The following is a 113,884-nucleotide window of genomic DNA, read 5'->3' on the forward strand; positions in this document are numbered from 1 at the left end:
CCGCGCTGTGCGCGGCGCTATGCCCAACGGGATGAGGCCTCCGCCAGGAGGTCGAAGACGGGCGGGAGCATACCGGGTCAATTGCCCTCGTTCAGCGTCAGTGTCACACGTTCACCGGCAAAAACGGTGCGGCCGTATTCGACCGGAATACCGTTGGGGTCCGCGTTTATGCCGATCGACTGGAGGACTGGCGCGCCTTCGATCAGTTGCAGATGCAGCGCCTGTGTTGCTGTCGCCGCCCGCGCCGTTAGACGCGTCCAAACGCGTGTGTAGTCCTCAATGCCGCATCGCCGCAGTGCATTGGTAACCGATCGCGTTTCGTTCAACGCGTTCAGGATGCCCGGAAGGCGATCGCCGGGAAACACGCTCTGAAACACGCCAATTGGTTGACCGTCCGCCAATGACAAGCCGTCGTAGACATGCACGACGTCGCCCACATTCAGGTCCAAGGCCTCCGCCTCGGCATCGTCTGCTGTCCGCGTGGTCAATGCGAGTATTTTCTTGCCCGGAATTTTCCCATTCGCCGATATGCTTTTGTGATACCTGACTCTTTTCCCAATTGCATAATCAGTGGGTCGTGAAGCGACAAACACGCCTGCACCCCGCCGGGCGCGCACCAACCCTTCTTCGGCCATTTGAGACAGAGCTCGGCGTACAGTGTGTCTGTTGACGCCAAATGAGGCGGCCAGCTGCGCCTCGGTTGGTAGTCGATCACCAGTGTCATATCGCCCCTCGGCAATGTCCGAGGTCAGGCTGAGGGCAATGCTTTTCCAGACGGGTGTTTTGCTCATGTCACCAAACTTTCACAGAGTCGCGGATTGCGGGTCGCTCTTGATATGTGTAATATTTGTCTAGTTGTATAGTTCATGTAGACAACCTGGCCAAGAGGCTTTGATGGAAGAACAGACAAACATCGACAGCGCAGCGCGGCAGGAGTGGATGGGCGTTTTGGCCCGCGCTCCGGAAGAATTGTTGTTGGCGCAATGGCAGAAACTTGGTGAGACACCGGAATTTGAATGGCTGCGCAAACCAGAGATCGGCGGCGTGATGGTGCGAGGACGTACCGGCGCGACCGGCGCACCCTTCAACCTGGGCGAAATGACCGTCACGCGCTGTTCCTTGGTGCTTAATGACGGGACTGTCGGTCACGGTTACGTTCAGGGGCGTTCCAAGGCCAAAGTCGAAGCTGCGGCGCTGATCGACGCTTTGATGCAAACTGCAAAAGCAACCGCGGTCAAAGCGCAGGTGATTGCTCCTCTGAAATCCAAACTTCAAGCCGCGCAAACTGCGCGCGCCGCCAAGGCTGCCGCGACGAAGGTTGAGTTCTTCACAATGGTCCGGGGGGAAGACTGATGAATGCCCAGACGCAATTTTCAGGTGGGTTTCTGGATGCTCCAATCGATGCGGCACACGCTTTTCGCGCCGCCATGACGGTGATGGCACGTCCGGGGGAAGTCCGCGAATTGTCCGGCGCTCAGCCGCCCAGGCCGCTCTCGATAGCAGCAGGCACATTGTTGCTGACCCTGTGCGACCCGGACACGAAGGTATATTTGGCCGGAGAGGCGGACACCGATGCAGTCCGCCAATGGCTGACCTTTCACACCAGCGCGCCGATCTCTGGCGCGGCTGATGCGGATTTCGCTGTTGGAACGTGGGGCGCATTGCAGCCTTTGTCAGCATATCGCATCGGCACGCCGGAGTATCCGGACCGGTCCGCCACTTTGATCGTCGAATGTGACGATCTGGGTCAGGCAGGTGTCGCGCTTAGCGGTCCAGGCATCAAAACTGTGGCGCATCTGCCTTTGCCCGACATCTCAGCATTTCAGGCCAATGCGGCGCTGTATCCGTTGGGATGCGATTTCTTCTTTACCTGCGGTGAAAAAGTTGCGGCCCTGCCGCGCAGCACGCAGATCAGCGCAGAGGGTTAGACGATGTATGTTGCCGTCAAAGGGGGCGAAAAAGCCATCGAAAACGCCCATGCCTGGCTGGCTGAAGAACGTCGAGGGTGCGCGGATGTCGCCGAACTGAGCATCGCGCAGATCCGCGAGCAACTCAGCCTTGCCGTCAATCGGGTTATGGCCGAGGGGTCCTTGTTTGATCCCGATCTGGCCGCTCTGGCGATCAAACAGGCGCGAGGCGATCTGATCGAGGCGATCTTTCTGATCCGTGCCTATCGCACGACGCTGCCGCGCTTTGGCTATTCAAACCCGGTGGAAACAGGCGAAATGATCTGTGATCGTCGTATCTCGGCCACCTTTAAGGATGCGCCGGGCGGGCAGGTGCTGGGTCCGACTTTTGACTACACGCACCGTTTGTTGGATTTCAAACTGGCGGCTGAGGGAGAAGTTCCACCCACCGCGACCAACGAACCGCGTGAGGAACCGATGCCGCATATCACCGCGTTTCTGAAAGGTGAGGACATCATTCAGGACGAACCCGCCAGCGACCAGATCCCCGGAGATCTAACGCGTGAGCCTATGGAATTCCCGGCTACCCGTCCGCTGCGCTTGCAATCGCTGGCGCGAGGGGATGAGGGTTTTGTGTTGGGCATGGCCTATTCCACCCAGCGCGGTTATGCGCGCAACCACGCATTTGTCGGCGAGTTGCGGATCGGAAAAGTCGCGGTCGAGATGGACATTCCCGAACTGGGCTTTGCCATCGAGATCGGCGAGGTTGAACTGACCGAATGCGAAACGGTCAACCAGTTCAAAGGGTCCAAAACCGAACCACCGCAGTTCACGCGCGGCTACGGTCTGGTCTTTGGTCAATCCGAACGGAAATCCATCGCGATGGCTTTGGTCGACCGAGCCTTGCGGTGGGAGGAACTGGGCGAGGACAATCTGGGCGCGCCCGCTCAGGACGAGGAATTCGTCCTCAGCCATTCAGACAACATCCAGGCGACGGGGTTCCTGGAGCATATCAAGCTGCCTCATTACGTGGATTTTCAGTCCGAGCTTGAACTGGTCCGCAAACTGCGCCGCGAAGCTGAGGAACGGATCACACCAAAGGAGGCCGCAGAATGATTTTTGGAACCGAACGAACAATCCAAAGATCTGGGCCCGTGATCTGCTGCGATGTCGGCGCTTTTTCGCGCATCGCTTGCGATTTCGGAGGGTTCAACCGCATTCCATCGACTGTTCGCATCGCGGCGCATGGCCTTTCGGCGCCATATAGAATGGGATTTACGCCAGACATAATAGGTCAAAAGAACGAACAACACCGTTCCAAGCACAAGAAAATCCATAAAAACACCAGACTTAAAGAGGTACTCTGAAATGAATGAGTACAATTTCGCATATCTGGACGAACAGACCAAGCGGATGATCCGTCGTGCTATTCTCAAGGGGTTGGCGATTCCCGGATATCAGGTGCCATTTGCCAGTCGTGAGATGCCGATGCCCTATGGTTGGGGCACGGGCGGGGTACAGGTCTCGGCTGCGTCGCTGACACCGGATGATACGCTCAAGGTCATCGATCAGGGGGCGGATGACACCACCAACGCAGTGTCGATCCGCAAGTTTTTCGAAAACACCGCCGGGGTTGAAACGACCGAGGAAACCGAAAAGGCAACCGTCATCCAGACACGCCACCGTATTCCAGAGGCCAAGCTGCGCGAAGACCAGATTTTGGTTTATCAAGTGCCGATCCCCGAACCTTTACGCTTTCTTGAGCCCCGCGAGACTGAGACGCGCAAGATGCACAGCCTTGAAGAATACGGGCTGATGCATGTGAAGCTGTACGAAGATATCAGCCAGCACGGGGCGATTTCGACCTCTTATGCCTATCCGGTGAAGGTTTCGGGGCGATATGTGATGGACCCGTCTCCGATCCCGAAGTTTGACAATCCAAAGCTTGAAATGGACGCGATACAATTGTTCGGCGCCGGGCGCGAGCAACGCATCTATGCGGTGCCGCCATACACGCAAGTCGTCAGCCTGGATTTCAAAGACTACCCGTTCGAAGCCACCAAAGCAGACCACCCCTGTGATCTGTGCGGGGCCGAGGACAGCTATCTGGACGAAGTCATCATGGATGACGCGGGCAACCGGATGTTTGTGTGCTCGGACACCGATTACTGCCGGTCGCGCCGCGCGGCGGGTCACAAGGGCCGTCTGGCCGAGGAGGACGCGGCATGACCCCGTTGTTGCAGGTCAAAGGCATCGAAAAGCGCTATGGCGCGCGGATCGGATGCGCGGACGTAAGCTTTGATCTCTATCCCGGCGAAGTGATGGGGATTGTTGGCGAAAGTGGTTCGGGCAAGTCGACACTGTTGAATTGCCTGGCTGGCCACTTGGAACCAGATGCGGGTCAGGTGATATTTGACACGCGTGCTGAGGGTCCCGTTGACACAGTCACCATGTCCGAGCCTGCACGCCGAATGCTCAGCCGCACCGATTGGGCTTTTGTCCATCAGCACGCCCGCGACGGATTGCGGATGTCGGTCAGTGCAGGTGGCAATATCGGCGAACGGTTGATGGCCGTGGGTGATCGCCACTATGGCCAAATCCGCGACCGGGCCATCGACTGGCTTGGGCGGGTCGAAATCGACGAAAGCCGCGTCGATGACCGCCCCACGGCCTTTTCCGGCGGAATGCAGCAACGCCTGCAGATTGCACGAAATCTGGTGACTGGTCCGCGGTTGGTGTTCATGGACGAACCTACTGGTGGCCTGGATGTCTCGGTTCAGGCGCGCCTATTGGATCTGCTGCGCGGGTTGGTGCGTGAGATGGGACTGAGCGCCATTATCGTCACCCACGATCTGGCTGTGGTTCGCCTGTTGGCGGACCGGTTGATGGTGATGAAAGACGGCAATGTGGTCGAGGCTGGCCTGACCGATCAGGTGTTGGACGACCCGCAGCACGCGTATACGCAGTTGCTGGTCTCGAGCGTTTTGCAGGTGTGAAAGATGATTGAATTAAAAAATGTCAGCAAAAGCTTCACCCTGCACAATCAGGGCAGTGCGGTGATCCCGGTGATGGAAGGCGCAACGCTCAAGATTGCGGCTGGCGAGTGTGTTGCGCTGACCGGTGCGTCCGGGGCGGGCAAGTCCACCCTGATGCGGGTGATCTACGGCAACTATCTTGCGGCCTCTGGTCAGGTTCTTGTCGGTGGTCTTGATGTGGCCCGGGCAGAGCCGCGCGAAATTCTGGCCTTGCGGCGCCAGACATTGGGTTACGTCAGTCAGTTCCTGCGGGTGGTGCCTCGCGTTCCGACGCTGGAGGTCGTTGCGGAACCTCTATTGGCCATCGGAACGGACAAACAAAAGGCATTGGACAAGGCGGCCGCGCTGCTGGCTCGGTTGAACATACCGGAACGCCTTTGGACGCTGAGTCCGACGACATTTTCCGGGGGTGAGCAGCAACGTGTGAACATCGCGCGTGGCTTTGCACATGATTATCCAGCGATGTTGTTGGACGAACCCACAGCATCGCTGGATGTTCAGAATCGTGAGACGGTTTTGTCTCTGATCGAAGAAGCCAAGGCGCGCGGTGCAGCGATTGTCGGTATTTTCCATGACGTTGGTGCGCGCGAACGCGTCTGTGACCGCGAGGTCAACGTGTCCGATTTCACCCCCGGCCTAGCCGCATGACGCTTGCGCCGGTCATAGCGGTGGTCGGCCCCTCGGGCGTCGGCAAAGACAGCGTTATCGAGGCGTTGGCCGCGCGCTCAACGGGCATTCACAAGATGCGGCGCGTGATCACGCGGCCCAAGGGCGAAGAGGGCGAGGATTTCGACCGGGTTTCGGGTGAGACGTTTCAGAACATGGTGGACCAAGGAGCATTTGCTTTGCACTGGCCAGCCCATGGGCTGCTATATGGCATTCCACGCGAGATCGAAAGTTACAGGCAATCTGCCGATGGTGTTCTGGTGAACTTGTCCCGTTCGATCCTTTTGCACGCCCAAGAGGCATTTGGCGACCTGATTGTTGTCTCTCTGACCGCAGACGCAGATGTCCTGGCCCAACGCCTCTCTACGCGCGGACGCGAAACTGCGGCCGAGCAGAGGCGGCGTCTTGGACGGGCTAAAGCCCAACTGCCGGAAGGGTTGAAGCGGGTAATTGAGGTTGATAACTCGGGGCCGCTGGGCACCACCGTTGACACCATTCTTATGCAGCTTCAGCCGGAAAGGGCGTAGCGTTGGATCAAGTGAAATCGCCCATCCTCAGCCTCTCCGACCAGCGCCAGATCGTCGATCGTGAACGGCGCGGGCAGCAGAGGGTCAAGCCGGGTGCGCAGTACGTCCTGCACAGCGCCAAGAGTTGGTTTGTCCAGCCGACCACTGAGCGTGATATGAAAGCGGAACGAGCCCAGCACATAGGGATAGCCCCATTGGACCAGATTGGCGTCCTGTTCCGGCGACAACCCCGCGCCACGGCGCTTGGCCATTTCGGCATCGGTCGCGGGAGCGCGAAACGCATCCAACTCCCGCACGCAAGCCGAAGCCAAAGCGTTCAATACTTCGATGTCGCCAACTGGGCGCAGGGCCAGAAATCGGCCAAGCTTAGCGACCTCCAAACCGTCCATTTCAACGGGTGGCATCGTTTTTCCAAGCGCCTCACAGGCCGATTGCAATGCCGGAAAGGACTGTGCGTGGTGCAGACGAAACGGCGGCTTCATCGTGGCATGCAACCCGTATTTGCGCGGAACATCTGTCACAGACGATACGTCTGCGCCGCCAACCTCAGGGTGCGGTACAGATTGCCCAGCCTCCATATCCCAGCCCAACCAATGGGTTGCGAATTTGCTCCACTCGGCGGATGCGGGTGGCGCATAATAGATCGCGTATCGCGTGAATGTCACATTGGCCTCCTATTGCGTGGCCTTCCAATAGCTCAAACCGTGTGAAGTTCAGATGACAGAAGAATTGATCCTTGCCAATGCCACCGTGGTCCTGCGGGACGAGACCGTTACCGGCAGCGTCCGAATTGTCGGCGAGACCATCGCGGATATCGACACAGGTGCGTCTGTCCCGACCGGAGCGATTAATTGCAACGGCGATTACGTCAGTCCGGGATTGGTTGAACTACACACGGATAATCTGGAACGGCACATCCAGCCGCGCCCCAAGGTCGACTGGCCGCATACGGCTGCGATCATCGCCCATGATGCGGAATTGGCGAGCACTGGAATCACAACCGTGTTTGATGCAATGCGTGTGGGATCAATTCCGTCGGGCGCAGGACGCTATCTGAAATATGCCCGCGGCCTGTCGCAGGAGCTTTGGCAATTGCGCGAACAGGATGCGCTCAAGATAAGCCACTTTCTGCATTTGCGGGCTGAGGTGTGTTCCGAAACTTTGGTCGAGGAACTGGACGAATTCGGCCCCGAAGACCGCGTCGGACTGGTGTCGATCATGGACCACACCCCCGGCCAACGGCAGTTCCGCGACATGGAAAAGCTCGAAGCCTACATGAAGGGCAAACATGCGATGGACGACGATACGTTCCTCCAGCATGTCGCTCAACTAAAGGGACTGCGCGACCGGAACGGCGAAAAGCATGAGATCGAAACGGTCAAGGCCGCGCGTCGGTTCGGAGCCGTTTTGGCCAGCCACGACGATACGACCGAAGCGCAGGTTAAAGTGTCCGCTGGGCACGGCATCCGCTTGGCAGAATTCCCGACAACGGTCGAGGCGGCGCAAGCCTGCCGCACCCATGACATCAAGGTGATGATGGGGGCGCCGAACCTGATCCGGGGCGGGTCGCATTCTGGAAACGTCGCCGCAAGCGAGTTGGCCGAGATCGACCATCTCGACATCATGTCCTCGGACTATGTGCCCTCGGCGCTGCTATTGTCGGCTGCAATGCTGGGCGAGATGTGGGGCAACATGGCGCGCGGCATCGAAACCGTGACGCTCGCACCGGCGCTGGCCGCAGGGTTGGAGGACCGTGGAGAAATCAGAACCGGCACGCGTGCCGATCTGATTCGCTTTGGCATGGGGGCCGGTGTTCCGGCGCTGAACGCGGTCTGGTCACGCGGGCGGCGGGTTGCCTGATCAGGCGCGATAGAACAGGTACCGGTCCGGAGCGATGGTTTCGGGGCCGGTAATTTGCTCAAACCCCACCAGCGGCTGGCCAGAGATTAGCAACCCATTGGGGCGCATCACTTTTGCGATCAACGGGCTCAGACGGGCGGCTTCAGCGACGTCTTCTTCTTTGATCCCGCGTCCGAAGTCATAATGCGCCATAGCAATTGTTGGGCCGAAAGCAGCAAGTTTTTCCAGCATCGGTTCGGCCTCACCTTGCAGAAAATTCTCGGCCGGAGGGGTGCTGTTCGGGTGACATTGCAGAACCCGGTCCATCACCCAGATACGTCGGTCCGACAGAATTTCTCGCAGATGGTCGTAGGTGCGGCCGTTCCCTAGCCCCATATCCAACACGTCGCCTTCTTGCCCTTCGATCTGTGCCGCGGCCCAGTTCAAACCGTCGCGTTGCGCGGTTAGTCTGCGCAGCATGGAATCCAGTCGGCTCATTCGGGCTCTCCTATTTCGTTCGATCTGGGGGCAGTCCAAGGCTGTCCCGGTCCGTCCAGCAGTCTGCGGATCAAGTCTTGGGTGAAGGTCCAGACGTCCTCGGTGTGAACCAGATGATGCGTCAAAATGCCAAAGGGTTCGTCATTGTCCGCACGCCCTTCGCGGCGGTCCCGCAGCATTTGTGTGACTTGGCCGATCAGTTTATCCAGCGCAGCCAACCCCCGTGTCCCGCGCCAATCGATGGGATCGAGGTGTGTGTTTACCTGAAGCAAGCCGGGCGCGGCAAGACGGGCTTTGCGCGGCGTAGCCGTAGACAGAACGCGGTATCCGATGGTTGGCAGCTGCGTAACGACCTCGGGTGCGATACGATTCCAAGGGGGCACGAACATCGGTCTCAATTCATCGCTAAACGCGGTGGTCAGCCGCGTTAACCCGGCAGTCGCGTCGCGCAGGATGTCGCCCATCGGTCTGTGCAAACGGAACTCGGATTTTTTCTCATCTGCAGGGGCGTGGTTCTGGTGTCCCCAGCCGTGGACGACGGGGGTCAAACTTGGGTGGTTGAGTACAAACTCTGTCAGGTCGGGCGTAAAATCCCGCGATATCACGGCCAGATGCACAGGTAACCCAAGGGTTTCGGACAAAGAAGTCAGGTGGTGCAGCGCAGGCGTGACCGAGACGGCGTCATCATCACGCCACCAAATTGGCAGGGTCAGACCTGCAGCGTTCCAAACCGATAGTTCGGCATTCAGTGCGCTCCAATCCACGGTCATCGTCGGGCCTTCAACAAGTGTTCCGTAATTTGAACCGCCTTCTGCGCCCCATCGAAACCCTTAGCCAATGGTTCCCGTCCGCCGTCCGCAATCACGATGTTCAAGGCATCCGCCAAGGCCTGACCGCCAAGCTCAGAACTCTTTAAAATTTCGATGCCGGGCATTCGCGCCAGGCTTTGCGCGCGCAACCCTTGCTCGACCTCTTTGCCGTCGTCAAAAGGGACCAGCACGGCCGGCGTTCCGCTCTGCAACAGGTCCATCGCTGTATTGTATCCGCACATGCTGACCGAAGCTGCCGCCAGTGGCAGCATCTGGCGATAGTCCGGTCTGACGGGTTCGATGACAATCCGTAGATCGCCAGCCTGTGTCATAAAGTCGTGAATGCGCGCATCCGCATCCTGTCCGCCCACCAACAGGCGCCAGCGCCTGTTGGGCATCTTTCGGGCGGCCTCGATGGCCGCGCGAAAGATCGGTTGCCCCACCGATCCGCCGCCTGCGCTTACGATGATCTCATCCTGCCCAACACTGTCCTCATGCGGCTTAGGCGCAGTCGGGGCAACAAAACCGGTGTAATGCAGCCGCCCAGCTATTCTGTCCGATACCGGCCAACTGATTTCCAGTGGTACGACGTCCGGATCTGAATGCACCAGAACCCCGTCGTAACAATCAGCGATGATCTCGTCTGTGCGGTCCGCCTTGGAGGGTTTGGATGGCGGCGCAAGAATGTCGCGAATAGAGCTCAGCACGATTGGTCGCTGGGCCATAGCTTTCGCGGCATCCAAAAGGGCAAGGAATTCACCCGACAATGAGCGTCGCCCAAAGGGGAAAAGCTCGGTAATCAAAACATGCGGTTCAAAGCTGGCAATCGCTTCTACAAGTGCAGTTATCCTGGCCATCAGATAGTCTTGGTCGGCAACCGTTCCGCTCTGATTCAGCAGGCGCGCAAAATCGGTGCCATCTGAACGCAAAGGTGGCAACCCCAGCAGAGTCATACCCTCAGAGTTCAATTGGGGTGCTGGCATCCCACCCGAGACCACCAAAACCTCGTGACCTTGTTCACCGAAAGCGCGCCCCAGCGTCAGCGCCCGGCTTAGATGCCCGGTGCCCAAAAGGTGCGTGACGACAATCATGACTTTCATTCGGAGCGTCCCCGGACAAGCAAACGTATCGGGTCGGTTTCGGCCCGCATGGCATCCAGATCAACCACGTACAAGCGGTTTCGCTTGATTTTGAACGGAGCCGGCCCTGAAAACGCCCAACCCGTGGCTTTGGCCAGTATGACGCGCATGATCCCGATATGGCAGACAGCGAGGTTATCCCCTTGCAGCCCGGACAGCCAAGGGGCCAACCTTGCCCAAACCTCAGCCGGGCTTTCACCCAAAGGAGGGCGGTAGTCCCATCCCCAATCTTCTATATGCTTGTAACCGCTGTCTTCGTCCTGAATGAGCTCTGAGCCGCGTTGGCCTTCCCATTCTCCCCAATTCATTTCGGTCAAGGCTGTTGAGGTCTCCGGCTCCTGCCTCGAAACCAAGCGAGCGGTTTCTGAGGCTCGGCTGAGCGGGCTGGACCAAAGACGCGCGCTATCCCAAGGTGCAGGCAGGCATTGGCCGGACAACTCGGCTTGCGCCGCCTCGTCCAGTGGGATGTCGCTGCGGCCTTGAATGCGTCCTGCCCGGTTCCACGCTGTGTGGCCGTGCCGCAAAAGCGCCAGTCTGGTCATGGCTGGTCCCCAATAAGCGGCGTGACGGCATCCCAAAACCGGTCGGTGGCGGCAGGCATCATGTGCCGGTTGGCCACGTAAGTACGGGCCTGCAAGCCAATGTCACGCCGCACGGCAGGGTGGTCCAGATAGTGCTGGACGCTTTGGGCGAGGCGTTTGGGTCCGGCCTCAACAGACGGGTAGTTCGACGGCAACAGGACATCGCGGACGCCGGGTCGATCCTGCGCCACGACAGGCAAGCCCCGGGCCTGCGCCTCTAGGTAAACCATCCCATAAGCCTCGTTCACACCGGGCCAGACTAACATCGAAGCTTTCTGATAGGCCTCCTCCACATCGGTGCCATCAAGCAGTCCCAAAAAGCGGACGCGCGCGCCAAAGGGGGCCATAAGGTCCTCGACCTCGGGTCGGGCAGGACCATCGCCCGCTATATGCAACGCCCAATCACCATTGAGATGTCTCAGCATGTCCGCCAGAATCCGATAAGAGCCGAGCTTGTCCCCATAACGCATCATTCCAACCGTCAAGATCGGGCCATCGCAGTCAGAGGCGTGCGGCAGGTCCGAGATCGGTAGAAAAGGCGGCAATTCGATCAGAGACTGGTGTTCAAAACGCTCGCGTTCCAAAGTGATCAGATCATTGGCCGTATGATAAAAAATGACACATGCCGCGTCACAGGCCTGATGGGCCGCCTGCGCGAAACCAGCCCATGGGCCGGACAGACGAGACATCGCACGCGTGCTTTCCAACTGCACATATGGAATCTGTCGGGCGCGGCAAATCTGTGGTCCCAATAGATCGGGCGCTTTGTAGTAGTTGTGATACGTCACCCAGACGGCTGTATCTTCGGGCAGTTCGTTGGTCAGACGTTCAACTTCAGCTTTGGCCCGGGCGCGCAGGCCGTCTTGAACCGTGGGATCTCCGGCCTTGTCATAGATGCGCAGTGTGGAAACCAGATCAACCGTATCTCCACGCGCGCCAATTGCCGCCATAAGGTTTCGCGCCATTTCACGATCGCCTGAAGGGGTAAGGCTTTCCGGCGACTTCATCGGAGCATAGAAAGCCACCCGTGTCATAAACGAGTACCCTCGCACAATGCGCTTAGTCGCTGTGACAAACGGGCGATGCCGGGATTCATCTGAAACTCGGCTATCAAGCGGTCGTAAGCGGCGGCTGCCATCTGCGCGGCCGCATTTGGATTGGCCGCAACCCAATCTATCGCTTCCGCAAGAGAGGTCGGATCATCGTCGGACAACACGCCATGTGTACCGTTTTCGATGAATTCGGGGATCGCTGAGACGGCAGTAGACAAAATGGGCAAGCGTTGCGATGCGGCCTCCATCAGAACATTGGGCAAGCCGTCACGGTCTCCATCAGAGGCAACCCGGCTTGGCAGAACGAATAAATCTGCATGTCGCATTTCGGCTATGACTTCGGGTTGGTCGCAGGCGCCTTTCCATGTGATGCGATCGGCCAATTGTAATTCCACAGCCCGCGCTTTCAGCCGATCCCCAAGCGTTCCGCCACCGACATGGGTCCAGTGCCAGTTCAAGCCCTTCGGCAGTTTCGCAAAGGACTGCAGCAGCCTGTCGAATCCTTTCTTCTCAACCAGCCGCCCGACCGAGAGCATCTGGAACGGCTTGTCGGTGTTGCGCGCCTGTCTTGCAGGTGGTTGCGGAAAGCGTGACAGGTCAAGACCATGGTAGATCAAATCGACACGAGAGGGGCGGTCGGCCAGTCCCCGCAGGTGGTCTGCACCAACGGCCGTACAGGTTGCGCCGAACGCGGCACCGTGGGTTTCATCTTGAAGCTTTTCACGCTTTTCCCATTCCGGAGAGGTCCAGATGTCTTTGGCATGGGCTGAAAAGCTCCATGGAATATCACGCATGATGGCCGCATAGCGCGCGACAGAGGATGGCGTGTGCAGGAAATGTGCGTAAAGCGCATGTGTCTCATCGGGAAGTTCGGTGGCCAGTACGCATGCCTGCCCAAACCGTCGGATGCGGTTGTGGGTTGGATCACGGCGCAGGTCTTTGCGCCAGATGTCATAGGCAAGCGCGTATCCGGGCAAGGACTGGGCCGCACTGCGCGCCGCCCATACGCGCTGAGGTTCGTCATACAGGTATTCGGGTAAGTAGTGTACACCACCCATAAACCGCTCGTGCAGCGGGTGGCGTTTCTTGTCGGTCGGGTGGCGCAGAGACCAGATGTCAAAGCTGTGGCCGGCATCCTGCAAGGCCACCAACTCTTGTGCAATAAACGTCTCGGACAGGCGCGGCCATCCTTTGACCACGACTGCCAGCTTCGGGTTTTGGGTCGTCATCCAGTCGCCCGCTTCGGCTCATCACCCAAGAGAACTTCGATACGCTGGGTGACATAGTCCAGCCCGTCCAGCAACCCTGCCTCGATTGCCTGAGACGGCAGGCGCTGTTGTGGCAGGTCCCGGATGGCGCGGATGACTGCGTCCGCAGTCAGCCCGTCCCGGCGTTCGTCCAGCATACGCACCAGTCCAAGGTCTTCGGCCCGCGACGCACGTATCCATTGTTCTAGACGCGGGGTTGTTCGCGGGACAATCACGGCGCGCTTGTCGAACGACAAAACTTCGCAAAAGGTATTGTACCCACCCATGCAAACCACGCCAGCGGCACCGGCGAACAGGGTTTCTATCTGGGATTCGAACCCGACGGCGGTCACGCGGCCATTTAGGGCAGCAACGCGAGTTTCAAACTCGTCGCGTGATTCACCCGACAAGAACGGGCCATACACCAGAACGGCGCGCGGGTTCAGGGTAGGATCCTTTTCGTAGGCGGACAGGACCAAATTTACCATCGCCTTGCCATCCCCACCGCCACCCGGTGTGATCAGAATGTATGGCTGTTCCGGCGGCTCACCCACGGGTCCAAGGTCGCGCCGCAGATAACCAGTCCAATGGATGCGCCCCTGTGCGGCAGAGCTTAGCGGCAGACCCTTGGTTGGATCGTAGACCGAGCGCAAGCCGTAGACCCAGATCTCGTCATAGAAGCGCTCGGTCGCGTTGATAGCGTCCTTACGCTCCCACTCGGCGGCCAGAACGTCGGGTTCGTCCAGAACGTCGCGCAGCCCAAGTACCAGCTTGGTGCGGTTTGAGTTTTCGAGATATTCCAGCGTCGGCAGCAATTCACCCCGGAAACCCGTGGGTTCCTTGTCAACGATCAGAATGTCGGGATCAAATTGCTCGACCGAGGTCTGGATCAGACTCGATCGCAATTCGGTCACTTCTTCTATGCCGACTCCAAAGGTGCGTGCCGCATATGACCCGTCTGCCCGTTTGGTCACACCGGGCAGGCGCACATGATCAACCCGGCGCGGGAACGTAAACCGTCCGGCCACTGGCGAGCCGGTCAGAATCAGCGCCGATGCACCCGGGTCAGCTTGCGTAATTGCCGCCGCCAGCGCGCGGGACCGGCGCAGGTGGCCCAGTCCGAATGTGTCATGGCTGTAGAACAGGATGCGCGAGGCGCGGTTGTGTGTGTCGTTGTTGATCCCTAGGCTCATGCCTTTGCCCGTTTCAGGTTTCTATGCAATTCCGCGCGCTTGCATAGGTTATCCTACATATTTCGCCCCCGCATGCCAAAGGCGCTGCCTTTCGGCGCAAATGCGCCGGGACTTGCGATTTGGCAACAGCGCTCGGCGTTTGTCCGTTCTTGGCCGCTCGGCGGACCAGAGCCGTTCCCGCCCGCCCGAAACCCTCGGAGACGTGGTTCACTTTCCTATTCCGCGTCTTATTCAAATTCGATTGAAATGAAAACACTTTATCCCCGTCCTTGCCTTGCGCACGTAACGCAAACACTATGCGGCAACCTTGCGTTCAAGGGATTTGAACCGGCCTGCGAGGTTTTGTAGGCTGAACGTCACGATCGAACCGGAAGTGCCGCTATATGAATAAGAACCTAATCGTCTGTCTCACCCTGATCATCTGGGCTGCGATCTTCTCTTTGGCGCATGTTGCGCAGGCGCAGACGTCACTTATCCCCGGTTACCCTTCGGTGTCCGGGCCCGACAGCGACACGGCAGATGCCGAGGCCAATGGGGATGTCGCCGCGGCGATCCGATCCGCGACCGAGGCCGGTGCCAGTGTGATCGTCATCGACAGCGCAGGTCAGATCGTATCGGCCGGCGCAGCAGCGGGCGGGCAAGACGCTGAGGCTGGCCCCACAGATCCGATGGCCGAAGGGTCACAACTGATGAAGGCGCAAGAGAGGTTCTCGAAGTTTCGCGAGTCGCTGAATTCACGGCTAGAGGCTCTCCCTTATTCGATTTTCGAGGTTCAGTACGTATTGCGCCAGACCAGCCCGGACGGGCGCATACAAACCTATGTCGAGGTTTTAGGCTGGAACATTTTGTTCCTGTTATTGGGGCGATGGCTGTCGATCGAAATCTACGGCAAGCGGATTGCACGCCGATATGTCGTGTCGCGGACCAAGGAAAACCCGCAGGGATATCGGGAAAAGATGCCATTCCTTGTGTTCCGCTTCCTGATGGGAATCGGGGCCACGATTTTTGCCATGTTGATGGCGTTGATTGTTGGGTATCTGTTCTTTGGCGAGGCCGAGGATATCTCGATCCAGTTCACGGTAACCGCTATTTTCTCGGCCTTTTTCCTTGCGCGGACAGTGTCCGATCTATGGCGGATGGTACTGTCCCCATTTCTCAGTCAGTATCGGTTGCCACCATTTTCTGACCGCGATGCAAAACGGTTGTACATCTGGGCATCTGCACTGGCGACCTATGACATTTCGGTCGTCTTGTTTTCGACCTGGGTGGCTGATTTTGGATTGAACTACAATGTCTATGCATTGGTTTACGGTGGCCTGACGATGTTCGGGGCGATCGGCAATGTTCTGATGATCCTGTTCAATGCCCGGTCCATCTCGAATGCGATCCGCGGTGGTCGCGCGCCTGATCAAGTGTCATGGATATTACGCTGGATTTCGTACGCCTGGGCGCCGGTTCTGATTGTTTATATGGTGTTCAGCTGGTTCAAGCTGGCTGTTGATCTGGTGCTGGAAAACGAAAACTCGGTGCCGATTGTGGCCAGCAGCTATGCGATCTTCATGTCGGTGGTCGTTGCATACGGCGCGATGAACTACTTGCTGGAACGGTATTTCGACCGAAACCGGAAGATCGAGGAAATAAACGCAGAGGCTGAGGTCGAGCAGGATGACCATGAGGTTCCGTTTGAAACGCCCGAAGCGGAACGGCGCAAGCATACGATCGTGACCTACGAAGATCTGGCGCGTCGTGTGGCTGGTATTCTGGCGTTTGTCGTCGGCCTCTATGCTCTTGTGGTGATTTGGAACCCCGATGCCAGCTGGAGCGAGGATCTGCCGATCGAACGTGCGCTGGATGTGATGGTAATTCTGTTCATCGGCTACATCCTGTTCCATTTCTTCCGCGTGTGGATCGACACGAAAATTGCCGAGGAAGAAGACGATACCGGTGGAGAAGCCGAACTTGGCGATGAAGGCGGTGAGGGGGGGCAAAGTCGTTTGGCTACGCTACTGCCCTTGTTCCGAGGCGCAATTCTGGCCGTCGTCGTCGTTACGATTGCCTTAATTGTCTTGATGGAACTGGGCATCAATGTAAGCCCGTTGTTCGCGGGTGCTGGTGTTGTGGGACTGGCGGTTGGTTTCGGATCTCAGACACTTGTGCGGGACATTTTTTCGGGCGCGTTCTTCCTGATGGACGATGCCTTCCGGAAAGGCGAGTATATCGACATCGGCGATGTAAAAGGGACGGTTGAAAAAATCTCGGTCCGGTCTTTTCAGCTGCGGCACCATCTGGGCGCGCTCAACACCATTCCCTTCGGCGAAATCAAAGTTCTGACCAACTACTCCCGCGACTGGGTGATCATGAAGCTTCCGCTGCGGGTGACCTATGACACGGATGTCGAGAAGGTGCGCAAACTGATCAAGAAACTGGGTCAGGAACTGCTGAGCGATCCTGTGATCGGCGAGAACTTTATCCAGCCGCTGAAGTCGCAGGGCGTGATCGAGATGCAGGATTCAGCGATGATCATTCGCGTGAAATTCATGACAAAACCCGGGGACCAGTGGCTGGTGCGCAAGAAGGTCTATCAGGATATCCGCGAACTGTTCGCGCGCGAAGGCATCAAGTTTGCCCATCGTGAGGTGACTGTGCGCCTGGCCGATGAAAAAGAGGCCGAAGATCTGACCCCCAAGCAGCGTGAAGCTGTTACGGGGGCTGTTCAGGCGGCAATCGACGAGGATTATCTGGACGATATCGGCCCCGGCGGGGACGACCGCTAAGGTGCTCCCGCCCCTTTGATCTGCGTCGCTGCGCGACGCCGCCCAAAGCGTTGGGCCTGGCCGCGCGTGCCGCGCGGCGGTCGCGCTATGTTTTTGTTGGCAGCCAACTGGGTTGAGACGTTCCCAATTTTGATGCGGGCACCTGCCATTTCATCCTGGTTAAGCCCACCGTCAGGGCCGGTTTCAGGCGGTAACCGGCGCCCCACCCAGATTGTTCGGGCGTATTGGTATAATCGCTCGACGCGGGTTCGATCGGCTGCGTGTTGTCCTCGGTCTTGCCCAAGGCGGCCAACAATTCTGCAGTACGAGCAAGAGACAGGCGGGCCAGCATAATAGGAGATTTCGAAGCGGCAGCGGCGAGAGCGGACAATACGCTGGCGGCGAGCAAGTACCCGGTCGCGTGATCCAATGCCTGAACGGGCAGCGGCGTGGGCTTATCCGCCTTTGCCCATGCGCGACCCGCGTCGGCGATACCCGCGCTCATCTGAACCAGGCTGTCAAACCCGCGTCGCGAGGCCCAGGGTCCTTGCCAGCCATAGGCGTCCAGCGTCACCTCAACCCGGTTCGGAGCGAGCATGTCGCGCGTGGCCAGGTCCAGCCCGAGTGCGTCCAATGCACCCGGACGGTATCCGTGTACGAAGACATCCGCTTGCGACAGAAGCGTCTTGATGTGTTCGAGCCCGTCGGGGGATTTCAGGTTCAAATAGGCGCAGTGTTTGCCAAGGGAGATTTCGGGGATCACACCGGGCTCATCCCATCCAGGGGGATCGATGCGAAGAACCTTAGCCCCGAAGCCAGCCAAGGTGCGGGTAGACACGGGCCCCGCAAGAACACGGGTCAGGTCCAGCACGCGCAATCCGGCCAAGGGTCGCGCCACAGTGGCTTCGGAACGGTCGCGCAGGGTAATCTGCCGGGGGTGATGCCAACCGATCAGCGGATCACGTGACACCGCGCGGCCTTGCGGATGGTCCAGCCATTCAGTACGACTGCGCATGGCGGCTGCCACGCCCCCTTCGGCAACGATTGCGGTCTCCAACTCGGCGATGTTCCGCGTTTTTACAGCCTCGGCAACGGCTTCTCTGTCTGCCCCTACACCCAAAACACGCAGCGCCGCAGCGCGGTGGTGCGGCAGGTTGGTGTGAAGCCTGATCCAGCCATCCGACGCACGGTAGTCCCCGGCGACTGCATCCCAGAGGTTGGGCATTTCCCACCCGTCGGGTTTGAATGAGTGGCCATACCACAGCGAGGCAAGCCGGTGATCCACCGACACCTCTGGGGCAGTTGGCACTAGGCCCGTCGCCACCATGAGCCGTGCAAGCTCTTGCCCAACAGCGGCGAAACTGGCGGTAGCCAATTCGGACACTGCAAAGGCGCTGGGCAAGGCACCGGTGCCGGTGGTCTTGTAGCTGCCCTCGGCAGGAAGGGCCGAAAGCAGGCTCATTGCTGATAGGGGTCAAGGCTGTCGCGCAACCCGTCGCCAAGGAAGTTGAAGGCTAGAACCACTACGATGATCGGGAGCATCGGGATGGCCGTCCACGGGTAAATCTCGATCGAGGCCAAGTTTTGCGCGTCATTCAACATCACGCCCCAACTGACGGCAGGCGCTCGCAGACCCAGGCCCAGGAAGCTGAGCGCGGTTTCTCCGAGGATCATGGCCGGGATCGACAATGTCGCCGAGGCAATCAGGTGTGACATGAAATTCGGCAGCAAATGCTTGCGGATCACACGACCAGAGCTTGCACCCATCATCTCGGCCGCGCGCACGTATTCCTCTTCGCGCAGTGACAGGAATTTGGCGCGTACGGATCGCGCCAGTCCGGGCCAGTCCAGGATGCCCAAGATGATCGAGATGATGAAGAATACCGCAACAGGGCTCCAGTTCGACGGAACCGCTGCCGACAACGCCAGCCATAGGGGCAGTTCCGGCAAGGAGCGCAGGATTTCGATCACGCGGTTGATGACCCAGTCGATCTTGCCGCCGAAATACCCCGCCATTGAGCCAAACAGGATGCCCAAAAAGAAGGACACCGAAATGCCGATCAGGCCGACGGTCAACGAAAGCTGAGCGCCGTAGAGGATGCGGCTGAATACATCGCGCCCCAACCGGTCTGAGCCCCATAGAAACAATGTCGCTCCGTCCGGTGCGCAGAACAGGTGTGTGTCGGATTTGATCAGGCCAGCGAGCTTGTATACCGAGCCTTCGCAAAAGAACTTGATCGGCCTTGGGTCTTCGGTGTCGGGCACGAATTTCCACTGAAAGGTCTCAAGATCAGCTTCCGCGACGATGGGATAGACATAGGGGCCTATGAATTCGCCTTCGTGGAACCAATAGACGGATTGGGGTGGGGCGTACAGGTGCTCTCCGTTCCGGTCATTCGGGCCATAAGGGGCGATGAAACCGGCAAAGGGCAGCATCAGATAGCAGAACAACAGGAAGATGCCTGAAATCAGGCCCAGCTTATGTGTTCTGAATTTGCGCCAGACCAGCACCCAATTCGGAGCATCCAGGTCGGCGCGTTCGAGTTGTTGCAGAGATGCCTGCGGGTCAAACGGGGCGTCGTCGACATAGCGATCATCAGGGCGGTCGGTCATGCTTCGCGCCCCTCATATCGAATGCGCGGGTCAAGCATGACCAGCAGGATGTCGGAAATCATGGTGCCGATCAGCGTTAACAAGGCCACGAACATCAGGATGAAAGCGGACAGGAACTGGTCTTGCGTTTTTAGCGCTGTCAGTAGGGTCGGACCGATTGTCTGCAAACCCAGAACCACCGAGACCAAAACCGAGCCCGACACCATGGACGGCAACAGGTTGCCGATATCGGCCACAAACGGGTTGAAAGCCACGCGCAGGGGATACTTGGTCAGCATCCGCGACGGGGCCATGCCTTTGGCGATGGCCGTTTCCACATAGGGTTTGCCCAATTCGTCCAGCATATTCGCCCGCAGACGCTGCATCATGGCCGACGCGCCTGAGGTGCCGATGACAAAGGTCGGGACTATCAGGTGGACCAGAATGGATTTCAGTTTGTCCCAACTCATCGGCTGGCCTTCGAAGGACGGGTCCATCAGGCCTCCGATAGGCAAGTTGAAATAGCGATGACCGTAGTAAAACAGGATCAACGCCAGAAGGAAATTCGGTGTCGCCAACCCCAGATAACCAACAAAAGCCGAGGTATAGTCGATCCACGTGCGAGACCGCGCGGCGGCGATCACGCCCAATGGCAACGCTACAGCATATACAAACAGAATTGCGGCAAGGTTTACCACAACGGTCAGCCAAAGGGTGTCGCCGACAATCTCGGCGACGGGGCGGTCAAATTCGAAAGACCATCCGTAGTTGCCTTGCAGCAACCCCTCGAACCCGTGCGGACCTGGCCAAAAGCCAACCCAGATCAGGTATTGTTCCCACATGGGGCGATCCAGCGCATATTCCTGTCGCAGAAACTCGGCCTTTGCTACACCTGCGGACTGACCCGAAGCCTGAAGCTCTGCTATTTGATTGCTCAGATAGTCGCCGGGTGGAAGGTTGATGATCACAAAAATCATCACGGACACGACAAGCAGCGTCAGCAGCATCGTGAAGAAGCGATACACCGCGTAGCGCAGCATTACCATTTAGCTGCTCCTGTCAGTCGGCGAAAAAGAATTCATCCGGGCGGTGAATACCAAAATGCGCGCCGGGTTCCCACGCCCACATTGCCTGCTCGGGCACGTTGCGAAGACGGTTTGATACGACGATGGGTTGAGGGGCTCCGTTCAGGATGCCAATGGCATATAGCTGGTCGGCGTGAATGTTCAGCATTTCGCTCCAGGCGGCGGCACGCTCTTCGTCCGAGGTTGCGATTTCCCAGTCATGTGCCAGGGTCATCAGGCGTTCCGCTTCGGGCATGTCGGGTGGCTCACCGGCATCGCCACCGGTCTGATAGTACTGCCCCCATTTCGGCCAGGCCAGAAAGACCTGATCGGTCGGCGCAAGGTAGGCAGGTGAGGTGTGGCTTTGCGGGATGCCGTCATCCCAGCCAAACCAGACCGACGCCATTGAATTGCCCGAGAACACACGGTTGCGCAGGATGTCTCGGTCCAAAGGCCGCATCACCAGATCAACCCCGATCTCACGCCATGTATCGGTCACGATCTGCAGCGCGTTTTCGACCTCCTGCCGTTCACCGGCGGTTTCGATAATCAGCTCCATCGGGCGGCCATCGGGCAGCAGGCGAATGCCGTCCTTGTCCCGCTCGGTCAAACCGACCTCATCCAGCAGCGCATTGGCCGCTGCGACATCGTAGTCGGCCCAGGCCTTGGCGTTCTCTTCATTGTAGAAAGGCGAGGCTGGTAGAACCGACATCGCCCCAGGCTGTGCCAGTTTGAAATACAGCGCCTGATTGATGGTCTGACGATCAATGGCCAAGGATAGGGCGCGGCGCACGCGTACATCGCGCAAGATATCGCGCCAGATTTCATCTTCGAAATTCAAGTTTGGGTAAATCGCGATCTGTGAGGCGACGCCGGTTTTCCACAACAGGGTTGTGTAATCCCCTTCGGCCTCACCCTTTTTCAGGATCGACGCGTCGCGGAATGCCAGACCGCGCCCTTGAAGGTCGCTTTCACCCGCATTGGTTTTGGCAGCGACAAGCCCAGGGGCCACAATCTCCATCTCGACCACGTCGATATAGGGCAGTTGCACTCCGTTGCTGTCGACGCGGTGGTAGTACGGATTTCGTACAAAGTTATGACGGATTTTCTTGCCCGAGCTTGCGTTCAACCAAGGTTGCAGCGTGGGCAGTTCGTGATTGTCGAACTTATAGAGGTTGTCCAGCTTGTTGTGCAGCGCAGCCCAGCTTTTGACCCGTGCGTCTTCGACCTGAAACTCCAGCTCCTCGGCATCAGCGTATTTCTCGTGATACTGCTTCAGAAACTCTGACGGACGATAGATGAAGGGTGGGCGCGCCTGTGCAAGCGATTGCAGGAAGTTCGGATTTGGGTCTGCCCATTCGAACACAATGGTGGTTTCGTCCGGGAACGAAACCTGAGGTGGCTTTCCTTCAACAAGCAGGAAATCCGGCGGGCCAGAGGGGCTGAGCAACTCGTTGTTGGCGACGTCCTCCCACCAATAACGGAAATCCTCAGACGTGAAGGGCGATCCATCGGACCACTTGTGCCCTTCGCGCAGTTTCAGGGTGAACTTGCGGTTGTCTTCGTTTTCGAACGAGGCCAGCAGGTCCGGAACAATGGTATAGTTCTCGTCAAATCCAACAAGCCGGGCATAGCCGTAGACCACCATCTGACGAATGTCTTTTGAACGGGTAACCATGGTGCGCAGCGTTCCGCCAGGGGTACCGCTTTCCCGTCCCTTGGCCGCAAGGTCGACGATCAACGGGTCCTGGGGAATGCGTTCGGCAACCGGCGGGAGATTTCCGCTGTCCACCTCGGTCTTCCAGAACGCGCTTTCCTGCAAGTTGGATGGGGCTTCTGCCAGCGCAAGCTGCACAGATGTAAAGGCCAGCGCCGTGGCGAACAACAGATTACGAGGGGTCTTAAACATGGCAACGTACCTTATGGCCGGGCTCCATCTCTATGAGTGAGGGTATCACGGAGTCGGAAAATCTAAAGGCGTCATCCCAACTGTCAGGCGAACCGGCGCCTAAAGCAACAAGTTTCAGGTTGATCGGGCGATTGATGTCAGGCTCGGGCTGAGCTGCAATCAACGCTTTTGTGTAGGGATGGCGAGGGTTGTAGAACAGGGTTTCAGGCGGGGCTTGTTCAACCACAAGGCCGCGCCGCATGACCGCCACCTCATCGGCGATGCGCGCGACAACGGCCAGGTCATGCGAAATGAACAGGTAAGACAGGTTCAGATTGTCCTGCAGTTTTTCAAGCAATGTGAGGATTTGTTCCTGCACCGAGACGTCCAGCGCCGAGGTCGGTTCGTCACAGACGATCATCGCTGGGTCCAGCATCATCGCGCGGGCGATCGACAACCGTTGGCGCTGACCCCCCGAAAAGGCGTGAGGATAGCGCTTGAGCATATCAGCGTTAAGACCGACACGGAGCAGCATCTCTGCCGCTTTTTCGCGTTGCTCGGCGGCGGTGCCAAGGCCATGGATTTCCAGCGGCTCGGTCATCGCATCCTGAATACGCATCCTAGGGCTGAGCGAGCTGTAGGGGTCCTGAAACACCATTTGCGCCTTGCGCTGAAACGCCGTGCGCTCGGGTTTTGTCATCCGGTGAACGGTGATCGGTTCCGCGTCCGGGGCGCTTTTGAACAAGACCTCGCCACCCGGATCAGGCAGTTCGGCACCCAGCGCAATACGGGCCGCCGTTGTCTTGCCAGACCCGCTTTCGCCGACGATGGCAAGCGTTTTGCCGCGTGCCAGCTTCATGTCGACACCGCGGCAGGCATGGATTTTCTTTTCGCCCTTCCACCCTTTGCTGGATCGCATTGTGTAAGTCTTGTTCACGCCATTCAGTTGCAGGATCAGGTCCTCTTGCGGCATCGGCAGACCCACGGCGTCCTGATCCGGAATGGCCGGAGCTGCATTGAAAAGCTGCTGCGTATAAGGATGCGCGGGGGCCGTCAGGATCGGCGCGGCTGACCCGGCCTCCATCACGCGACCCTTGTGCATGACCACGACTTTTTCGGCCATGTTCGCCACCACACCCAGATCGTGGGTCACGAGGATAAGCGCCATACCGGTTTCACGCTGCAACTCTTTGATCAGGCCCAGCACCTGCGCCTGCGTGGTGACATCCAAGGCCGTCGTGGGTTCGTCTGCAATCAGCAACTCGGGCTTGGCCACCATCGCCATGGCGATCATCGCGCGCTGTCGCATACCACCTGACAATTCGAACGGGTAGCTGTCATAAGCCCGGTCAGGATCGGGAAAGCCCACGCGTTCGAACTGCGTCAGGACCTGTTTGCGCGCCTGACTTTCGGACGCGCCGCGATGCAGCCACAAAACCTCGCTGACCTGATTTCCGATCTTATGAAGCGGGGACAGCGACCGCATCGGTTCCTGAAAAATCATCGACACCCGGTTGCCGCGTATACCGCGCATCTCGCGTTCGCTGACTTCAGTAAGTTCGGCGGTTCCCTTGGAATCGGTCAGTGTGATCCGGCCGCTGCGGATCTGGGCGGTGCGCGGCAGAATGCGTAACACCGCGCGACACGAAATTGTTTTGCCCGAACCGGACTCGCCTACCAATGCCAAAGTCTGTCCGGGTTCGACGTCAAAGCTGACATTTTGCACAACGGCATCGCCGGTGCCAAATCCGATGCTCAAATCCCGGACGGACAACAAAGCACTCATTCGGGTTTTCCACCCGGTGGGCCGCTTATAAACATCGGCTGTTTGAACTCCCTGAGTTTTTTGGTGCAGTTTCGCGCGCTTGGGGCGCTCTAGTCAAACCCCTTATTCGCCGAATTGTCGCGGAAACGTGAAAGTTGAGTGTGGTTGGGTACACAAAGTCTTGAGTTTTTGCCATCAAGGGCGCACGCCGCCCCAGTTCCTGCAGAGGCTCAGTTCAAGGAGAAGTTTCCCGGTGTCAGAAAATCAAAGTCGTTTGGACTTGTTCATCGACCGCATGGTGTCGCAGCGGGCGTGTCTAAACCACGCCATCGCGGTAACCCGTGGGCAACCAGGTCCGGTGTTTGAATTGGGTTTGGGCAATGGGCGAACCTATCACCATATGGCGCAGCATATTCACAACCGGCCCATCTATGTCTTTGAACGCGCGGTTGCCTCTCACCCGGATTCGACGCCACCCGAAGATCGGGTGATTTTGGGCGATGTCCGCGAGACGCTTCCAGCCTCGGTTGAACGGTTCGGGGCCACGGCCAGTCTGATCCATGCAGATCTGGGCGGGCATAACCGCGAAAAAAATGACGCGTTTGCCCGGTTTGTGTCGCCCTTGATCGAACCATTGCTGGCCGAAGGCGGGCTCATGGTGTCCAGCGACCGGATGTATTTCGACGCATTGACCGAACTTCCGCTGCCGCCTGGAGCGGTAGAAGGACGCTGTTTCATCTATCGCCGCTGATTGGCTTCAAAAGGATTTCCTCATGATATTCTACGACTGCTCAACCGCCCCCAATCCGCGCCGCGCCCGGATGTTCATTGCCGAAAAGGGCCTGGAGATCGAAACCCGCGACATTTCGATCGCGAAGGGCGAACAGTTGAGCGAGGCGTTTCGGGCCGTAAATCCCCGGCAGACGCTTCCTGTTTTGGTGACCGATAGCGGCACGGTGCTGAACGAAAACCTTGGCATTGCAGCGTATCTTGAGGCGCAGTTTCCCGAACCGCCGCTGATGGGGCGAACGGCAGATGAAAAGGGGCTGGTTCTGACCTGGAACGCCATTGTCGAACATCAGGGCGGTCTTCCTATCGCCGAGATGCTGCGCAACGCGCATCCCGCATTTGAAAACCGCGCCATTCCGGGACCGGAAGACTACGCCCAGATTCCGGAACTGGTCGAGCGTGGGGCGAAACGGTTGGCGGCCTTTTTTGACCTGATGGAACGCCGTTTGAACGAAGCTCCGTTTGTTGCCGGTGAGGTGTTTTCCCTGGCAGATATCACAAGCTTTGTTTTCATCGACTTCGCGCGTGTTGTGAAAACGCGAATACCCGAAGCGAACAGGGCGACGCTCGCTTGGTTTGAGAAAATCAAGGCCCGACCCAGCGCCCAAATCTGACGTTTGGCTGCGCAGCAAGCACTGGACAGAAATGTCTAGACAGAAGTGAACAGTGCGTCTAGCGTCCTCTGCGAGTCATGCAGGGGAGTGCAGGATGAAATCTCAGTATCGCGTTGTGGTCATCGGAGGCGGGGTCGTAGGTGCCTCGGTCCTGTATCATCTGGCCAAATTCGGATGGTCCGATGTGGTCATGCTGGAACGACGGCGTCTGGCGTCCGGGTCTTCGTGGCACGCGGCGGGCGGTATCCATGCGCTGAACGCAGATCCGAATATGGCGTCTCTGCAGGCGTACACGATCGACCTGCTGAGCGAGATCGAAAAGGAATCCGGCCAGAACATCGGCCTGCACATGACCGGTGGCTTGACGCTGGCTGGCACCCCGGAACGCTGGGAGTGGCTGCAGGCAAACTATCGTATCTTTCAATCCATTGGCATCGACGATTGCGAATTGCTGACCCCGGAAGAAGCGCAGAAACGTTGCCCGATCATGTCCACTGACGGCGTGCTGGGCGCGATGTGGGCGGATCGCGAAGGCTATATCGACACGACCGGGACAGTGCAGGCCTATGCGACGGCAGCCAAGAAACGCGGTGCAGAGTATTACGAAGAGACCAAAGTCGAAAGCCTGACGCAGACAGCCGATGGTTGGGAGGTCGTGACCGACAAGGGCACGATCACTTGCGAACATGTGGTCAACGCGGCGGGTCTCTGGGCCAAGCAGGTCGGGCGCATGGCTGGAGTGGAACTGCCGGTCTCGCCGCTCAAGCACCACTATCTGATCACCGATTCCGTGCCTGAAGTTGCGCAGGCTGATTTCGAGATGCCGATGACGGTTGACCTCGAAGGGTTCACCTATATGCGGCAGGATCAGAAAGGCGTTCTGGTCGGCATCTACGAGGTCGATCACGAGCATTGGGCCATGGACGGTGCACCTTGGACTTATGGCGAGGAGCTGTTTCAGGAGCAGCTTGATCGGATCGAGAACGAGCTGACGCTGGGCTTTGAGCGCTACCCTTCGATCCAGAACGTCGGCATCAAGACATGGGTGAATGGCGCGTTTACCTTTTCGCCGGACGGCAACCCTCTGGTCGGTCCGGTGCCGGGCAAGCGCGGCTATTGGTCGGCTTGCGCAGTGATGGCCGGGTTCCTGCAGGGCGGTGGCGTCGGTAAAACGCTGGCCGAATGGATGATCCACGGTGAGCCCGAGGCGGATGCGTGGCCGATGGACGTGGCGCGTTATGGTGATTTTGCCCAGAACAAGCGATACATCCGTGAGACCACGGGTCAGTTCTATTCCCGCCGTTTCGTAATGACCTACCCGAACGAACAACTGCCCGCAGGTCGGCCGCTGAAAATGGCCCCGGCCCATGACGCGATGACCGAAGCTGGCTGCAAGTGGGGAGTTAGCTGGGACCTTGAGGTCCCGCTCTATTTCGCGCCGAAAGGGTTTGAGGAGACACCGACGCTCAAGCGGTCCAACGCGCATGATATCGTCGCCGAGGAATGCAAGGTAATCCGCGAGGGCGTCGGCCTGATGGATATCTCGGGTTTTTCACGCTACGAAGTCAGCGGCCCGAATGCCGAGATCTGGCTGGACAAGATCATGGCCTCGAAACTGCCCGCTCCGGGTCGCGCCAAACTCGCGCCGATGCTGGGAGAGAACGGGCGGCTTAAGGGCGACCTGACCGTGCTCAACTGGGGCGACGGGACGTGGTGGATCATGGGCAGCTACTACCTGCGCGCTTGGCATATGCGGTGGTTCGATGACCACATGATCGAAGGCGTCACGGTCCGCGATCTGGGCGAGGAATATTGTGGCTTTGGCGTTGTCGGGCCCAAGTCGCAGACGGTGATCGAGAAACTGGCGGAACAGGATATCTCGGGCCTCAAGTTCATGGGATGTGGAGACTTTGACATCGGCTTGGTCCGCGCCCGTGTCGCCCGCATGTCTGTGACCGGCGAAAAAGGATACGAGATCAACTGCCGCTATGGTGATCATATCAAACTCCGCCGGATGCTTCTGGAAGCCGGGGCGGACGAGGGTATTCGTGAGTGTGGTTTCAATGCGATGTTGTCGACGCGGCTGGAGAAGAGCTTTGGCATCTGGTCGGCAGAATTCACCCAGCTTTATACGCCGGGCATGACCGGGATGGATCGCTGGATCGACTGGGATAAGGAATTTGTCGGGAAAGACGCAGCCTTGGCAGAACGTGACGGCAATGGTCCGGCGCAAGTTCAAGTCACGCTTGAAGTTGACGCGCTAGACGCGGATGCCAGCGGCTATGAACCCATTTGGGCTGGGGATGAGCGTGTGGGATTTGTGACCTCGGGCGGGTACGGCCATTACACCGGCAAGTCGCTGGCCATGGCGCTGGTCAACCGCGACAAGGCCGAACCGGGAACTGAACTGTCGGTGCATGTGGTCGGTGTCGAGCGCCCCGCCAAGGTGATCGCACCTTCGCCATATGACCCTGAGGGCAAAGCGATGCGGGGTTAATGATGCTGTCGCAAACCTCAGAACGCGGTCGCCGACGTCGCGGGCGGGGGACCGACGCGGTGCCGACGCCCAAGCGGGACGTGAACTATCGCCAACTCAGGAACCCGTTTCCGCAGATGGAGGTATTCCCGGCGGATCAGATCGCGGATATGCACGAAACGGCCCTCCGCACGCTGGAAGAACTGGGCGTGAAAGTCCTGCTGCCCGAGGCGCGTCGGATCTTTGCACAGGGTGGCGCACGCGTAGATGAAGACAGCGAAATGGTTTTTATCGGCCGGGACATCATCGGTGCAGCGGTTGCCTCAGCGCCGAAATCCATCGATTGCCGTGCGGGCGCAAGGCGGCGGGATTTCACGCTCGAACTGGGCAGTCTGGTGTTTCAACCCGGCGCAGGGGCACCCAACGCGACCGATTTGGAACGCGGACGTCGCCCGGCAACCGGGCAGGACTATCTGGAGTTCCTGAAGCTCACGCATCATTTCGACGTGTTCCAGATGATATCGCCTCAGGTCGAGCCGCAGGATGTGCCGACCAACCTGCGGCACTATTTCACGACACAAGCGCAGATGGAGTTGACCGACAAGTTCCCGTTCTTCTTCTCGCGCGGCACGCCTCAAGTGATGGATTGCTTTGAAATGCTGTCCACCGCGCGCGGTCTGTCGGATGAAGAGTTCCGCGCGAACCCGTATTGCTACACGATCATAAACACCAACAGCCCGCGCACGTTAGACAACCCGATGGCACAGGGGCTGATCGACTTTGCCCGCCATGGTCAGATGTCGATCATCACGCCGTTTACTCTGATGGGGGCGATGGCGCCGATCACGGTGGCCGGGGCCATCACGCTGTCGCATGCCGAGGCGCTGGCTGCGTTGACCTTGACGCAACTCACGAACCCGGGCGCGCCTGTTTGCTATGGGACGTTTACAAGCAACGTCGACATGAAATCCGGCGCTCCGGCTTTTGGCACGCCGTCGCACTTTCAGGCGTCGCTGGCGGCTGGTCAGTTCGCGCGCCATTTGGAGTTGCCATGGCGGTCGGCGGCAGGGTCGGCATCGAACCTGAACGACGTGCAGGCGGCGAACGAAAATCAGTTCGGTCTTTGGGGCTGTTTGATGGCCGGGGCGACGGTGATCATCCACTCAGCGGGATGGCTTGAAGGTGGTTTGACCGTGTCTTTCGAAAAGATGATCTGTGATGCCGAAGTACTGAACATGGTGGCCGAGCTGTGTGCCGGGGCGCAAGCCGGAGCAACCGAGATTGGCTTCGACACAGCGCTGAGTGAGGTTGACCCCAGCGGCCATTTCTTTGCCACCAGCCAGACGATGGAGCGCTACAACACCGAATTCTATGAACCCCACGTGCATGATTATGCCAATTTCGGCACCTGGACCGAGCGCGGCGCAGTTGATGCCAACGCGCGGGCGACCGGCGTGTGGAAGGAGATACTGGCCAACTTCCAGCCTCCAACCTCCGACAGTGACCGGATCGGTGCGTTGAAGGATTTCATCGCCAAGCGCACGTCTGAGGGCGGCGCGCCACCGGAGAGTTGAATGAGCAGTAAACCGATCCTCCACCGGGACGATCCCGAGGCAGAGCCGCTGGTCGGCAATATCAAGGTCACGCGCGACGACTGGTTGAATGTGGCGATGGATGTCCTGATCTCGGACGGAGTGGACCAGATCAAGGTTCTGAATCTGGCCGAGCGGATGGCCGTGTCACGGTCATCCTTCTACTGGTACTTCAAGTCCCGGCAGGAGTTGCTGGATGCCCTTCTGGCGCGCTGGCAGGCGACCAATACTGCGGCCCTTGTCGCCATGGCCGAGGCTCCAGCAGACACCATAACCGGAGCCGTCTGCAACGTGCATCGCTGCGTGGTGAACACCGATCTGTTCGACACAGCGCTCGACTTCGCGATCCGCGATTGGGCACGTAAATCCGGCAAAGTGCGCCGTGCCCTGGACCAGTCGGATGCGCGGAGGCTGGAAGCACTGCACGCAATGTTCGCACGCTACGGCTATCCTGAGATCGAGGCCGAAACCCGGGCGCGTGTCCTTTATTACATGCAGATCGGTTATGATTTGGCGCAATTGAATGAGCCGATCTCGGTGCGGATTTCGATGGTTCCGCACTACCTTTACGTTTTCACCGGGGTCGAACCGCGTCCCGAGGAAGTCGAAGAATTCAGCGCATATTCCCGCCACCATTGGAAAGGAGACCCCTCATGAGCCAACCGGACGCAATCATCATCGGAACCGGCGTGATTGGATCGGCCATCGCGTTTGAGATGGCAAAGAACGGGTGGAAAACCCTGTCCCTGGATCGCAATGCGCAGGTTGGCCATGGTTCCACCGCGGGATCCTGCGCGATCATCCGAATGCACTACTCGACCTTGGATGGGACCGCGTTCGCGTGGGAGGGCTACCACTATTGGCGCGACTGGGCGGCGTATCTCGGGTTGCCAGCCGACGCCGATCTGGCGCAGTTCCGGCAGACCGGCTGTCTTGTGATGAAAACCGAGGCGAATGGGTATCTGGACAAGCACAAAACCTATAGTGCCCAATTGGACTGCCCGTTCGAGGAATGGTCGCCAGAAGAGATCACCAAGCATCTGCCGATCTACTCGCTCGACAGTTTTGCCCCCGCAAAGCGCATGGACGACCCTGCGTTTGGGCACCCCAACGGCGCGCAGATGAAGGGCGCGGTGTTCTGGCCCAAGGCGGGCTACGTGACGGACCCGGCCTTGTCGGCGCAAAACCTCATGGATGCGGCCAAGCTTCATGGCGCCGAGGTGCGAACCGGGGCCGAGGTCGCGGAAATCCTGACCGAAGGAGGGCGCGTCTCGGGCGTCAAATTGGCCTCGGGCGAAGAAATTCATGCGAAGGTTGTCGTGAATGTCGCGGGCCCCGGTTCGGCCATTGTCAATGGCTTGGCCGGTGTGCTGGACGACATGACGATCGAAACGCGCCCCCTTCGGCAAGAGGTGGTACACGTGCCCGCCCCGGAAGGGTTTGATTTCGAGAACCAGGGCACCATCGTTTCGGACAGCGATATCGCACTTTATTGCAGGCCCGAGCATGGCAACCACATCCTGATCGGCTCGGAAGATCCCGAATGCGATCCGCATCAGTGGTGCGAGGACGATCAGAACTATAACCACGACTTCACCGATCAATGGACCACGCAGGCGATGAGGTACGCGCAACGGGTTCCCAGCCTTGGCATACCGTCGAAAACACGCGGAGTGGTCGATCTGTATGACGCGTCCACCGATTGGATCCCGATCTATGACAAATCCAGCCTGCCGGGGTTTTACATGGCCTGTGGTACCAGCGGGAACCAGTACAAGAATGCCCCCATTGCGGGCAAGATGATGGCAGCGCTGATCGATTATTGCGAGGGTGGGGCGGACCACGACGCGCAACCGATGCAGTGTGAATTGCCCTATATCGGGCGCAGCATCGACGTCGGGTTCTACTCGCGCAAACGACCGATCAATTCGGAAAGCAGTTTTTCGGTGCTGGGTTAGGTCGTGGCCTGCCTTGCGGTGTCGAAGCTTTGGGCACGGACATCGCCGAAGCCCCGGATTTCATCCGCCTGTGCCAGCAGGTCCAGCCACTCTTGTGCGCTGTGTTGCGCGGGATTGGCTTCGTAGCGCTCCAGCAGGCCTTCGTACCACAATAGAATGTGACGGTGCAGACGCGCCTCTGAATGGTAACCGAATGGGTTGAGGCGAGAGCCTCTAAGCCCGCGCGCCTTGGCCAACCCGCTGAGAACTGGACGTATCCACGGCCCGAACCTGCGTTTGACAGGGCGGCCACGGTCATCGGTGCGCCCGCCAAGGAGGGGGGGTGCAAAATGATGGTGGACTTTGAAATCCCCTTCGAATTGTTGCGCAAGCTCTTCTGCAAAACCCGCCGATGTCTGCAATCGCGCCACTTCATATTCGTCTTTGTAGGCCATGAAGCGAAACAGATTGCCGGATATCGACCGAAGCACTTGATCTTGAACAGTTGGGTCGGCGGCCTTGATACGCCCGATCCGGCGCGAATAGCGATCAGCATAGGCGGCGTTTTGGTATTGGGTCAAAAAGTCTACCCGGCGCGCAATCATCTGATCCAGAGATTCCTTTGGGGTTGCCGGAGCCAGATATGCACCCAACCGGTCCGGATCTGCGGCCAGGCTGCGCCCAATCGCGAAGGCCAGTTGGTTCTTTTCGACCGCGACGCCATTCAGCATCATGGCCTGTTTAAGCGTGCTATGCGACACCGGAACAAGACCCTTTTGCCACGCATAGCCCAGCATGATCACGTTGGCAAAGACCGCATCCCCCAAAAGCGCCTCTGCCGCCGCGTTGGCATCGAACGCGCACAGGTTGTCAACGCCAACAACGTCGGCAATCGCCTGTTCGCGGGTCGCAACATCCAGGCGCGAGTCCCGCCGCAGCACCAGATCACCGGTGGGCATCTCAGCCCGGTTCAGAACCATTTTTGTTCCCCGGCGATAATGGGCCGAGGCTTTGGGTCCCGAACTGACGACAACGTCGCAACCAACCACTGCATCGGCCGTACCCTGATCAATGCGGACCTGGTTTAATGCGTCGGGATGCGACCCCAGCCGGATGTAGCTGAGGACGGTGCCGAATTTCTGCGCGAACCCGGTGAAATCCAGAACCGATGCGCCTTTGCCTTCGATATGCGCCGCCATGGTGATCAGCGCCCCTACAGTCACGATACCAGTGCCACCGACACCGGTGACAAGCAGATCATACGGCTGGTCCAGCGCAGGCAGATCGGGCGTCGGCAGGTGGGACTCCAGCATATGAGGCGTCAATTCGACCTGCTGCTGTCGCCGTTTCCCGCCCTCAATCGTTACAAAGGACGGGCAGAATCCGTTCAGGCACGAGAAATCCTTGTTACAGGTGCTCAGATTGATCTTGCGCTTTCGGCCCAAAGGGGTGTTGCGCGGCTCGACGCTCAGGCAGTTTGATGCAACCGAACAGTCGCCGCACCCTTCGCACACCAGATCGTTGATCCAGACAAACCGGTTGGGGTCTTCCGCTGTACCCCGTTTGCGACGACGACGTTTTTCGGTCGCACAGGTCTGTTCGTAGATCAGCACCGTCACGCCCGGAACGTCGCGCAATTCACGCTGCACCGCATCCAGTTCACAGCGGTCATGAAAGCTGATCCCGTTTGGGAAATCCGATCTATGGAATTTATCTATGTCATCCGAAACCAGCGCGATACGCTGCACGCCTTCCGCCCGGCAGCTTTGTGCGATACCCGCGACGCTGACCGGACCATCGACAGGTTGGCCTCCGGTCATTGCAACGGCATCATTGTAGAGGATCTTGTAGGTGATGTTCGTGCCCGCCGCGACCGCCTGACGGATCGCGAGTGAGCCCGAATGGTACCACGTCCCTTCACCAAGATTTTGAAAGATATGCTTGCCGCCGTTGAACTTTGACGCCACCACATGCGGCACCCCTTCGCCCCCCATCTGCGCGTAACCAACGGTTTCGCGGTCCATCCAAGAAGCCATGACATGACAGCCGATACCGCTGGCGGCAGATGACCCTTCGGGCACTTTGGTCGAGGTATTGTGCGGACAGCCCGAGCAGAAATAGGGCGTGCGCGTCGCGCCTTGGACATTGATGATCGGAGGAGGTGTTTGCGTCAGCACGCGCGCCTTGGCGGGCAGGTTCTCTTCGGGAAAGAATCTGTCGAGGCGGGCCGCGATGATCGGTGCGAGCATCAAGGGGCTCAGCTCTCCGGTCCAGGGGATCAGAGGCTCGCCGTGGCTGTCATATTTTCCGACCATCTTGTGTGGCTTGTCGCCGGGCCAGTCATAGAAATATTCCTTGAACTGGCTTTCAATGATGCCGCGTTTCTCCTCGACGACCAGCACCTCGGCCTTGCCCTTCACAAAACGCAACGCATTGCGGCGGGCCAGCGGCCAAACCATTCCGACCTTGTAGATGTCGATCCCCAGACGGCGGCAAGCGGCTTCGTCCAGACCCAACAGACGCAATGCTTCCATCAGATCAAGATGCCCTTTGCCGGTCGTCACGAACCCGAATTGAGCTTTGTCCACGTCGTAGATGCGCCGGTCAATCGGGTTGGCCTCGGCAAAGGCGCGCACGGCGCGAAGCTTGTACTGAATGCGGGTCTCGATCTCGGGCGAGGGCAGGTCGGCGGTTCGCACGTGCAAGCCGTTCGGGGGTGTCTCGATTTCCGGCAGGGTGAAACGGCGATCCGGGCGCAAATCGACCGACCGCGCGCTTTCCACGGTCTCTGAGATCGCCTTGAAGCCAACCCAAGTCCCCGAGAACCGAGACAGAGCAAAGCCGTATTCACCGAATTCCAGGTATTCGGAAACCGAGGCTGGGTTCAGCGTGGGCATGAACCAGGTCATGAAAGCCACGTCGGACTGATGCGGCATCGAAGAACTGACGCAGCCATGATCGTCGCCCACCACCACCAGAACCCCGCCTTTGGGTGCTGACCCATACGCATTGCCATGTTTCAGCGCGTCACCCGACCGATCCACGCCCGGGCCCTTGCCGTACCACATCGAAAATATGCCCTCGACCTCGCATTGAGGGTCAAGTGTTGCCTGTTGCGCCCCAAGAACAGCCGTCGCGCCGAGGTCTTCGTTCACCGCAGGCATGAACGTGATGCGGTCCGACTTTAAGCGGTCTTCGGCGCGCCAAAGCTCTAGGTCCAGCCCGCCTAATGGTGAGCCGCGATAGCCGGAAACAAACCCTGCCGTGTTCAACCCGGCCTGTCGGTCGCGTCGTGCCTGATCCATCATGATCCGCGCAAGGGCTTGGGTGCCAGTCAAAAACACCCGGCCACGAGTCAGGTCGTAGCGATCACTCAAGTCGTAGGTGCGGAGGTTGGGGTCGTGATTTGTCATAGGGTGGTCCGTCGGCGTTGGTGCATGGAAACATTAGCCGATGCGCAGTGGACAGATTTGCCATTTTTCCTACGAATTTGGAAAAATTCGAAAATTTCAGTCGAAATTATGCTGAATGAGGGTTAATTTTTTCAGCAAGATGCTGATTGACGAAAAAGACCGCCGAATCCTGACTCTGTTGCAGAGCGATAGCCGGACGTCCAACGCCGACCTTGCTGAAGCGGTCGGCATGAGCGCCTCGGCCCTTTGGCGCAGGGTGCGCGCGCTTGAAGAGGCGGGCATCATCGAGCGCTACGGCGCAGTGGTGAACCCGCTGCGCATGGGGCTGACTTTCGAAGCCATCGTACACGTTCACTTAACGCGACATGATCCAGACAAGATCGTCGATTTTATCAGAGCGGTTGAGACAAGCCCCGAGGTTCAGGAGTGTTATGCCACGACCGGTCAGGCAGATTACCATCTGCGCGTGCTGTGCGGCGACCTGAACGCCTATAACGTTTTTCTGGAAGACTTCTTGTTTAAGCTGCCTGCGGTCGGAAGTGCGCAGACAAATGTCGTGCTTCGCACGATCAAGCGGAATCAGCCAATTGTTCCCTGACGCTTAGGCGACAAATTGCACCCAGGCCCAGACCATGGCGATGTAGGTCAGATTGTGCAGGCACTGATCCAGCCCCGCCGCACGCCAGAACGCGGCCTGATTGGGCTGCAATTGTTTCCTGTCGGAATAGCTGGCTTTGAAAAAGTCGATATGAAAATGGACGATCCATTCCAGAGCGGCAATAATCAGGATAAATTCGGCAGGTGCGCGGTACAGCGCAAAAATAACGACAGAACCCACAACATGCACCGCTGCATGCTGCGCGCGTCCCATATGGAAATAATTGCCGCGCCCCGACAGCATTTTGGGCGTCTGCAAATAATAGTCGGCGAACATGTGTTTGATCTGCAGCAAGCAGAGCAACAGCAACACAGCGCCAAAAGAGGCAGGCAAATGAATCCTCCCGATATCGTCCCGAAGTTTAGATTAAGGGGTAATCGCATGCTGCGCAAATGAACTGGTTCACACAAGAGGAAATCGGCCTGATTTTCAATTTCATTTGCGTAAACCGATACGATTGCGGTAAATTCGGGCCGTTGCATTCAGGCTTAAATCAATGATTTTAATGGCAGGCCAACAGCAGGGACGGGTTCCATAGAACGCACGATTTTTCGGTTCATCTGGAAATATTCGAAACGCGATCAGCTGATTTTGCTGGCCGTGACTTCGACGTTGTTCCCGTTGCTCTACCTGACGCTTGAGCTGCCCAAGCGGATCATAAATGACGCAATCGGCGCCACGACCCAGATCGTGGATGTCTGGGGGTTCAGCCTGCCGCAGACCACGTTTCTGATCATTCTGTGTTTCGCCTTTCTGTTCGCGGTGCTGGCCCATGGTTTGATGAAGATGCGGATCAACACGATGAAAGGCGTGCTGAGCGAACGTATGTTGCGCCGGTTTCGGTACCAGCTGATCAGCCGTGCGCTGTTGTTCCCACAGCCGTATTTTGAGCGGGTCAGTCAGGGCGAACTGGTGTCGATGATCACCGCCGAAAGCGAGCCGATGGGCGGGTTGATGGGCGATGCAATAAGCCAGCCGGTGCTGCAAGCCGGTCAGATGATCACCATCCTGTCTTTCCTGTTTTTGCAAAGCGTCTGGTTCGGTCTGGCTGCTGTTGCATTGATCCCGTTGCAGGCCTGGCTGATCCCCCGCCTGCAGCGCCAGATCAACCTGTTGAACAAGCGCCGCATTCAGGAAGTGCGCGTATTGGCCGCTCAGATCGGAGAAAACGCTGCAGGTGCCGCCACGCTGCGTTCGAATGGCGGCTGGCGTTACCGTCGGGCAATGATCTCGCACCAATTGGGTCGTCTGTTCGGAATCCGGTTCGAGATCTACCAGAAGAAGTTCTTTATGAAGTTCATCAACAACTTCATCTCGCAACTGACTCCGTTCATGTTCTACCTGATCGGCGGCCTTTTGGTTCTGCAGGGATCGGTTTCGCTGGGTGCACTGGTTGCAGCTTTGGCGGCGTATAAGGACCTGAGCTCCCCGTGGAAGGAGTTGCTGACTTATTACAACCAGACACAGGACATGTCTTTGCGTTGGGATGTGGTGATCGAACGGTTCGATCCGTCCGGCATGCAAGACGAGACCCTGTTCGAGGGTGAGCCAGAAGAAGCACCCAGCCTCAAAGGTGACGTGGTTCTTAGCCATGTTTCTGTACGCGACATGGACGGCAATCAGGTCCTCGACGATCTCGACCTGACATTCCCGGCTGGCAAGACCATCGGAATTGAGGCGCCAAGCGAAGAAGACAGACGCGCTTTGTCCGAACTGCTGACCCGAGAAATCCTGCCCAGCGCTGGCAGCCTAAAGATCGGCGGGAAAGACGTAACGCGTGTGCATCAGAGTGTGATCGCTGCATGCATCGGCTATGCGTCGTCGCGCCCGGTAATGTTTCAGGGAACCCTTGGCGATAACGTCATGATGCCCATGCGGTTCCGACCGCTGTCAGATGAGACCGAGGACCCGGGTTTTGCAGAGACCTTGCGCGCCGGAAACAGCGCCGACCCCTATCACGCGGAATGGCTCGACCCATCGCGCGCGGGGCTCGAGGATGCCAAAGAACTACGGGACTGGTGGTTGCAACTGATCGACGGGATGGGTTCGGGTGCAGCGTTGTTCAAACGTGGTGCGGAACAGACCTTTGACCCTGAACAGCATCCTGTGCTTGCCAAAACGCTTGTAGACCAGCGCCCTGCCATACAGCAGGCTGTCAGGAATGCAGGATTCGAACAGCAGGCTTTGATCTTTGATCGCGACGCCTACAACCCCGCCTTGCCTGTCGCTGAGAACTTGTTGTTTGCGACCCCCCGCGTTCCGGTCACCCAAGAATTGCTTGCGCAGCAAACTGTGTTTCTAGGCCAGTTGCGCGAGTTGGGCCTGGATGAAGTTCTGGTTGGTCTGACCCGCGACGTGATCGAAATGTTGCGGCAGATCTTTGGTCTGGACGGTACTGATCACCCCCTGTTCCGAAAACTGGGACTTGAGGCACAAACTTATGAAGCGGCCGTCGAACTGATTGAGCGTACCCGGAACGAAGGGGTCGCGGGCCTAAATGACGACCAACTCGCAAACCTGCTGGCCGTCCCGGTCGTGATATCCGCCGAACAAATTGGCCCGGCTTTCACCGACGAACTCAAAAGCCGCATTCTTGAGCTGCGCCACAGCCACTCTCATGAACTGCTCAAGACGTTGCATGATGTGTTCGTGCCTTTGGATTCCGAAAAGTTTGCGCCGGGCCTGACGGTCATGGAAAACGCGCTGTTCGGCAAGGTTAGCCAGATCGGCGGTGTCCGGTCTGACGAGGCCCGCAATCTGATTGTAGACGTCCTGTCTGAAAGCGGAGCGCGTCCGCTGATTGTTGAGCTTATTTACGATGTCCCGGTCGCCTTGGGTGGTCAGAACCTGCCTGCAGTCTTTGCTGAACCTCTGTCCTTCACGCGGGCGACGATTAAGAAGCCGGACATTCTGATCCTCGACAGCGCTTTGGCCAGCTACGACATGGACACCCAGGTGGCCGTCTACAAGAACCTGCGCGCGTTGCTGCCTGAAACCACGGTCATTTATCTGCATGACCAATATGAAAATCCGGATGTGTTCGACATGTATGTCGAAATCCGCCAAGGTCGGGTGGTGTCAGACGAAGGACCCGCAGACGTGGAAGAAGACAGCGCAGCCTCGGCCGATCTGGCGCGCAAGCTCCGCGCGCTGGAACAGACGCCGTTGTTTTCGGGGCTCGACCGTCGTCAATTGCGGCTGCTGGCCTTTGGTGCGCGCTGGTTTGATGCAAAACCGGGCGAAGTCGTATTCCTGAAAGACGATCAGCCGACGGATGGTGCTTATGTCGTTTTGGAAGGCGAGGCGGGGCTGTACCTGCCCCAGATGGACGGGCCAGATCAGTTGATCGCCAAAGTTGGTCCCGGCGCGCTGGTCGGAGAACTGGGCCTCATCAGAAAAGAGCCTCGCGCGCTCAGCATGATTGCCGAATCCGATCTATCCTGCCTGCGCATCGGTGAAGAAGAATTCCTGGCTGTTGTCGAGAACGACGCCGCCACGGCATTCAAGTTGATGCAGGTGATTGCGGGCTATGTCTCGAACTAGCGATCCGGGCTGCAGAACAATTCATACATCAAGGCAATGACCCGAGCGGTATCGCCGTCCTGAAGGGAATAGAAAACCGTTTTCCCCTCGCGCCGCGTTGATACCAGGTTTTCCAGACGCAGTCGGGCCAGCATTTGACTGACAGCGGCTTGGCGCATCTGCAACAGCTCTTCCAATTCGCCAACCGATTTCTCGCCGTTGCTCAGGTGGCACAGAACCATCAACCGCCCTTCATGGGCCAGGGTCTTCAGAAACCCAGCCGCTTTGGCCGCGTTGTTCTTCATATCGGAAGGGTCGCCGTGAGCGATTTGTGGTGCTAGTTCGTTGAGGGGCACGGGTAGCCTGTTTGAAATGTGACGTTCGACCACTATGCCTCAGGATATTTTGGGTTGTCACCCCTCGGTTGCAGGCGCTCCGCCCTGAAAAGCATTCCCTTCGACATAATCACAAGGCTCCTCCTGCATCTGCAGATGCAAGCCGTCGCCGGAATAGGGGTGCGCGCGGGCCAAGGCTTCGTCCACATCGACACCCAACCCGGGCGCGGTTGGCGCCGTCACAAACCCGCCATCGACCTTCAGACTGCTTTTGATCAACTGGTCGTGGAACGGGGTTTCAATGGTTTCCAGCAACAACAGGTTAGGGATCGACGCAGCAAGATGAATGTTGGCTGCCCATTCGATCGGGCCGGCGTATAGGTGGGGTGCCATCTGAGCGTTGAAAACCTCGGCCATAGCGGCGACTTTCTTCATCTCCCAGATCCCGCCTGCGCGCCCCAAAGCCGGTTGCAGAATTTCCGCCGCACCCGCGCGAAGAACAGCGCCGAACTCGGCCTTGGTCGTCATCCGCTCTCCGGTGGCGACGGGAATACGAACGTTGCGCGCGACGCGGGCCATATCTTCGATCATGTCGGGCGGCGTGGGTTCTTCGAACCAGAGCGGGGAATAGGGCTCTAAGGCCTGTCCCAATCGGATAGCCCCGGCGGTGTTGAACTGGCCATGGGTGCCAAACAACAGATCGGCCTTGTCTCCAACCGCCTCGCGGATGGCCTTGCAGAAAGCCACGGACAATGAGATGTCGGACATGGCAGGCATATGACCGCCCCGGATCGTATAAGGGCCAGCCGGGTCGAACTTGACCGCGGTAAAGCCGCGCCGGACCATCTCGGACGCGCATTCTGCGGCCTGTTCCGGTGAGGTCCAGAAATCTGTCAAATTATGCTGCGGAAGCGGGTACAGATACGTATAGGCCCGGATGCGTTCGTTCATCTGGCCGCCGAGCAATGCATAAACCGGGCGGTCGCGGTCTTTGCCAAGGATGTCCCAGCAGGCGATTTCCAGTCCCGAAAACGCGCCCATGACGGTCAGGTCGGGGCGCTGTGTGAACCCGCTGGAGTAGGCGCGGCGGAACATCAATTCGATGTTTTCAGGGTTTTCGCCCTGCATGTGCCGCTCAAACACGTCGCGGATTACATGCCGCATCGCCTCGGGTCCGACAGAGGAGGCATAACACTCGCCCCATCCTGTGATCCCGGTATCGGTCGTGACTTTGACCAGAATCCAATATCGCCCACCCCAGCCGGGGGCAGGGGGCGCGGTGACGATGATGTCGAGGTCTTGCAGTTTCATTCCGAACCCTCTGCGGTCGGGATCAATCCCTGTCGAATAGAATTACGTTTCGCTTGGCTGATCCGGTCTTGGTGTCATTGATCGCCTCGTTGATTTGCGACAGCGACCAGCGGCCGGAAATCAACTCATCCAGCTTCAACCGTCCTTGGTCATACAGATCGATCATCCATGGAATATCGCGTTGAATGACAACGTCTCCCATTTTCGACCCGATCAAGCCTTGGCCCAAGGCCGCCAGCACCACGGGTTCATAAGACGACATGTCGCCGGAATGCGGCATCCCGATCATTATCGCCTTACCGCCCCGTCCCAAATAGCGCGGCGCTTGATCATAGGCTGGAATCGCGCCGACGGTGACCAGGACCGCATCCGCCCCGCGCCCGCCCAGCGCTTTGTAAGCTGCTTTCCAAGGAGCCTTGGTATCAGCGCGCACGCCATGGGTTGCGCCAAACTCTTTGGCGAATTCCAGCTTTTCGTCGGTCATATCGACCGCCACGATACGTCTGGCCCCGGCAATGCGGGCACCCTGAATGGCATTCAGTCCGACCCCGCCCGCACCGATGACAACAACATCCTGACCCGCGCGCAAACCCGCTGCGTTTACCGCTGCGCCGACCCCGGTGATGACCCCGCAAGACAGCAGGCTGGCCACATCTTTTGGCATGGTGTCTGGAATTTTGACAATCTGGCGGTGATCGACCACCACCTTTTCGGCAAACGCACCGCAGGCCATGGCCTGATCCATCGGGCCGCCATCGGCAGAGCGCAATGGGCCCTTGGTCGTGTCAAAGGGGGTTTCGCAAATTGTGGGCTTGCCTCCGGCGCAGGAAGGGCAGGACCCACAAGCCCGGATCAGAGTGACAACGACTGACTGGCCCACCTCAAACGCCCCGGCACCTTCGCCGATGGCCGTGATGACACCCGCTGCCTCGTGCCCGTAGACTGCCGGAAGAAAGCCACCCCAAGCGCCGCTGGCAAATGAGATATCAGAATGGCAGATCGCCACCGCGTCCAGGGTGACCTCGACCTCGCCCATTCCGGGCGGCGCAATCAGAACATCCTCGATGACCAAAGGCGCGCCGAATTCCCGGCACACGGCCGCTTTGATGGATTGCATGACTTTCCCCGTTCCTTTTCGCTTACGGTGACCCTTTGGGCGTTGGGCTGCAAGTTGAAATCCGTCATCGGAAGGTCGTTGTCAGGCCAAATCTGTGCGTGGACGCAGGAACAGAATGAACCCGACCGCCATGAGAACCAAAGCCAAAAGGAACGGCGCGCCCGGCAAGTAGATCGGCGCGGATTGGCTGACAAAATAGGCGAAAACGCCGGTCATGATTAGTGGTGAGATGATCATCGACAACGCGTGCAATGCCGTTAGAACGCCTTGCAACTCTCCTTGCTGAGAATCCGGTGTGGCTCGTGACATTAACGCCTGCAGCGCCGGGGTGATCACGGCCCCTACCGCAGTAATCGGGATCAACATCAAGGCGACGATACCATTGCTCAGGAAGGCCAGGATAGCGAAGCTGCCAACCTCGAACACCATGCCGCAGATGATGGTGGTGCGTTCACCTAAATAGCGCGTTGCAGGCCGGATCAACCCGCCCTGAACCGCTGCCATGCCGATACCATAGACGGCCAGCGATAGGCCGATCATCTGGGGTGACCAGCCAAAGCGTTCCAGCGTGAAATAGGCCCAAATGGCTGGGTAGACGTAGATTGAAACCGAGTACAGAAAATAGACCCATAGCAGCGGGCGAATACCGGGAAGTGCTGCAATTGCGCTGAGCGATCCGACGGGGTTTGCCCGTCGCCAATTGAATGGACGACGTGTCTTATCTGTCACCGTCTCGGGCATAATCCAAAGGCCCGCGACAAATCCGAAGGCGGACAGGCCTGCCGCAGCCCAAAACGGCGCGCGGGTTCCGAATTCGGCTAACAGACCTCCAAGAAGAGGCCCCAAAACAAACCCCAATCCGAATGCCGCGCCCAAGAGGCCAAAATTGGCCGCTTTTTCATGGGGCTTTGACACATCTGCCATAAACGCAGAGGCAGTCGAATGTGTGGCCGCCGTGATCCCGCCGACAATTCGACCAGCCAGCAGCAGCCAGATACTGCCAGCAATCGCCATCACCACATAATCCAGCGCCATGACGAAAAGCGACACCAGGATGACCGTGCGGCGACCGTAGGCATCTGAAAGGTTGCCAAGAACCGGGCCAAACAGGAACTGCATCGCCGCAAATGCCGTGCTGAGAACGCCACCCCAAAGCGCCGCATCCGCGAGTGTGCCGCCCTGAACCTCGACAATCAGCTGCGGCATGATTGGCAAAACCAGACCGATGCCCATCGCGTCTATCATCACCAGACCGAGCACAAACAAAAAGGGCAGACGCATGGAACCTCGGAACCTGATTACGCCGAAACCCTAGCGTCGCGATGTGAGTGGGGGAAGAGACATCTGCAGTCCCGAACCGCTACATCTTTTGTGCGATTTGATCCAGCAAGCCAGCCAGAACGCGTGGATGGGAAAAGAACGGAGAATGAGAGCTGTCGATTGCCAACCGCAACTCAGGTGGCGCGACGCGACTCATTTCCTCCTGATATTCTGTTGGAACAGTCCGGTCGTCGGTTGTGCGAATATAAGCTTTGGGGACCCGCGCGAAGTTTGCACCAATCGAAAGCGGCGTATTCTGAGGGGCTATAGCCTGCGGGCATAGTCGAGCAAATGCGTATGCGGTGACCTCGGACGGGCAATCATGGTAGAACAGCCCTGTCACCCGGTCTGGCCGGACACTGTATGACAGACCGTCTGCGGAAACCTCGACCGCATCGCCGATCAGTTGTCGGGGCGCACGCTTTCGCATCTCGATCATCGACAGGCCGTCTTCCGGGACATAGGCGCACAGATATACCAGTCCGCGCATGGAATCGGGCGCGGCCTCGGCTGCGGCGCTGACCGGGTAGCCGCCCCAGGAATGTCCGATAAGGATGGTGTCGGGTGTCGAAGCTTCCAAAACCTTGTCGCGGCACAGTTCCAATGTGACATCTGCAATCGGTGTCGGGTCCGAGCCGTGGCTGGGCAAATCGATTGCGCGCGCGCGGTGGCCCAGCGCGGTCAGTTGCGGCGTTAGCTCTCGCCAGCACCAGGCTCCGTGGCACGAGCCGTGAATTAAAAGGAAATCTGCCAAGTTGACCCCCTTTATATGTGGCCGGTTTCGGCCAGGAATGCCGACAGCAGCGCGGCATATTCTTTTGGGCGCTCGACACACGGAAGGTGGCCCGCTTTCCGCATCAATTCGAACCGTGATCCGGGGACCAGATCGACCGTTTCACGCACAAGGTCAGGCGGGGTCGATCCATCTTCGCTGCCTGCGATGCCAAGCGTCGGAAGGCGCAGCCCGCTGGTCGGCGTGTAAAAGTCGGTGCCCGAGATAGCGCCGGAACAGCCCAGATACCCGTCAGCGGGTTGCCGCACCATCATATTGCGCCAAAGCGCCATCTGCGGCGTGGCGCGGAAGGCCTTGGAAAACCACCGCTCCATGGTCGCGTCGGCCAAAGCTTCGATGCCGCCCGAGCGCACGGCGTCCATGCGTTCCTGCCAGATATTGGGTGTGCCGATCTTCGCCGCTGTGTTCGACAGAACCATCGCGCGGATTTGATCCATGCGCTTAACGGCAAGCCCCTGCGCGATCATGCCGCCGATGGACAGGCCCACAAACATGCAGTCGCGAACCTCTAGATGATCCAACAAGCGTTCGGCATCGCGAACCAGCGTTCCCATCGAGTATGGGGCCGGTGTCACCTCAGACAGGCCATGACCACGTTTGTCGTATCGTATGATGCGCAACCCATCAGGCAGGTGCGGCAAGATCGGGTCCCACAAGCGCAGGTCCGTGCCCAGCGAATTTGCGAACACAATTGGAGCCCCATTCGGGTCCCCATCGATTCGAAAATGCAGATTTACATCCCCGAGGTCGGCGATTTGCATCGGTCTTCATCCCTAAAAGCGGGCGCATCAACGCCCGGTCATCCAAGGTTAAACTGCCTCAGTTTCGAAACGCTGTCAGGTCAGGTATTCTGACGTTTGTGCGAAAACTTGAGGGTCGACATTACCACCTGACGCGACCACAATTACGGCGTCGCCGTCAATCTGATCTTTCTGAAACAATGCCGCGGCAAGCGAAACCGCGCCGCCGGGCTCCAGTACGATCTTCAAACGCAGGAATGCCAGGGCCATGGCGTGCAGGGCGTCTTGCTCAGACACTGCAAGACCTGGGCCGCATAAACGATTCAGGATTGGGAATGTGATTTGTCCCGGTTGTGGAGTTAAAATCGCATCGCAGATATTGCCCGACGTCGCATCGTTGGACTGTATGCTTCCCGCCGCCAAAGATCGTTTTACATCGTCAAACCCTAGCGGCTCACACGGTCGCGGCCTCAAGCCTGGCGCGTTTCGCTCCAGCGCCAGTGCAATGCCCGAGGTCAAACCGCCCCCGCCGCAGCAAACCAGAACGTCACCCTTGGTCACGCCCAGTTCGCGCGCCTGTTCTGCAATCTCAAGGCCGGTGGTGCCCTGTCCGGCGATCACCTGAGGTTCGTCATATGGGCGGATTAGGGTCAGGCCGCGCTGGGCTGCCAGCGCCTCGCCAATGTTTTCGCGGCTTTCTGTGGCGCGGTCGTACAGAACTACTTCGCCACCCAAGGCACGCGTGTTGTCAATTTTAAGCTGAGGTGCATCCGAGGGCATCACGATCACCGAAGACACGCCATGGCGCGACGCGGCCAACGCGATGCCTTGCGCGTGGTTGCCTGACGAATAGGCAATGACGCCGCGCTGGCGCGCATCATTATCCAAAGCTGAAATGGCAGACCACGCGCCGCGAAATTTGAAACTTCCGGTATGCTGCAGGCATTCGGGTTTGACCAAAACCCGGCGCCCGGCAATTTCGTCCAGAAACGGAGAGGCCAAAAGCGGCGTTACCCGCGCGTGCCCCTGCAACCGCCGGGCGGCGGCTTCGATCATTTCGAATGTGCTCATAGCTTTCCCAATACCCTTTGCAGAAGGGCCAGCGATTCCGGTTCGTCCAGAAAGGGAACATGGCCGCGGTCGGGAACAATGGCTGTCATCAAACCGGGATGGCGGTCCTGCATTGCAGACAGGGTCTGTTCGCTCAGCAAGTCCGAATTCGCACCGCGCAATACGCCTGTGGGTATGTCGCGCAACGCATCGAAAAGGGGCCACAGATCAGCGACCTCACCGGCGGCGCTCTGTTCTACCAGCGCTGTGCGGAGCGCAGTGTCATAGCGCAGCGTCAGGCCATCGGGCGTTTCATCGTATTGAAACGCGGCCATTTTGAGCCACCGTTCGAACGCAACGCCTGGAAATTCTGAACCCATCATATGCTGCAAGGCCTGCGCCGCTTGCTCGATTGTCTTCGCCGCCGGTTCTTTCCCGACATAGCTCATGATCCGGTCAATCGCGGATGGTTCGATGACCGGGCCCACATCATTCAAAATGACGCTGCTCAGCCGATCCGGGTGACCCGCCGCAAGCGCCATCGCGATAAGCCCACCGCGCGACGTGCCAAGGATGCTGACGCGATCCAGCCCCAGATGATCCAATAGCTCAATTACATCCTGTGCCTCTCTCAGAATGCTGTAGTTTTGATAGGCCGGATCGTGATCGGACCGTCCGCGACCCCTGTAATCCATCGCAATCATGCGGTGTTCACGCACATGTGGCGCGAGGAACGAGAAATCCTGTGTGTTGCGCGTCAGTCCGGCCAGACATAGCAACGGCGCACCCTGACCTGAATCCTCAAAGTAGAGCTGTTTGCCATCGGTCGTCGAAAAGTAAGTCATCAAAGCCCTGCCAGTTTGGGAATTGTCGTGAGATCGGAAAGAACGTGCGTCGGGTGCCAGGGAAGGCGGTCCATCGGTTCACCTGCGCGGTTGACCCATGCGGTGACAAAGCCATAACCGCTTGCCCCCGCCGCGTCCCATCCGTTTGAGCTGACAAAAAGCACTTCGTCACGGGCGCAGCCGAACCTGTTTTGAACCAGATCGTAGACTTTGGCGTGGGGCTTGAAAATGCCGACGCTTTCCACGGAAAGGACGTCATCCAACACCGCTCCGATCCCGGCCGACTGCACGGCCCCATCCAGCATTGGCGGCGACCCGTTGGACAGGATCGCCGTCTGCAAGCCGCCCGCTTTCAAGGCTTTCAGCATCTCCGGCACTTCCGGGTAGGCTTGAAGTTCCCAATACAAATCCAACAGTCGCTGGCGCAGGGCGGCATCGCCCTGAAGCCCTGTCGCCTCCAACGCCCAGTCCAGGCCGTCCTGCGTGACATCCCAAAAATCCGCGTGGGCATCAGCGACCGCTCGCAACCAAGTGTATTGCAGCTGCTTCAGACGCCAGTGGTTGGCGACTTGGGGCCACGTGTCTTGCAAGGCAGGGAACTCGGGCTCCGTCGCTGCTTGCCGCGCGGCGGCGGCGACGTCAAACAAGGTTCCATATGCGTCGAAAATACAGGTCGTTATAGCCATCTAGTCCCCTCCTGATCGGGCGCAGATTTGCACATCAATTTACAGGGTTAAAGAGGGCAGGGTTTACTTTGCCGTGCGCGCCTTTAGGGTGCGGCGCTTAACCCCTTTCAGGCCGGAGGCCACAATGACCGCAATCAAACAAGGCGACACAATTCGCATCCATTACACGGGCACTCTGCTGGACGGTAGCGTATTTGACAGCTCGGATGGGCGCGATCCGCTTGAGTTTACCGTGGGGTCGGGTCAGGTCATTCCCGGTCTGGATTCTGCGCTGCCCGGGATGGAAGTGGGCGAGAAGAAGCGGGTCGAGATCCCATGCGTCGATGCCTATGGACCAATCAACCCCGGTGCACGGCAGGCGATCCCGCGTGAAGGTATCCCCGATGACATTCCGCTGGAAATTGGGACGCAGTTGCAGATGCAGACGCCTGATGGTCAAACCTTGCCGGTAACCGTGGTTGAGGTGGACGAAGCCACAGTGACGCTTGACGCCAACCATCCTTTGGCGGGCAAGGACCTGAATTTCGACATCGAGATCGTGTCGATCAACTGAAGGTCAGTCTCAGAACCCGGGTATCTGGCCTAACATTGCCTGAACCGCCGCCCGGATTTGCGGTTGGTTCCAGAACGCAACAGCGATCAACAGGATCGTTAGGACCAGCAGCAGAATGCGCGCCGGTCCGCGCTTGATCGCGGAACTGTGCCGGACGCCCATGGGGCGCCCATTGCTTGCGAGGATGTGTTCAAACTTGCTCATGGCACAATCCCTGCCGCCCAAAGATGGTCAAATCTGGGCGGCTAAAGGGAAAGATATGGTCACATGGACTCGGGCTGTGGCATGCCAAGTATGTGGTATCCACCGTCCACCCGGATGATCTCACCTGATGTATAAGTGCCCGCGTCCGATGCCAGGTAAACAGCTGTACCGCCCACCGCCTCAAGCGTGGCGTTCGAACGCATCGGTGCGTTCTGATCGCAGAACTTGTACGTCTTGCGTGCGCCACCGATGGCCGCACCGGCCAGCGTCTTCATCGGGCCCGGTGAGATTGCATTCACGCGAATGCCTTCAGGACCCAGATCATTGGCAAGATACCGCGTCGCAGATTCCAGCGCTGCCTTGGCAACACCCATCACGTTGTAATTCGGAACCACCTTGTTCGAGCCCTGATAGGTCAGCGTCAGCAAGGTCCCGCCATTTTCCTTCATCAGCGGATAGGCGCGGCGCGCGACCTCGATGAACGAGTAGGCGGATACATCCAGCGAGTGTTTGAAATTCGCACGCGTCGTATTCAGGAACCGGCCTGTCAGTTCGGACTTGTCGGAATAGGCGATTGCGTGGACCACGAAATCGATTGTCGGCCAGCGGCTGCCCAGTTCCGTGAAGGCTCGGTCCAGCGATTCGTCATCAGTGACATCCGCATCGACCATGAAATCACTGCCAAGGCTTTGGGCCAGCGGCTCCAAGCGCTTGCCGAATGCCTCGCCCTGATAGGTGAAGGCCAGTTCGGCACCCGCCTCGTGCATGGCTTTGGCGATACCCCAAGCGATCGAGCGGTCATTCGCCACGCCCATGACCAGGCCGCGTTTGCCCTTTAGAAGATCTGACATCTTTTTCACCCGTTATACTTGGACAGAACCATGGACCCGTTGGTGCCACCAAAGCCAAAGCTGTTGGTCATGACACTGTCTAATCCTGCGTTTTCAACCAATTGAGTTGCAATTTCACCGGGCAGGATGCCTTCGGCTAATGTGTCGACATTGATCGACGGTGTAATGAAATCATTGTCCAGCATCAGCAGGCAGAAGATTGCCTCCAGCGCGCCTGCTGCGCCTTGCGCGTGGCCGGTCATCGATTTGGTCGAGGAAATCGGCGGTACGTGTCCCTCGCCAAAGATGCGGCGCACGGCCTCAACCTCGCCGACATCGCCGACCGGGGTCGAGGTGCCGTGCGCGTTGATGTACCCGACCTTGCGGCCTTCGGGCACGGTGGACAGAGCCAGACGCATCGCGCGCTCACCGCCTTCGCCCGAGGGGGCCACCATGTCATGCCCATCCGAAGTCGCGGCATAACCGGTCACTTCGGCGTAAATCTTGGCACCGCGCGCCAGGGCGTGGTCCAAATCCTCGAGCACGACGATGCCGCCGCCGCCCGAAATCACGAATCCGTCGCGATTCTGATCAAACGCACGCGAGGCTTTGTCGGGCGTGTCGTTATACTTGGACGACATCGCGCCCATTGCGTCGAACAGGCAGGAGAGGGTCCAGTCCAATTCTTCGCCACCGCCGGCAAACATCACGTCCTGCTTGCCCAGCATGATCTGTTCCGCCGCGTTGCCGATGCAGTGCAGCGAGGTCGAGCAGGCAGAGGTGATCGAATAGTTGATCCCTTTGATCTTGAACGCTGTCGCGAGGTTCGCGGAAATCGTCGAGCACATGCATTTTGGCACGGCAAATGGCCCGATCCGCTTGGTTGCACCGTTCTTCAGTACGGTTTGATGAGCGGTCAGCATGGCGCTGGTCGAGGGGCCACCTGACCCTGCCACCAGACCGGTGCGCGGGTTCACGACCTGATCTTCGGTCAAGCCTGAATCTGCGATCGCCTGGCTCATGGCGATATGGGCATAGGCAGCACCAGGCCCCATAAAGCGCAGGGTCCGTTTGTCTACATGTTCGGCCACGTCAATCTTGAGCGATCCAGCAATCTGGCTGCGAAAGCCGTGCTCGACCATCTGCTCGTTCGCCTCGATGCCGGATTTTCCGGTTTTGAGTGAGGCCAGAACCTCTTGCGCATTGTTCCCGATGGAGGACACGACCCCCAAACCGGTGACAACTACTCGACGCATGTGCGTGCTCCTTGTTTAGGGCCGATCAGGCTCAGGCTTCGGACAGAACGACCTTCATGTCCTTGACGTCGTAAATCATTTCACCGTCCGCTTCGACGATTCCATCCGCCACACCCATTGTCAGGCGGCGGGTCTGGATCGCTTTTTTGAAGTCTATCTTATAGGTCAGCATCTTGCGGTCCGGGCGCACCATGCCGGTCAGCTTTACCTCACCCACACCCACGGCCATACCGCGCCCCTGCCAGCCGCGCCAGCCCAGGTTGAAGCCGGTCAGCTGCCACAGCCCATCGAGACCCAGACAGCCAGGCATGATCGGGTTGCCGGGAAAATGGCAGTCAAAGAACCAAAGGTCCGGCGTGATGTCGAATTCGGCAAGAACATGCCCTTTGCCATGCGCGCCGCCATCACCCGAGATATCGGTGATCCGATCCATCATCAGCATCGGCGGGGCAGGCAGTTGCGCGTTGCCAGGGCCAAATAACTCGCCACGAGCGCATTTCAGCAGATCGTCCTTGTCAAAGCTGCTCGGGAATTGGGCCATTCTGCCGCCTCTCCTGCCAGGGGTCTGTTCGTTCAATCTGGCCTCGTCTAACACCCGTATGCAAGGTCCTGCAAGAGCGGTCGCCCACATGCGTTGTCTTCAGACCATTCTTTGCGAATGAATTTCATTTGAAATTACCTGACCAGAGTACTTATATATACCTCAGCAACAATCAGGTATCGGACTCATGACACCGCAGAGCCAGAACATCGCCACGAATTGGTTGGTTGACGCCGGACTTCGTCCAACGCGCCAACGTGTGGCATTGGCCGAATTGCTTGTCGGCGATGGGCGGCATCGCCATGTCACTGCCGAAAGCCTGTTTGAATCAGCGAAAAAGAACGGCGACGCGGTGTCTTTGGCCACCGTTTACAACACGTTGCGCGCGTTTTGTGACGCCGGCGTCTTGCAGGAGATCACGGTCGACGGATCAAAAAGCTACTTTGATACCAACACCCACGATCACCCCCATTTCTTCTGGGAGGATGAGGGCCGCCTCAGCGATGCCCCGTCCGAGGAACTGGTCATCCAGCGTCTGCCCGAAGCGCCGGACGGGGTCGAAATCGCCTCGGTGGATGTCGTGATCCGGCTTCGGAAAACGTAACCCTACGTCATTATTGATACCAGCGCGTTCTCGGCTTTGGAGATTTGCGGGTGCGACGGACCTGTTCCGTGCCGGGCCAGCACCACAGGCTCAACGGCAAATTGGTCCATAATGGGCGCGCTGCGCAGCGCCATTCCATCGTAACTGATCCGGGCTGGGGTATCTGCGTAGCTGATGGCGACGCCCTCGCCATGCGCTGCTAGGCTGCGTTGAATTTCCAGTGATGCCGCCCTATGAGCGACAAACGGGCGCTGGCCGATCTGCCGGAATAAACCCAATATGTGCTGCGCTGATAGTCCTTCGTCTGACAATATCAGGGGCTGAGACGCCAGGTCCTGCAACTTCAACGATTTTTGGTCTGCATAAGCGTGATCCGGAGGCATAAAGGCATATGGGTGACGCATGAAAAGCACGGTTTTTGAAAACGACGCGTCCAGAGTCAGGTCATAAGTTATTGCCAGATCAATATGGCCGTCTGTCATTCCCTTCACCAGATTTTCGAAATCATCCACCTTATATGTTATCGCAACATCCGGCAGGTTTTCCCTCAGATGGCGCAGCGCTTTGGCCAGAACAAAAGGCGCCAAATCGGTGAAACATCCCAATCGCAACTGCGCCTGAGCCGCCCTTGCATCTGACGCATTCTCTAGACTTGCGGCCTTGATCAACAAGGTTTCAGCCTCATCGATGAAGCTGCGCCCTTGTGGCGTTAGCGCCATGGCGGCTCCGCGTTTGCGGGCAAACAATGGATGGCCCAAATGCACTTCGACTCGGGTCAGGGCATTGGACAACGCTGGTTGTGAGACATTTAGGGCCAGCGCCGCGGCAGAAAGGCTGCCATGCCGCCCGATGGCGCAGACGTATTCATATTGGCGCAGTGAAATATATAACATGAACTTAAGTCTACCTTTGAAAGATATGATTTGAACAGAGGGGTCTGTTATGCGCAAATCACCCAACCCCAGCACGGAGACAAGAATGCCCCATCCTTTGGTTACTCAGCAGATGATCGACACCTACCAGCAGGACGGTGTGGTCTTGGTCAGGGGTCTGTTCGCTGATCATGTCGAAGCGCTGCGCGCCGGGGTCGGGGTCAACATGGCCGAGCCAGGCCCCTATGCGTCCGAAAACAAAAAGCAGGGTGAGACCGGGCTGTTCTTTGACGACTATTGCAACTGGTCCCGGATTGATCAGTTTCGCGATGTGATTGAGACATCTCCGGCGGCCGAGGTCGCCGCGGACCTTATGCAATCGCAGTCCGTGCAGATGTTTCATGATCACGTCTTGGTCAAGGAACCGGGCACTTCGATGGCGACCCCCTGGCATCAGGATGGACCCTATTATTTTGTCGAAGGGCAGCAGACGATCAGCTTCTGGTCGCCGCTGGACCCGGTGACCCAGGCCACGCTGCGCTGTGTGGCCGGATCACATCGATGGGAGAAAGAGGTTCTGCCAACACGTTGGGTGTCGGAAGACGGGTTCTTCCCGGACGAAGGGCAATACATCCCGGTGCCCGATCCTGATGCGGAAGGCATGCGGGTTGTCGAATTCGAAATGGAACCGGGCGATGCGGTGGCGTTCAACTTTCGCACGTTGCATGGCGCACGGGGAAACCGATCCGACAAACGCCGCCGCGCATTTTCTTTGCGGCTGGTTGGGGATGACGCGCGGTACGTAGAGCGACCGGGGCGGACGTCACCTCCGTACCCGGGTCATGACATGGAGACCGGTCAGCGCCTTCGCCAGGACTGGTTTCCGGTTTTGCTGCAGCGGTAGAGGGCTTGGCCCGTATCGCAGTGAGGCCGCGATTCCTCCGAAATAGTATCAAACAGAAGAAGAGCGGATCAGAACCACTGACCGGATTCGATAAGGCCGAGGTCGAGCAATTGTGTCGATGTCCATTCGAAAGACATCGAGTGATGCCAACAGAAGGTTGGTATGTCGAATGTCGAGCCTGCGTTGGTCTTTAGTGCCTTGGCTGCGCGGAAAGAGCAGACCGCCACCGTCAGATTGTGATGCCACGGGCAAGAATAGGTATTGTATTCCGCGTCGCTGAACCTGTGGTCCGGTAAAAGCGTCAGGTCTTTGCGCGATTTGAACAGTGCGATCCGGTCAATTCGGCGACGCTCGTAAGGGATATGATCCTCGAACCGCCATCGAAGCCCGCCCGACATCTCCAATTGGCGGTCAATCGGGTGGCCATCGGCGTCATGACGGGTCTGGGCGTAATAGCCTGTTTTGTCCAACATGGCCCGATCCGGCGCGACGCCATTGGGGAAGGCCTCAAGATCGTCGGCGTAAAGATCGACGACATGGGCCAGCATTGCGTTTCGGCGTTCCTCGCTATGGAAGGCCAGCATCTCGCCGATCGTTCTCGTCTCGCAGAACGGAAAGAAGAGATACTCGGCGTTGTAACCGTAATACATCCACAGCCCCGGTGCGGCCTTTATGATCTGATTGATCGTTTCGAAAACGGTTGTCCGGGGGGCGCAGGTCATCGTGACGCGATGGATTTGATCCGAAAGCGCCGGCTCAAGCGCGAATTCCTGCGGCATGAACGCGACAAGGGATTTGAAGCCCAAATTCAGGTGATGCCGGATTGTACTATCAATCTCGACATCATCCTCTACAAAAATCAGCGCGATGGGGCCTTTAGCAAGGGCAGCTTTTCCGGATTGAAGAAAATGGTCAACTGAGTCGTATTGCATTGCCTGCCTGGAACCGCTTTGGTGGATATTGAGGTCAAAATCAGGTAATCGGGCGGGCATTGCAAGCAGCGTTCGTAAAGTATAGACGACGCCGATCCCGCGAATGCAAAGGCCGTTTTCATGTCAGAACCCAAAAAGCTCTTCATCAAGACCTATGGTTGCCAGATGAATGTCTATGACAGCGAGCGGATGGCCGAAGCGCTGGGCGGGCAGGGGTATGTCGAGACTAAAAGCCCTGACGACGCGGACATGATCTTGCTGAACACCTGTCACATTCGCGAAAAAGCAGCTGAAAAGGTCTATTCCGAACTTGGCCGGTTCAAAGGTTTGAAGGCAGAAAAGCCCGATCTGAAGATTGGCGTTGCAGGCTGTGTGGCTCAGGCTGAGGGCGAAGAGATCATGCGCCGGCAGCCTCTGGTCGATCTGGTTGTGGGGCCTCAAAGCTATCACCGCCTGCCCGAGATGGAGGCGAAAACGCGGCAAGGCGCCAAGGCGCTGGACACCGATTTTCCCGAAGAGGACAAGTTCGAGAAGCTTAAGAACCGGCCCAAAGCCAAACGCGGACCCACCGCGTTTCTGACGGTCCAAGAGGGATGCGACAAATTCTGTGCCTTCTGTGTGGTGCCGTATACGCGCGGGGCCGAGGTGTCGCGCCCGGCCGATCGGATCATCCGCGAAGCACAGGATCTTGTTGAACGCGGCGTGCGCGAAATCACATTGCTGGGCCAGAACGTAAACGCCTATCACGGGGCCGGACCAAACGGAGACATGACGCTGGCCGGTTTGATCTGGGAGTTGAACAAGGTCGATGGGTTGGAGCGCATTCGATTTACGACCTCGCACCCCAATGACATGGCTGATGATCTGATCGAAGCGCATGCCACTTGTGAAAAACTGATGCCTTATCTGCATCTACCGGTGCAGTCGGGCTCCGACCGAATTCTGAAGCGTATGAATCGCAGCCACACCGCCGAAAGCTATCTGCGCCTGATCGAGCGTATCCGCGATGCGCGGCCTGACATCCTGATGTCTGGCGATTTTATCGTCGGCTTCCCCGAAGAGACGGATGAGGACTTTCAAGCCACCTTGGAGCTGGTCGAGCAGGTCAAATATGGCTATGCCTATTCCTTCAAATATTCGACTAGGCCAGGGACACCTGCGGCAGAACGGCCACAGGTCGATGCGGAAGTGGCCGATGAGAGACTGCAACGTTTGCAAACTTTGATCACGCATCATCAGCGCGAAATTCAGGATGCGATGGTCGGACGGTCAGTTAGCGTATTGTTTGAAAAACCTGGTCGTCAGCCCGGCCAGATGGTTGGAAAATCCGAGTATCTTCACGCGGTTCACGTCTCGGACGCAAATGTCGAAGCCGGAGACTTACGCAAGGTAAGAATTACGGCGTCTGGCGCCAATTCTTTGGCGGGGCAACTGCTCTGACCTGGGACGAGGCGCGTGCCGGTGCTTTGCTCATCCGAAATTTACCCTTGATTTATGATTCGGAACTATGTTCCGAGGAAGGCTAGGTTTTTCAGGGGAAATCCTCTGATGTGTACGAATGGCGCTGGGCCTTGATATCGGATGCAGCGTTGCGGAGGGTAAATACTGTGAACCGGATGCGCTTCCTGAATGTGTCGCATACTCTGCTGGTCAGTTGGATGTGGCTTGCTATGGCCTCGGCTTTGCAGGCGGGCGACATTGTCGGCGAAATCACTGAACCCGATGTTATCAACCCGCAAACCGTCTCGGGCGATGTCAGCGCGTTCTACCTTGGGGCCAGCGCCGGGTATGCAAACGGGGGGTCGGACCGGTTTGGCCTTTCGACAGGCGCGAACACATTCCCGATTGGCGATCTTGAGCCCAGTGGAACCTATGGCGGTCTGCGCGGCGGTTGGCGCGGCACGCTGCCTTTCTATGGTGGACGGAACTATGTGTACGGCATCGAAATCGGTTATGATTTCGGCACACTCGAAGATGACGTTTCCACATTGATCGGGGGTACTCAGGTCGATGCATACTCCTCGATCTCGGACGTATTTTCCGTCAGGCTGCGCAGCGGTATTACAAACCGCAGCCGCAGCGTTCTTTACTTTGCGACCATTGGATATATTGAGGGCGACATCACCACACGGAACACACTAACGGGTGGCGGCACAGTCGATGTCTCGGAACAAATTGACTCGCGCAGTGGCTTTTCCGCCAGCGCTGGAGTGGAGCACTATTTGAATGAAAACTGGTCGATCACAGGTGAATTCGAATACCTGCAATTCGATTCGGAACGGATTCAGCTCAGCAATGGTTTGTCCACCAAATCCACGCCCAATTACCGCGGGTTGCGGTTCGGGCTGAATTATACGTTCTGAGCACCACGATTGCACTGACTAATACGCGCGACGCAGCGGGTTGAGCACTTTTGTGATGGCCTGCGCAATATTTCCAACTGCGGCTTGCATCCACCAAGAATTCTTGTCTACGCTTGGGGTGTAACGCCAAGACAGGAGAGCGGATTGGCCATCGGTGCCCTGAACCCACCGCAAAATGACTCGCCCCCGCACGAGGCGCTTGTTGAATTTCCGGATAATCGACTTTTGATTGACCTTTGCGGTGAATATGATCGCAATCTTGCAGACATTGAGCAAAAGCTGTCGGTGCAAATTCTACGCCGTGGCAACCAACTTGTTGTCATGGGCGAGGAAGAAGCTCAGAAGCAGGCGATCGAGGTCCTGCAGGCCTTGTACACAAGGCTTGAGGGCGGTCGCGATGTCGAAGCGGCCGATGTGGATCGCGAATTGCGAATGGGCAATTCAGAAGCGGGCACAGGTGCGCGCGACGGTGATCAGCTTGAGATGTTCAAGGGCGGCACGGTCGAGATCAAGACCCGCAAAAAACTCGTCGAACCGCGCACGGATGCACAGAAGGCTTATGTGCAATCGCTGTTCAACAACGAACTTGCCTTCGGGATTGGGCCTGCGGGAACAGGTAAAACCTATCTGGCCGTGGCCGTCGGCGTCTCGATGTTTATCGGTGGGCATGTCGACCGAATCATACTCAGTCGCCCTGCGGTCGAGGCCGGTGAGAAACTGGGTTATTTGCCTGGCGATATGAAAGACAAGGTCGACCCATATATGCAGCCGCTTTATGACGCGCTGAACGACTTTTTGCCCGGCAAACAGCTCGCCAAGCTGATTGAGGAAAAACGAATCGAAATCGCGCCGCTGGCCTTCATGCGTGGGCGCACACTGGCAAATGCGTTTGTCGTCCTGGACGAAGCGCAAAATGCGACCACGATGCAGATGAAGATGTTTCTGACCCGTTTGGGTGAAGGCAGCCGAATGGTGATCACCGGCGACCGCTCGCAGGTGGACCTGCCGCGCGGCGTGCAATCCGGTCTGGCCGATGCCGAACGGCTTTTGAAAACCATCCCAAATATCAGCTTCAACTATTTCACGTCGAAAGACGTCGTGCGCCACCCGCTTGTCGCAGCCATCATAGAAGCCTATGAGGCTGATTCAGGCCGAGAGACGGGGTAACGCGTTTCGGCGCTGCATGATCGAAGCGATGGGCGACCACAATGAATCTGGACATTACTCTTGAGGATACCCGCTGGCGGGATCTTGAGGCGCTGTCTGTTCGCGCGATTGACGCAACTCTAGACCACTGTGGTTTGGACCCCGCGATTTGTGAGGTCAGCGTCTTGGGTTGTGATGACGCCCGAATTGCTGACCTGAATGCCGCGTTTCGGGACAAGCCCAAAGCGACCAATGTGCTCAGTTGGCCTGCTGAGGATTTGGCGTCGGATCAAGCGGGTGGCCAACCGTTCCGACCAAGTGCGGATTTTACCGGCGAGATTGCGTTGGGCGACATCGCGATTTCATACAATACCTGCGCGCGCGAGGCTGCTGATGCCGAAAAATCTCTGAATGACCACGCCACACATTTGCTTGTTCACGCAACGTTGCATTTGTTGGGATATGATCACATCCGCGACCCGGACGCCACGTTGATGGAGCGGATCGAAGTCGAGATACTTGGCAAACTGGGCATAGATGACCCATATAATGTATGATGAGGGCAATTATGCCTGACCAATTGGAACAGGAAAATGGGCGAAACAGACGGTAGTTCTAGGGCGGCGCAGGGCGCGCAACCTCAGGACACGAATGCAAATTCTGAGAAAAGCGGATTATTTTCGCGTATTATGGATGCCTTTTCTTCTCATGAGGAAGAGGCAGAGCAGATAAACGGCCATCGCGTTACGGACACACAACCGCGCGGTATGATCAACCTGCGCCGTATGCGGGTTGAAGATGTTGCCATCCCCTCGGCCGAGATCGTTTCGGTTGCGTCTACCTGTTCCAAGGAAGAACTTGCCCAACTGTTCAGGGACAGCGGTATGTCTCGGATCCCGGTATATGAAGGCACTCTGGACACGCCTTTGGGCTTTGTTCACCTCAAAGACTTCGCATTGACACACGGGTTCAATGGCGAGGGCTCGGAATTTGATCTGAAATCCATGTTGCGCACCTTGCTGTTCGTTCCGCCTTCAATGCCGATTGGTGTGCTGCTGACCAAGATGCAGACCGAACGCCGCCACATGGCGCTGGTGATCGACGAGTATGGTGGCGTTGACGGGTTGCTGACAATCGAGGATCTGATCGAACAGGTGGTTGGCGAAATCGCTGACGAACATGACGCTGACGAAGGTCAACTTTGGGTTCAGGAAAAGCCTGGGTGTTACGTCGTTCAGGCGCGGGTCCCGCTGGAAGAGTTCGAGGCTGAAATCGGACGGTCGCTGACCAGTCACGAGGACGTTGATGAGGAAGAAATCGACACTCTGGGCGGATTGGTCTTCATGCTCTCGGGGCGCGTCCCGGCACGCGGCGAGGTCGTTCTGCATCCCGAAGGTCCGGAATTCGAAGTGATTGACGCCGACCCCCGCCGTATCAAAAGACTGCGGGTCATGCTGCCGGATATCGCTGCATGAATTTCACTCAGCGCTGGCCATTTTGGCTCAGGCTTGTTGCAGCGGGCCTGTTGGGCGCAATTGGCGCATTCGGACTGGCGCCAACTGGCTACTGGGCGGCGACACTTGCCGCGTTGTTTCTGATTGCGCCGCTATTTCTGACAAGCGAGACACGGGGTCGTGCCGCCTGGCTGGGCTGGGCTTTTGGGATCGGGTATTTTGCCCATGCGCTCAGCTGGATTGTCGAACCGTTTCAGGTGGATGCCGAGCGGCACGCCTGGATGGCCCCGTTTGCGTTGATCTTTATGGCAGGTGGTCTGGCACTGTTCTGGGCATTGGCCTTTGGTGTGTCGCGTCGCGCAGGTTCTCCGGCCTTGAGCCAGGGAATGCTGCTGGCCATCGCACTGTCTTTGGCAGAATTCGGACGGGGATACCTATTCACCGGGTTTCCGTGGGCCGGTATTGGGCAGGTCTGGGTCAATACACCGATCGCACAGACCCTGTCCCTGGTCGGTCCGTACGGGCTGACTGGGCTCACGTGTCTGGCAACGCTTCCATTGGGGGCCGTGCTGAGTGGCGATAGATCCGCTAGGGGGCTCATGATATCCGGTGCGATGCCCATCGGGATTCTAGCCGCATCGCTTTTTCATGCGACAACCCGGCCCGCGGTCATCGACACCGAACATGTCGTCCGATTGGTGCAACCCAATGCCCCACAGCATCAAAAGTGGGACCCGAATTTCGCGCCTCTGTTCTTTACGCGACAACTGGAATTCACCGCAGCCCAGCCCCGCCCTGATCTGATCGTCTGGCCAGAGACCGCGGTGCCCGCCTGGTTGGGCAGTGCGCAGCCATATTTGGCGGCGATATCGAACGCAGCCCAGGATGTCCCGGTGGTATTGGGGATTCAGCGGGCGGACGGCCTGCGTATTTACAACTCGATGGTCTTGCTGGGCTCTGATGGGCAAGTGGAAAGCCTCTATGACAAGCACCATCTTGCACCTTTCGGCGAGTATGTGCCATTTGGCGAACTGATGGCCCGGTTCGGCATCGCTGGCTTGGCTGCGACCACGGGCAGCGGCTTTAGCGCCGGACCGGGACCAGAGGTCATGGATTTGGGACCCTTGGGAAGAGCTTTGCCTTTGATCTGCTATGAGGCAGTCTTTACTCAGGATGTCCACGCAGCGCCCGAACGTGCTGATTTTTTGCTGCAGATCACCAACGACGCTTGGTTTGGAACCCGCACGGGACCCTATCAGCACTTTGCGCAGGCCCAGATGCGGGCAATTGAGCAGGGTCTTCCCATGATGCGCGCCGCCAATACCGGAGTGTCGGCGATGATCGATCCGCTGGGTCGGATAACAGCCTCGCTGGGGTTAGAGCAGGCCGGGTATGTCGATGCAGTTTTGCCGCGACCACAAGCGCCGACCGTTTATTCGCGAAGCGGAGACATTCCGGCGCTGGTGTTTCTGTTGGTCCTGTTTTTTGTGCTTTGGCGCAACGATCGAAAGCGCGCATGACGATTTGCGATTGACCGGGTCGGCTAGGCGTCTTATCCACTCGGATGCTCGTCACAACGGCTTCCTGGCGTGACGGGAAAATCTCAATGGAGCACATTCATGTCCCGACAGAATTACACTTTCACTTCGGAATCGGTTTCCGAAGGGCACCCGGATAAGGTTTGCGACCGGATTTCGGATGCCGTCCTTGACGCATTTCTGAACGAAGAACCCGAAGCGCGCGTGGCGTGCGAAACCTTTGCTACGACCGATCGCGTCGTCATCGGTGGAGAAGTAGGTCTGTCTGATCAGGATAAGTTGCACGATTATATGGATCGCATTGACGATATCGCGCGCGCCTGTATCAAGGATATCGGATACGAGCAGGATAAGTTTCACCACCAGACGGTCGAAGTGACCAACCTGCTGCACGAGCAGTCCGCCCACATTGCACAGGGCGTGGACGCAGCTGACGACAAGGACGAAGGTGCCGGAGATCAGGGCATCATGTTCGGGTACGCCACCACGGAAACGCCCGCGTTGATGCCGGCTCCGATCCAGTACTCTCACGCAATCCTGCGGCGGCTTGCAGAAGTGCGAAAGAACGGGACAGAGCCTGCGTTGGGACCTGATGCGAAATCGCAGCTGTCGGTTGTTTATCGTGACGGCAAGCCGGTTGGTGTCAGCTCGATCGTGCTGTCGACACAGCATCTGGACGAGGCGCTGAGCTCGGATGACATTCGTGCAATTGTTGAGCCTTATATCACTGAAACTCTGCCCGACGGTTGGTTGACAAACGAGACCGAGTGGCACGTGAACCCGACCGGTAAATTCGTGATCGGAGGCCCAGACGGGGACGCGGGCCTGACCGGGCGCAAGATTATCGTGGACACATATGGCGGTGCTGCGCCGCATGGCGGTGGTGCATTCTCGGGCAAAGACCCGACCAAAGTGGACCGTTCGGCGGCCTATGCGGCGCGATATTTGGCCAAAAACGTTGTTGCGGCTGGCATGGCGGAACGCTGCACCATTCAGCTGAGCTATGCGATTGGCGTTTCAAAGCCATTGTCGATCTATGCCGACACGCATGGAACGGGTCAGATCGCGGACGCGGTCATCGAGAAAGCCGTAGGAGAGGTGATGGACCTGACCCCGCGTGGTATTCGCGAGCATCTGCAGTTGAACAAGCCGATTTATCAGCGCACTGCGGCTTACGGCCATTTTGGCCGCGAGCCCGATGCGGATGGCGGCTTTAGCTGGGAGCGCACGGACTTGACTTCGGCCCTGAAAGCGGCGGTCTGATCTTAGTTCAAAGGTGCGCCCTATCGGGCGCGCTCTATTCTGGAGCTTGTGGGGATGGCAGGGCTGCCAGTTTGGCCGTGCCGTCCCCTTGCTTCTGAAGGGCCTGCGCAGTATGGGCACGATCATGAGCACCCAGACGCCCCAACGCCCCCGCAGGAACTTTTATGGCCGGTTCAAGGGAAAAACCCTGAAACCGAGTCAAAAGACATATCTGAGCGAAGACCTTGATGCGCTGTCGCCCGGCGATGTGGATTGGGAAAGCAATCCAGAACGTCATCCGCTGAACCTTACGGAGCTGTTCGGTGGTCGTGATGTCTGGTTGGAGATCGGCTTTGGCGGTGGCGAGCATCTGGTGCATCAGGCCGCTAGCAACCCCGATATCGGCATTATCGGGGCCGAGCCTTATATCAACGGTGTCGCCATGCTGTTGGGTATGATCCGCAAATCAGGTGTCGAAAACCTTGCCGTACATCCCGGTGACGCACGCGATCTGTTCGATGTTCTGCCTGAGGCCAGCATCTCGCGGGCGTTTTTGCTCTATCCTGATCCATGGCCCAAGACGCGGCACCACCGTCGCAGGTTTGTGACGCCCGAGCATCTGGAACCACTTGCGCGTGCCCTGAAACCGGGTTCCATTTTTCGCGTTGCCACTGATATTCCAGACTATGTCCGCCAGACCTTGGAAGAAGTGCCACGGGCGGGTTTTGAGTGGTTGGCCGAATGCCCAGCCGACTGGCGCACGCCTTGGGATGACTGGATTTCCACTCGCTACGAACAGAAGGCCCTGCGCGAAGGGCGCACACCGCATTACCTGACCTTCCGCCGCACGGGCTGATTGCCGCTGGACCAACCGGCCCCAATTCGCTAATCCGCCTTGGACTGATAGCGAAAACAGGAGCCCCCATGTCCGGACACGGCACGCCCATCCCGATGACCTCGCATCCCTGCGGCCCGTTGACCGGCATTGCAGAAGTTCCGGGCGACAAATCGATCTCGCATCGGTCTCTGATCTTGGGTGCCATGGCCGTGGGCGAGACGAAAATCTCGGGCCTCTTGGAGGGTGAAGACGTTCTGGACACCGCCAAAGCCATGCGCGCATTCGGGGCGGAGGTGACAGATCACGGCAATGGCGAATGGACAGTTCACGGCGTCGGCGTCGGCGGGTTTGCCGAGCCCGATCAAGTGATCGACTGCGGCAACTCGGGCACAGGTGTTCGCTTGATCATGGGTGCGATGGCGACCTCACCCATCACAGCGACGTTCACGGGGGACGCCAGTCTGAACAAGCGTCCAATGGCGCGGGTGACCGACCCGCTGGCTTTGTTCGGCGCGCAATCCGTTGGGCGCGAAGGCGGGCGCTTGCCCATGACCATTGTGGGCGCGGCGGACCCGGTGCCAGTGCGATACGAGGTTCCCGTACCCTCGGCGCAGGTCAAATCTGCTGTTTTGCTGGCCGGCCTGAACGCCCCGGGCAAAACCGTCGTGATCGAGAAGGAGGCAACCCGAGATCATTCAGAAAGGATGCTGGCTGGGTTCGGTGCAGAGATCAGCGTTGAGGATACCGATGAAGGGCGCGTTATCACGCTGACGGGTCGGCCCGAGCTGAAACCTCAGGTCATCGCGGTGCCGCGCGACCCGTCCAGCGCGGCGTTTCCCGTCTGTGCCGCGCTAATCACACCCGGGTCGGACGTGTTGGTCCCAGGCATCGGCCTCAACCCGACGCGGGCGGGCTTGTTCACGACGCTGCGCGAGATGGGGGCCAATCTGACCTATGAAAACGAGCGGATCGAAGGCGGTGAACCTGTCGCCGATCTGCGCGCGCGTTATTCGCCTGACATGAAGGGCATCAACGTCCCATCCGAGCGCGCGGCTTCGATGATCGACGAATACCCGGTGCTGTCCGTCGTTGCGGCAAATGCCACCGGCACCACGATGATGGGCGGCGTTAAGGAGCTGCGCGTCAAGGAAAGCGACCGCATCGATGCGATGGCCCAGGGCTTGCGCGCAAATGGTGTCACCGTGGAAGAGGGTGAGGAATGGTGGTCTGTCGATGGGCTGGGCATCGGTAACGTCCCTGGGGGCGGCATTTGCGAGAGCTTTCTGGATCACCGCATCGCCATGTCGTTCATGGTGATGGGGATGGGTGCAAAAGACCCGGTTTCTGTGGACGATGGCGGCCCGATCGCGACCTCGTTCCCGATCTTCGAGCCTTTGATGGCTGGCCTAGGCGCGCAGGTCGAACGCGGATGAGCTTTACCGTTGCCATAGACGGCCCGGCAGCGGCCGGTAAGGGCACGATTGCCAAAGGGGTTGCCGCCCATTTCGGGTTTGCGCATCTGGATACAGGGTTGCTCTACCGTGCGGTTGGGCGTCGCACGCTGAATGGCACAGATCCGGTCGAAGCGGCGCGGGCTCTTATGGCTGAAGAGCTGGAGCAGGGTGATCTTCGCACTGCCGAGATTGCGCAAGCGGCCTCAAAAGTTGCGGTCATCCCCGAGGTGCGCGCAGCCCTGGTAGATTTTCAACGCGCTTTTGCCCGTCGGGCTGGTGGTGCGGTGCTGGATGGGCGCGACATTGGGACCGTGATCTGCCCCAATGCGGATGCCAAGCTGTTTGTTTCGGCGAGTGCCGAGGTCCGGGCCGAGCGCCGATACCTTGAACTCAGCGCGAAGGGCGCAGATGTCACCCGCGACCAAGTGTTGGCGGATGTGCGAGAACGTGATGCGCGCGACGCTGAGCGTAGTACGGCACCAATGAAACCCGCCGATGACGCCGTCTTGTTGGACACATCTGACCTGAGTATTCCGGCTGCATTGGCGCAGGCAATCAAGTTGATCGAAGAAAGATCGCCCGCAGCGCGCTAACGCCACGGGCAGGGATGGCAGGGGTCAAAGCTCGCCCACGGCGATGCTCTTGATGTTCGCCCACTGATCGTCAGCCGTTTTGGCTGTGCCGGTTACGTCCTTGAGAAAGGCGCTTCTCGTTTCCGCGCTCAAAAACAGGTACAACTTGCCGTCGGCGACAATGTACTGATCAGGATCGCCATCAAACTTTTTCCCGACCGACACGCCGAAGGAGCAAAACCCGCCATGCTGCGGCAGGTAGGCGGTCGGGTTTGCCTCGAACGCCTCGCGGTTTGCTGCGTTGGTAAAATAGTAGGACGCCCCGTCATAGGTCGCGGAGTGGCTTGCGAACCCTTCGACAGGATTGCCGTCATTGATCAATGCGACCAGATCGACACCATGGGCGGCCAACGGCGCACCTGCTGCCGAGATGCCGTTCGAGACGTTGATTTCATCTGCCGCAAAAGCCGGGCTGGCGACCAGAGGCAGGGTGGCAATCAGGGTGGTGAGAACAAGGGATTTCATTGCGTGTCCTTTCGGTGTTTTGGTTCGACGTGGGCAGGTTGCCCGCCGCTGAAACAAAACTAGGTGCCGTGCTTTGAACGAGCTATTGCAGTTGGGACGTAAAACTTTGCCGTTCGTTCAAAAACGTGTCTTTCCTGGAATAAACCTCACCAAGCTTTGTTTGGTCAGATCGAGACGGTCCGCCTATTGTGAACCTGCAGTTTGCAGGAGCGTTACCATGATCCGTCTAGCCCTATTCCTGATTTTTCTGGCGGGAAGCCTGACCGCGCAGGAGGCTCCCGAGGCACCGGAATCGGAGCCGCCAATGACGTATGAGCGGCTGGGCAAGATCATCTTTGCCTTGGATCCCGAAGCACAACCGCGTGGGCCAATTGGGTTTCAACTTACCCTTGTGGACGTCCCGGTATTGGTGATCACCGATGTCTTTTCTGACCGAATGCGCGCGATGGTATCGATACGCAGCGCCGAGGACCTGACACCCGAGGATATGCGCCGCATGATGCAAGCCAATTTCGACAGCACGCTGGATGCGCGGTATGCGATTGCCAACGGAACGCTTTGGGCGACCTTTATTCACCCGTTGTCGTCGCTGGAAAAAAACCAACTGATTTCCGGTCTCGCGCAGACGGTAAACATCGCCAAGACCTATGGAACGCTCTATTCCAGCGAGGCGCTTCAGTTCGGAGGCGGCGACAGCAATGAGTTGCAGCGGTCATTGATCGAAGAGCTGTTGAAGAAGGGCGAGGAAATCTAAACGCGGGGATATGTCTGCCGGATCGGCCTTGAACTGCCGTGTTAGATATGTGATATCGTAACATATCTAACAGTGGCGGGAACAGATCGGTGCACACGCATCTAAAATCAAAAGCGGCAAACGGTACAGGCGGCGGCTCAAGACGAAACCTTCGCACGAGCCTCAAGCGACGCAGGCGGCGCGTGTCGCCGATGCAAGCCTATGATGCGCTGCCCCGAACTCTCAGAGTTTGGCTGGCTGGTGCTTGTCTACCCTGGAGCCCGTCTTCGGCACTGAAAGTCTGGAACCGCGCAGGTGGTTCCAATAGCCCAGACGCCGCGATCTCAACTTTGAACGCAATCGAACGTTCGATGTTGCAGCGCGACGCTTCAATCTGGCGGCACAAGGATTGATGTCTTTGCGCGGCGTCCGCCGAAGCGCCGGTTTCAAAAGGCTTAGCCCTTGCACATTGCAGGAATTCAGCCTATACGCGCGCTGTCTAAACACGGGCGGTCAACGTCCGGATGACGTTTCTGAGCAGGGCCGGGTTACCTCGGCCCTTTGTGTTTGTTTGCTCAGGCGCGTTCCGGATTACGCCTGAAGGCATCATGAAACAAGACCGGCGGAAACAACCGTTCGGCCAGTAAAAACGTATGTAAAGGAAAACGACGCCACATGGCTGATACATCTATGGAGGAATTCGAAGCCCTCCTGAACGAAAGCTTCGAAATGGACACACCCGAAGAGGGTTCTGTTGTCAAAGGCAAGGTTCTGGCGGTTGAAGCCGGCCAAGCCATCATCGACGTAGGCTACAAAATGGAAGGCCGCGTTGATCTGAAAGAATTCGCAAATCCCGGCGAAGCCCCTGAAATCGCTGTTGGTGACGAGGTCGAAGTTTACCTGCGCGCCGCAGAAAACGCCCGTGGCGAAGCTGTCATCTCGCGCGAGATGGCCCGCCGTGAAGAGGCATGGGACCGTCTGGAAAAAGCATATGCCGACGACCAGCGCGTCGAAGGTGCAATCTTTGGTCGCGTCAAAGGTGGCTTCACCGTCGATCTGGGTGGCGCAGTTGCATTCCTGCCCGGCTCGCAGGTTGACGTTCGTCCCGTGCGCGACGCTGGCCCGCTGATGGGTCTGAAGCAGCCGTTCCAGATTCTGAAAATGGACCGCCGCCGTGGCAACATCGTTGTTTCGCGCCGCGCCATCCTGGAAGAATCGCGTGCCGAACAGCGTGCCGAAGTTATCGGCAACCTGACCGAAGGTCAGACCGTCGAGGGTGTTGTCAAGAACATCACTGAATACGGTGCATTCGTTGACCTGGGCGGCGTTGACGGCCTGCTGCACGTCACCGACATGGCATGGCGCCGTGTGAACCACCCGTCCGAGATCCTGACGATCGGCGAAACCATCAAGGTTCAGGTCATCAAGATCAACAAAGAAACCCACCGCATCAGCCTGGGCATGAAGCAGCTGCAGGAAGATCCGTGGGATCTGGTTGCTGCCAAATACCCGCTGGGCTCGGTCCATCAGGGTCGCGTCACCAACATCACCGACTACGGCGCGTTCGTCGAGCTGGAAGCCGGCGTCGAAGGTCTGGTGCACGTGTCCGAGATGTCCTGGACCAAGAAAAACGTCCACCCCGGCAAGATCGTTTCGACCAGCCAGGAAGTCGACGTCATGGTTCTGGAAATCGACGGCGCCAAGCGCCGCGTGTCTCTGGGCCTGAAGCAGACTCAGCGCAACCCATGGGAAGTGTTTGCAGAAACACACCCCGAGGGCACCGAAGTCGAAGGCGAAGTCAAGAACATCACCGAATTTGGTCTGTTCATTGGCCTCGAAGGCGACATCGACGGCATGGTTCACCTGTCGGATCTGTCCTGGGACGAGCGTGGCGAGGATGCGATCCAGAACTACCGCAAAGGCGACATGGTTTCGGCCGTTGTCTCGGAAGTTGACGTTGAAAAAGAGCGTATCTCGCTGTCGATCAAAGCCCTGGGCGGTGACAAGTTTGCCGAAGCCGTGGGCGGCGTGAAGCGTGGTTCGGTCATCACCGTTGAAGTCACCGCGATCGAAGATGGCGGCATCGAGGTCGAATACGAAGGCATGAAATCCTTCATCCGTCGTTCGGACCTGTCGCGTGATCGCGCTGAACAGCGCCCCGAGCGTTTCAACACTGGCGACAAGGTCGATGTCCGCGTCACCAATGTCGACAGCAAGACCCGCCGTCTGGGTCTGTCGATCAAAGCGCGCGAAATCGCCGAAGAGAAAGAGGCCGTGGAACAGTACGGTTCTTCCGACTCGGGCGCATCGCTGGGCGATATCCTGGGTGCAGCGCTGAAATCCGGCGACTAATCTCAGGCGACAGTCTGAACAAGAATTTCGGCCCCGTGCACGTGCGCGGGGCCGTTTTTGTTGCGAATCAATGTGTTCCACATGACCGTGTTCAATCCCGCCAAGCGTGCAAGCAACGCAGTAATTTGGGCCACCAAGCGAAAAATCACGCAGGATTGGCCAAAAATGACCGATCAATGCAAAGAGTTAACGTTCCCCCGAACCAGGTTTTTTCCTATACTGGTCAGAACAATAGAGATGGTAAACCGGTCGCCTGGGAGGGTAGCGCGCATGATCCGTTCTGAATTGATTCAAAAAATTGCAGACGAGAACCCGCATTTGTATCAACGCGATGTCGAGCGGATCGTGAATACCGTTTTTGAGGAGGTCACCGATGCGATGTCGCGCGGCGACCGTGTGGAATTGCGCGGCTTTGGCGCGTTTTCGGTCAAAAAGCGTGATGCTCGTGTGGGCCGGAATCCCAGAACTGGCGAGACCGTGCAGGTCGAAGAAAAATGTGTTCCATTTTTCAAGACTGGCAAGTTGCTAAGGGATCGTTTGAACGGTAAAGCCTGACCTCATGATGCGCTATATTCGTTACGCCTTTCTCGGTATTCTCGGGATCATTCTGATCTCAGTCTCGTTGGCCAACCGCCAAATTGTCGAACTCAAGCTAATGCCAGATGCCCTGGCCGAGCTTTTGGGGTTCAACCTTTCCACGTCTCTTCCGCTGTTCATCGTGGTTCTGGGCGGGGTTATCGCCGGTCTGGTGATCGGGTTCCTGTGGGAATGGCTGCGCGAGCACAAGCATCGCAAGGATGCCACGGTCAAGAAAAGCGAAGTGCGCAAGCTTGAGCGTGAGGTCAACAAGCTCAAGAAAAAGCAGAACGAAGGCAAGGACGAGGTTCTTGCTCTGCTGGACGAAGCCAGCTAAGGCGCGCAAATGCCCAATGTAGCAGTCAAAATCTGCGGTTTGACCGCGCCCAAGCACGTGCGCGCTGCGGTTGATGCGGGCGCGCGGTATTTGGGATTTAACTTCTTCCCCAAGTCACCGCGCTATGTCTCACCGGAACTGGTTGCCGAATTGACAACCCCTGTGCCTGTGGGCGTCGCCAAGGTCGCGTTGGTGGTGAACCCCACGGACGAACTGCTCGACAGCATATTGCAGGCTGCGCCGTTCGATATGTTGCAATTGCATGGGGACGAGACAGTTCAGCGTGTGCAACAGATCAAGGATCGCTATGGCTTGCCGGTCATGAAGGTCATTGGCGTTGCAGACGCCGAGGACCTATCCGCGATCGATCCCTACAGCGATGTTGCCGATCAGCTGCTGATCGACGCGAAGGCTCCCAAAAACGCCGTGCTTCCTGGCGGTAACGGTTTGGCGTTTGACTGGCGTCTGCTGGCCGGGCGCAAATACTGGCGCAAGCCATGGATGCTGGCAGGTGGTCTTAACCCAGACAACGTGGCCGAAGCGGTACGCATGACCGGCGCACGTCAGGTCGACGTGGCCTCTGGTGTGGAAAGCGCGCCGGGCGTCAAGGACGCGGACCTGATCCGCGCGTTTATCGACGCCGCAGGCTAGTGCCGCCGGGTTACGTTTTGCCATGGCAAATCCCGCCGCTACCTCCTATGAACAAGCGGTACGAAGACGGAGACACCCATGGCCAACGATCTTTTCAATTCCTTCATGTCCGGCCCGGATGAACAGGGCCGTTTCGGCATCTTCGGCGGACGGTTTGTCAGCGAAACGCTGATGCCGCTGATCCTGTCGCTGGAAGAGGAATATGAAAAGGCCAAAGACGACCCGACCTTCTGGGCCGAGATGGACGATCTGTGGGCGAACTATGTAGGACGTCCCTCGCCGCTATACTACGCCGAGCGTCTGACCGAGCATCTGGGTGGTGCAAAGATTTACCTCAAACGCGACGAGTTGAACCACACCGGCGCACACAAGATCAACAACGTGCTGGGCCAGATCATTCTGGCGCGGCGGATGGGCAAGACCCGCATCATCGCGGAAACCGGGGCAGGGCAGCACGGCGTGGCCACCGCCACCGTTTGCGCCAAATTTGGTCTGAAATGCATCGTATATATGGGTGCCCATGACGTACAGCGTCAGGCGCCGAACGTGTTTCGTATGCGCCTGTTAGGTGCCGAGGTGATTCCGGTGACTTCGGGTCGTAGCACGTTGAAAGACGCGATGAACGATGCGCTGCGCGATTGGGTGACCAATGTGCGCGATACGTTCTATTGCATCGGAACCGTGGCCGGGCCGCATCCTTATCCGGCAATGGTGCGCGATTTCCAATCGATCATCGGCAAGGAAGCCAAAGAACAGATGATGAAGGCCGAAGGGCGCTTGCCCGATACGATCATCGCCGCCATCGGCGGTGGCTCGAACGCGATGGGTCTGTTCTACCCGTTCCTTGACGACAAATCCGTCAACATCATTGGCGTCGAAGCTGGTGGCAAGGGCGTGAACGAGAAAATGGAGCATTGCGCCTCGCTGACCGGTGGCCGCCCCGGCGTGCTGCATGGTAACCGGACTTATCTGCTGCAAGATGATGATGGGCAGATTCTCGAAGGCTATTCGATCTCGGCGGGTCTGGACTATCCCGGCATTGGGCCGGAGCATTCCTGGTTGAACGATATTGGCCGGGCGAACTATGTCGCGATCACCGACAAGGAAGCGCTTGAGGCGTTTCAGCTGTGCTGCGCCACTGAAGGCATTATCCCCGCGCTAGAGCCCAGCCACGCCTTGGCCCATGTGATGAAGATCGCGCCGGACCTTCCCAGCGATCACATCATTTGCATGAACATGTGCGGTCGGGGTGACAAGGACGTTCAAACGGTTGCGAAATACCTGAACTTCGACATGACCGACACCGAAGGCCGGGACGCGGGCTAAACAGCGCCGTGTAACAAATCGGGATGCTTTTACTAAGCCGCGGCGGGGACAATCTCCGCTGTTGGTGTGGGCCTTCTGGTGGTGCCGTGGCCTGCAATAGTTCAGAGGTTTCGGTATTATTGTTTGGCGGCTGGCAACAACAGGGCTTGACGGAAGATAGCGGCCCGGCCTGCTAGCCGTTTGATCAGCAGCATCCAGCTGGGGTGAAAAACTTAGCTATTTGGCCTTCCTAGCGACGCCAAACCTGGCTCAAGGCGGATAAATCGCGTGGTTGCAATGTGTTGCCAGAGTTTCATCGGCCAACAGAATGCACCGTATTTCTATACAGAACCGACTATTTAAGTTAACCCTTTGTTAACCGGTCGCGCTCAACGGCCGGTGTCTTTTGGGGAACCCCGGTCATATCGGGAATTCGAGCGGTGTGCGATGGTCGAAACAGATCAGCTCGCTCAGGTAAATGCGCGTGGTTGTGCGTTAGGAGGTCGGGATGGTTTGGTCCTTTTTACGGAAGCTGCTTTCAGTTTCATTAATGGTGACAGTGCTGGCCTTTTGCACCAGCAACAGAACGTGGGCTTTCGGGGCGGCGTCAGGTTCAATACCCACCTCAGTCACCACCCCAAATGGGGGGACGATTTTCGTCAATTACCTTCCTGGGATAACAACAGCGATTATTTCGATCGGAGCCCCGGCCAATTTTCCCGGCGGCTCAGTGTACTTCAACGGTGGAACCCTTGCGCAGCCGGCGGTAACGACAGCGACCCTGGCAACTCTGGGGTATCTTGATGCCACGATCATCAGCCAGGACGGTGCAGACAGCACATTCGCAGCGGACGGTTATCTGGGCGTTGTGTTTACAGCGCGAGAGGTGGTGAACGGTCCATTGTTCCGCTATGAGATCGCCTTTTCGGGAGTGGCTGCAACCCAATTTATCAACACGCGAACGCCCATAAGTTCGCCTCAGTCGACGGTCGAACAGACGCAAAGACTGATCCAAGCCTTCCAAAACGCCCGAGCGAACAGCTTGGTGGCAAACCAGCCCAACCTGACGAAGTTCCTGCTGCGGAACGGATCCGGGTCATTTGACACGTCGGTCACGCGCGGGACAGGTTTCCTGAACTTCGCCAGTGATCCGTCCTTGCCAGTTTGGTTCAACCTGACGGGCAACCGTAGTTCGCAGGGCGATTTTGACAGCTCTTACGCGCTGGCCATTGTTGGTGCGCATCGTCGATTCAGTGAGAGCTTTCTGGTTGGGGCCATGCTGCAGCTGGATTATGCCGAAACCGACGACGGCGCGGCGGAAATCGATGGGACCGGGTGGCTGGCAGGGCCGTATGTTGTTGCGAAACTTCCAAACCAGCCCGTCTTTTTCGAGGGACGAGCGCTTTATGGCAAGGCCAGCAATGATATCTCGCCGCTGGGCACCTATGAAGACAGTTTCGACAGTGATCGTTGGCTGATCCAGTCTCGTGTCACCGGTCAGGTGCAGCGCGGCAGCTTGACTTTGATGCCTTTGCTGGATGTCAGCTATGTCACCGATGATCAAGAGGCCTATACTGACAGTCTTGGCAACAGGATTTCGGCGCAGGATTTCAGCCTGACAACGGCACGGCTTGGCTTGGATTTCAGCCAGCCGCTGGCAGTATCACGCGGACAGCTGACCCTTACGGGCGGTCTTTCCGGCGTTTGGAGCTCGACCTCGGGAACCGGAACTGCGCCGGGTGTCTCTCCGATCGGAGATACCGCGCGCGGGCGGGCTGACTTGGGGCTGGACTATCGGTTCGAAAACAACAGCCTGCTGGAGGCCGGTATGTTCTACGACGGTTTCGGTGAGAGCGATTTCGAAAGCTACAGCCTCAGCTTGATCTGGCGGGCAGAATTCTGACCCTGCGCGACCACGGGGTTTAAAGCCTCTGGTCTTTGTGCAAATCTACGTCGCATGAACAGATCATCGGCGCCTTCCGCCTCGGGGCGGTTGGATCAGAAATATGACGCAGCTGCCCCGAGTTGGGCGGATAAAATGCGGCTGCTTGGGTATTTCGATGCCTATATGGGGTTTCTTTCTGGGCACAGGCGGGCTGTAAAAAACGTTTTGGATGTGGGGAGTGGAACCGGTGCATTTGCCGAGGCCCACGCGGTTGTTCTGCCCGGCGCGCAGATATCTTTATTGGAACCTTCGGCCAGCATGTTGGATCGGGCAAAGCGTGCATTGATCCTGCGTGGCGTCGACGCAGAAGCGATCCAGGTCCGGCTTGAGGACTTCAACTCTGATACGCTTTTTGACGGAATTTTAGCTGCGCATGTGTTGGAGCATTGTTCCGACCCGATATCAGCACTGCGCAAAATGCGGACTTTGGCGGTGCCGGGGGCGACGCTCTGGCTGGTCGTGAGTAAGCCGCATTGGTGCAACGCTATCATTTGGCTGCAATGGCGTCATCGCACCTATCGTCCGCATGAAGTACAGCTGATGCTGGAAAAATCAGGCTGGAGGCCGGACGACCAGCACGGGTTTCCGGTTGGTCCACCATCTCGCACGTCCCGCGGGTATCGGGCAACAGCTGTCTAACCGTCGGAATTGAATGCGTGCTGTTCCAAAATGTCGAGCGGCACGATCTCAAGCGCCCGTAGGTGGGTCGCTTCGAGATGCACCTTAGGCGCGCAGCCCTCATCATGGGCTTGCAGAAACCGTGACGCGCAGAGGCACCAGCTGTCTCCGGGTTTGAGGCCCGGAAAATTAAACTCGGGTCGCGGCGTGCTCAGGTCATTTCCCACATATTTTGAATAGGCCAGAAACTCTGCGGTCATGACGGCGCAGACCGTATGGCTGCCCTGATCTTCGGGGCAGGTGTTACAGGCCCCGTCACGAAAGAAACCGGTCAGCGGATCACGAGAGCATTGGGCAAGCACACCGCCCAGCACATTGATACTGTCTTGCTTTTGCATAGGCCCATCTTACAGGCTTTGTGCAATTTTGCGGAACATTTCGACGACGTTATCTGCAACGCCTGCGTCTCGGAACTTTCGGTCTGCCCCGGTGGACATGATCAGAACGCCGCGTGGCTGATCAAAATACATATATTGGCCATAGACGCCGCGCGCGAGGAATTCGCCCTCATGCGCACCAACCGGAATCCACCACTGATAGCCATAGCCGATTTTGCCCGGCTCGGTCGGGGCGCTGGGCTGTGTGGCTTCGGCCAGCCAATCGGCGGGGATCAGTTGCTGACCATCACGTTTGCCGTCTTGCAAAACGACCTGCCCGAACCGGGCAAAATCGCGTGTGGTAAAATTCATCCCGCCCAGAACAAAAGCCACATCCTGTCCATCGGTGATGTAATAGCCGTCCTGCTCCAACCCCAGATGCTGCAGGATTTTGTCCGACATCAGATCAGGGATCGTACGACCCGTGGCCCCCCTTATCACCATGCTCAGGACATGCGTGTCGATCGAAACATACTGCCAGGTTTCGCCGGCCGGGGCGAAAGTGTCCTTGATCGACGCGGCAAAGCCGTCCAGTGTGCCGCCCATGGCCAGAACCCGGCCCATGCGATTGATGTCAGAGTGGAAATCGAAATAGTCCTCGTCAAACACCACACCGCTGGCCATGTTCAGGACATTGCGGATCGTTGCGGGCTCATAGGCTGTTCCGACCAGTTCCGGCGCGTATTTGACGACCGGATCGTCAAGCGACTCGATTGCGCCTTCGTCCAACAGGATGCCGAACAACGACGACAGATAGCTTTTGGCGACGGACCAGGAAATCCGTCGGTCATCGGGCGTGGTGCCAAGATAGTATTCCTCGAACCGGATCTCTCCCTTATGCATCACCAGCAATGACGTGACGCTGCGATCTTCGATCCACTGATCCGTCCCTTCGGGCAGGTCAAAGCCAGAGCCATACGGCAAGTCCCAGACAGGGCCATCACCGCGCGGCAGATCCGCGATTGGTGAAATCTGGTTCATGTGTGAGAAATTGTGGACGATCTTCTCAGCTGAGAACAAAGAGTTGAAGGCCAGCAGGTTCCTGATCTCCTGCCGTTTCCAGACACCAACGACCACGGCAGCCAGAACCAGCGTAACCAGAATGCGCGTCAGCCATCTTAACAGGGTTCTCATAGGTGCCTCCTTCTCCCGCGGGTATTGGAACCTGAGTGAGGTACAGGCGCAATTGCAACGTTGCGGAACCCGGGGCGAGGATTACTTGAATTTGTCGAGCAGTCTTTGCATGGCCGAGCGATTTTCTTCCACCGGGTCGGACTGTTCTTTCGGTTGCGGCTGTTTGGTTTCGCTTGGCGTTTTGGAGGACCGAGGCGGAGCCGTGCGCAATGCGACAGCATTCATGAATTTGCCACCATCGCTACCGGCCAGATGAACTGCGCCATCGGATACGCCGCGCAAGACATCCTCCAGCCACGGGCTGTCGGCCTTGGCGAAATCACTCAGCACGTAGGGCGAGACCATCTCTTTCCGTCCGGGATGTCCGATGCCCAGCCTTACCCGATCATAGGCCGGGCTGATATGCTCGTGGACGGATCGCAGCCCATTGTGCCCGGCATGACCGCCTCCCGCCTTGACGCGAACTTTTCCGGGGGCCAGATCCAGTTCGTCGTGAAACACGGTGACATCAGTTGAGTCGAGTTTGTAGAACCGCATCGCCTCGCCGATCGATTGCCCCGAGCGGTTCATGAAGGTCTGCGGCTTGATCAACAGAACTTTTTCCGAACCCAATCGACCCTCGGAAACCTCGGCCTGGAACTTTGACTTCCACGGGCTAAATCCATGATCTTCCGCGATCCTTTCCACAGCCATGAAGCCAATGTTGTGCCTGTTTCGGGCATATTTGGATCCCGGATTTCCCAGTCCCGCAAAAAGTCTCATGTCTCGTCCCGGTTTTCAGTGCGATTGCGCACAGAGTTGATGGCATGGATCGCCCGCGCATTTCCAGCCTGAAAGGTTCAACGAAAAACGGGGCTCCGATGGAACCCCGTTGTAAGTCCGAACCTTGGAGTTCGAATTTATTCTTCTTCAGCGTCCTGACCGATGACTTCCACTTCATCGGCGGCCACTTCACCTTCTTCGCCTTCTTCTTCGTCGCTAGACGACAGGCCAGTCGGTGCCGAGACGTTGGCAATCACGAAGTCACGGTCGATGGTCGGCTTGGTGCCGGCCGGCAATTCGACGGACGAAATGGTTGCGACGTCGTTGATCTCCATTCCGGTCAGATCAACGGTGATCTTTTCAGGAATGTCACCCGCGGTGCACAACAGTTCGACTTCCGGGCGAACGACGGTTAGAACACCGCCCTTCTTGATGCCGGGCGCTTCTTCTTCATTGATGAACTCAACGGGAATAAACAACGCGATCTTTGTGGTCCGGCGCAGGCGCATCAGGTCCAGATGGGTCGGAAGGTCTTTGACCACGTCCCGCTGAACGTCACGGCAGATGACGCGGACGTCTTCGTGGCCTTCAACCTTCAGGTTCCACAGGGTCGACTTGAACCGGCCTGCTTTCAGGCGCTTGAACAGAACGTTGAACGGGATCTGAATCGGCAGCGGCTCTTTGTCGCCACCAAATACAATGCCCGGAACCATGCCGTCGCGGCGTGCTTGACGAGCGGCGCCCTTGCCTGTCCCCGTCCGTTCCAGAGCTACGAGATCAGGAATCTCACCAGCCATGATAAATCTCCAATGTTAGGGCGGGCATCCTCCAAGGCTGTATGCCCGCGTGAAGCCGCGTCCTTAGCTCGAATCATTGGGATTGGAAAGAGGTTTTTGAAGGAATTGGATTTATGCGAGGCTCTGCCTCGCGCTCCGGGATATTTAAGGCCAGATGAATGAAGGATCCCTGCTTCATCTGGCTAGAAATATCCCGGGGGAGACGCCCAACGGGCGGCGGGGGCAGAGCCCCCTAACCCCGATGGTCAGTTTTGCCAGCGGCCGCCGAAATCCTCGGGGACTAAAAGGTTGTGGCGGCCCAAATTGCCGACATTGCGCTCACCGCAAAGCGCCATCGTCGTATCAAGCTCTTTCTGAATGACATCCAGCGCCGTCGTCACGCCTTGTTGACCCATGGCGCCTAGGCCATAGACGAAGGCGCGGCCGATATAGGTGCCCTGCGCCCCGAGCGCCAGAGCCTTGAGCACGTCCTGGCCCGAGCGGATTCCGCTGTCCAAATGAACTTCGATATCGCCGCCAACCGCATCCATGATTTCCGGCAAAACACGGATTGAACTAAGCGCACCGTCCAGTTGCCGGCCTCCGTGGTTGGACACCACGATCGCATCCGCCCCGAGTTTTGCGGCCATTTTAGCGTCGTCGGCATCCAGAATACCCTTGAGGATCACTTTGCCGCCCCATTGCTCCATGAGCTTTTCGACCTTTTTCCAGTCGAGGCTGGGGTCAAATTGCTCTGCAGTCCATGCGCCCAAGGATGAGGCGTCTGAAATCCCTTCGACATGGCCCACGATATTTCCAAACTCGCGCCGTTGCGCGCCCAGCATCTCTAGGCCCCAGGCCCATTTGGTCATCAGGTTGGCAATTGTTTTCGCAGTCAGCTTAGGAGGGGCCGACAAGCCATTCTTCAAGTCCTTGTGGCGCTGCCCCAGAATCTGAAGGTCCAAAGTTATCACCAGAGCTGAGCAGTTTGCATCCTTGGCGCGCTGGATTAGGCGGCTCACATAGTCTTCGTCCTTCATGGTATAGAGCTGAAACCAGAAGGGCGCCGAAGTGTGTTCTGCCACGTCTTCGATGGAGTTGATTGACATGGTGGACAGAGTGAACGGCACGCCGAATTCTTTTGCCGCTTTTGCGGCCTTCATTTCACCGTCCGCGTGTTGCATGCCCGTCAGTCCGACCGGTGCCAACGCAACTGGCATTGAGACGTCCTGACCGATCATCTGCGACGCTGTTGAACGCCCGGACATATCAACGGCCACCCGCTGCCGAAGCCGGATATCCTCAAAGTCCGAGGAGTTGTCGCGGAAGGTCTGCTCTGTCCAACTGCCGCTTTCGGCATAGTCGTAGAACATGCGCGGCACGCGCCGCTCGTAGATGCGTTTGAGGTCCTGGATATTGGTGATAACGGGCATGTACAATTGGCCTCTGCAGGATTGGTTAGGTTTGTTTACCAATTTTTCCTAACCATCGCAACGCCTGCTGGCAGAGGCAAAACGTCCTACGTGCACACTGTATGGTTCGAAACCAAAACCGGACAGATTGTCAGGCCGAGTGTGCTCCGTCTGACAATGATTTGACGAAGTCCAGAATCTCGCCCACCGGTTTGCCCGCGCCGATCTGACTGACAATCGCTGACCCAACGACAGCACCATCCGCTACGCTGGCGATCGCACGGGACTTCTCTGGCGTGTTGATCCCAAACCCAACAATCACTGGCAGATCCGTTTCCGCCTTGATCCGCGAAACTTCAGGTCCGACATCCGAAGCCTGAGCCTCGGCAGCACCGGTGATGCCGGTGATCGAGACGTAGTACACGAAACCGGATGTGTTTTGCAGAACACGAGGCAAGCGCGCATCGTCGGTTGTCGGCGTCGCTAGTCGAATGAAATTCAATCCCGCCACTTGCGCAGGCAGGCAGAGCTCTTCGTCTTCTTCTGGGGGCAGGTCAACAACGATAAGCCCATCGATCCCGGCTGCCTTGGCGTCGGCCAGAAACCGGTCAACACCGCGGCTATAGATCGGGTTGTAGTAACCCATCAGAACAATCGGTGTCGTGTCATCGGTTTCACGAAAAGCACGCGCCAGATCGAGGGTTTTTTGCAGGGTCATGCCCTTGTCCAGTGCCCTTTGCCCGGCGGCCTGAATCGTCGGGCCGTCCGCCATGGGATCGGTGAAGGGCAACCCCAGTTCGATCACGTCCACACCAGCACCGGGCAGACCTTTCACGACTTCAAGCGAGGTCTCATAGTCCGGATCTCCGGCCATGATGTAGGCCACAAATGCCTTCTTCCCTTCGGCTTTCAGGGCAGCGAATTTGGCGTCGATACGGGTCATGTTCAGTCCTTGCAATCAGGTTTGGACCTGATGTGCAGAAACTTGGCGCGGAAATCAATCCCGCGCCGGCAGATTGCTTTAGAACCCGTAGTGATAGCGCAGGAACAGAGCGTTCACACCGGGGTTGAAGCTTTCGGTGCTGGCGTTCGACTTGTGCGTGATGGCCAGAGAGATGCTGTTGCCGCCGTTCAGAGTGTATCCGACGCCCAACAGACTGCGGATCTGGAAGTTCCCGCCCAGATCATTGTCGTCATTCGAGGCATTATAGTAACCGGGCATCACGCTGACTTCGGCAAACCACCGGTCGGCAAAGGTATAGACGCCAAACAGGCCTGCGCCGATATGGGTGTCACCATCGGTATCCACCGTCAGGGCCGTACCCCAGCCAGCACTGAACCGTGTCGCCTCGTGAAAAGGGCGGTGCTGGTACTCCAACGAAAAGATCGCCTGATCCTCGCCATTGCTGTTGGAAAAATCCGCATAGCCCGCGCCAAAAATGACCGACTGGGCCTGAGCTGTAGTTGCAGCAATGAGGGTAAACACAAGGACAAAAAGAGATTTCATGACAGTGCTTCGGTTTGTTTCGTTACGGTGACCCTTTGATCTATGGTCATTTTTTGGGCATCCCGCAATGGGACTTGGATATCAAAGTGACGTGATGTTGTTTTGGGGTCGAGATTGTCACAAGCCTCATACCCGCGTTGCTGCGGGTTGCGGATTTTGCCTGACCCGCCTAGAAGACGCCGTCGTATCGCTTCAGGAGGCCGCAATGGGCTTTAAAATGGGAATCGTGGGTCTGCCGAATGTGGGCAAATCGACCTTGTTCAATGCGCTGACCAAGACCGCCGCCGCGCAGGCCGCCAATTTCCCGTTTTGCACCATTGAACCCAATGTGGGCGACGTGGCCGTGCCCGATAACCGGCTGGACAAACTGGCGGCGATTGCGACCTCGAAACAGATCATCCCGACTCGGATGACATTCGTGGACATTGCAGGTCTGGTGAAAGGGGCCTCGAAAGGTGAAGGTCTGGGCAACCAGTTTCTGGCCAATATCCGCGAGACCGATGCGATTGCCCACGTGTTGCGGTGTTTCGAGGACGGTGACGTCACCCATGTGGATGGCCGCGTTGACCCGGTGGCGGATGCCGATACGATCGAGACCGAGCTGATGCTGGCCGATCTGGAAAGCATCGAAAAGCGCCGCGCCAATCTGGTTCGCAAGCTGAAAGGCAACGACAAAGAGGCGCAGCAGCAGGACCGCCTGCTGGCCGAGGCGCAAGATATGCTGGAAAACGGCAAGCCCGCGCGTCTGGTCGAGGTGTCCGACGAGGACGCCAAAGCGTGGAAGATGCTGCAATTGCTGACCACCAAGCCGGTGCTCTATGTCTGCAACGTGTCCGAGGAAGAAGCCGCCGAGGGCAATGAATATTCCGCCAAGGTCGCTGAAATGGCCGCGGCGCAGGGCAATTCCCACGTCATCATCAGCGCCAAGATCGAGGAAGAGATCAGCCTGCTGGAGGACGACGAGGCCGAGATGTTCCTGAGCGAGATGGGTCTGGAAGAGCCCGGCCTCGACCGTCTGATCCGCGCCGGGTACGACCTGCTCAAGCTGGAAACCTATTTCACCGTCGGCCCGAAAGAGGCCCGCGCCTGGACAATTCGCACCGGCACCGCCGCACCACAGGCCGCTGGTGTGATCCACGGGGATTTCGAAAAAGGCTTCATCCGCGCCGAGACCATCGCCTATGACGACTACATCGCCGCCAATGGCGAGCAGGGCGCGAAAGAGGCGGGCAAGATGCGGGCTGAGGGCAAGGGTTACATCGTCAAGGATGGCGATGTGATGCATTTTTTGTTTAATACTTAAGATTAGATTGCTGCAGCTCAGCTGAGCGCATGATGGGTTGTACTTTACTGACGTTAGTGACCGCTTCGAGCCCATCAAGCCGTGTCGAATCTGTTTTAGATGCCTGTAATCAAAAGGTGATTACTCGGGGTTCGTTTGACGAACTCGTCTTCTATCCAGCGAAGTACGCGCCTTTGTCCACCAAAGGCCACCATCTCAATAGCTTCGTGGAAACTAACCCATTGGTAGTCACTGTGTTCATGATTGAGTACCACCGTTGCGGAAGTATCCACGAATGCGACAAATACAGGTGCTATAGTAATCGCATTGCGTTCTGGTTCATAAAACTGCTCGCATATATCGGCTGAATACAGAGCGTTAGGTTTCAAGCCAGTCTCTTCGAACAGCTCACGCACCGCCGTTTGCCAGGCTGCTTCACCATCTTCGATACCTCCTGCCACCTGGCACCACTCGCCTATCAGCGACTGTGTTCTTCTCAACAGTAGAACTTCGTACCGCGATTCCGCTTCTCGAACAGCTACGAGCGATGCGAGGAACGATCTGATCGAAATCTCTGCCACGAACCAGCCTCCGTACCCAGTGCTTTGCAGTCTTGTGTAGGCGATTTAGGTTAGATGGCAAAGTTCCGCTTTGTCACGCATACCCGACAATCTGTTTTGTCCCGAGGCTGCGAGTTTTCGAGTTCTCTTTCTGACGTTACCGCTGTTTCCGACGGGTCAGTTAGCCATTATTTCCTCTCAAGTCGAAATCCCTTTAATGTGGGTGTCGACCCGCCTATCGAGACAACCACAAATGATCGAAATCCGTGACCTGCAACTCCTCAGCGCCCTTGCGCGGCATCGGCATTTTGCAAAGGCGGCCGAGGAGTGCGGGATTTCACAACCGGCCTTCTCGATGCGTATCCGCAATCTTGAAGATCGCCTGGGTGTTTCGATTGTGCGCCGGGCCAACCGGTTTCAGGGCCTGACCGAAGAGGGCGAGATGATCGTTCAGCGGTCGCGGCGTATTTTGGATGAGACAAAGGCGCTGGAACAGCAGGTGCAGGCGTCGAAGGGTGAGATTACGGGGACGCTGATCCTTGGCGTAATCCCCACCGCGATCGCCTTTACCGGTCGGCTGATCAAGCGACTGCAACAGGCGCACCCGCGCATTCTGTCGCGGATCGAGACTATGTCGGCCAGTGCCATTCAACATCGGCTGGATGAGGGCAGTCTGGATGCGGGCATTACCTATGGCGACAGCATCGGCACCGATTTGCGTCAGGTTCAGCCCTTGTACGAAGAAACTTATGTGCTGCTAATCCCCGCGCATATGACCACCGAAACCGGTCCGATCCCTTGGGCGCAAGTTGCCGAATTCCCCCTTAGCCTGCTTGAGCCGCAGATGCAGAACCGCCGGATCTTGGATCGGATTTTCGCCGAACAAGGCCTGCATCCGCATGTGGTTGCGGAAACCAGCGGCTTCACCGCGTCGATGGTCATGGCGCGAGAGGGGTTGGCGGCCACAGTAGTCCCTCGGGTGCTGGTGCGGGCGCTGGGCGACCTAATGGGCACGAAAGTGCTGCCTTTGATCGATCCAGTGGTGAGCAAGCCGATCTGCTTGGCCACCCTGACCCGCGACCCGGAATTGCCGACGGTCGAGGCTCTGCGTGCAGTAGTGGCCTCATTGCGGTGATAATCTGTCGTTATCGTGCGATTGATATATGCGATTTGACGATATGCTGATCTGATGAGACACGGGTCCTGAATCGGAGGGCATCATGGCACCATTAGATACCAAGCCATCAGGCGCACCCAAGGGCGTCTGGAAGTCAGGTAAAGGCAAGGGGCGGCACACACCCAAGGGCCGTCAATTCTCGGACGAGGCACAGGCGGAAATAGCGCGCCTGCTGGGTGATCGCCCGCGCCGCCGCGATCTGCTGATCGAATTTCTGCATTTGATTCAGGACGAACACGGCCATATCAGTGCCGACCACATCGCCGCATTGGCGGTCGAAATGCGCATCGGTCAGGCCGAGATCTATGAAACCGCGACTTTTTATGCCCATTTCGATGTGGTGAAAGAGGGCGAGACGCCTCCTCCGGCGTTAACGATCCGCGTCTGTGATTCCCTGTCCTGCGAGATGGCCGGTGCCCAGCAGCTGCAAAAAGCGCTTGAGGACGGTCTGGACCCGTCCGAAGTTCGTGTTGTCCGCGCGCCTTGCATGGGCCGCTGCGACACCGCTCCGGTGCTCGAGATCGGTCACAACCATATCGACCATGCGACCCCCGAAAAGGTGCAGGCCGCGATTGCTGCCGATGACACCCATGCTCACGTGCCAGACTATGAAGCCTTTGCCGCTTATGAAGCCAATGGCGGCTACGCCAAGCTGAAAGAATTGCGCGAGGGCGGCGATTGGGAACAGGTGCAGGAAGATGTCCTGTCCTCGGGCCTGCGTGGTCTGGGTGGCGCCGGTTTCCCGTCCGGCAAGAAATGGGGCTTTGTTCGCATGAACGAAGGCCCGCGCTATCTGGCTGTGAATGGTGACGAAGGCGAGCCCGGCACGTTCAAAGACCGCTACTATTTGGAGCGTACGCCGCATATGTTCCTTGAGGGCATGCTGATCGCCGCATGGGCGGTCGAGGCGGAAACCTGCTTTATCTATATGCGCGACGAATACCCCGCGGTGCTGGAAATCCTCGCTACCGAGATTGCCGCGCTGGAACAGGCCGGGATTGTTGAACCCGGCTATATCGATCTGCGCCGGGGTGCTGGTGCTTATATATGCGGCGAAGAATCCGCGATGATTGAATCCATCGAAGGCAAGAAGGGCCTGCCGCGTCACCGCCCTCCGTTCGTGGCGCAGGTTGGCGTTTTTAACCGCCCGACCTTGGTGCACAATGTCGAGACGCTCTATTGGGTCACTAAAGTGTGCCGCGAAGGGCCGGAATGCCTCAACAGCACTGAAAAGAACGGTCGTAAAGGCCTGCGCAGCTACTCTATCTCGGGCCGGGTGGCGAAGCCGGGTGTGTACCTGCTGCCCGCCGGGTCGACCATTCTGGACGTGATAGAAGCGGCTGGTGGCATGGCCGAAGGGCAGACCTTCAAAGCCTATCAGCCGGGCGGTCCATCCTCGGGTCTGTTGCCCGCGTCGATGGACGACATCCCGTTGGATTTCGACACGTTGCAGCCGCATGGCACCTTCATCGGCTCGGCCGCCGTGGTGGTTCTGTCCGATCAGGATACTGCCCGCGATGCCGCGCTGAACATGCTGCGGTTCTTCGAGGATGAAAGCTGTGGTCAGTGTACGCCCTGCCGCGCGGGCTGCGAAAAGGCGGTCAAGCTGATGCAGGCGGAAACATGGGATCAGGACCTGCTGGAAGATCTGTGTCAGGTCATGAGCGACGCCTCGATCTGCGGTCTGGGGCAGGCGGCTCCGAACCCGATCCGCCTTGTCATGAAACATTTCGCTGACGAAATCTGAAGGGAGACAGAGCCATGCTAGACGCAAGCCCAACCAAGACCGTCACCTTCAACCTGAACGGCGAAGATGTCACCGTGCCAGAAGGCTGGACCATCTGGGAAGCCGCCAAGGGGCAGGGATTTACAATTCCGCACCTGTGCCACAAGCCGCAGCCCGGGTATAAGCCCGACGGCAACTGCCGCGCCTGTATGGTTGAGGTGGAAGGCGAGCGCACTCTGGTTGCCTCGTGCATCCGTCCTGCGGCAGACGGTATGGTGGTTAAGACCGACAGCGAGCGTGCTGAGAAATCGCGCGCCATGGTCATGGAACTGCTGGTCGCCGATCAGCCCGAGGAAGCGCACGATACCTCAAGCCATTTTTGGGACATGGCCAAGCTGAACGATGTCTCGGACAGCCGTTTCCCGGCGAAAGAGGTCGAGAAAATCCCGCTGCTGGACGACAGCCACGTTGCTATGCGCGTCAATCTGGACGCCTGTATCAACTGTAACCTCTGTGTCCGGGCCTGCCGCGACGTGCAGGTGAATGACGTGATCGGAATGGCCGGTCGCGGCCATACTGCGCAGGTTGTGTTCGACCAGAACGACCCGATGGGTGATTCAACCTGTGTGGCCTGTGGCGAATGCGTGCAGGCCTGCCCGACCGGTGCGCTGATGCCTGCCACCGTGCTGGACGATCAGCAAAGGGGGGACAGCAAGGATTACGACTCTGAGACCGAAAGCGTCTGCCCGTTCTGCGGTGTGGGCTGTAAGGTCTCGCTGAAGGTCAAGGACGGCAAGGTCAAATATGTTGAGGGCATCAACGGCCCGGCGAACGAAGGCCGTCTGTGTGTCAAGGGTCGGTTCGGCTTTGACTACATCCACCACCCGCACCGCCTGACCAAGCCGCTGATCCGGCGTGAGGATGCGCCTGCCAAGGGTCTGAACGTCGATCCCGCGAACCTGTCGACCCATTTCCGCGAGGCGAGCTGGGAAGAGGCGATGGATCTGGCCGCCACCAAGCTGATGGCCCTGCGCGAAGAAGACCCGCGCAGCGTTGCGGGCTTTGGCTCGGCCAAATGTACCAACGAAGAGGCGTATCTGTTCCAGAAGTTCATCCGTCAGGGCTTCCGCCACAACAACGTCGATCATTGCACCCGTCTGTGCCACGCGTCGTCCGTTGCGGCCCTGATTGAAAACGTCGGATCAGGTGCGGTGACCGCTGCGTTCAACGACATCAAAGACGCGGATGTGGCGATCATCATCGGGTCGAACCCGATTGAAAACCACCCCGTCGCGGCGACGTATTTCAAGCAATTCGCCAAGCGCGGCGGCAAGCTGATCGTAATGGATCCGCGCGGCGTTGGCATGCGCAAGTTTGCGGATGAAATGCTGCAGTTCCGCCCGGGTGCTGATGTCTCGATGCTGAACGCGATCATGAACGTGATCGTCGAGGAAGAGCTTTATGACAGCCAGTACATTCACCGCTGGACCGAGAACTGGGAAGCCGAGAAAGAGCATCTGCGCCAGTTCACACCCGAGGCGATGTCGCCGATCTGCGGCATCGAACCGGATCAGCTGCGCCGTGTCGCGCGCACCTTTGCGCAGGCCAAGGCCGGTCTGATCTTCTGGGGGATGGGCGTCAGCCAGCACATCCACGGCACCGACAACTCGCGCTGCCTGATCTCTCTGGCATTGATGACCGGGAACGTCGGCAAACCTGGCGCAGGTCTGCACCCTCTGCGTGGTCAGAACAATGTGCAGGGCGCGTCCGACGCGGGCCTGATCCCGATGTTTTTGCCTGACTACAAGACAGTGACGGATGACAGCATCCGTGCGCAGTTTACAGATGTCTGGGGTTCGGACGATTTCTCGAACGAGAAGGGCCTGACCGTCACCGAGATCATCGATCAGATTTATGCGCGCAATATCAAGGGTATGTACATATTGGGCGAAAACCCGGCCATGTCGGACCCGGATGTGAACCACGCGCGTGAGGCTCTGGCCAAGCTTGACCTGATGATCGTGCAGGACATCTTTCTGACCGAGACGGCAAACTACGCCGACATCATCCTGCCCGCCTCGGCGCTTTACGAAAAGAACGGCACCGTGTCGAACACGAACCGTCAGGTGCAGCGGGTGCGTCCGGCGGTGGCACCTCCGGGTGAAGCGCGTGAGGATTGGGCGATCACCGTCGATCTGGCGCAGCGGATCGGATTGAACTGGGACCACACGGATGTGTCTCAGGTCTTTGCCGAGATGAAGCTGACCATGGAGTCGCTGGACAACATTACATGGGAACGGCTGGAGAGTGAGACCATCACCTATCCGTCGCTCAGCGAAACCGACCCCGGCCAGTCCATCGTGTTCGGCGACGGTTTCCCGCGTGCGGACGGCAAGGCCAAGTTCACGCCGGCCAGCGTTATTCCACCCGATGAAGCCCCTGATGACGAATATCCGATGATCGCCACAACGGGCCGTCAGCTAGAGCATTGGCACACTGGGTCGATGACCCGCCGGTCCAACGTTCTGGATGCGGTTGAGCCGGAAGCAAACTGCTCAATGAACCCCCGGACGCTGAAACTGATGGGGATCGAACCGGGCGAAACCATCCGTCTGACCACCCGTCGCGGCTCGATTGAAATCATGGTGCGAGCCGACCGGGCGATTGCCGAGGATATGGTGTTCATCCCGTTTGCCTATGTCGAAGCAGCGGCGAACATTCTGACCAACTCGGCCATCGACCCTTATGGCAAAATTCCCGAGTTCAAATTCTCGGCCATTCGTGTCGAAAAGATCGAAGACGCCATCGCTGCTGAATAGTGGTAGTAGGGCGGCCTTTATGGGCCGCTCATTTTGTTTGGCTGTGCGAAACTAGTAATCCCGGCCAAAAAAGATGCCGATCCCGGTCTCACCCTGACCGTCTACGGTGCCCCGGACGGTGAAGCTATCGGTGACGTCGAGGTTCAGGTTTACCTCGGTATTGCCCTCGGTATTCACGGTGAAATCGGTGTAAAGATTGTCGGCGACATAGGCTCCTGCCCCGATACGACCAGCGCCGCCTTCGGTTGCGCCGACATCGATTGTGTCTACGCCGGTTGCGTCCCGAACACCTTTGGTTGCGTCACCCCCAGCACCACTGAGCTGAGCCAGTGATGCAGCCATCTGTGCGATAACAAAGGGCGAAAGTTCCGAGAACCGATTGCCAAACAGAAGCATCGCCAGGGCCTCTTCCGTTGGGCGTTCGGGGTCCGAGAACACGTCGATCTCGGGCGCGTCCAATGGCCCGGCAATCTCGATCGTTGCGGTGCCGTCTGAGGTGCTGGTCGAGGATTCAAACTCGATATACGGAGTCAGATCGCCCTGCAGGGACACGATACCCTTGGTCAATGCCAGTCGGCGCCCCAGAATGTCGAAATGGCCCCGGATCAAGTCAATCTGCCCCGAGGGAACAACCGATGCCGTTGTGCCGCCGATCCGAATGCGGCCACCAAGTTCGGCATTCACGCCGCGTCCTCGGACAAAGACCGCTTTCGGGAAAGACAAACCGACATCCAGCGCGATGCGCGAGTCACTTTTGGTTGCGTCCTCGGACACGACCAGGTTTGCGCGTTCCCGCGTTACAAAACTGGCGCGGCTTTCACCGACATGTTGAATATCTGGGATCGGGGCTGCACCAACAGCGCCTGTTGCCGCCGCGAGGTTGATGTTGGTCTCCCCGAAATCGATCTGCCCGGACAATGAACTGTTGCCCGCCAAAGCGCCTGCAAGTGCGATTTGCCCGTTCAGGGTTGTTTCGTAAAGCAGCTTGTCGGTTAGAACCAGGTTGTTGATCGCCGTTGTGATCTGGGCGTTGAACGGCGCTGTCAGGTCCACAGGGCCGGTAATTGTAAACCCACCACCTGCGCGCACGCCGCCTTGAACCGAGACTTGCGCCCGGCTTTGCGCAATATTGATGGAACTTCCGATACCGGTAATCGTTTGACCAATTTCCGGTAGGGCCAGAGATGTGCCTGAAGTGGTGATGGTGCCGCTAAGTGAGCTCAGCGACGGCTGGCCCTTTAACGCCAGATCGTATTGCGCGGTGCCTTCAATAGTGTTGGGTGAGATAAAGGCGTTGGCCAGTGCGATGTTCGCACCCCCGCGCATCACGAGGTCGGCCACTTGGTCGGATTCGCTAATGGTTCCAGCGATCGAGGCGTTGATCTGGGCGGGGCCTTCGGCCTTTGCGTCAATCGTCCACACACCTGCATCTCGGCGGGCCGTGCCGTTTGAAGATATTGTGCCCGGGAATTCGGGCGCGAAACGTTCGATCCGATTGAATCGCGCGTCAAAATCCAGATCCGCATTCCCGCTTGTGTCGACGGTTCCCTTTAGTGCCGCGAATGAGCTTTCGGGGCCGTCCAGGCGCATGTCGCCTTCCAGCCCTCCGGACCCGGTAGGTGCCACATTGCCGGTCAGTGTGATCGGACCCGAAACAACCGGCGACAGCCGCCGCAGATCATCCAGCCGCGCCGAGAAATCCAACCCGCCGGATTGGCGGTCCAGATGTCCGGATGCGCTGGCCGTCAATGCGGTTCCGTTCAGCGCAAAGGTTTTGATCGTGATGCCTTGTTCGTCGTCATTTTCGGCGTCCACATTCAGCGTCGTGCGACCTTCAATCAACGCGTCAACAGGCTCGATCCCGGTTTGGATATCGTCGGCGATGACATTGCCTGTGACTTGGAAATCCTTGTCACCCTTTGCGCCCCTTCCGGCGATATCAGCGGAAACGGAACCGGTCAGGTCTCGCCCGGCAAGGCCAGAAAACAGAGACAGATCAGGCACCCGCAGTTTTGCCTGGCCGTCAACGGCAATGTTGCCGGTTGGGTCATCAATGGTCGCACTCGCCTGCGCCGTCAGCGCATTTCCATTGACCGAGGCTTGCCGAATGGTGATCTGGTCGCCTTCCCGCGCACCGTCAAATTCGGCCGTTACCGCGCCTTGCAGCAGCGGATCGATCTGCTCTAGCCCCGTTTGAATGTCATTGCCTGAAACGCTGGCTATGCCATCGAATTCAAGCGTCTGAACGGTGCCGCTTCCGTCAACCTCTGCCTGCAAGCTCCCGGCCAGTTCACGACCAGCAAGACCGGAAAAGACCGACAGGTCACCTGCGTTGACACTGGCCTGACCGTCGATCGTCAGGTTGCCGTCGGGTGTCGTCACGACGCCGTTTGCCTGCGCGGTCACGGCTGAACTGACCACGGAGAACGACCGGATCGTCACCCCGTCGGTCCCACGTTTCGCATCCAGTGTGATGTCCGTTTCGCCCTTGATCACCGGGTCGATATCGTCACGGCCTGTGGACAGGTTTTGGCCTTTCACGACCACTGTTCCGTCAAAACTGCGTTCCAGCGGGGAACCTGTGCCGTCGACCTCAACCGAGGCTGCCCCGCCAAGGTCAAGTTGCGCCAGATCTGAGAATCGCGACAAGTCTGTCGCCTCAAGGCGGGCCGAGCCGTCGATCTGTAAACCGCTTTCGAGCCCGCTGATCAGAGCGTCTGCGTTGAGGTTATAGTCGCTGCCGATCAGTTCAAAGCCAGACAGTTTCAACGTCTGATCGCTGCCATAGTCGAACTGACCGTCCAACGTGACCTGATCACCGACTGCGGCATCAAGCGCTGGATCGCCAAAATCCATCCCATCCAGCGCGGCCTGAAGGTCTCCGTCCATTGTCAGGCCGCTGGATTGATCCAGCGTGCCTTGTCCGGTGACCCGCGCGTGCTCAAGCTCAATCTGCGGCGTCTTCACGGTGTCGACCGTCAGGCTCAGGTCCCACAGATTACCGTTCTTGGCATCGAACAGCGCCGAAATCTGCACCGCTCCGACCGACGTGTCACCGCCGCTGATTGGCAATACGACGCTGTCGCCATCTGGCGGGGTGATCCTGCCTTGCAACGCTACTAGGTTCAGCGCCCCGCCTGTGCCAAGGCTGAGTTGGCTTTCAAGATGCAAAGCCTGCGAGGTGACTTCGATGTCGGAAATCTCAAGCGCGCCGTCCGGAAGGGTCTGGCCATCGACATAAAGTTTGGTGTCTGTGCCGAAGAACACGTCCATCTCCTGCGCCAGAAATGGGGTGAGGTCGCCACCTAGATCAGCCGTGAAGGCAATCCCTTCGGACGTGCGCGCGCCCGGCTCTGCCTGACGCAACCTGACCTGACCGGACAGACGTTCTGTTCCGTCGCTGCTCAGCCCGATATCGGCGGTGAAATCGGTGACAGGTCCCGAACCCTTGGCCGTCAGCCCGATCTGCGGTGCACCCGGAATTCCCAGCGCCGTCGAGATCAACCCGCCCTCGGCCTCGGCCACGGTCAGGTCTAGGTCGATTTGGCTGCTGGAATTCTCAAACCCGGCTGTCAGATCAATCGTGTCGCCCGCGCGGTCGATCCGGTCGATGTCCAGTTTGGTGTCCAGCGTGCCGTCCGCCAGATTCAGATTGCCGATCACCTTGAGATCAGCAGCGACACCGATCAGAGGTTCTGCCAGCGACAGGTCATCAATACGCAATTCGTCGATTTCGATCGCCACAGGTAGTTCAGGCAACTGGAACGGCTGCGTTTCCGCAGACGGGGTCGGAGTATCCGTTGTGGTTGTCCCGGGCGCGCGTGCGACATCGATTTCCCCAGCCGTAAGGGCGTTCACGGAAAACCGACCGCGCAGCAATGCCAGACGGTTCCAGTCCAACTCTGCGTTCTTGATGGTCAGCCAGATGCCTTGGTCATCGGCAACGGTGATTTCCTGGATTGTCGCCCTTGAGCTTAGCGCGCCCTGTAAGCCAATCACGCGGACATTCTGGTTATCGCCCGAAAGCGTGTCCTGCAAAAACCGTTCGATCATCGAACCGCCGCTGTCATCCTGCGCAACCACGCCCTGTGGCACGACAAATGCCGTGGCGAAAATCAAGGGGTATGCTGTGCGACGCATCAAAACGCTTGTCCGATCCCCAGATAAAACTGCAACCCATCGCCGGTGTCACCCTGAACCGGCACGGCGAGGTCAAATCGCAGCGGCCCAAAGCCGCCTAGATCATAGCGCACGCCAATCCCTGCACCAGAATGCTCGCGTGATCCGCTGCCCACGACCGAGGTCAGGTCCACCGCACCGTAGTCGTAAAAACCCACCAATGACAGGCTGTTGGTGACCTTACCGCGCACTTCGCCGGATAGTCCCAGAAAGGACCGTCCGCCTGCGACGCCGGTTCCGACAGGGATACCGAGACTTTCAAAGGGTTGCCCGCGCACTGTTCCGGCTCCACCCGAGAAGAACAGGAAGTCCGGCGTCACGCCGTCTGCCGGAGGGCCGTATACCGAGCCCAGTTGCACACGACCGGCCAGCACGATGCTGCCTCCGCTGCCCAAACTGGTGTAGCCGCGCCCGTCAAAGAAAAAACGGATGCCGCTGTCTGTGTCGGACAGCCCGGCGAACGGCGTGATTTGCGCGTCCAAATAATACCCGTTTGTTGCGCTGACCTTGCTGTCCCGCTGGTCCCATTCCGACCGAAAGGGAATGATGAAATACCGGAACTTGCGACCGTCGCCATAGGCATCATCCGCGTCTGACCACTGAAACCCGGCCGAGGCTTCGGCATATAGCTGATCAGAGAAGGTGCGCCGCGCACCATAGGCCAGAGACGCGACGGATACGTTGTAGTTTTCAGTGTTGCGGCGTTCCAGCAAAGCGCTCCAGAACGTGCTGTCATCCGGCCCAAGCCGGTCCGGTTGATCCAGACGCAGGCCAATCCGCCCGTCAATGTCCTCGGCCCCGCCAATGTTGCGCAGGGCGGCCTCGAACCGCAGCCGCTCGGCCCGACGGAACACGTTGCGATGCGTCCAGGTTGCTGTCAGGTCGACGCCATCACGCGAGGCGATTTCGGCCCCGAACGTAATGCGGCGCGGGGGCAGGTCCTCGAACGTGGCGTCGAAATCCAGGGTGCCATCAGGGTTCGGTGTTTCCCGCTCGGTAATCGAAACGACGCTGAAAGTGCCAGTGCGCCGCAGCCGCGTTCCTACTTTCTGGACCTGTTGGGGCGAGTAGACCTCGCCCGAGGGAAATCCTGCGATCTTTCTGATGGACCTGTGCTGAACATTTGTGTCGCCCTGAATGATCATCTTGCCAAATGTCAGCTGAGGTCCCGGAGCCAGATCAATCGTAGCATCCAGCCGGGCCTGAGCATGACGTGCGATCACTTCCTGATTGGCGACGTCCGCTTTGGCATGACCCGCATCGCGCCAGCCTTGAACTCCGGCAGATGCGGCCTGCTGGATCGCACCGGTGGTCGCTCGTTTGCCGGGCGCGAAGCCTTCGGGCAGCACAGTTTCCGGGGCCAAGGGCTGCACGACCGCCTTGCCAAAACGGTATCTTGGCCCTGTATCAACGGTGATAGCAGCGCGCTTGAAAGTGGACGGGGCGGATAGCGAGTCGATCTCGGCGGCTTCCTGTCCATCCAATTTGATGCTGACAACAGGGCCGAAATAGCCCTCGTCATACATAATCTGGACGATGGTGCGATAATCAGACAGAGCAGCAGACAAAATTTCCAGTGGCGTATCCAATCCGCGCGACTCGGACGTCAAGACTGAAGATGTTTCTTCGAGCCGTTCTACCAGCGCCTCAGATGCGCCTGGGGCAGAAAGCTTCGTTTCAAGAGCGGACGCCAGATTGGGGGTCAGCGCGACAAGTGCGCTAAGAATCCAGCCCTTCAAAAGGCTGCGCGGACTGCTCCGTGCGATCATCTGTTTCCAACTGCCCCAAGTCGAAATCGTAATGCCGCGAAACCTGTTTTGCGGCTTGTTAGGACAACGTTAGAGCATCAGCCGGACATAACGCAAAGAACTAATGCACTCGACCGATTTGTTTTGGTTCGCATGTGGTTCAGATACCTGCTTTTACAGATCGGCATTTCGGAACCAACGAATGATTGCCGCGCGATCTTCCGGCTCCATATAGGTCACATTCGCCGGCGGCATCGCGTGGCTGACACCGGATTGAAGATAGATTTGTTTGGCGTTGCGGGCGATATCGCCTTCGGTTTCCAACAACACGCCTTTCGGAGCCCAAAGAATGCCTTCCCAAACAGGCTCGCGTGAGTGGCACATCGAACAGCGGCCAAGAACAATGTCGTGGGCTTCTTCAAATCCCTCTGCCGCGGCGAATTTTTGTTCAAAGGGTGTGAGCGGTTGCGCCTCGGCGTCTTCCAGAGGTTGATACATCGGCGCAGTCGACAACCACATGATGGCGATAAACAGCAGAGCGGTGACCAGCCATGTCCAGGTTGGATTGCCCGCTCGGGCGTGACGTGTGTTGAAATAGTGCCGGATGGTGACGCCCATCAGGAACACCAGCGCGGCGATGATCCAGTTGTATTCCGTCGCAAAGGCCAGCGGGTAGTGGTTCGACAACATAAGAAACACGACCGGCAGCGTCAGGTAATTGTTGTGGGTTGAGCGTAGCTTGGCAATCTTGCCGTATTTCGGATCGGGCGTGCGGCCGTTCTTGAGATCGTCCACCACGATGCGTTGGTTTGGCATGATGATGAAGAACACATTTGCGGTCATGATCGTGGCGGTGAACGCGCCCAGATGCAGCATCATCGCGCGACCGGTGAATATCTGGTTATAGCCCCAGCCCATCACGACCAGCAGGGCAAACAGCAAGACCATCAGCAGGGTCGGGTGCTGCCCCAACGCGGATTTGCACAGGAAGTCATAGATCAGCCAGCCGACGGTCAGCGAAGCGGCAGAGATCAGGATGCCCTGCCACAAGGCCAGGTCCGCCTTTTCTGCATCGATCAGATACAGCTCCCCGCCGACCCAATAAATGATCATCAACAAAGCCGCGCCGCTGAGCCAGGTGGCATAGCTTTCCCATTTGAACCAGGTCAGATGGTCCGGCATCCGTTCGGGCGCAACCAGGTACTTCTGGATGTGATAGAAGCCGCCGCCGTGGACCTGCCACTCTTCGCCATCTGCCGGGCCGGGAACGTCACGGTTCAGACCAAGGTCCAACGCGATGAAATAAAACGAGGATCCGATCCAGGCGATGGCGGTGATGACGTGCAGCCAGCGAACAGCAAAAGCCATCCAGTCCCAGAACACGGCGAAGTCGTACATGAAAGCTCTCTCCGATTGGTTGCCGCCACACTAGGCAAGCCAGCTTTTCTTCGGTATTCCCGTAAATTGTCAAACTGTATCAAAAAAAACGATAAGATGTCCTATCTCGACAATGTCCGCACCTTTGTTCGCGTCTACGACTTGGGCAGCATGTCCGCCGCTGGGAGGGACTTGCGTATATCGCCTGCAGTCACCTCGGCGCGGATTTCTCAGCTAGAGGATCATCTGGGCGTTCGCCTGTTTCAGCGCACAACGCGAAACCTCAGCCCGACCGAGCAGGGGCGGGCATTTTATCCCGGTGCAGTGGCGGTTCTGGACGCAGTTGATGAGGCCGAGGCGCAGGTGGTTCACCTGACCGAAGCGCCGCGCGGATCGTTGTTCGTAGCAGCCCCATTTGGCGTCGGGCGCCGTCTGCTGGCACCCCATGTCCCTGAATTTCTGGCGGAGTATCCCGAAATTGATGTTCGTTTGCGCCTGACGGACAGATCAGTCGATCTGACGACCGAGGGGCTCGATCTGGCCTTCTTTATCGGCCAGCCCGAGGACAGTACGCTGCGAATTCGCAAGATCGCGGACTGCCAGCGGGTGCTTTGCGCTGCCCCGGAATACGTGGAACGACGTGGGATGCCGCAATCGGGCGATGATCTGATCGTGGACAAACACGAGTGTCTGAACCTACGCTTTCCCGGCGCGTCTGAATTCCAATGGCTGCTTCAGACCGATGGCGGCGCAAAGCGGTTTGCGGTAACCGGCCGTTTCGAGTGCGATGATGGGGACGTCCTGACGGATTGGGCGCTGTCGGGGCAGGGGATCGCAATGAAGCCCGTTTTCGAAGTGGCGGACCATCTAAAGACCGGTCGACTGATTGCGGTCGCACAGCAGACGCCCCCGGTTCCGGTACAGATGGCTTGTCTTTATACGCATCGCCGCCATCAGGACCCCAAGGCCCGACTGTTCATGGATTTCATGATCGCACGGATCGGGAAGGTCGTGCGTGCCTCGGAAGAAAAAGGGTAAAGAAATCTCCCGCCTCTGTTTGTGCCCTGCGGGCCCATCACAGAGTTGGGCTCGGCGCTGCGGCGGTGCCGCAGCGCGGTTCCGCCTGGAACAGGCTATTCAAATGGGCTCCGCCCAACCTGCGCCGCGCCCGAAGGGTGCGGCGCTCGGCCCAACGGGAGGAGACCCGACAGGGTCGATCGACGGGCGGGAGCCTCAACGATCGGGTCAACTGCCCCGATAGGTCGAATAGCCATATGGCGACAGTAATAGCGGTACGTGGTAATGCGCACCTGAATCGGACATGCCAAACCGAATGGGCACCTGATCCAGGAACAGAGGGTCCTCGGCGGCTTGCCCTGTTGCGCGCAAATAGGCTCCGGCGAAAAACAGCAACTCGTAGGTTCCGGTTTGGAACGCGTCCTGCGGCAAAATCGGGCTGTCCGTGCGTCCGTCCGCGTTTGTCGTCATTTCCGCCAGTTTCTGGCGCTCGTCTCCGGTGACCCGAAACAGCGCGATTTTCATCCCGTTGGCTGGGCATCCCCGGGCCGTGTCCAGTACGTGGGTCGTCAGATATCCGGCCATTTCGCGCGCCTTTGCCAAATTTGTTGCTGAGCCACAGTGTGGTGCAAAACTCAAATCGATGGAAATGCCGAAAGAAATGGAAACAGCGTTCGGATAAGTTTGATAATCAACCCAGAGTTTCTAAGCTATGGCAAATTGAATGCCGAAAAATGGATAGTGTTATGCAGCCCCCCAGATACCCCCGCGACATGATCGGTTACGGTGCCAACCCGCCAGACGCCAAATGGCCGGGCGGGGCCAAGCTGGCGGTGCAGATTGTCCTGAACTACGAAGAGGGAGGAGAGAACTGCGTTTTGCACGGCGATGCAGCATCCGAGGCGTTCTTGTCCGAGATTGTGGGGGCCGCGCCATGGCCGGGTCAGCGTCACCGGAACATGGAATCGATCTACGAATACGGCGCGCGGGCCGGTTTCTGGCGTCTTTACCGGTTGATGCATGATCTGCCGATCACGGTCTACGGAGTTGCGACTGCTCTTGCGCGCTCGCCCGGTCAAGTGGCTGCGATGAAGTCAGCCGGTTGGGAAATCGCCAGTCACGGTCTGAAATGGGTTGAACACAAGGACATGCCCGAAGAGGACGAGCGGGCGCAGATCGCGGAAGCCATCCGACTACATACCGAGGTTGTCGGAGAACGCCCGCGCGGCTGGTACACGGGGCGTTGTTCTGAAAACACCGTGCGGCTGGTGGCTGAAGAGGGTGGTTTTGCCTATGTCGCAGACACTTACGATGATGATCTGCCCTACTGGTTAAATACAGGTGGCCGCGATCAGTTGATCGTGCCCTACACGCTGGACTGCAATGATATGCGCTTTGCCACGCCGCAGGGGTTCAATTCCGGCGATCAGTTTTTTGCTTACCTCAAGGACAGTTTCGATGCGCTCTACGCCGAGGGGGCTGAGGGCAAACCAAAAATGTTGTCGATTGGCCTGCATTGCCGCCTGATCGGACGCCCGGGACGCGTCATGGCGCTGAGGCGTTTTCTGGACTACGCGCGCGGGTTTTCGGATGTCTGGTTCGCCACCCGCCTGCAAATTGCCGAGCATTGGGCCGCGCTCCATCCACCAACATCACGCCCGAAACCGTCCTGGATGAGCCGTGAGGAATTTGTTGCAGCTTATGGCGGTATCTTCGAACATTCCGCATGGATCGCGGAACGTGCATACGGGCTGGAACTGGGTCCCGCCCACGACACCGCTGGCGGTTTGCACAATGCGTTGGCACGTGTGTTCCGATCCGCATCGGATGATGAGCGGTTGTCTGTTCTGACAGCGCACCCGGATTTGGCGGGTAAACTGGCGCAGGCCAAACGATTGACGCAGGAGAGTACATCCGAACAAGCCTCCGCCGGGTTGGACGCGTTGACTGACGAAGAACGGGTTACCTTTGAGGACCTGAACACGCGCTATACCCAAAAGTTTGGGTTCCCTTTCATTATCGCGGTGAGAGATCATGATAAGACCTCGATCCTTCAAGCTTTTGAGCGCCGGATCGAACAGGAACGTGAGGTGGAATTCGCCGAAGCCTGCCGTCAGGTTGAACGCATTGCGGAATTTCGGCTAATGGATATCCTGCCGTCATGAAACGGATCAGAACTGCCCCACTGACGCCGGACGCTTTTGCGGCTTTCGGGGATGTGATGGACATCTCAGGCGAGCCGGACAAGATCATCAACCAAGGTCAGTGCGGTCGTTTTCATGATCGCGCAGTGTTGGACTTTGTGGACGGGCGAGCGGGGATCAGCCTGTTCAATGCCAATCCACGCGCTCTGCCGTACAAATTGGACATGGTCGAACGCCATCCTGAGGGCAGTCAGGCATTCATTCCGATGACACATCAACCTTTCTTGATCGTCGTCGCGCCGGATGCCGGTGGCCGCCCCGGTGACCCGCTCGCCTTTGTTTCAGAACCGGGACAAGCGGTGAATTATCATCGCGGCACGTGGCACGGTGTTTTGACGCCTCTGCACGGACCGGGATTGTTTGCCGTCGTGGACAGAATTGGTGACGGTTCCAATCTTGAGGAATTCTGGTTCGATACCCCATACGAGATCGTGCGAGGGTGAACCAGAGGGCTCCCGTCTGATCCTGTCGCATCAAAGATGCTCGGGATCAGTTGGGCCGGGCAGCGTTCGGGCAAGCCCGCCCGCTGCGGTCGCGCGGCTTCAGGTCTTTGCCATCAAATTGGCGACGTCCAGCATGCGGGCGGAAAATCCCCATTCATTGTCGTACCAGCCAAAGACGCGGACCTGATGTTGACCGACCATGCGGGTCTCGGGTCCCGCAATCACAAGCGACTCTGGCCTGGCGCGCAAGTCCGAGGACACGAGCGGGTGATCGGTCCAGCCCAGAACCTCGGACTGGGCGACAGCCTCGCGCAGTTGCGTGTCAAAATCGGCTGCCGAAAACCCGGTTTCCAAAGTGGCAACCAGATCCACGGCAGAGACGCTGGCAGTTGGAACCCGCACTGCGGCACCAGAGATGCGGCCCGCAAGGTGGGGTAGAACCTCGTCAATCAAATGCGTGGCACTGGTGGTTGTCGGAACCATAGACAATGCCCCACCGCGCGACCGCGCCAGATCGCCGCGTGGGGCGTCGACCATGGGTTGGCTATTTGTGTAGCAATGGATCGTCGTCATATGCGCCGAAGCGACGCCCGCCATCGCGTGCAGGACTTTGACGAGCGGTGCAAGACCGTTCGTCGTACACGACGCGTTGGAGACGATCCGAGCGTTGCCCAGTTGATCTTCGTTTGCGCCAAGTACAATCGTGATTTCGGTGGCTGGCGACGGCCCCGAAATCAGCACTTTGCGCGCACCAGCCGACAAGCCCTGACGGGCTTTGTCAGATGTCCGGGCGATACCGGTACAATCCATCAAAACGTCGACGCCGGACAAGTCGATCTGACTCAGATCCGCGCTGTGGGTGACTGGGAATTGGCGCCCCTCAACGATAATTGCCGCGTCGCCTTGTTCAACGGTGCCGGGGTAGGGGCCGAACGTGCTGTCGTATTTGAACAAGTACGCGCAGGTCTCAAGCGGTGCGATATCGTTGATCAGCACCAATTCGACATCGCTGCCTTTGGGCAAAGCCAATATCTGCCGCAGGATCGTGCGACCAATCCGTCCGAATCCGTTGATTGCAAGTTTCATGCGCAAGCTATGGCAGCCGCTCTGGCCAAGCTCAATGGCAGTTTCAATTCATGTTCAGTTGCAGCTGACCTGCGAGAAAAACTGGCCAGAGATGTTCTGATACATGCTCGAATAGATCGGCTTGCATCCGGTCGCTTTCTGAATGGCCGCCATCGCCTGAATGGTGCGCAGGCGCGGGGGTGGGCCGAACGGGTTCAGATTGTTGTTGTCGCGGGTCGCGCGATACACGACCGGAGCGTCCGAGACCTGCGTGACCGCCCAGGTGCGGCTCATGACGAAAACGGATTTGCTTTCTTCCTTGGCGACAACCGGCGAGGTGTCGAAGGCCGCCACTCCAATCACTGTTGCCAATGCTACAAATGCTCCGCGCAGTACCATAACACTCTCCGATGCTAAAATCTGTGTTATTTCAACAGATTCCCGCGCTCATGTGAACCCCCGGCGGTCAATTGGCCTATCGTTTGGACAGCGAGAGGGGCATGTGGCGGTTCACATCCTTGTAAAGCAGGTAACGGAATCGCCCCGGACCACCGGCATAGCAAGCCTGCGGGCAGAAGGCGCGCAGCCACATATAATCGCCGGCCTCGACTTCGACCCAGTCCTGGTTCAGGCGATAAACCGCTTTTCCTTCCAAGACATAGAGGCCGTGTTCCATCACATGGGTCTCGGCAAAAGGAATCACTCCGCCCGGTTCAAAGGTCACGATGTTGACATGCATGTCGTGCCGCAGGTCCTGCGGATCGGCGAAACGGGTCGTGGCCCAGCGACCCTGAGTTCCGGGCATTTCGATGGGCGCAACGTCGTGTTCATTGGTGATGATCGGATCGGGTACGGGAAGACCCGGGACAGCCTCATACGCCTTGCGCACCCAGTGAAATCTGGCCACTTGGTCACCGTGATTGCGCAACGTCCACTCCGCGCCGGGGGGAATATAGGCGTAGCCGCCGGTCTCCAACGCGTGCGCTGCACCGCCCAGCGTCAGCGCCACGGTCCCCTCAACCACAAACAACACAGCTTGCGCCTGCGCTTCTGTTTCTGGCCGGTCGCTGCCTCCGCCCGGCTCAACTTCCATGATGTATTGCGAAAACGTCTCGGCAAAGCCGCTTAACGGGCGGGACAGAACCCACAGCCGCGTGCCCTCCCAAAACGGCAGATAGCTGGTGACGATGTCGCGCATCGTGCCTTTTGGAATCACCGCATAAGCGTCGGTGAACATGGCGCGGTCGGTCAGCAGTTGTTCTTGCCCTGGGTGGCCGCCAGTTGGGGCGTAGTAGGAGGGTTGTGCCATCGTATGCCTCTGGTTCAATTCATAGGCACTATGATGGGAATGCCGGACAGGTCCTAGCAGCAGACTGGCAATAGGTTTGTTCGGGATAATTTGAAGGTTGGCCCCCGCAGACTGCCGGTATAGTCTTGAATGCAAATCTATTTCACAGAGGCGAGGCCATCATGAAAGCCCGGTTAACAACAGCGCTGGCAGTGTCAATCATTCTGGGCTCGGGCTCGGTGGCGCTTGCCAAACCAATCTCTCGCATCATCTCGGAGATGGGGCTGAGCCCGGCGGATTTTCAGATTGTGAACGCGAAGGCAGATGCGATGCTGGAAAGTGGAACCCCGCAGGTGGGTGCGGAAAGCAGTTGGGTGAGCAATGAAACCGGGTCCAAGGGAACCATTCGCATTCGTGACATCCGCGACAACTGTGTCCACCTACAGCATTTCATTCAGACTGGAGGGTCGGACAACACGCGCGAAGTCAGAACCCGCCGCTGTCGGGATGCAGATGGCAACTGGCTTTTGACACCGTAGGTCCGAATCAATAGCCGCGGGTTCGATCAACCTCGTGCAGCAGGTCATCGCCGGCCGACAGGCGCCGGAAATTCTCGCCCACATCCGCCAGTGCCTCGCCAAGATGCCACCCGGAAACATGCGGCGTGATCGTGACCCCTGGATGCGCCCATAGCGGGCTTTCTGGCGGCAGAGGCTCCGAAGACGTCACGTCCAGAACTGCATGCGCTGGCGTGCCTTGGTCAAGTGCGGCCAGCAGCGCGTTTTCATCAATCAGATCACCGCGACCGGCATTCAGCAACTGGCTGCCAGGTTTCATCGCAGCCAAGACGTCAGTATCGAACAGACCGATGGTCTGCGGTGTTGATGGCAGGATCGCGCAGACATGGTCGCATTGGCCCAGCAAGTCCTGCAGGGCTGCATCTCCGTGCTGGCAGGTTACGCCGTCGATGGTTTTGGGTGATCTGCTCCAGCCCATGACCTGAAACCCGATGGCCCGTAACATCTGCGCGCTACGCGCTCCAATGTGACCAAGGCCCAGAACCCCGACCACGGTGTCCGGCGAATATCCCGGCGCTTTCGGTTTCCACTCTGCCCGCTGCTGTGCGGCTTCGTGAAACGCCATGTGACGTTGGTGGCGCAGGATGTAGGCGACAAACCATTCCGCGATGCCTTGCGCTGGCGCGTCCGGTTTCAGCCGCGTTACCCGCACGTGGTCAGGCAGGTGCGGGTTGCTGACGATCGTCTCGACGCCCGCGCCAAGCTTTTGTACCAGCTTCAGATTCGGCAGACGTTCCGGATGGTTGTTTTGCAGCCCGACAACTGCAACCATCGTGACCTCGGACGGGTCTCCGATGGTGACAGGCGTCCGGATGTCCAGGTCAGGATGGGATTGCCGGATCTCCCGGGCGACGTCTTCGTCGCTTACCCAATCGCTCAGACCCGTTTCGACCAACAATGCCATTTTGCCGTTCCTTCGCGCACTTTGACCGAGTTGACGTGCCGTCACGCAACTGGACATCCTATCGGCAGCTAAGTCATTCTTGTGCTGAAGGTAAAGCCCGGTCGTCGGGTCCGAGGAGGAAAACCCATGAACATGTCTTTTGGCCTGCGCGAAGAAAACCGCGCCTTGTTGCAGCGTGTCACCGATATGATCCGGGATGAGGTCATGCCGCTGGAGGATGAGTATCACGCCGAGGTCAACACCGGTGACCGCTGGCAGTACACGCCTCGGCAGGCTGAAATTCTGGAAGGGCTTAAGGCCAAGGCCAAAGCGGCTGGGCTTTGGAACTTCTGGCTGACCGACAGTGACAAGGGTTTCGGGCTGTCCACGGTCGAATACGCATACTTCGCCGAAGAAATGGGTAAGACGCCTTTGGGGGCAGAAGTGTTCAACTGCTCGGCGCCGGATACGGGCAATATGGAAGTGTTCGAACGGTACGGCACCCAGAAGATGAAGGAAGAATGGCTGAAACCGCTGCTCGAAGGGCAGATTCGTTCAGCTTACCTGATGACGGAGCCCGACGTTGCATCCTCGGACGCGACAAACGTGTCCATGTCCTGCGTGCGGGACGGGGATGAATACGTACTGAACGGAGAGAAATGGTGGGCGTCGGGCGCGGGGGATCCGCGCTGTAAGGTCTACATCGTGATGGTCAAGACCGCCGGTGAGGATCAACCCAAACACAAACGCCAGTCGATGATTGTTGTGCCTGCCAGCGCGCCCGGGATCGAGATTCTGCGCCCGATGGAGGTTTATGGCCACGACGACGCCCCGCACGGGCATATGCATATCCGGTTCACGAATGTCCGGGTTCCGGCTGAAAACATTCTGCTGGGCGAAGGGCGCGGGTTTGAAATTGCACAGGGTCGTTTGGGCCCCGGCCGTATTCACCACTGCATGCGCGCGATCGGGCAGGCGGAAATCGCGCTGGAACGGATGTGCAAGCGATCCCTGCAGCGCGAGGCGTTTGGCAAAAAGCTGGCGCAGCTCGGTGCAAACTTCGACATCATTGCGGAATGCCGGATGGAGATTGAGATGGCCCGCCTGCTGTGCCTCAAGGCCGCATGGTACATGGATCAGGGCGATGGACGGGCCGCGGCCCCGTGGATCAGCCAGATCAAGGTCGTTGCCCCGCGCGTGGCGCTGAAAGTGATTGACGAGGCTGTGCAGATGTATGGCGGTCAGGGGATCAGTCAGGATACGCCGTTGGCCACCGCATGGACCCATGTCCGGACACTGCGGCTGGCGGATGGTCCGGATGCGGTGCATCGGCGACAGGTTGCGCGGGCCGAGCTGAAAAAGCACACACAGGAAAAAGTCTGAGCGACGGCATGGTTCTCGATCCCGGCCCTGGCAGGCAGCCCTATTTTCACATCAGTCCCGATGGAGCCTTTGTCGGCAATGAGCCCGCACGGGGTCCTTGGTCAGCGGATCACTGTCATGCCGGACCGGTTAGCGGGCTCATCGCGCGCGCGGCTGAAACCGAGGTTGGTGCGGACAAGATGCTGACCCGGCTTACGGTGGATCTGTTGCGCCCGCTGCCGTTGGCCGGGTTGCGTGTTGCTGCAGAAACGATGCGCCATACCAAGACGTTGGCGACGACGCGCGTTACTGTTCACGATCTGGACGACACGCTATGCGCCACTGCCACAACCATGCATCTGGTCCGTCGCGACCTCGGCCCGGTTCCAAATGTTGCAATTGAACCACCATTGTTGGATGGCGCCGTCACCGGCCCATTCCCAATCGGAGAAACGCGCCACGATCTGCCCGGATTCGCCAACCATTCCGAAATCCTTTATCCCAAGGGCGGCAATCAGGGCGCAGGTCCCAAAACCATTTGGATGCGCACGCCACCTTTGCTGGAGGGTGAGACGCAATCGCCGATCCAGGCCCTGTGCCCGCTGGCCGATTGCGGCAATGGCATTTCTTGGAATGCGCCAACGACCGAGATGGGCTTCATGAACACGGACCTGACAGTGCAAGTGCATCGCGAGCCTGTGTCGGATTGGTTGGCCTCCGAGTCTGTCTGCCACTGGCAACCTTCGGGGATCGGAATGTCTCAGTCGGTGCTCTATGACACCGAAGGTCCTGTGGGCACCGCTTTGCAGACATTGGTTCTGTTCCCGCCTGCATAACATGTTGGCCGTTTCCTGCGCGTTTGCGTGAATGCGCATTGCCGCTGCGGGATTGAAACCCTATCTTGCGCCCATGCGCTGGCTTGCCGTTACCTTGACCTGTTGCCTGCCGTTGCCGGTTGTGGCTCACCCGCATGTCTTCATCGACACGGGGTTGGAGTTCATCGTCGACGACAAAGGCCAATTGACCCATGTGCGCGTCACTTGGGCTTATGATGAGTTCTTCTCGTTGCTGCAGCTCGAAGATATGCGTCTGGATCAGGATGGCGATGGCGTTCTGAGCAACAGCGAAGAGGCATTCCTGTCCGGCTTCGATGCCCAATGGGTCGAAGGGTATAATGGTGATCTGATCGTCTGGTCGGATGGTGAGATGGTGCCTTTGTCCGGCCCAATCGACGCCCGCGCCACGACCGAGGATGGCCGCATAGTGACGACCCATCTGCGCGCGGTCGAGGGTGGAGGCGTTCCGGCCACCGCGCTGACCTCGAAGGCATTTGATGAGACGTATTACACAGCATACGACGTGACGCGCCCGGTTACCGTATCCGGGCCGACCTCTTGCCAGATTGAGCGGATCGAGCCTGACATTGACGGCCAATTGGCGCAGATGCAGGCATTCTTGCTGTCGCTGGATGCCGATTACGATCTGGAAGAAAATGACATTCCGCTGGTCGGCGAGAATTTCGCGACTGAGATCCGCCTTTCATGTCCAAATACCTGATCGTCCCTGTCGCTCTGGCAATTGGGCTGTTGCTTTGGTTCTGGGGCACCGGCGGGTTTGACCAATTGGCGGCATGGGCGGCCGGGGAACAGCGGGAGTTCCAAAACCAGATCGCCCGATCCCTGCGCGCCGCCCGCGCCGAGCAACCCGAGGCCGTCGCAACCCTGCTGACAGTCTGTTTCGCGTATGGGTTCTTTCACGCCATCGGTCCCGGCCACGGCAAGGTGCTGATCGGAGGCTATGGTTTGGGCCGTCGCGTCGCCTTTTGGCGGTTGTCAGCGATCAGCGTGCTTTCCAGTCTTGGGCAGGCGATAACGGCCATCGTATTGGTCTATGCGGGCGTTTTGGTGTTTCAGATGTCACGCGAAAGCCTTGTGGGCGCGACCGAGCAGGTCATGGCCCCGGTCAGCTACGGAGCCATCACGGTCATCGGATTGTGGCTGGTTTTCCGAGCCACGCGGAGTTTTGCAAGGCGGCATCGCGCGAACGCGCATCACGATCATCACCATCATGACCACGATCACCATCATCACGGTGAGGTTTGCTCAGATTGCGGCCACAAACATGGGCCAACGCCTGACGAGGTAGCTCAGGTCGGTACCCTGCGCGAGGCACTGGTGTTGATCGCAGGGATCGCCGCGCGACCGTGCACAGGTGCACTGTTTGTGCTGATCCTGACGTGGCAGATGGGTATCGCAATGGTTGGCATCGCCGGGGCCTTCGCCATGGCACTGGGCACGGCGACCGTGACCACGCTGGTCGGATGGACCTCGTTCGGGCTGCGCGGCGGGTTGCTGGCGTCAGCATCCGCCACACGGTTTGCACAGGTGTTGGCCCCGACCATCGAGTTGGTTGCCGGGCTTGTGATCGTCGTCATCGCCAGCGGGCTGCTGCTGCGCGCGCTCTAGTCGAAAACCGGGTCGGGATATCCAACCCGCGCCAGATACAGCCCCTGAGGTGGGCAAACCGGACCACAGGCGGCGCGGTCAGCGGCCTCCAAAGCGTCCCGCACATCCTCTGGCGTCCATGCGCCTGCGCCGACCCGTTCCAGCGTGCCCACGAAACTGCGTACCTGATTGTGCAGGAACGACCGCGCGCGGACGTGGAAATGCACCTCGGGGCCGGAAAAGCCCTGAACCTGCTCAACCCGCAATTCGTCCAGCGTTTTGACCGGGCTGGCCGCCTGACAAATCGAGGACCGGAACGTCGTGAAATCGTGCCTCCCGATCAGCAAATCCGCGCCCGCCTGCATGGCCGCGACGTCCAGCTGGTGATTGATCTGCCAGACCTGCCCCGCGTCATGGGTCGCAGGGGCGCGACGCATCAGGATACGGAACAGATACTGCCGCTCAACCGCCGAAAACCGTGCGTGCCAGTCGTCCTCAACCCGCGCGGCTTTGACAATGGCCACTGGCTGCGGTTTGAGGTGATAGTTCAGCGCTTCTGACAAACGGAACGGGTCCCACTCTTTGTCCAGATCGCAATGGGCGACCTGACCCAGCGCGTGCACGCCCGCATCCGTGCGACCAGCAGCAGCGATGGTATGCGCACCGGGTTGAATGCGCGACAAAGCTTGCTCGATCGTCCCCTGAACCGAGGGCTGATCCTTTTGCCGCTGCCATCCGGCAAACGGCGCTCCGTGGTATTCGACTTTCAGCGCGTATCTTGGCATGGGCTGCTGGTAACGTGCTGTGCGATGACGGGCAAGGGCGCGAAAGCGCTGGTATGTCGCGGTGCGGCTACCTATCTTGAGCGAAACGAAAAAAGCGGGACGACGGTTTGGTCATTTCATCGCTGGCAGACAGTCTTGTGCGCGGGTTCGAAACCGTGGGTGACAGCGTGTCCGAGGCATTGTTGGAACCGGTGATCCGACTGGGAGTCACTGGCTTGGCGCGGTCGGGCAAGACGGTGTTCATTACATCTCTGGTCGCCAATTTGCTGGATCGCGGGCGGATGCCGGGTTTGGCGGCGCAGCAGGAGGGGCGGATCAACGCGGCTTATCTGCAGCCTCAGCCTGACGATACGGTGCCGCGTTTTGACTATGAAAACCATCTGGCCGCTCTGACCGGACCACAGCCCCATTGGCCTGACAGCACCCGCGCGGTGTCGGAACTCCGCTTGTCCTTCAAGGCCCGCCCTGCGGGACTGCTTGCAGGGTTGCAGGGGCCACGCAGGGTGCATCTGGATATCGTGGACTATCCCGGCGAATGGTTGCTTGATCTGGCCTTGCTGGACAAATCCTATGAGGCCTGGTCGACGGAAACCCTGACCCGTATCGGGGATCGGGCCGAGGCCGCCGATTTCATGGCGCAAGCCAAAGCGGCGCAACCGGGCGAGCCGCATGACGAGCCGCAGGCGCAGGCGCTGGCCAAGGCTTTTTCGACCTATCTGAACACGGCCCGCGATGCCGGGTTCTACGACTGCACGCCGGGGCGCTTTCTATTGCCGGGGGATCTGGCGGGCTCTCCGGTTCTGACGTTCGCACCATTGCCGGTGGATGGGGCCGCGCCCCGCCGCAGTCTGCATCGCGAGATGGCGCGGCGGTTCGAGGCGTATAAATCGCAAGTCGTGAAACCCTTTTTCCGTGATCATTTCTCAAAGATCGATCGTCAGGTTGTTCTGGTTGATGCGCTGGGTGCGATCCACAAGGGGCCTCGGGCGGTTGAGGATATGCGGCGCGCCATGGCCGATATCCTTTCTGCCTTCCGACCGGGTCGCAACGCGTGGCTCAGCCAGTTGCTGTTGGGCAAACGGGTTGAGCGTATCCTGTTTGCCGCCACCAAGGCCGACCATCTGCACCATCATCAGCACGGGCGACTGACCCATATCATCGAAGCGCTAACCCGAGAGGCCCGCGACCGCGCAAGCTTTGCCGGAGCCGAAACAGCGGCCCTCTCGCTAGCATCGCTGCGCACAACGACCGAAGAGGTCCGAACGCACAATGGCACCGAACTGCCCTGCGTTCGGGGCACGTTGCTGGATGGCAAACAGGCCGCATTCTACCCCGGAGAATTGCCTGAAGACCCCGCGCACCTTCTGGGCCCTGCGCGAAATGGAGCAGAGAGCTGGTTGGGTGACGACTATGGCGCGATGGCATTTGCACCCGCGCACCTGACCTTGCGGCCCGGTGACGGCCCCCCGCATATCCGGTTGGACCGCGCCGCCCAATTTCTGATCGGAGACCGGCTGTGACCGTGACGCTGCGCAGCGCCCGTAGTACGGATGCCGGGGCGACCGGCGAAATTCTGCACGGCTTTTCCCGCGAAAACGATTGGATGCCCGAGTTGCACAGCTGTGCCGAAACCATCTCGTATTGTGGTCGGATGATCGAACTGGGTTGGGTCACGGTTGCCGAGTCCGATGATGGTGTGCTCGGGTTTCTGGCCCTGAATGGGGATGAGGTGCTTTCACTTTATCTGACGGCGTCCGCGCGCGGGCAAGGGATTGGACAGCGCTTGCTGGACCACGCCAAGACCCGCCGTGCGCGCCTGTCGCTGTTTGCCTTTCAGGCCAACCATGGCGCGCGTCGTTTCTACGAACGCAACGGTTTTTCCGAGATCGCCCGAAGCGATGGCGCCGACAATGACGAAAACCTGCCGGACATAAAGTATGAATGGACACGGGAAGGGGAGGCTGATGGCTAAAGGTCCGGTTCTGATTGACCTTGATGATGAGGGCTCAGTCGCGGATGTTGCACAAGCGCCGCCAGTGCCCGACGTGGCTGAGCCACAGGGGCTGGCGATGCAAACAGCGGCTCGGCTCGCCGCACGCAAACCGTCCACTCTGTCGCGCTGGTTCTGGGGGCTGGCCGCAGCGGCAGTCGGCGCAGTGGTATCCATCGCGGCCTGGGATTTCGTCAATTCTCTGCTTCTGCGCGCGCCGGTGCTGGGCTGGGCGCTCACCGGCCTGATGGGTGCATTGGTCCTGGTCGCTCTGCTTATTGCTCTGCGAGAGTTGGCGGCGATTGGTCGCCTGTCCCGGGTGGATAGCATCCGCCGCGCGGCGGACAAGGCGTTGGCCGATGACGATCTGGAGCAGGCCCGCGCGGTGACGCGCCGCTTGGTCGGATTCTACAATGGGCGCGACGACACAAAATGGGGCCGGGACCGCTTGTCTGAGCGCGCGCAGGAACAGTTCGACGCCTCTGGCTTGCTAGCTCTGACCGAGGGTGAATTGCTGGCCCCGCTCGATGTCGCAGCCAGCCGCGAGGTCGAAGCTGCTGCGCGTCAGGTCGCCACTGTGACGGCGCTGGTTCCACTGGCGCTGGCGGATGTGGTGACGGCGCTGGCGGCCTCGCTGCGGATGATCCGGCGGATTGCCGAGATCTACGGCGGCAGGGCGGGCTTTTTGGGCAGTTGGCGTCTGACCCGCGCGGTTTTCGTACATCTGGTGGCGACCGGGGCCGTCGCAGTGGGCGATGACCTGCTGGAACCGGTCCTGGGCGGATCGGTCCTCAGCAAGCTGTCCCGCCGGTTTGGTGAGGGGCTGGTGAACGGCGCGCTCAGCGCTCGCGTCGGTGTCGCCGCGATGGAGGTCTGCCGTCCTCTGCCGTTTTCCGACCGCCATAAACCTTCCACGCGATCCATAATCAAACGCGCGCTGGCCGGGTTGTTTTCCAAAACTTGATCTGACGCAAGGCCGTGACATTCCGCTTCTTGCATAACAGAGGCGGAGCCAGCCATGACCGATCACGGACACAGCCAGCAGGAAATTGCAGAACGGATCAACGCGCCTCCGGGCCGAGGGGTGCTGCGGGACGTTGTGTACGGGGGTATCGATGGTTCAGTTACCACATTTGCCATCGTCGCAGGCGTCGCCGGTGCCGGACTGTCCCCATTCGTCATCGTTGCACTGGGGTTGGCCAATGTGTTGGCCGACGGGTTTTCCATGGCGGCGGGCAATTATTCGGGCACCAAGGCCGAACTGGACAATATCCGCCGTATCCGCGCCATCGAAGAACGCCATATCACCCAGTACCCCGAGGGCGAACGCCGTGAAGCGCGGGAAATCCTGTCGCGAAAAGGGTTGTCGGGCAACATTTTGGATCAGGCCACCGATGCGATCACCGCCAACCGCGACAACTGGATCAACCTGATGATCGAAGGGGAATACGGCCTTGGCAGTGTCGATCCGCATCCCCTCAAAGCTGCGACGGCGACCTTTCTCGCATTTCTGTGCGCCGGGATGATCCCATTATTGCCGTTTCTTCTGTCGTTTGAGCGTGCATTTGCCTTGTCGGCCTGGATGACCATGGCCGTGTTCTTCGCCATCGGTGCGCTCAAAAGCCGCTGGTCGCTGGCCCCGTGGTGGCGGTCCGGTGGTGAGACCTTGCTGATCGGTGGTGCGGCGGCATCCATCGCGTATCTGGTTGGGTCGTTGTTTCATCCATAAATGGTAGACCCTCTGGACCATCCTGCATGGGCGTCCTATAAGCGCGGCCATGTTTGACCGGATGGCCATCATTATTCGAATTATATCCCCGGCGCTCTGATATCGCGAGACGCCGGGCAAAGGTGCTTGAGTTATCGCACTGACCGCTTCGATCCATAAGACGACCCGAACATCCTGAGGACGCCCCAAATGTGCGCCGACACGACCCACACACCTGACTATAAAGACACGCTGAACCTGCCCAAGACCGACTTTCCCATGCGCGCGGGCCTGCCCAAGCGCGAACCCGCATGGCTGGAGCGTTGGGAAAAGATCGGCGTCTATGACCGCCTGCGTGAGAAGGAAGGCCGAAAGCCTTTCACGTTGCACGACGGTCCCCCCTATGCCAACGGACACCTGCATATCGGCCACGCGTTGAACAAGACGATCAAGGACATGATCGTGCGGTCTCATCAGATGATGGGCCATGACGCGCGCTATGTGCCTGGCTGGGATTGCCACGGCTTGCCGATCGAATGGAAGATCGAGGAACAGTACCGCAAGAAGGGCAAAAACAAGGACGAGGTGAACATCGTCGACTTCCGTCAGGAATGCCGCAAGTTCGCCGAGGGTTGGATTGACATCCAGCGCGAAGAATTCAAACGTCTGGGCATCACCGGCAACTGGCCCGATCCCTACATCACCATGGACTATCACGCCGAGGCGGTGATCGCGGATGAGTTCATGAAGTTCCTGATGAACGGGACTTTGTATCAGGGCTTAAAGCCCGTGATGTGGTCGCCGGTTGAAAAGACTGCTCTGGCCGAGGCCGAGGTCGAATATCACGACAAGGAAAGCTTCACCATCTGGGTGAAGTTCAAGGTCGTGAACACCGGCGACGTGACTCTGGACAACGCCTATGTGGTGATCTGGACGACGACCCCGTGGACCATGCCGTCGAACAAAGCCGTAGTTTATGGCGAAGACATCTCGTACGGCCTCTACGAAGTGACTGGCCGCCCTGAGGAATGCTGGGCGCGGATCGGTGAGCGTTATCTACTGGCCGATGACCGCGCGGCGGATGTCTTTGCGCGCGCGCGTCTGGACGACTCGATGTACCGCCGTCTGTGCGACGTCACGCAGGAGGATCTGGCAAAGATCCAGTTGACCCATCCGCTGGCAGGGGCCGAAGGCGGCAATGGCGAATGGGACGACATCCGCGATTTCCGTACCGCTGACTTCGTGACCGATACCGAAGGTACAGGTTTCGTCCATTGTGCGCCGTCGCACGGGATGGAGGAATTCGAGCTTTATCGTGATCTGGGCATGTTGGAGCAGGTCATCACTTATAACGTGATGGACGATGGCTCGTTCCGCGCCGATCTGCCGTTCTTTGGCGGCACATACATCCTGTCCCGCAAGGGTGGCGAGGGTGATGCGAACAAGGCCGTGATCGACAAACTGGCCGAGGTAGGCGGGCTGCTGGCGCGGGGCAAGATCAAGCACAGCTATCCGCATTCTTGGCGCTCGAAAGCGCCGATTATCTACCGCAATACGCCGCAGTGGTTTGCTTCCGTGGACCGCAAGCTGGACGATGGTATGGGCGAGATGGGCGATACCATCCGCGAACGCGCCCTGCGCTCGATCGACGAGCTGGTGAAGTGGACGCCGCAGACCGGTCGCAACCGTCTGTATTCGATGATCGAAGCGCGCCCGGATTGGGTTCTGTCGCGTCAACGCGCCTGGGGCGTTCCGCTGACGTGTTTCACCAAGAAGGGCGCTCTGCCGACTGACGCAGACTACCTGCTGCGCAATGAGGAATTGAACGCGCGTATCAAGGCAGCGTTCGAAAAAGATGGCGCGGATATCTGGTACACCGATGGGTTCAAGGAGGCGATCCTTGACGGCATCGCCAACCCGGAGGACTACGATCAGGTATTCGACGTGTTGGACGTCTGGTTCGACTCGGGTTCGACCCACGCTTTCGTTCTGCGCGACCGCGAGGACGGGACCGAGGACGGCATCGCCGACGTCTATATGGAAGGCACCGACCAGCACCGCGGGTGGTTCCATTCGTCTATGCTGCAGGCCTGTGGCACCAAGGGGCGCGCGCCCTACCGCAACGTGGTGACCCACGGCTTTACGCTGGATGCCAAGGGCAACAAGATGTCCAAATCGCTGGGCAACACGATCGTGCCGGAAGAGGTCATCAAGCAATACGGGGCCGATATCCTGCGTCTTTGGGTGGCTCAGACCGACTATACCGCCGATCAGCGGATCGGGCCTGAGATCCTGAAAGGCACCGCCGACAGCTATCGCCGCCTGCGCAACACGATGCGGTTCATGCTGGGATCGCTGGCCGATTTCACCGAAGCTGACCGGGTTGAACCGCAAGACATGCCGCGTCTGGAGCGTTGGGTGCTGAGCCGTCTGGCCGATCTGGATGAACAGGTGCGCAACGGCTATGCCGCGTTCGATTTCCAGGGCGTGTTCAGTGCTGTGTTCACCTTCGCCACGGTTGATCTGTCGTCGTTCTATTTCGACGTCCGCAAGGATGCCTTGTATTGCGACGGCGACAGCCTGCGCCGCCGGTCCGCGCGCACTGTGCTGGACATTCTGTTCCACCGTTTAACCACATGGCTGGCCCCGGTTCTGGTCTTCACCATGGAAGAGGTCTGGCTGGAACGTTTTGGCGGCGATGACAGCTCGGTCCATCTGGTGGATTTCCCGGACACGCCCACCGACTGGCGCGACGCAGGGCTTGAGGCGAGCATGGCCAAAATCCGCCGCGTACGCCGCGCGGTGACTGCCGCGTTGGAGGTGCAGCGCCAGGACAAGGTCATCGGCTCAAGCCTTGAAGCCGCGCCGATTGTCCATGTCGAGGATAGTGAGACCCGCGATCTGCTGGCCACGTTCGATGTGGATGACATGTGCATCACGTCGGGGCTGACCGTCACGGGTGATCCGGCCCCTGCGGAAGCCTTCCGCGCGCCCGAAATCGAAGGTGTCGCCGTGCTGTTCGAGAAGGCCGACGGTGACAAGTGTCAACGGTGCTGGAAAATCCTGCCCGATGTGGGACGTCATGCGCATGACGGCGTGTGCGGACGTTGTGACGAGGCATTG

106 protein-coding genes and 1 riboswitch (1 of these 107 cut by a window edge) are annotated in these 113,884 nt (G+C 58.4%); of the genes, 56 read left to right on the forward strand and 50 right to left on the reverse strand.

Translation table 11 applies throughout. The annotated features are described in order from the left end of the window. Positions 1-77: 77 nt before the first annotated feature. Complete coding sequence (gene phnF / locus ACR0CR_RS05570; RefSeq protein ID WP_480597534.1) at positions 78-791, reverse strand: phosphonate metabolism transcriptional regulator PhnF; 714 nt, start codon at positions 789-791, stop codon at positions 78-80. 103 nt (positions 792-894) lie between these two features. Here phnF and phnG point away from each other — a divergent pair, with 103 nt between their 5' ends. The 7 genes from phnG to phnN all read left to right on the forward strand — a co-directional run bounded on the left by phnG (position 895) and on the right by phnN (position 6,135). Then, on the forward strand, positions 895-1,353 hold the full coding sequence (gene phnG / locus ACR0CR_RS05575; RefSeq protein ID WP_480597536.1) for a phosphonate C-P lyase system protein PhnG: 459 nt from the start codon (positions 895-897) through the stop codon (positions 1,351-1,353). After that, positions 1,353-1,928 (forward strand): phosphonate C-P lyase system protein PhnH, encoded by a 576-nt coding sequence (gene phnH, locus ACR0CR_RS05580; RefSeq protein ID WP_480597538.1) that lies wholly within the window; start codon positions 1,353-1,355, stop codon positions 1,926-1,928. The genes phnG and phnH overlap by 1 nt, the downstream gene beginning before the upstream one ends. A gap of 3 nt (positions 1,929-1,931) precedes the next feature. Further along, entirely contained in the window at positions 1,932-3,023 is a 1,092-nt protein-coding gene (locus ACR0CR_RS05585; RefSeq protein WP_480597539.1) for a carbon-phosphorus lyase complex subunit, read from the forward strand. 252 nt (positions 3,024-3,275) lie between these two features. Next, on the forward strand, positions 3,276-4,136 hold the full coding sequence (locus tag ACR0CR_RS05590) for an alpha-D-ribose 1-methylphosphonate 5-phosphate C-P-lyase PhnJ (RefSeq protein WP_480597541.1): 861 nt from the start codon (positions 3,276-3,278) through the stop codon (positions 4,134-4,136). Further along, positions 4,133-4,903 carry a phosphonate C-P lyase system protein PhnK gene (phnK, locus tag ACR0CR_RS05595; RefSeq protein WP_480597542.1) on the forward strand — a complete coding sequence of 257 codons (771 nt, stop codon included), beginning with the start codon at positions 4,133-4,135 and terminating at the stop codon, positions 4,901-4,903. The genes ACR0CR_RS05590 and phnK overlap by 4 nt, the downstream gene beginning before the upstream one ends. 3 nt (positions 4,904-4,906) lie before the next feature. After that, positions 4,907-5,590 carry a phosphonate C-P lyase system protein PhnL gene (gene phnL / locus ACR0CR_RS05600; RefSeq protein WP_480597544.1) on the forward strand — a complete coding sequence of 228 codons (684 nt, stop codon included), beginning with the start codon at positions 4,907-4,909 and terminating at the stop codon, positions 5,588-5,590. Beyond that, positions 5,587-6,135, forward strand: coding sequence for a phosphonate metabolism protein/1,5-bisphosphokinase (PRPP-forming) PhnN (gene phnN, locus ACR0CR_RS05605; protein ID WP_480597546.1), 549 nt, complete (start codon positions 5,587-5,589; stop codon positions 6,133-6,135). The genes phnL and phnN overlap by 4 nt, the downstream gene beginning before the upstream one ends. On the opposite strand, the gene ACR0CR_RS05610 is transcribed toward phnN, so the two are convergent. Then, entirely contained in the window at positions 6,117-6,800 is a 684-nt protein-coding gene (locus ACR0CR_RS05610) for a DUF1045 domain-containing protein (RefSeq protein WP_480597548.1), read from the reverse strand. The two genes, phnN and ACR0CR_RS05610, sit on opposite strands and share 19 nt — an antisense overlap. 52 nt (positions 6,801-6,852) lie before the next feature. Here ACR0CR_RS05610 and ACR0CR_RS05615 point away from each other — a divergent pair, with 52 nt between their 5' ends. Beyond that, positions 6,853-7,995 carry an alpha-D-ribose 1-methylphosphonate 5-triphosphate diphosphatase gene (locus ACR0CR_RS05615; protein ID WP_480597550.1) on the forward strand — a complete coding sequence of 381 codons (1,143 nt, stop codon included), beginning with the start codon at positions 6,853-6,855 and terminating at the stop codon, positions 7,993-7,995. On the opposite strand, the gene ACR0CR_RS05620 is transcribed toward ACR0CR_RS05615, so the two are convergent. Genes ACR0CR_RS05620 through ACR0CR_RS05650 form a run of 7 tightly spaced genes read right to left on the reverse strand, consistent with a single transcriptional unit; the run spans position 7,996 to position 14,493 of the window. Further along, a complete protein-coding gene (locus ACR0CR_RS05620; protein ID WP_480597552.1) occupies positions 7,996-8,472 on the reverse strand; it encodes a class I SAM-dependent methyltransferase in 477 nt (158 codons plus the stop codon). After that, complete coding sequence (locus ACR0CR_RS05625) at positions 8,469-9,242, reverse strand: polysaccharide deacetylase family protein (RefSeq protein WP_480597553.1); 774 nt, start codon at positions 9,240-9,242, stop codon at positions 8,469-8,471. The genes ACR0CR_RS05620 and ACR0CR_RS05625 overlap by 4 nt, the downstream gene beginning before the upstream one ends. Continuing rightward, entirely contained in the window at positions 9,239-10,381 is a 1,143-nt protein-coding gene (locus ACR0CR_RS05630; RefSeq protein ID WP_480597555.1) for a glycosyltransferase family protein, read from the reverse strand. The genes ACR0CR_RS05625 and ACR0CR_RS05630 overlap by 4 nt, the downstream gene beginning before the upstream one ends. After that, positions 10,378-10,962, reverse strand: a complete 585-nt coding sequence (locus ACR0CR_RS05635) for a histidine phosphatase family protein (protein WP_480597557.1) — start codon at positions 10,960-10,962, stop codon at positions 10,378-10,380. Before ACR0CR_RS05635 ends, ACR0CR_RS05630 begins: the two co-directional genes overlap by 4 nt. Next, a complete protein-coding gene (locus ACR0CR_RS05640; protein WP_480597558.1) occupies positions 10,959-12,035 on the reverse strand; it encodes a glycosyltransferase family 4 protein in 1,077 nt (358 codons plus the stop codon). The genes ACR0CR_RS05635 and ACR0CR_RS05640 overlap by 4 nt, the downstream gene beginning before the upstream one ends. Next, entirely contained in the window at positions 12,032-13,282 is a 1,251-nt protein-coding gene (locus ACR0CR_RS05645; protein ID WP_480597560.1) for a glycosyltransferase, read from the reverse strand. The genes ACR0CR_RS05640 and ACR0CR_RS05645 overlap by 4 nt, the downstream gene beginning before the upstream one ends. After that, positions 13,279-14,493: a glycosyltransferase family protein gene (locus ACR0CR_RS05650; protein ID WP_480597562.1), complete on the reverse strand. Its 1,215-nt coding sequence runs from the start codon at positions 14,491-14,493 to the stop codon at positions 13,279-13,281. The genes ACR0CR_RS05645 and ACR0CR_RS05650 overlap by 4 nt, the downstream gene beginning before the upstream one ends. Before the next feature lie 383 nt (positions 14,494-14,876). On the opposite strand from ACR0CR_RS05650, the gene ACR0CR_RS05655 reads away from it, so the two are divergent. Beyond that, positions 14,877-17,267, forward strand: coding sequence for a mechanosensitive ion channel domain-containing protein (locus ACR0CR_RS05655; protein ID WP_480597564.1), 2,391 nt, complete (start codon positions 14,877-14,879; stop codon positions 17,265-17,267). 85 nt (positions 17,268-17,352) lie between these two features. On the opposite strand, the gene ACR0CR_RS05660 is transcribed toward ACR0CR_RS05655, so the two are convergent. Genes ACR0CR_RS05660 through ACR0CR_RS05680 form a run of 5 tightly spaced genes read right to left on the reverse strand, consistent with a single transcriptional unit; the run spans position 17,353 to position 24,576 of the window. Next, positions 17,353-18,708, reverse strand: a complete 1,356-nt coding sequence (locus ACR0CR_RS05660; protein WP_480597565.1) for a CoA transferase — start codon at positions 18,706-18,708, stop codon at positions 17,353-17,355. Next, entirely contained in the window at positions 18,705-19,859 is a 1,155-nt protein-coding gene (locus ACR0CR_RS05665; protein ID WP_480597566.1) for an ABC transporter permease, read from the reverse strand. Before ACR0CR_RS05665 ends, ACR0CR_RS05660 begins: the two co-directional genes overlap by 4 nt. Further along, positions 19,856-20,884, reverse strand: coding sequence for an ABC transporter permease (locus ACR0CR_RS05670; RefSeq protein ID WP_170654778.1), 1,029 nt, complete (start codon positions 20,882-20,884; stop codon positions 19,856-19,858). Before ACR0CR_RS05670 ends, ACR0CR_RS05665 begins: the two co-directional genes overlap by 4 nt. A 13-nt stretch (positions 20,885-20,897) precedes the next feature. Continuing rightward, positions 20,898-22,811, reverse strand: coding sequence for an ABC transporter substrate-binding protein (locus ACR0CR_RS05675; RefSeq protein WP_480597568.1), 1,914 nt, complete (start codon positions 22,809-22,811; stop codon positions 20,898-20,900). Beyond that, complete coding sequence (locus tag ACR0CR_RS05680) at positions 22,804-24,576, reverse strand: ABC transporter ATP-binding protein (RefSeq protein WP_480597569.1); 1,773 nt, start codon at positions 24,574-24,576, stop codon at positions 22,804-22,806. Before ACR0CR_RS05680 ends, ACR0CR_RS05675 begins: the two co-directional genes overlap by 8 nt. Positions 24,577-24,808: 232 nt before the next feature. Between ACR0CR_RS05680 and ACR0CR_RS05685 the strand changes: the two genes are divergently transcribed. From ACR0CR_RS05685 to ACR0CR_RS05710, 6 genes are all read left to right on the forward strand, one after another. Next, positions 24,809-25,306, forward strand: coding sequence for a class I SAM-dependent methyltransferase (locus ACR0CR_RS05685; protein WP_480597571.1), 498 nt, complete (start codon positions 24,809-24,811; stop codon positions 25,304-25,306). 22 nt (positions 25,307-25,328) lie between these two features. Next, positions 25,329-25,958, forward strand: a complete 630-nt coding sequence (locus ACR0CR_RS05690) for a glutathione S-transferase family protein (protein WP_480597573.1) — start codon at positions 25,329-25,331, stop codon at positions 25,956-25,958. Between the two features lie 94 nt (positions 25,959-26,052). After that, on the forward strand, positions 26,053-28,455 hold the full coding sequence (locus ACR0CR_RS05695) for a GcvT family protein (RefSeq protein ID WP_480597575.1): 2,403 nt from the start codon (positions 26,053-26,055) through the stop codon (positions 28,453-28,455). Continuing rightward, entirely contained in the window at positions 28,455-30,008 is a 1,554-nt protein-coding gene (locus tag ACR0CR_RS05700) for a trimethylamine methyltransferase family protein (protein ID WP_480597577.1), read from the forward strand. Before ACR0CR_RS05695 ends, ACR0CR_RS05700 begins: the two co-directional genes overlap by 1 nt. Then, entirely contained in the window at positions 30,009-30,683 is a 675-nt protein-coding gene (locus ACR0CR_RS05705) for a TetR/AcrR family transcriptional regulator (RefSeq protein ID WP_480597579.1), read from the forward strand. Continuing rightward, positions 30,680-31,984 (forward strand): NAD(P)/FAD-dependent oxidoreductase, encoded by a 1,305-nt coding sequence (locus ACR0CR_RS05710; RefSeq protein ID WP_480597581.1) that lies wholly within the window; start codon positions 30,680-30,682, stop codon positions 31,982-31,984. The genes ACR0CR_RS05705 and ACR0CR_RS05710 overlap by 4 nt, the downstream gene beginning before the upstream one ends. On the opposite strand, the gene ACR0CR_RS05715 is transcribed toward ACR0CR_RS05710, so the two are convergent. Further along, the gene (locus tag ACR0CR_RS05715; RefSeq protein WP_480597582.1) at positions 31,981-35,376 is read right to left on the reverse strand and encodes an indolepyruvate ferredoxin oxidoreductase family protein; all 3,396 of its coding nucleotides are present in this window, start codon (positions 35,374-35,376) and stop codon (positions 31,981-31,983) included. The two genes, ACR0CR_RS05710 and ACR0CR_RS05715, sit on opposite strands and share 4 nt — an antisense overlap. A 139-nt stretch (positions 35,377-35,515) precedes the next feature. Between ACR0CR_RS05715 and ACR0CR_RS05720 the strand changes: the two genes are divergently transcribed. Then, a complete protein-coding gene (locus tag ACR0CR_RS05720) occupies positions 35,516-35,974 on the forward strand; it encodes an Lrp/AsnC family transcriptional regulator (protein WP_480598233.1) in 459 nt (152 codons plus the stop codon). A 3-nt stretch (positions 35,975-35,977) separates the two neighbouring features. Here the strand turns inward: ACR0CR_RS05720 and ACR0CR_RS05725 are convergent, their stop codons facing one another. Then, positions 35,978-36,367 (reverse strand): DUF3307 domain-containing protein, encoded by a 390-nt coding sequence (locus ACR0CR_RS05725; protein ID WP_480597584.1) that lies wholly within the window; start codon positions 36,365-36,367, stop codon positions 35,978-35,980. A 213-nt stretch (positions 36,368-36,580) separates the two neighbouring features. On the opposite strand from ACR0CR_RS05725, the gene ACR0CR_RS05730 reads away from it, so the two are divergent. After that, positions 36,581-39,577: a cyclic nucleotide-binding domain-containing protein gene (locus ACR0CR_RS05730; RefSeq protein WP_480598234.1), complete on the forward strand. Its 2,997-nt coding sequence runs from the start codon at positions 36,581-36,583 to the stop codon at positions 39,575-39,577. On the opposite strand, the gene ACR0CR_RS05735 is transcribed toward ACR0CR_RS05730, so the two are convergent. The 9 genes from ACR0CR_RS05735 to ACR0CR_RS05775 all read right to left on the reverse strand — a co-directional run bounded on the left by ACR0CR_RS05735 (position 39,574) and on the right by ACR0CR_RS05775 (position 47,753). Next, entirely contained in the window at positions 39,574-39,861 is a 288-nt protein-coding gene (locus ACR0CR_RS05735; protein ID WP_480597585.1) for an ArsR/SmtB family transcription factor, read from the reverse strand. The two genes, ACR0CR_RS05730 and ACR0CR_RS05735, sit on opposite strands and share 4 nt — an antisense overlap. Before the next feature lie 108 nt (positions 39,862-39,969). After that, the gene (locus ACR0CR_RS05740; RefSeq protein WP_480597587.1) at positions 39,970-41,202 is read right to left on the reverse strand and encodes a mandelate racemase/muconate lactonizing enzyme family protein; all 1,233 of its coding nucleotides are present in this window, start codon (positions 41,200-41,202) and stop codon (positions 39,970-39,972) included. 22 nt (positions 41,203-41,224) lie between these two features. Next, a complete protein-coding gene (locus ACR0CR_RS05745; protein ID WP_480597588.1) occupies positions 41,225-42,319 on the reverse strand; it encodes a Zn-dependent alcohol dehydrogenase in 1,095 nt (364 codons plus the stop codon). An 81-nt stretch (positions 42,320-42,400) separates the two neighbouring features. After that, a complete protein-coding gene (locus ACR0CR_RS05750) occupies positions 42,401-43,600 on the reverse strand; it encodes a TCR/Tet family MFS transporter (RefSeq protein ID WP_480597590.1) in 1,200 nt (399 codons plus the stop codon). Positions 43,601-43,679: 79 nt separating this feature from the next. Further along, complete coding sequence (locus ACR0CR_RS05755; RefSeq protein ID WP_480597592.1) at positions 43,680-44,393, reverse strand: alpha/beta fold hydrolase; 714 nt, start codon at positions 44,391-44,393, stop codon at positions 43,680-43,682. A gap of 11 nt (positions 44,394-44,404) precedes the next feature. After that, entirely contained in the window at positions 44,405-45,193 is a 789-nt protein-coding gene (gene pcaD, locus ACR0CR_RS05760) for a 3-oxoadipate enol-lactonase (RefSeq protein ID WP_480597594.1), read from the reverse strand. Positions 45,194-45,268: 75 nt separating this feature from the next. Then, the gene (locus ACR0CR_RS05765) at positions 45,269-46,243 is read right to left on the reverse strand and encodes a threonine ammonia-lyase (RefSeq protein ID WP_480597595.1); all 975 of its coding nucleotides are present in this window, start codon (positions 46,241-46,243) and stop codon (positions 45,269-45,271) included. Further along, on the reverse strand, positions 46,240-47,067 hold the full coding sequence (locus tag ACR0CR_RS05770; RefSeq protein ID WP_480597596.1) for an alpha/beta fold hydrolase: 828 nt from the start codon (positions 47,065-47,067) through the stop codon (positions 46,240-46,242). The genes ACR0CR_RS05765 and ACR0CR_RS05770 overlap by 4 nt, the downstream gene beginning before the upstream one ends. Beyond that, entirely contained in the window at positions 47,067-47,753 is a 687-nt protein-coding gene (locus ACR0CR_RS05775) for a haloacid dehalogenase type II (protein ID WP_480597597.1), read from the reverse strand. The genes ACR0CR_RS05770 and ACR0CR_RS05775 overlap by 1 nt, the downstream gene beginning before the upstream one ends. Positions 47,754-47,877: 124 nt before the next feature. On the opposite strand from ACR0CR_RS05775, the gene ACR0CR_RS05780 reads away from it, so the two are divergent. Then, positions 47,878-48,306, forward strand: coding sequence for an FKBP-type peptidyl-prolyl cis-trans isomerase (locus tag ACR0CR_RS05780; RefSeq protein ID WP_480597598.1), 429 nt, complete (start codon positions 47,878-47,880; stop codon positions 48,304-48,306). Positions 48,307-48,315: 9 nt separating this feature from the next. Here the strand turns inward: ACR0CR_RS05780 and ACR0CR_RS05785 are convergent, their stop codons facing one another. Genes ACR0CR_RS05785 through fabA form a run of 4 tightly spaced genes read right to left on the reverse strand, consistent with a single transcriptional unit; the run spans position 48,316 to position 51,137 of the window. Continuing rightward, positions 48,316-48,510: a hypothetical protein gene (locus ACR0CR_RS05785; protein WP_480597600.1), complete on the reverse strand. Its 195-nt coding sequence runs from the start codon at positions 48,508-48,510 to the stop codon at positions 48,316-48,318. 59 nt (positions 48,511-48,569) lie between these two features. Beyond that, positions 48,570-49,361, reverse strand: a complete 792-nt coding sequence (locus tag ACR0CR_RS05790; protein WP_480597601.1) for an enoyl-ACP reductase FabI — start codon at positions 49,359-49,361, stop codon at positions 48,570-48,572. A 5-nt stretch (positions 49,362-49,366) separates the two neighbouring features. Further along, complete coding sequence (gene fabB, locus ACR0CR_RS05795) at positions 49,367-50,596, reverse strand: beta-ketoacyl-ACP synthase I (protein WP_480597602.1); 1,230 nt, start codon at positions 50,594-50,596, stop codon at positions 49,367-49,369. Positions 50,597-50,627: 31 nt separating this feature from the next. Then, on the reverse strand, positions 50,628-51,137 hold the full coding sequence (gene fabA, locus ACR0CR_RS05800; RefSeq protein ID WP_037310912.1) for a bifunctional 3-hydroxydecanoyl-ACP dehydratase/trans-2-decenoyl-ACP isomerase: 510 nt from the start codon (positions 51,135-51,137) through the stop codon (positions 50,628-50,630). 187 nt (positions 51,138-51,324) lie between these two features. On the opposite strand from fabA, the gene irrA reads away from it, so the two are divergent. Further along, entirely contained in the window at positions 51,325-51,741 is a 417-nt protein-coding gene (irrA, locus tag ACR0CR_RS05805) for an iron response transcriptional regulator IrrA (protein ID WP_480597603.1), read from the forward strand. Positions 51,742-51,743: 2 nt separating this feature from the next. Here irrA and ACR0CR_RS05810 read toward each other — a convergent pair whose 3' ends face one another. Next, positions 51,744-52,634, reverse strand: coding sequence for a LysR family transcriptional regulator (locus tag ACR0CR_RS05810; protein ID WP_480597605.1), 891 nt, complete (start codon positions 52,632-52,634; stop codon positions 51,744-51,746). A gap of 85 nt (positions 52,635-52,719) precedes the next feature. Here ACR0CR_RS05810 and ACR0CR_RS05815 point away from each other — a divergent pair, with 85 nt between their 5' ends. After that, positions 52,720-53,517 carry a phytanoyl-CoA dioxygenase family protein gene (locus tag ACR0CR_RS05815; RefSeq protein ID WP_480597607.1) on the forward strand — a complete coding sequence of 266 codons (798 nt, stop codon included), beginning with the start codon at positions 52,720-52,722 and terminating at the stop codon, positions 53,515-53,517. A gap of 68 nt (positions 53,518-53,585) precedes the next feature. Here ACR0CR_RS05815 and ACR0CR_RS05820 read toward each other — a convergent pair whose 3' ends face one another. After that, on the reverse strand, positions 53,586-54,449 hold the full coding sequence (locus tag ACR0CR_RS05820; protein WP_480597609.1) for a hypothetical protein: 864 nt from the start codon (positions 54,447-54,449) through the stop codon (positions 53,586-53,588). Positions 54,450-54,569: 120 nt separating this feature from the next. Between ACR0CR_RS05820 and miaB the strand changes: the two genes are divergently transcribed. The 10 genes from miaB (at position 54,570) to ACR0CR_RS05870 (ending at position 65,077) form a co-directional block, all read left to right on the forward strand. Further along, on the forward strand, positions 54,570-55,889 hold the full coding sequence (miaB, locus tag ACR0CR_RS05825) for a tRNA (N6-isopentenyl adenosine(37)-C2)-methylthiotransferase MiaB (protein ID WP_480597610.1): 1,320 nt from the start codon (positions 54,570-54,572) through the stop codon (positions 55,887-55,889). Between the two features lie 176 nt (positions 55,890-56,065). Next, positions 56,066-56,812 (forward strand): outer membrane protein, encoded by a 747-nt coding sequence (locus ACR0CR_RS05830; RefSeq protein WP_480597611.1) that lies wholly within the window; start codon positions 56,066-56,068, stop codon positions 56,810-56,812. A gap of 144 nt (positions 56,813-56,956) precedes the next feature. Continuing rightward, positions 56,957-57,979: a PhoH family protein gene (locus ACR0CR_RS05835; RefSeq protein ID WP_480597612.1), complete on the forward strand. Its 1,023-nt coding sequence runs from the start codon at positions 56,957-56,959 to the stop codon at positions 57,977-57,979. Positions 57,980-58,020: 41 nt separating this feature from the next. Next, on the forward strand, positions 58,021-58,515 hold the full coding sequence (ybeY, locus tag ACR0CR_RS05840; RefSeq protein WP_480597613.1) for an rRNA maturation RNase YbeY: 495 nt from the start codon (positions 58,021-58,023) through the stop codon (positions 58,513-58,515). Positions 58,516-58,551: 36 nt separating this feature from the next. After that, positions 58,552-59,433: a hemolysin family protein gene (locus ACR0CR_RS05845; protein ID WP_480597614.1), complete on the forward strand. Its 882-nt coding sequence runs from the start codon at positions 58,552-58,554 to the stop codon at positions 59,431-59,433. Continuing rightward, entirely contained in the window at positions 59,430-60,932 is a 1,503-nt protein-coding gene (gene lnt / locus ACR0CR_RS05850) for an apolipoprotein N-acyltransferase (protein ID WP_480597615.1), read from the forward strand. The genes ACR0CR_RS05845 and lnt overlap by 4 nt, the downstream gene beginning before the upstream one ends. Before the next feature lie 45 nt (positions 60,933-60,977). Then, a riboswitch (SAM-SAH riboswitch) is annotated at positions 60,978-61,026 on the forward strand. A 5-nt stretch (positions 61,027-61,031) separates the two neighbouring features. After that, the gene (metK, locus tag ACR0CR_RS05855) at positions 61,032-62,213 is read left to right on the forward strand and encodes a methionine adenosyltransferase (protein ID WP_480597616.1); all 1,182 of its coding nucleotides are present in this window, start codon (positions 61,032-61,034) and stop codon (positions 62,211-62,213) included. A 124-nt stretch (positions 62,214-62,337) separates the two neighbouring features. Further along, positions 62,338-63,048 (forward strand): tRNA (guanine(46)-N(7))-methyltransferase TrmB, encoded by a 711-nt coding sequence (trmB, locus tag ACR0CR_RS05860; RefSeq protein WP_480597617.1) that lies wholly within the window; start codon positions 62,338-62,340, stop codon positions 63,046-63,048. 68 nt (positions 63,049-63,116) lie between these two features. Beyond that, on the forward strand, positions 63,117-64,463 hold the full coding sequence (aroA, locus tag ACR0CR_RS05865) for a 3-phosphoshikimate 1-carboxyvinyltransferase (protein ID WP_480597618.1): 1,347 nt from the start codon (positions 63,117-63,119) through the stop codon (positions 64,461-64,463). Further along, the gene (locus tag ACR0CR_RS05870) at positions 64,460-65,077 is read left to right on the forward strand and encodes a (d)CMP kinase (RefSeq protein ID WP_480597619.1); all 618 of its coding nucleotides are present in this window, start codon (positions 64,460-64,462) and stop codon (positions 65,075-65,077) included. The genes aroA and ACR0CR_RS05870 overlap by 4 nt, the downstream gene beginning before the upstream one ends. 24 nt (positions 65,078-65,101) lie before the next feature. Here ACR0CR_RS05870 and ACR0CR_RS05875 read toward each other — a convergent pair whose 3' ends face one another. Beyond that, positions 65,102-65,581 carry a YHS domain-containing (seleno)protein gene (locus tag ACR0CR_RS05875; protein ID WP_480597620.1) on the reverse strand — a complete coding sequence of 160 codons (480 nt, stop codon included), beginning with the start codon at positions 65,579-65,581 and terminating at the stop codon, positions 65,102-65,104. A gap of 217 nt (positions 65,582-65,798) precedes the next feature. Between ACR0CR_RS05875 and ACR0CR_RS05880 the strand changes: the two genes are divergently transcribed. From ACR0CR_RS05880 to trpB, 7 genes are all read left to right on the forward strand, one after another. Further along, positions 65,799-66,335 (forward strand): hypothetical protein, encoded by a 537-nt coding sequence (locus ACR0CR_RS05880; protein WP_480597621.1) that lies wholly within the window; start codon positions 65,799-65,801, stop codon positions 66,333-66,335. 191 nt (positions 66,336-66,526) lie between these two features. Beyond that, a complete protein-coding gene (locus ACR0CR_RS05885; RefSeq protein WP_480598235.1) occupies positions 66,527-66,727 on the forward strand; it encodes a DUF6525 family protein in 201 nt (66 codons plus the stop codon). A gap of 262 nt (positions 66,728-66,989) precedes the next feature. Further along, complete coding sequence (gene rpsA, locus ACR0CR_RS05890; protein ID WP_480597622.1) at positions 66,990-68,666, forward strand: 30S ribosomal protein S1; 1,677 nt, start codon at positions 66,990-66,992, stop codon at positions 68,664-68,666. Between the two features lie 270 nt (positions 68,667-68,936). Next, the gene (gene ihfB / locus ACR0CR_RS05895; RefSeq protein WP_008758048.1) at positions 68,937-69,221 is read left to right on the forward strand and encodes an integration host factor subunit beta; all 285 of its coding nucleotides are present in this window, start codon (positions 68,937-68,939) and stop codon (positions 69,219-69,221) included. 7 nt (positions 69,222-69,228) lie between these two features. Beyond that, on the forward strand, positions 69,229-69,579 hold the full coding sequence (locus tag ACR0CR_RS05900; RefSeq protein WP_480597623.1) for a lipopolysaccharide assembly protein LapA domain-containing protein: 351 nt from the start codon (positions 69,229-69,231) through the stop codon (positions 69,577-69,579). A 9-nt stretch (positions 69,580-69,588) separates the two neighbouring features. Beyond that, positions 69,589-70,230, forward strand: coding sequence for a phosphoribosylanthranilate isomerase (locus ACR0CR_RS05905; protein ID WP_480597624.1), 642 nt, complete (start codon positions 69,589-69,591; stop codon positions 70,228-70,230). A 78-nt stretch (positions 70,231-70,308) separates the two neighbouring features. Continuing rightward, positions 70,309-71,556, forward strand: coding sequence for a tryptophan synthase subunit beta (gene trpB / locus ACR0CR_RS05910; protein WP_480597626.1), 1,248 nt, complete (start codon positions 70,309-70,311; stop codon positions 71,554-71,556). 474 nt (positions 71,557-72,030) lie between these two features. On the opposite strand, the gene ACR0CR_RS05915 is transcribed toward trpB, so the two are convergent. Beyond that, positions 72,031-72,198: a hypothetical protein gene (locus ACR0CR_RS05915; RefSeq protein ID WP_480597627.1), complete on the reverse strand. Its 168-nt coding sequence runs from the start codon at positions 72,196-72,198 to the stop codon at positions 72,031-72,033. A 67-nt stretch (positions 72,199-72,265) separates the two neighbouring features. Between ACR0CR_RS05915 and ACR0CR_RS05920 the strand changes: the two genes are divergently transcribed. Further along, a complete protein-coding gene (locus tag ACR0CR_RS05920; protein WP_480597628.1) occupies positions 72,266-73,438 on the forward strand; it encodes an autotransporter outer membrane beta-barrel domain-containing protein in 1,173 nt (390 codons plus the stop codon). A 54-nt stretch (positions 73,439-73,492) separates the two neighbouring features. Beyond that, complete coding sequence (locus ACR0CR_RS05925; RefSeq protein WP_480597629.1) at positions 73,493-74,119, forward strand: class I SAM-dependent methyltransferase; 627 nt, start codon at positions 73,493-73,495, stop codon at positions 74,117-74,119. Here ACR0CR_RS05925 and ACR0CR_RS05930 read toward each other — a convergent pair. The 7 genes from ACR0CR_RS05930 to ACR0CR_RS05960 form a co-directional block, all read right to left on the reverse strand. Beyond that, on the reverse strand, positions 74,116-74,496 hold the full coding sequence (locus ACR0CR_RS05930) for a DUF2237 family protein (RefSeq protein WP_480597630.1): 381 nt from the start codon (positions 74,494-74,496) through the stop codon (positions 74,116-74,118). The two genes, ACR0CR_RS05925 and ACR0CR_RS05930, sit on opposite strands and share 4 nt — an antisense overlap. Positions 74,497-74,505: 9 nt before the next feature. Then, positions 74,506-75,669, reverse strand: coding sequence for a serine hydrolase domain-containing protein (locus ACR0CR_RS05935; protein ID WP_480597631.1), 1,164 nt, complete (start codon positions 75,667-75,669; stop codon positions 74,506-74,508). Between the two features lie 81 nt (positions 75,670-75,750). Beyond that, entirely contained in the window at positions 75,751-76,431 is a 681-nt protein-coding gene (gene pth / locus ACR0CR_RS05940; RefSeq protein ID WP_480597633.1) for an aminoacyl-tRNA hydrolase, read from the reverse strand. Between the two features lie 137 nt (positions 76,432-76,568). After that, positions 76,569-77,228 carry a 50S ribosomal protein L25/general stress protein Ctc gene (locus tag ACR0CR_RS05945; RefSeq protein ID WP_480597634.1) on the reverse strand — a complete coding sequence of 220 codons (660 nt, stop codon included), beginning with the start codon at positions 77,226-77,228 and terminating at the stop codon, positions 76,569-76,571. A gap of 245 nt (positions 77,229-77,473) precedes the next feature. Continuing rightward, the gene (locus ACR0CR_RS05950) at positions 77,474-78,640 is read right to left on the reverse strand and encodes an alpha-hydroxy acid oxidase (RefSeq protein WP_480597635.1); all 1,167 of its coding nucleotides are present in this window, start codon (positions 78,638-78,640) and stop codon (positions 77,474-77,476) included. A gap of 130 nt (positions 78,641-78,770) precedes the next feature. Next, positions 78,771-79,562, reverse strand: a complete 792-nt coding sequence (gene trpA, locus ACR0CR_RS05955; RefSeq protein WP_480597636.1) for a tryptophan synthase subunit alpha — start codon at positions 79,560-79,562, stop codon at positions 78,771-78,773. A gap of 78 nt (positions 79,563-79,640) precedes the next feature. Further along, the gene (locus ACR0CR_RS05960) at positions 79,641-80,126 is read right to left on the reverse strand and encodes an acyloxyacyl hydrolase (RefSeq protein ID WP_480597637.1); all 486 of its coding nucleotides are present in this window, start codon (positions 80,124-80,126) and stop codon (positions 79,641-79,643) included. A 205-nt stretch (positions 80,127-80,331) separates the two neighbouring features. On the opposite strand from ACR0CR_RS05960, the gene ychF reads away from it, so the two are divergent. Next, entirely contained in the window at positions 80,332-81,429 is a 1,098-nt protein-coding gene (gene ychF, locus ACR0CR_RS05965) for a redox-regulated ATPase YchF (RefSeq protein ID WP_480597639.1), read from the forward strand. Positions 81,430-81,524: 95 nt separating this feature from the next. Here the strand turns inward: ychF and ACR0CR_RS05970 are convergent, their stop codons facing one another. Continuing rightward, positions 81,525-81,989, reverse strand: a complete 465-nt coding sequence (locus ACR0CR_RS05970; RefSeq protein WP_480597640.1) for an NUDIX hydrolase — start codon at positions 81,987-81,989, stop codon at positions 81,525-81,527. Positions 81,990-82,221: 232 nt separating this feature from the next. Here ACR0CR_RS05970 and ACR0CR_RS05975 point away from each other — a divergent pair, with 232 nt between their 5' ends. From ACR0CR_RS05975 to fdhF, 3 genes are all read left to right on the forward strand, one after another. Beyond that, positions 82,222-83,103: a LysR family transcriptional regulator gene (locus ACR0CR_RS05975; RefSeq protein WP_480597641.1), complete on the forward strand. Its 882-nt coding sequence runs from the start codon at positions 82,222-82,224 to the stop codon at positions 83,101-83,103. Between the two features lie 85 nt (positions 83,104-83,188). Then, positions 83,189-84,892 (forward strand): NAD(P)H-dependent oxidoreductase subunit E, encoded by a 1,704-nt coding sequence (locus ACR0CR_RS05980; protein WP_480597642.1) that lies wholly within the window; start codon positions 83,189-83,191, stop codon positions 84,890-84,892. Positions 84,893-84,906: 14 nt separating this feature from the next. After that, complete coding sequence (fdhF, locus tag ACR0CR_RS05985) at positions 84,907-87,690, forward strand: formate dehydrogenase subunit alpha (RefSeq protein WP_480597643.1); 2,784 nt, start codon at positions 84,907-84,909, stop codon at positions 87,688-87,690. Between the two features lie 51 nt (positions 87,691-87,741). Here the strand turns inward: fdhF and ACR0CR_RS05990 are convergent, their stop codons facing one another. From ACR0CR_RS05990 to ACR0CR_RS06000, 3 genes are all read right to left on the reverse strand, one after another. Then, positions 87,742-91,830, reverse strand: coding sequence for a translocation/assembly module TamB domain-containing protein (locus tag ACR0CR_RS05990; protein ID WP_480597644.1), 4,089 nt, complete (start codon positions 91,828-91,830; stop codon positions 87,742-87,744). After that, the gene (locus ACR0CR_RS05995; protein WP_480597645.1) at positions 91,830-93,638 is read right to left on the reverse strand and encodes an autotransporter assembly complex protein TamA; all 1,809 of its coding nucleotides are present in this window, start codon (positions 93,636-93,638) and stop codon (positions 91,830-91,832) included. The genes ACR0CR_RS05990 and ACR0CR_RS05995 overlap by 1 nt, the downstream gene beginning before the upstream one ends. Before the next feature lie 153 nt (positions 93,639-93,791). Next, complete coding sequence (locus ACR0CR_RS06000; protein ID WP_480597646.1) at positions 93,792-95,015, reverse strand: urate hydroxylase PuuD; 1,224 nt, start codon at positions 95,013-95,015, stop codon at positions 93,792-93,794. Between the two features lie 96 nt (positions 95,016-95,111). Here ACR0CR_RS06000 and ACR0CR_RS06005 point away from each other — a divergent pair, with 96 nt between their 5' ends. Then, the gene (locus ACR0CR_RS06005; RefSeq protein WP_480597647.1) at positions 95,112-96,032 is read left to right on the forward strand and encodes a LysR family transcriptional regulator; all 921 of its coding nucleotides are present in this window, start codon (positions 95,112-95,114) and stop codon (positions 96,030-96,032) included. A 207-nt stretch (positions 96,033-96,239) separates the two neighbouring features. Here the strand turns inward: ACR0CR_RS06005 and uraH are convergent, their stop codons facing one another. Further along, positions 96,240-96,596 (reverse strand): hydroxyisourate hydrolase, encoded by a 357-nt coding sequence (gene uraH / locus ACR0CR_RS06010; protein ID WP_480597648.1) that lies wholly within the window; start codon positions 96,594-96,596, stop codon positions 96,240-96,242. A 161-nt stretch (positions 96,597-96,757) separates the two neighbouring features. Here uraH and puuE point away from each other — a divergent pair, with 161 nt between their 5' ends. Then, positions 96,758-98,176, forward strand: a complete 1,419-nt coding sequence (gene puuE / locus ACR0CR_RS06015; protein WP_480597649.1) for an allantoinase PuuE — start codon at positions 96,758-96,760, stop codon at positions 98,174-98,176. Further along, positions 98,173-98,658: an ureidoglycolate lyase gene (locus tag ACR0CR_RS06020; RefSeq protein WP_480597650.1), complete on the forward strand. Its 486-nt coding sequence runs from the start codon at positions 98,173-98,175 to the stop codon at positions 98,656-98,658. Before puuE ends, ACR0CR_RS06020 begins: the two co-directional genes overlap by 4 nt. Positions 98,659-98,757: 99 nt before the next feature. Here the strand turns inward: ACR0CR_RS06020 and ACR0CR_RS06025 are convergent, their stop codons facing one another. The 3 genes from ACR0CR_RS06025 to ACR0CR_RS06035 all read right to left on the reverse strand — a co-directional run bounded on the left by ACR0CR_RS06025 (position 98,758) and on the right by ACR0CR_RS06035 (position 101,032). Next, positions 98,758-99,744, reverse strand: a complete 987-nt coding sequence (locus ACR0CR_RS06025) for a type I glyceraldehyde-3-phosphate dehydrogenase (RefSeq protein WP_480597651.1) — start codon at positions 99,742-99,744, stop codon at positions 98,758-98,760. Between the two features lie 54 nt (positions 99,745-99,798). After that, a complete protein-coding gene (locus ACR0CR_RS06030; RefSeq protein ID WP_480597652.1) occupies positions 99,799-100,122 on the reverse strand; it encodes a hypothetical protein in 324 nt (107 codons plus the stop codon). 76 nt (positions 100,123-100,198) lie between these two features. Next, entirely contained in the window at positions 100,199-101,032 is an 834-nt protein-coding gene (locus ACR0CR_RS06035; RefSeq protein WP_480597653.1) for a bifunctional allantoicase/(S)-ureidoglycine aminohydrolase, read from the reverse strand. A 161-nt stretch (positions 101,033-101,193) separates the two neighbouring features. On the opposite strand from ACR0CR_RS06035, the gene ACR0CR_RS06040 reads away from it, so the two are divergent. Next, positions 101,194-101,550 (forward strand): hypothetical protein, encoded by a 357-nt coding sequence (locus ACR0CR_RS06040; RefSeq protein WP_480597654.1) that lies wholly within the window; start codon positions 101,194-101,196, stop codon positions 101,548-101,550. Positions 101,551-101,557: 7 nt separating this feature from the next. On the opposite strand, the gene ACR0CR_RS06045 is transcribed toward ACR0CR_RS06040, so the two are convergent. Beyond that, the gene (locus ACR0CR_RS06045; protein ID WP_480597655.1) at positions 101,558-102,493 is read right to left on the reverse strand and encodes a 2-hydroxyacid dehydrogenase; all 936 of its coding nucleotides are present in this window, start codon (positions 102,491-102,493) and stop codon (positions 101,558-101,560) included. A gap of 126 nt (positions 102,494-102,619) precedes the next feature. Between ACR0CR_RS06045 and ACR0CR_RS06050 the strand changes: the two genes are divergently transcribed. The 4 genes from ACR0CR_RS06050 to ACR0CR_RS06065 are packed head-to-tail and all read left to right on the forward strand — an operon-like array spanning position 102,620 to position 106,299. After that, the gene (locus ACR0CR_RS06050; protein WP_480597656.1) at positions 102,620-103,855 is read left to right on the forward strand and encodes an acyl-CoA dehydrogenase family protein; all 1,236 of its coding nucleotides are present in this window, start codon (positions 102,620-102,622) and stop codon (positions 103,853-103,855) included. 8 nt (positions 103,856-103,863) lie between these two features. Then, the gene (locus tag ACR0CR_RS06055) at positions 103,864-104,670 is read left to right on the forward strand and encodes a thioesterase family protein (protein WP_480597657.1); all 807 of its coding nucleotides are present in this window, start codon (positions 103,864-103,866) and stop codon (positions 104,668-104,670) included. Positions 104,671-104,701: 31 nt separating this feature from the next. Then, a complete protein-coding gene (locus tag ACR0CR_RS06060) occupies positions 104,702-105,391 on the forward strand; it encodes a DUF1007 family protein (RefSeq protein WP_480597659.1) in 690 nt (229 codons plus the stop codon). Further along, positions 105,376-106,299, forward strand: a complete 924-nt coding sequence (locus tag ACR0CR_RS06065; RefSeq protein WP_480597660.1) for a nickel/cobalt transporter — start codon at positions 105,376-105,378, stop codon at positions 106,297-106,299. Before ACR0CR_RS06060 ends, ACR0CR_RS06065 begins: the two co-directional genes overlap by 16 nt. Here the strand turns inward: ACR0CR_RS06065 and truA are convergent. Next, positions 106,296-107,063, reverse strand: coding sequence for a tRNA pseudouridine(38-40) synthase TruA (truA, locus tag ACR0CR_RS06070; RefSeq protein WP_480597662.1), 768 nt, complete (start codon positions 107,061-107,063; stop codon positions 106,296-106,298). The genes ACR0CR_RS06065 and truA overlap by 4 nt on opposite strands. A gap of 107 nt (positions 107,064-107,170) precedes the next feature. Between truA and ACR0CR_RS06075 the strand changes: the two genes are divergently transcribed. From ACR0CR_RS06075 to ileS, 5 genes are all read left to right on the forward strand, one after another. Beyond that, on the forward strand, positions 107,171-108,583 hold the full coding sequence (locus ACR0CR_RS06075) for a YcjX family GTP-binding protein (protein ID WP_480597663.1): 1,413 nt from the start codon (positions 107,171-107,173) through the stop codon (positions 108,581-108,583). Further along, the gene (locus tag ACR0CR_RS06080) at positions 108,580-109,035 is read left to right on the forward strand and encodes an N-acetyltransferase family protein (RefSeq protein ID WP_480597664.1); all 456 of its coding nucleotides are present in this window, start codon (positions 108,580-108,582) and stop codon (positions 109,033-109,035) included. The genes ACR0CR_RS06075 and ACR0CR_RS06080 overlap by 4 nt, the downstream gene beginning before the upstream one ends. After that, a complete protein-coding gene (locus ACR0CR_RS06085; protein WP_480597665.1) occupies positions 109,028-110,017 on the forward strand; it encodes a YcjF family protein in 990 nt (329 codons plus the stop codon). The genes ACR0CR_RS06080 and ACR0CR_RS06085 overlap by 8 nt, the downstream gene beginning before the upstream one ends. A gap of 54 nt (positions 110,018-110,071) precedes the next feature. Next, positions 110,072-110,782, forward strand: a complete 711-nt coding sequence (locus ACR0CR_RS06090) for a VIT1/CCC1 transporter family protein (RefSeq protein ID WP_480597666.1) — start codon at positions 110,072-110,074, stop codon at positions 110,780-110,782. Positions 110,783-110,971: 189 nt separating this feature from the next. Next, a protein-coding gene (gene ileS, locus ACR0CR_RS06095) for an isoleucine--tRNA ligase (protein ID WP_480597667.1) crosses the window boundary here: on the forward strand, positions 110,972-113,884 show its 5' portion. Its footprint extends 6 nt past the window's final position; only the first 2,913 of its 2,919 coding nucleotides appear in the window; the start codon lies at positions 110,972-110,974; its stop codon lies off the right edge, out of view.

It is taken from the genome of Ruegeria sp. AM2 (assembly GCF_056540685.1).

Coding starts and splice junctions, on each gene's coding strand:
- ACR0CR_RS06025 (WP_480597651.1), bottom strand. CDS start 99,744: ATGAAACTTGCAATCAACGGATTCGGACGGATTGGTCGCACGATCCTG.
- ACR0CR_RS05900 (WP_480597623.1), top strand. CDS start 69,229: ATGCGCTATATTCGTTACGCCTTTCTCGGTATTCTCGGGATCATTCTG.
- ACR0CR_RS06000 (WP_480597646.1), bottom strand. CDS start 95,015: ATGTACGACTTCGCCGTGTTCTGGGACTGGATGGCTTTTGCTGTTCGC.
- phnH (WP_480597538.1), top strand. CDS start 1,353: ATGAATGCCCAGACGCAATTTTCAGGTGGGTTTCTGGATGCTCCAATC.
- ACR0CR_RS05640 (WP_480597558.1), bottom strand. CDS start 12,035: ATGACACGGGTGGCTTTCTATGCTCCGATGAAGTCGCCGGAAAGCCTT.
- ACR0CR_RS05650 (WP_480597562.1), bottom strand. CDS start 14,493: ATGAGCCTAGGGATCAACAACGACACACACAACCGCGCCTCGCGCATC.
- ACR0CR_RS05880 (WP_480597621.1), top strand. CDS start 65,799: ATGATCCGTCTAGCCCTATTCCTGATTTTTCTGGCGGGAAGCCTGACC.
- ACR0CR_RS05930 (WP_480597630.1), bottom strand. CDS start 74,496: ATGCAAAAGCAAGACAGTATCAATGTGCTGGGCGGTGTGCTTGCCCAA.
- irrA (WP_480597603.1), top strand. CDS start 51,325: ATGACACCGCAGAGCCAGAACATCGCCACGAATTGGTTGGTTGACGCC.
- ACR0CR_RS05635 (WP_480597557.1), bottom strand. CDS start 10,962: ATGACCAGACTGGCGCTTTTGCGGCACGGCCACACAGCGTGGAACCGG.
- ACR0CR_RS06085 (WP_480597665.1), top strand. CDS start 109,028: ATGGCTAAAGGTCCGGTTCTGATTGACCTTGATGATGAGGGCTCAGTC.
- ACR0CR_RS05675 (WP_480597568.1), bottom strand. CDS start 22,811: ATGTTTAAGACCCCTCGTAATCTGTTGTTCGCCACGGCGCTGGCCTTT.
- ACR0CR_RS05905 (WP_480597624.1), top strand. CDS start 69,589: ATGCCCAATGTAGCAGTCAAAATCTGCGGTTTGACCGCGCCCAAGCAC.
- rpsA (WP_480597622.1), top strand. CDS start 66,990: ATGGCTGATACATCTATGGAGGAATTCGAAGCCCTCCTGAACGAAAGC.
- ACR0CR_RS05845 (WP_480597614.1), top strand. CDS start 58,552: ATGGGCGAAACAGACGGTAGTTCTAGGGCGGCGCAGGGCGCGCAACCT.
- ACR0CR_RS05700 (WP_480597577.1), top strand. CDS start 28,455: ATGATGCTGTCGCAAACCTCAGAACGCGGTCGCCGACGTCGCGGGCGG.
- ACR0CR_RS05715 (WP_480597582.1), bottom strand. CDS start 35,376: ATGACAAATCACGACCCCAACCTCCGCACCTACGACTTGAGTGATCGC.
- ACR0CR_RS05815 (WP_480597607.1), top strand. CDS start 52,720: ATGCCCCATCCTTTGGTTACTCAGCAGATGATCGACACCTACCAGCAG.
- ACR0CR_RS06055 (WP_480597657.1), top strand. CDS start 103,864: ATGGTTCTCGATCCCGGCCCTGGCAGGCAGCCCTATTTTCACATCAGT.
- pth (WP_480597633.1), bottom strand. CDS start 76,431: ATGAGACTTTTTGCGGGACTGGGAAATCCGGGATCCAAATATGCCCGA.
- trmB (WP_480597617.1), top strand. CDS start 62,338: ATGAGCACCCAGACGCCCCAACGCCCCCGCAGGAACTTTTATGGCCGG.
- ACR0CR_RS05620 (WP_480597552.1), bottom strand. CDS start 8,472: ATGAGCCGACTGGATTCCATGCTGCGCAGACTAACCGCGCAACGCGAC.
- ACR0CR_RS05705 (WP_480597579.1), top strand. CDS start 30,009: ATGAGCAGTAAACCGATCCTCCACCGGGACGATCCCGAGGCAGAGCCG.
- ACR0CR_RS05670 (WP_170654778.1), bottom strand. CDS start 20,884: ATGGTAATGCTGCGCTACGCGGTGTATCGCTTCTTCACGATGCTGCTG.
- ACR0CR_RS05980 (WP_480597642.1), top strand. CDS start 83,189: ATGGCACCATTAGATACCAAGCCATCAGGCGCACCCAAGGGCGTCTGG.
- phnF (WP_480597534.1), bottom strand. CDS start 791: ATGAGCAAAACACCCGTCTGGAAAAGCATTGCCCTCAGCCTGACCTCG.
- ACR0CR_RS05745 (WP_480597588.1), bottom strand. CDS start 42,319: ATGCAATCCATCAAAGCGGCCGTGTGCCGGGAATTCGGCGCGCCTTTG.
- ACR0CR_RS05660 (WP_480597565.1), bottom strand. CDS start 18,708: ATGAGCCTGCTTTCGGCCCTTCCTGCCGAGGGCAGCTACAAGACCACC.
- ACR0CR_RS05780 (WP_480597598.1), top strand. CDS start 47,878: ATGACCGCAATCAAACAAGGCGACACAATTCGCATCCATTACACGGGC.
- uraH (WP_480597648.1), bottom strand. CDS start 96,596: ATGGCCGGATATCTGACGACCCACGTACTGGACACGGCCCGGGGATGC.
- ACR0CR_RS05665 (WP_480597566.1), bottom strand. CDS start 19,859: ATGACCGACCGCCCTGATGATCGCTATGTCGACGACGCCCCGTTTGAC.
- ACR0CR_RS06020 (WP_480597650.1), top strand. CDS start 98,173: ATGAAACGGATCAGAACTGCCCCACTGACGCCGGACGCTTTTGCGGCT.
- ACR0CR_RS05785 (WP_480597600.1), bottom strand. CDS start 48,510: ATGAGCAAGTTTGAACACATCCTCGCAAGCAATGGGCGCCCCATGGGC.
- ACR0CR_RS05710 (WP_480597581.1), top strand. CDS start 30,680: ATGAGCCAACCGGACGCAATCATCATCGGAACCGGCGTGATTGGATCG.
- ychF (WP_480597639.1), top strand. CDS start 80,332: ATGGGCTTTAAAATGGGAATCGTGGGTCTGCCGAATGTGGGCAAATCG.
- ACR0CR_RS05820 (WP_480597609.1), bottom strand. CDS start 54,449: ATGCAATACGACTCAGTTGACCATTTTCTTCAATCCGGAAAAGCTGCC.
- ACR0CR_RS05990 (WP_480597644.1), bottom strand. CDS start 91,830: ATGCGTCGCACAGCATACCCCTTGATTTTCGCCACGGCATTTGTCGTG.
- ACR0CR_RS05790 (WP_480597601.1), bottom strand. CDS start 49,361: ATGTCAGATCTTCTAAAGGGCAAACGCGGCCTGGTCATGGGCGTGGCG.
- ACR0CR_RS05950 (WP_480597635.1), bottom strand. CDS start 78,640: ATGCCCGTTATCACCAATATCCAGGACCTCAAACGCATCTACGAGCGG.
- ACR0CR_RS05935 (WP_480597631.1), bottom strand. CDS start 75,669: ATGAGAACCCTGTTAAGATGGCTGACGCGCATTCTGGTTACGCTGGTT.
- fabA (WP_037310912.1), bottom strand. CDS start 51,137: ATGGCCCAATTCCCGAGCAGCTTTGACAAGGACGATCTGCTGAAATGC.
- ACR0CR_RS05680 (WP_480597569.1), bottom strand. CDS start 24,576: ATGAGTGCTTTGTTGTCCGTCCGGGATTTGAGCATCGGATTTGGCACC.
- ACR0CR_RS05830 (WP_480597611.1), top strand. CDS start 56,066: ATGCGCTTCCTGAATGTGTCGCATACTCTGCTGGTCAGTTGGATGTGG.
- ACR0CR_RS05775 (WP_480597597.1), bottom strand. CDS start 47,753: ATGGCTATAACGACCTGTATTTTCGACGCATATGGAACCTTGTTTGAC.
- ACR0CR_RS05735 (WP_480597585.1), bottom strand. CDS start 39,861: ATGAAGAACAACGCGGCCAAAGCGGCTGGGTTTCTGAAGACCCTGGCC.
- ACR0CR_RS05810 (WP_480597605.1), bottom strand. CDS start 52,634: ATGTTATATATTTCACTGCGCCAATATGAATACGTCTGCGCCATCGGG.
- phnL (WP_480597544.1), top strand. CDS start 4,907: ATGATTGAATTAAAAAATGTCAGCAAAAGCTTCACCCTGCACAATCAG.
- phnG (WP_480597536.1), top strand. CDS start 895: ATGGAAGAACAGACAAACATCGACAGCGCAGCGCGGCAGGAGTGGATG.
- ACR0CR_RS06005 (WP_480597647.1), top strand. CDS start 95,112: ATGTCCTATCTCGACAATGTCCGCACCTTTGTTCGCGTCTACGACTTG.
- ACR0CR_RS06050 (WP_480597656.1), top strand. CDS start 102,620: ATGAACATGTCTTTTGGCCTGCGCGAAGAAAACCGCGCCTTGTTGCAG.
- ACR0CR_RS05740 (WP_480597587.1), bottom strand. CDS start 41,202: ATGAAACTGCAAGACCTCGACATCATCGTCACCGCGCCCCCTGCCCCC.
- miaB (WP_480597610.1), top strand. CDS start 54,570: ATGTCAGAACCCAAAAAGCTCTTCATCAAGACCTATGGTTGCCAGATG.
- ACR0CR_RS05625 (WP_480597553.1), bottom strand. CDS start 9,242: ATGACCGTGGATTGGAGCGCACTGAATGCCGAACTATCGGTTTGGAAC.
- ACR0CR_RS05690 (WP_480597573.1), top strand. CDS start 25,329: ATGATATTCTACGACTGCTCAACCGCCCCCAATCCGCGCCGCGCCCGG.
- ihfB (WP_008758048.1), top strand. CDS start 68,937: ATGATCCGTTCTGAATTGATTCAAAAAATTGCAGACGAGAACCCGCAT.
- puuE (WP_480597649.1), top strand. CDS start 96,758: ATGCAGCCCCCCAGATACCCCCGCGACATGATCGGTTACGGTGCCAAC.
- fabB (WP_480597602.1), bottom strand. CDS start 50,596: ATGCGTCGAGTAGTTGTCACCGGTTTGGGGGTCGTGTCCTCCATCGGG.
- ACR0CR_RS05995 (WP_480597645.1), bottom strand. CDS start 93,638: ATGATCGCACGGAGCAGTCCGCGCAGCCTTTTGAAGGGCTGGATTCTT.
- ACR0CR_RS06090 (WP_480597666.1), top strand. CDS start 110,072: ATGACCGATCACGGACACAGCCAGCAGGAAATTGCAGAACGGATCAAC.
- ACR0CR_RS05585 (WP_480597539.1), top strand. CDS start 1,932: ATGTATGTTGCCGTCAAAGGGGGCGAAAAAGCCATCGAAAACGCCCAT.
- ACR0CR_RS05655 (WP_480597564.1), top strand. CDS start 14,877: ATGAATAAGAACCTAATCGTCTGTCTCACCCTGATCATCTGGGCTGCG.
- ACR0CR_RS05960 (WP_480597637.1), bottom strand. CDS start 80,126: ATGAAATCTCTTTTTGTCCTTGTGTTTACCCTCATTGCTGCAACTACA.
- ACR0CR_RS06045 (WP_480597655.1), bottom strand. CDS start 102,493: ATGGCATTGTTGGTCGAAACGGGTCTGAGCGATTGGGTAAGCGACGAA.
- ACR0CR_RS05695 (WP_480597575.1), top strand. CDS start 26,053: ATGAAATCTCAGTATCGCGTTGTGGTCATCGGAGGCGGGGTCGTAGGT.
- ACR0CR_RS05875 (WP_480597620.1), bottom strand. CDS start 65,581: ATGAAATCCCTTGTTCTCACCACCCTGATTGCCACCCTGCCTCTGGTC.
- ACR0CR_RS05615 (WP_480597550.1), top strand. CDS start 6,853: ATGACAGAAGAATTGATCCTTGCCAATGCCACCGTGGTCCTGCGGGAC.
- fdhF (WP_480597643.1), top strand. CDS start 84,907: ATGCTAGACGCAAGCCCAACCAAGACCGTCACCTTCAACCTGAACGGC.
- ACR0CR_RS05975 (WP_480597641.1), top strand. CDS start 82,222: ATGATCGAAATCCGTGACCTGCAACTCCTCAGCGCCCTTGCGCGGCAT.
- metK (WP_480597616.1), top strand. CDS start 61,032: ATGTCCCGACAGAATTACACTTTCACTTCGGAATCGGTTTCCGAAGGG.
- truA (WP_480597662.1), bottom strand. CDS start 107,063: ATGCCAAGATACGCGCTGAAAGTCGAATACCACGGAGCGCCGTTTGCC.
- ACR0CR_RS05765 (WP_480597595.1), bottom strand. CDS start 46,243: ATGAGCACATTCGAAATGATCGAAGCCGCCGCCCGGCGGTTGCAGGGG.
- ACR0CR_RS05925 (WP_480597629.1), top strand. CDS start 73,493: ATGAACAGATCATCGGCGCCTTCCGCCTCGGGGCGGTTGGATCAGAAA.
- ACR0CR_RS05590 (WP_480597541.1), top strand. CDS start 3,276: ATGAATGAGTACAATTTCGCATATCTGGACGAACAGACCAAGCGGATG.
- ACR0CR_RS05645 (WP_480597560.1), bottom strand. CDS start 13,282: ATGACGACCCAAAACCCGAAGCTGGCAGTCGTGGTCAAAGGATGGCCG.
- phnN (WP_480597546.1), top strand. CDS start 5,587: ATGACGCTTGCGCCGGTCATAGCGGTGGTCGGCCCCTCGGGCGTCGGC.
- phnK (WP_480597542.1), top strand. CDS start 4,133: ATGACCCCGTTGTTGCAGGTCAAAGGCATCGAAAAGCGCTATGGCGCG.
- ACR0CR_RS05870 (WP_480597619.1), top strand. CDS start 64,460: ATGAGCTTTACCGTTGCCATAGACGGCCCGGCAGCGGCCGGTAAGGGC.
- trpB (WP_480597626.1), top strand. CDS start 70,309: ATGGCCAACGATCTTTTCAATTCCTTCATGTCCGGCCCGGATGAACAG.
- ybeY (WP_480597613.1), top strand. CDS start 58,021: ATGAATCTGGACATTACTCTTGAGGATACCCGCTGGCGGGATCTTGAG.
- ACR0CR_RS05630 (WP_480597555.1), bottom strand. CDS start 10,381: ATGAAAGTCATGATTGTCGTCACGCACCTTTTGGGCACCGGGCATCTA.
- ACR0CR_RS06065 (WP_480597660.1), top strand. CDS start 105,376: ATGTCCAAATACCTGATCGTCCCTGTCGCTCTGGCAATTGGGCTGTTG.
- pcaD (WP_480597594.1), bottom strand. CDS start 45,193: ATGCAAATCGCCGACCTCGGGGATGTAAATCTGCATTTTCGAATCGAT.
- trpA (WP_480597636.1), bottom strand. CDS start 79,562: ATGACCCGTATCGACGCCAAATTCGCTGCCCTGAAAGCCGAAGGGAAG.
- aroA (WP_480597618.1), top strand. CDS start 63,117: ATGTCCGGACACGGCACGCCCATCCCGATGACCTCGCATCCCTGCGGC.
- lnt (WP_480597615.1), top strand. CDS start 59,430: ATGAATTTCACTCAGCGCTGGCCATTTTGGCTCAGGCTTGTTGCAGCG.
- ACR0CR_RS05750 (WP_480597590.1), bottom strand. CDS start 43,600: ATGCGTCTGCCCTTTTTGTTTGTGCTCGGTCTGGTGATGATAGACGCG.
- ACR0CR_RS05770 (WP_480597596.1), bottom strand. CDS start 47,067: ATGACTTACTTTTCGACGACCGATGGCAAACAGCTCTACTTTGAGGAT.
- ACR0CR_RS06035 (WP_480597653.1), bottom strand. CDS start 101,032: ATGGCACAACCCTCCTACTACGCCCCAACTGGCGGCCACCCAGGGCAA.
- ACR0CR_RS05720 (WP_480598233.1), top strand. CDS start 35,516: ATGCTGATTGACGAAAAAGACCGCCGAATCCTGACTCTGTTGCAGAGC.
- ACR0CR_RS05885 (WP_480598235.1), top strand. CDS start 66,527: ATGCAAGCCTATGATGCGCTGCCCCGAACTCTCAGAGTTTGGCTGGCT.
- ACR0CR_RS06030 (WP_480597652.1), bottom strand. CDS start 100,122: ATGGTACTGCGCGGAGCATTTGTAGCATTGGCAACAGTGATTGGAGTG.
- ACR0CR_RS06040 (WP_480597654.1), top strand. CDS start 101,194: ATGAAAGCCCGGTTAACAACAGCGCTGGCAGTGTCAATCATTCTGGGC.
- ACR0CR_RS06060 (WP_480597659.1), top strand. CDS start 104,702: ATGCGCATTGCCGCTGCGGGATTGAAACCCTATCTTGCGCCCATGCGC.
- ACR0CR_RS05945 (WP_480597634.1), bottom strand. CDS start 77,228: ATGGCTGGTGAGATTCCTGATCTCGTAGCTCTGGAACGGACGGGGACA.